Origin of the sequence: Clostridium aestuarii, assembly GCF_026735135.1 — a bacterium.
Lineage (GTDB): Bacteria > Bacillota > Clostridia > Clostridiales > Clostridiaceae > Clostridium_H > Clostridium_H aestuarii.
In genome coordinates, this window is the sequence record NZ_JAPQER010000002.1 from 461,371 (window position 1) to 576,713 (window position 115,343).

Below are 115,343 nucleotides of genomic sequence, written 5' to 3' on the forward strand. Positions count from 1 at the left end.
AATAAGTGCTCTTTTTTTAGTTAAAAAACCTTCTGACTTATCTTTATATTTATTAAATAGAAACTCAGAAATACAAAGTTGTAATATAGAATCTCCTAAAAATTCTAATCTTTCATTGAATTTTATATTCTTATTTTCATTTGCACATGAACTATGTGTAAAAGCTATATCTAGCAAACTTATATTATTAAACCTTATATTAAGTTTATTTTCTAATTCATTGAGAATACTAACTCTATTCTCTTTCATACAAAACAGCTCCTCTATTTTTATATAAATTTAAAGTCCCGTAGATTACGGGACTTTAATTATTCTTCAATGTGATTACTTATATATTCTACTACATCACCAACTTTAGATACTTTTTCTGCATCCTCATCTGGTATTTCAATGTCAAAGTCTTCTTCTAATGCCATTATAAGTTCAACAACATCAAGTGAATCAGCTCCTAAATCATCTACAAAAGATGAATCCATTGTTATTGTATCTTCATCAAGTCCAAGTTGGTCTGCAATTATTTTCTTAACTTTATCAAAAACCATTTATTTCACCTCCTAATTAAAATTCTACAATAAGATAATATTACAAAATTTGTGTATCGTCAATAATATAATAATATTTTATATTATATTTTATACCAATTTTTTTTCTATATGTACTTTAATTTTATTAATAATATTATTTTCATGAAAAGAAATTGCCTGTCTTATTGCATTTTTAAGTGCCTTAGCATCTGAACTTCCATGTGCTTTAATGCATATTCCATTAACCCCTAAGAAAGCAGCTCCTCCATATTCTTTGTAGTCAAAATCTTTTTTGAATTTATCAAAAACAGGTTTTAACATTATGCCTCCAATTTTAGTTCTAGTAGAAGACATTATTTCTTCTTTTAATGTAGAAAATATATTAGCCGCTACTCCTTCATATGTCTTTAATATAGTATTTCCCACAAATCCGTCGCATACAACAACATTTACATTTCCAGTTGGAATTTCTCTCGGCTCAACATTTCCTACAAAATTAAAGTTACATTCTTTTAAAAGTTTATGTGCTTCTTTTGTAAGTTCGTTTCCTTTTTCTTCTTCACTTCCAATATTAACTAATCCAACACTAGGATTTTTAATCTTTAAAATATTTTCAAAATAAACTTCTCCCATTTGACCAAACTGCACTAAATTTTTAGGTTTACATTCAGCATTTGCTCCACAATCAATTACCATAAACGGTCCATTTTTTCCTGGCATTATAGGTGCTAATGCTGGTCTATTTACCCCTTTAATTCTTCCTACTATCAAAGTAGCGCCTGCTAGAAATGCTCCAGTACTTCCCGCTGATATTACTGCATCAGCTTCACCTTTTTTTACTAACTCTAAAGCTTTATATATACTGGAATTTTTTTTTCGTCTTATTGCCATTACAGGATGTTCATTATTCTCAATTATTTCTTTGCAATCTATTATAGTTATCTTTTCTTTATTATATTGATACTTATCTAATTCTTTATTAATTAATTCTTCTGGCCCTGTTACTACAATATCAACATTATATTCTTTTATTGCTTGTATACACCCTTCTATAACTGCATATGGTGAATAATCTCCTCCCATGCCATCAACTACAATCCTCATAACCTTACCTCACTTTTAACCATACGATTTATGAAATTCATGCAACTTACAAAATTACAAAATTACAAATAAATTTTGTATAAAAATTTCAAAAAAAGAAAGTCCTAAGACTTTCTTTTTATTTTTCCTTTGAAACTATTTCTTTTCCATTATAATATCCACATTCTTTGCATACTCTATGTGCAAGTTTCATTTCATGACATTGTGGACATTCAACCATTCCTGGTACACTTAGTTTAAATGTTTGAGCTCTTCTTGAATCTCTTCTAGCATTTGATGTCTTACTCTTTGGATGTGCCATCTACTTTCACCTCCTTAGTTGTCTGGAAAAAGGTATTTTAACTTTGCAAGTCTTGGATCAATTTCATCCTTCTCACATTTACATTTAGAATAATTTAAATTAGTGCCACACACCGGACATAGTCCCTTACATTTACTATTGCAAAGTTTCTTAATGGGTAGTGACAAAATAATATTATCTTCAATGATTGGTGAAAAATCCACTTTATCATCATCTATAACGATAATATCGTTATCCTCAGTATTGTCTAGTTTTGAAAATCTTTCATGAATTTCAATTTCCAATGGATAATCAAAATTTTCAAGACATCTGGAACAAACTAATCTCAAAGTTACTTTTACTTTTCCATCATAATTAATTATATCACCCGCCATAGTAAAAATTCCTTCTAACATAACAGGTTCTACAAATGTAATTTTTTGCCCATCAAAAACAAATTTTTTGCCCTCGAAAGACATATTAATTTCTTTTTTCTTAATTTTTTTCCAAATCAAATCAGAAATGTCGACTAACATAATCACACCTCTATCATTATAAATGGGCTAATAAAGTCCATGTAGTACACAGAACTTATTAGCCACAACTTATTATATAAATTTGCACCTAAAAAGTCAAGTATTTTATTATGACTTTGCTATATTATGCTTTATTTTTCAACTATTTCTTTTGTATCTCTAGCAATCATCAATTCTTCATCAGTTGGTATAACCATTACTTTAACATTAGAATCATCAGTACTTATGATTCTTGCTTCTCCTCTTACATTGTTCTTTTCTTTATCTATTTTAGTTCCTAAAAATCCTAATCCATTAATTATTTCTTCTCTAGTTTCTATAGCATTTTCTCCAAGACCCGCTGTAAATACAATACAATCAACACCATTCATAGCAGCAGCATAAGCACCAACATATAGTTTTACTTTATGTTTAAATATTTTCAAAGCTAACGCAGCTCTTTTATTTCCTTCTTTAGCAGCTGTTTCAATGTCTCTAAAATCACTGCTTACTCCTGAAATTCCTAGAACTCCTGATTTCTTATTCATTAAGTTATCAATTTCTTCTATTGATAAATTTTCTTCTTTCATTAGGAAAGTAACGATAGCTGGATCTATCACTCCGCATCTTGTTCCCATAGTTAAACCAGCAAGTGGTGTGAATCCCATAGTTGTATCAATACATTTTCCATCTTTAACTGCCGCTAAACTTGCTCCATTTCCTAAATGGCAAGTTATAATTTTTAAATCATTAATATCTTTTCCTAACATTTCAGCAGCAACAGAAGAAACATATTTATGAGATGTTCCATGGAATCCATATTTTCTTAATCCATGTTTTTTATATAATTCATATGGAAGAGAATAAATATAAGCTTCTTCTGGCATTGTTTGATGGAAAGCTGTATCAAACACTCCGACCATAGGCGTTTCAGGCATTAGTTCTTTGCAAGCATTTATTCCTATTATGTTAGGTGGATTGTGAAGAGGTGCAAGTTTTACAAACTCTTCTAAAGCATTCATAACATCACTGTCTATACGTACAGAATGTGCATATTTTTCTCCACCATGAACAACTCTATGACCTACAGCAGATATTTCTGACATATCTTTTATAACGCCTTCTTTTTCATCTACTAAAGCACCTAATACAAGTTGTATCGCTTTTTTATGGTCTTGCATTGGTTCTTCAATTATGTATTTTTTTCCATTAACTTTTTGAGTTAAAATAGATCCTTCAATTCCTATTCTTTCTACTAATCCTTTAGCTAATACATCCTCATTTTGCATATCAATAAGTTGATATTTTAAAGATGAACTTCCACAGTTTATTACTAATATTTTCATCGTTATTCCTCCTAATTTTCACTTTAAATTATGTATTAATTTTTGATTATCATTTATCTAAATTTTGTTTTTACATATTGTTTTAAAATCAATCTTTTATTGAGCTTGTACTGCCGTAATTGCAACAACATTTACAATATCATCTGCACTACATCCTCTTGATAAATCATTTATAGGTTTAGCAAACCCTTGACATACTGGTCCAATAGCTTCTGCTTTAGCAAATCTTTGAACTAATTTATATCCTATATTACCTGCTTGTAAATCTGGGAATACTAATACATTAGCTTTTCCAGCAACATTACTATTTGGAGCTTTTAATTGTGCAACTTCTGGTACTATTGAAGCATCTAATTGTAACTCTCCATCTATTTGTAAATCTGGTCTTAATTCCTTAGCAATTTCTGTTGCTTTTCTAACTTTATCAACAAATTCGTGGCTAGCACTTCCCATTGTTGAGAATGAAAGCATAGCAACTCTAGGTTCTACTTGGCATAATTTTTTAGCAGTCTCAGCTGTAGATATAGCTATTGTTGCTAATTGTTCTGCTGTTGGATTTGGATTAACAGCACAGTCTGCAAAGAATAATAATCCATTATCACCATATTCACAATTTGGAACTTGCATAATAAATGTTCCAGAAACTATAGATGTACCTGGAGTTGTTTTAACAATTTGTAAACCTGGTCTTAATAAATCACCAGTTGTATGTATAGCACCTGATACCATGCCATCAGCATCTCCAACTTTAACCATAACAGTTCCAAAATATATTGGATCCTTTACTATTTTTAAAGCTTTTTCTTCAGTTACACCTTTATGTTTTCTTAGTTCATATAACTCTTTAGCATAAACTGCTGTTTTGTCAGATGTTTCAGGATCAATTATTGTAACACCTTGGATATTAGCCATTACTTCTTTTGCTTTAGTTGTTATTTTTTCTTCATTCCCTATTAATACTAAATTTGCTAGTGAGTTATCATTAATTTTACCAGCAGCAATAATAGTTCTTTCCTCTTCACCTTCTGGTAAAATAATTGTTTTTAAATCTTTTTTTGCTGAATCCCATATTTTTTGCATAACTTTCATGTCAAATTCTCCTTTCAACTTATATAACAATATTGTATGGTATACTATATAATATACTCTATATTATAATATACAACGTTTTTAATATACTTTTCAACAAAAAAATAATAATTTTTGTTTTTTATTAATAATATTATTGATTTTTTTGTACTTTTTAGCATAATTACATAAATAGTTTAAACAATAACGTATACTATTATTCAAGGTAGGTGATTTAATGAATATTACTGGAATAATTACTGAATATAATCCATTGCACAACGGTCATTTATACCATATTATTAATTCAAAAAAAATAACAAAATGTGATGGAGTTGTTTGTGTAATGAGTGGAAACTTTGTACAAAGAGGAACTCCTGCAATAATAGATAAATGGAACCGAACCAAATTAGCTCTTGCAAATGGAGTAGATTTGGTAATTGAATTACCCTCTATATACAGTTTATCTTCAGCAGAATTTTTTGCTTATGGTGCAGTAAGCTTATTGAACAATTTAGGTAATATAAATAATCTATGTTTTGGAAGTGAAAGCGGAAATATAAATACAATAAAAGAAATTGCTAAAATATTAGTTGAAGAACCTGATGATTTTAAATATAATTTAAAATTAAGCTTAGATAAAGGAATATCTTTTCCATTAGCAAGAAGTAGTGCATTATCAAAATGTTTTGATGATAATTCACATATATCCGAAATCTTAAACTCATCTAATAATATTTTAGCTATAGAATATTGTAAAAGCTTAATTAAATTAAATAGTACTATAATTCCTTTTACAATACACAGAAAAGGTTCTTCTTATAACAATCTTAATATAGATAATATTTTTTGTAGTGCATCAGCAATAAGAAAACATCTAAAAGAAAATAGAGATATTGCCTCTTTAAAAAGTGTAATACCTTCAGAAACTTATGATATTTTAAAAAAAATGCAACAAAAAAACAGTCTGACTTTTGAAGAAGAAATTTTTAAATATATAAAATACAAAATTTTTACAACAAATAATAAACTAGAAAATATTCCAGATGTTTCAGAGGGACTACATAATAAAATTTATAAATGCATAAAAGATTCTATCAATTATACAGATTTAATATTAAACGTAAAAAGCAAAAGATATACTCAAACTAGAATAAATAGAATTTTATGTCAATATTTTATAGGATTTGATGAATATAACACACAAACATTAAGAAAAGCTTCTTGCCCTTATGCTAGGATTTTAGGATTTAATAAAAAAGGTCAAGAGATATTACGAAAATTTAAAATTTCATCTTCAATACCTTTATATACTAAGCTTCCAAAACAAAGAAATGAAGTGTTAAATTTAGAAATACAATCAACTCAAGCATATAGTTTATTGAATAAAACAATAAGCCCATATGATGATTATAAAATTAGTCCTATTCGTTTACTTTAAAAAGTAATATTAAAGTATCTCTTTGAAATATAAATATAATAGTCTAGATTATATATTTTTTTAAACAAATTATTATTTTAAGGAGATATTTATGAAAATAATTTTTATTCTACTGATAATATCAATAGCTTTTTTAATATTTAAATTATTAAGTAATAAGATTTCAAACTTAAATAAAGATATTTTTGTAACAATCTTATGTACTTTATTAATACTAAATATAATTTTAAAACCTGAACTATGCTTAAATTCAGCACTAAATGGTTGTAAACTATTCATAAAATCCGTTTTTGTATCTTTATTTCCTTTTTTAGTATTGATAAATATAATGTTATCTTATAATGCAGTAGATATTTATTCAAAATTTTTCGGAAAATTTTTATGTAAACCTCTTAAGCTTCCTGAAAATTGTTCCGTAGTCCTAATTGTCAGTATTTTATGTGGATATCCACTTGGTGCAAAATATGCTTGTGAACTTTACAACAAAAATTCTATTAATTTTTCTACTTGCGAAAGACTCATAAGTATAGCATCTAACCCAAGTCCTTTATTTGTAATAGGAACAGTGGGTACTTCGATGTTGAATAATTCATTTTTAGGAGTACTATTACTAGTTTCTTGCTATATATCATGTTTTTTAACAGGTTTATTACTTTCTCCTACCAATACAAATCATTTAAATAAAAAAACACTTTGTAAGAATAACCAAAATAATAAAAATATTGGTGAAATTTTAAAAACAAGTATAGATAATGCACTTTCAACTTCTTTATCAATAGGAGGATTTGTAGTGTTTTTCTCTGTATTAACTGTAATAACAAAAAACAATATCATATTTGATATTGTTTTAACAAAATTATCTATATTATTACATATACCAGAATGTATTATTAAAAGTTTCTGTTTAGGTATACTTGAAATAACTAATGGTTGCAGTTTAATTTCAGCTGGAGATTTTAGTATAACTCTCAAAATCATACTTATAAGCTTTCTATTAAGTTTTGGAGGTATATCAATAACAGGTCAAGTATACTCAATTACTCATAAATTTAATTTTTCTTTAATTAAGTATATAAAAAGAAAATTTTTTCAAGGAATATTGTGTAGTATATTAGCTGTATTATTTTATAAATTTAGTATTTTAAATCTATCTAAGTACGTATTCAATCTGCAAACCCAAAGCAATGAATTGCTTATATTAAACAGGATATTAGTAATTCAATTATTCCTCTTACTTTTTCCTTTTACAATAAATAAAATAAATAAATTACTTAACCGTTTCTCTTAGCTCTTTAACATTTTCTCTTATCGTACTAGTCGTGCTTGTTATATTTTTTCCTATATCATTTAAATATTTTTCCATATCATTCTTTAAGTTGAGAAGCATCTGCTGTCCTTCTGTGTTTATTTCTTTCTCTAAATTGCATAATATTTCATCTGCATATTCCCTTGCTCCCACTCTGATAACCTTAGCTTCTCTTTTAGCCGAAGTTACAATTTCTTCGGCTTTTATTTGTGCTTCCTTTGTTATATTATGATTTTCTATTTCTTTTTTTAATAATTGATAACTTTGTTTTTTTATAAGCTCCGCTTGCTTATGAGCATCGTTTAAAACTCTTTCTTTCTCTTCACATATCCATTGTGCCTTTTTAAACTCATCAGGAAGATAGTTAATAATTTGCTCTATAATATCTATTAATTCCTTCTTATTAATCATTGTTTTCCCTACAATAGGTACATTATGTGATGTTTCAACTATTTCTTGAAGATATTCTAGTAATTTCATAACCTCCATTTAATTCATCACCTTATTTCCTACTAATTTTATCAATTACATCTGATGCAATTTCATGTGGAACTAATTCATCTATACATCCACCAAACATGGCAACTTGTTTTACAGATGACGAACTCAAGTATGAATATTTGGCATTTGTCATCATAAATACAGTTTCTATTGTAGGATCAAGTTTTTTGTTCATAAGAGCCATTTGAAACTCATATTCAAAGTCAGATACAGACCTTAAACCTTTAATAATAACTTTAGCATTTCTTTCTTTCATATAATTAACAAGCAACCCATAAAAACTTTCTACTTTTACATTATCTAAGTTTTTAATAACTCTTTCTATAAGTTCCACTCTTTCTTCTACATTGAAATTACCATTTTTCTCCGGGTTTATTAAAACCGATACAATTACTTCATCAAAAATAGCCGCTGATCTCTTTATAATATCTAAGTGACCTTCGGTAATTGGATCAAAACTCCCTGGGTATACTGCGATACTCATATTAATCCTCCCTATACATATAAAAGCATACAGTAGTATTACCATACTTTCTATGATTAATAAGAACTATATCATCATTTCCTTCATATATCTCTTCTGAAGAATCTATTTTAGTTACAATAAGACCATCTTTTTTTAATAACATTTTTTCACTTATTATTCCTATTGCTGGCGGAATCATTTCCTTAGCATAAGGTGGATCTATAAATATAAGATCAAAAATTTTATTTTTTCTACACATTTCCTTAAGTGAATCATACGAATCCATATTTAAACATTTACACTTATCTTCAAACTTTAAATTAATTACATTTTGTTTTAAAAATTTAAAAGTCGTAGGATGTTTATCTACCAAGTAGCACTCCTTTGCTCCTCTACTTGCTGCTTCTAACCCTAAACTTCCAGTACCTGAAAACACATCTATAACAACAGCATCGACAACTCGATTTTGAATTATATTAAATATATTTTCCTTCACTCTATCTAATGTCGGTCTTGTTTGCATACCATCAGGTGGCAAAATTTTTCTTCCTTTTGCACTTCCTGCAATTATTCGCATTTTAATCCTCCTTTGTTGTCAATTACATAAAATCTTATTTCATATTTTATCATATATCTATTAATTATACAAAATTATTTTTATATTTTTATAACTAAAAATTTAATTAAAACATATATACTTTGAAGTATTTTCAAGTTTACTTAATATGTCCCTTTTTATTGATATATCCTCTTCTAAATCACTATTAATTATTAATTTAGCTTCATTATTTGCAATTTTAAACAAATGTATATCTTCAATTAAGTCTGATAAAATCAGTCCATTTTCTCCATGCTGATTGACTCCGAATATTTCTCCACTTCCTCTTATCTTTAAGTCTTCTTCTGCAATATAAAACCCATCATTACTTTTACTCATAATTTCCATCCGCTTCCTTGTTACATCACTTTTTATGTTAGCTATTAAAATACAATATGATTTTTCCTCTCCTCTTCCAACTCTTCCACGTAATTGATGCAGCTGTGATAATCCAAATCTTTCAGCATTTTCTATTATCATTAAAGTAGCATTAGGAACATTTACCCCTACCTCTATTACAGTTGTAGCTACAAGTACTTTTATTTTTCCTTCTTTAAACCCTATCATAATTTTTTCTTTATCATTACCGGACATTTTTCCATGCAATATTGCAATATCCATTCCTTTAAAATATTTTTCTTTTAATTCAGTATATAACTCTTCTACAGAAGTTAATTGTATTTTTTCGTTTTCTTCTACTAAAGGACATACAATATAAACTTGTCTTCCCTTTTGTATTTCTTTTAAAGAAAATTTATATACTCTATCTCTTTTATTTTTTTCAACATAGTAGGTATCAATCTTTTTTCTTCCTGGAGGTAATTCATTTATTATGGATATATCTAAATCTCTATATAATGTTAATGCTAAAGTCCTAGGTATAGGCGTTGCTGTCATAACTAATATATCAATTTTCTTATCCTTATTGTATAGTCTGCTTCTCTGTCTAACACCAAATCTATGTTGCTCATCCGTTACAACCATTCCTAATTTTTTGAAATTAACATCATCTTCCAAAAGAGCATGTGTACCTATAATTAAATCAATTCTTCCTTCTTGTAATTCCTTTTTAATTCTTTTTTTATTTTTTAACGTAGTACTACCGCATAATAATTCAATTTTAACATCAAAATCTTTTAAAATCGTTTTTGCTTCCACATAATGCTGAGATGCAAGTATTTCTGTAGGTGCAATAAATACTCCTTGATACCCATTTTTTATTATATTAAAAAGAGCAATAATTGCAACTATTGTCTTTCCACTTCCTACGTCTCCTTGAACTAATCTATTCATAGGTATGTTTTTTTTCTCATCAATTAATATTTCTCTTACAACTCTACTTTGCGCCTTTGTCAAATCAAAAGGCAATGCATCTTTTAACACCTTAAGTTCTGGTGCTATATTAAATGCAATCCCCTTACTACTGTTCAACTTCTTAATCATCAATAATTTTAAAGAATATGTAAATAGCTCTTGAAATTTCAATCTTTTTATAGCTTCCTTAAGTTCCTCTTTTCCTTTTGGATTATGAATATTCCTAATAGCCTTATCAAGAGAACAAAGCCCATATTTATCTAAAATTTTTTTAGGTAAATTTTCAGATATTCTAATATTAGATAATATATGAGAATTTATTTTTATAAAAAAATTGTTTTTAAGATTTTCTTTTAAAGAATACTTAGGAACCATTCTATCTTCATCTTCAATATTATCTAAAATAATTGGGTTTGCCAAAACCCTTTTATATTTTTCAATCTGAACTTTACCCGAAAGTATATATTCTTTCATAAGATGAAATTTTTTCTTAATGTATGGTTGATTAAACCATTTTGCTTCAAAATTTGTTTCCCCATCATAAAATAATATAGTTGATATAATCAAATTTTTTCTTATATGTATATCTCTCTTTATTTGTTTAGCAACCACTCTAATAATTATATTTTTATTTTCATTTACTTGTTTTATAGAACTATAATATTCTTTTTCTTCATATTCTCTTGGAAAATATAAAAGGAAATCTAAAATAGTAAATATACCACACTTATTTAAAGTTTCCTTTGTTTTAGGACCTATACCTTTTAAAGCACTTATATTATCATTACTATTCATTATATTTTTCCCATCCTTTACTATAATAAAAAAAAGCCTCTAGGCTTTTTTATTCAACAGATACAATAAAATAATATAATGGTTGTTCACCACTATAGTATTGAATATCTATATGTGGATATTTTTCTTCTAGTTTACTAGAAAATTCTTCAACCTTCTCATCATCACAATCTTTTCCATAAAAAATTGTAATTAATTCACTTTCTTCAGTAATCATATTTGAAATTATTTCACTACAAACTTCATATACTTCTTCTCCAATTTGATTAATTTTCCCCTCAATTAATCCTAATATGTTACCTTCTTTTATAATATTACCATCCATTTCTGTATCACGTACTGCATAAGTAATAGAACCTGTGCTAACACTTTGGATAGCTGCATTCATTTCTTCAATATTTTTCTCAAGAGAACTGTTATCATTAAATACAGTTACTGCAGTTATACCTTGTGGTATTGTTTTACTAGGAATTATTACAACATTTTTTTCTGAAATCTTTGAAGCCTGTTCTGCAGCCATAATAATATTCTTATTATTTGGTAAAACAAATATATTTTTTGCATTAATTTTCTCTATGCATTCTAAAATATCTTGAGTACTTGGATTCATTGTTTGACCACCTTCAATGACTAAATCCACTCCAAGATCTTTAAAAATATTTTTAAGTCCATTTCCCATAGAAATAGCTACAAAGGCATATTCTTTTTCTTCATTTTGTACATCACTACTAATATTTTCAATCTTTTCATCATCAGAAGTTGAAGCATATTCCAATTCCAAAATTTGTCTATGTTCTTCTCTCATATTATCTATCTTTATTTTAGATAATTCACCGAGTTTAACCCCTTGTGACAATATCCATCCTGGATCATTAGTGTGTATATGAACTTTTATAACATCATCTACAGCAACAACTATCATTGAATCTCCTATAGGCTCTAAAAGTTTTTTGAACTCATTAACCTTCAAACATGCATCTTCTACAAGTATAAAAAATTCAGTGCAATATCCATATTTAATATCTTTTGTATTTATGTTAACTTGAGGTGCTACTTTTTTTTCAATATTTTTGTGTTTAACATCTTCAACTTTAGCTTCTATATTTTCCTTTAATGCTTCGTACATACCCTTTAATATAATTAATAATCCCATACCTCCTGCATCAACTACTTTTGCTGCTTTTAATGCTGGAAGCATATCAGGTGTTTTATCAAGAATAGTTTCACTATACTTACATATCTTATATAATCTCTTTACTATATCTACATCATCGCAGTTAATAGCGCTTTCTCCAGCCGCCTTAATAATAGTTAATATTGTACCTTCTGTTGGTCTCATAACTGCCTTATATGCATATTTTGCTCCTTCTTTTATACTATTTGCAAAAACAGCAGCATCAACTTTGCTTTTTCCCTCTAACCCTTTAGCTATTCCTCTAAATATTTGAGAAAGAATAACACCTGAGTTACCTCTTGCACCCATCAATGCACCTTTTGCAATCTGCTTTGAAATTTCACCAATAGAAATATTTTGTGATTTTTCAATTTCTAGCACTGCACTTCTAAAAGTCATTGACATATTTGTACCCGTATCACCATCTGGTACTGGAAATACATTCAAAGAATTTACGAACTCTTTTTTTTCCTCAAGTCTATTTGATGCATTAATTACCATATTTCGTAAATCATGTCCATCTAGCTCAAAACGTTCCAATTTTTGTACCTCCTTAAACCCTTACACCTTGAACATTTACAGTTATACTTGCAATATCAAGATCTGTTTGATTTTCTACATTGTATTTTACTTTTTTTATTATATTATTTGCTATAACAGAAATTTTTGTTCCATATTCAATAATAACATGTACTTCTATAAATAGTTTACTATCTTTATTATATATCTTAACTCCTTTGCTTAAGTTTTCACGTTTCAAAAGCTGCCACAAACCATCTGTAGCATCTTTAGAAGCCATTCCAACAACTCCATAGCATTCCATAGTAGATATACCAACGATATTCGCTAAAACTTCATCAGAATAATTTATAGTACCATATACACCAGTAATTCCTAACATATACATTCCTCCTTATCTTAACATACTATTTATTTTATAATATATATATTTTTAAATCAAGAAAATAAATCATATATATACTTATTCTTACTTTTACATTTATATTTTACTTGCCAAAAACATGTTATATATGCTACAATATATTACGTTCTATCACATGGAATTATTATCTTCAATATAGGAGGTGTTATACAATGGCAAAAAAATGTGATATATGCGGAAAAGGTGTTGTTTCAGGTGTTCAATACAGCCATTCGCATCGTCAATCAAAGAGAAAATGGGCGCCAAATATAAAAAGCATCAAAGCTTTAGTTAATGGAAGTCCTAGAAAAATAAATGTATGTACTAGATGCTTACGTTCTGGAAAAGTTCAACGTGCTGTCTAAACTGAAAAAGTAAAAAATGCAATTGTTAATACAATTGCATTTTTTTACTTTTTATTTTTTTTAAATATTCTTAAAAATTTTGATAAAAAGTTAGGAAGCTTGATAGCAACAATCTTCATAATAACCCCCTAAAATATGGATATCGCAGGCAAACTTTACTTATAGTTTTATTATATGTATTAGCGTAGTTTTTAGTTACAATAAAGACATGCAAATATTTACATGCCTTTATTCTGTGGGGTAAATCACCAATAAAGTTCCTTTTTTGAAATTAATCTCAACTTGCTCTTCTATAAATTCATTTGAAATTGTAATTGGATTACCTATCTCTAAATAAAATTTATCTAGTGGATATTTTGCTCCACTAATACTTAATTCATCAACATTCTCATAATATGCTACCAAAGAAAATGTTTTACCTCTACTACCCAGTAAAGTTATAGGCTTATTTGTAATTGTAACAACATTATGTTTATCTTTAATATATGCTGAAACTCCTAATTTTAAGCACTTAATCAACATTCCTAAATTACCTAGAGAATGATCTATTCGTGTTCCAGTGCATCCTAATAATATAATTTTATTTGCTCCCAGTTCTACGGCTTTATTTACAGCAATTTCAGTATCAGTATAATCTTTTTCTGGTGGGTACTGAATTATATTACTATGTTTATTTTTAAAGTATTCAAAAACTTTAGGCTCTATAGAATCGAAATCACCAATTATGAAATCTGGACATATATCATATTCATACAAACAATTAGCTCCACTATCAGCACAAATTAAATATGTACAGTCTTCTATTTCCTTATTAATTAACTCATCAGAAGGAGCTGTTCCTCCTGATACAATAACAACTTTCATAATTAAAACCTTTCTTTCAACGCTCTTATATTTTTTTCTATTTCACCATCCTTAAATACAGCTGAACCCGCTACAATTACATTTGCACCACATTCAACAATTTCCTTAATATTATCTAAATTAACCCCACCATCAACTTGTATCAAAAGCTCTTTATTACATTTTAAAGAAACTTCTTTTACTTGTTTAATTTTATCTGAACAATATTTTATATACTTTTGTCCTCCAAATCCAGGATTCACAGACATTATAAGTATCATATCTACTTCACTTATTAAATGCTTTATTGATTCTATTGGAGTAGCAGGATTTAATGCTATTCCAGCTTTAATTCCAAAACTCTTAATATAATTTATTGTTCTATCTAAGTGTTTATCACTTTCATAATGCACTGTAATTAAGTCTGCACCAGCTTTAACAAAGTCTTCAATATATCTTGAAGGTTCTTCTATCATTAAATGCACATCAAATACCAAATTTGTAAGGTTTCTAATACTTTTAATAATAGGAATTCCAAAGGAAATATTTGGAACAAACATTCCATCCATTACATCTATATGAATGAAGTCTGCACCATATCTTTCCAAGTCTGTTATATCCTTTTGTAAGTTTTTAAAATCTGCTGATAATATAGATGGCGCTATTTTTACCATTTGTTTTTTTCCCCCTTAATAATCTCTTCTAATGTTTTTATATAAAATTTATATCTGTTAGAATCTATTATATTTTCTTCTACAGCTTTTTTAATTATACATTCAGGTTCTTTATAATGCATACACCCTTTAAATTTACATTGGTTTTCATATTCCCAAAATTCAGGGAAATATTCCTGTAACTCTTCTTTACTTTCAAACTTCACTTCAAGCGTAGAAAACCCTGGAGTATCAACAACAAACCCCTCATTAATTTCTACTAATTGACTATGCCTTGTAGTGTGTTTTCCTCTTTTTAGTTTTTCACTTATATTTCCAGTTTCCATAACTTCACTGCCAACTAACTGATTTAGTATAGTTGATTTTCCAACTCCAGACTGTCCGCAAAAAACAGTTACATTATTTTTTAATTTATTTTTTATCTTTTCTAATCCTATTCCTTTCTTTGCATTAGCAAAAATATACTCATATCCAGCATTTTTAATCATTTTTACAGCTTTATCGTCCTGATATTTTTCCAATAGATCTGTTTTATTAAAACAAACTATAGCTTTTATTTTTTTTAGTTCACATTGAAGTAAAAATTTATTTAAAAGATCTAAATTAACATCAGGATTTTTTAGTGAAAATACGACAAGTGCTTGAGTAATATTTGATACTAGTGGCCGTATCAATTCATTATTTCTTTCATAAATTTCTTCAATTGATCCTTTATTATTTTTTAAAGTAATATCAACTTTATCACCAACAATAGGTGATAACCCTTTTTTTCTAAATTTGCCTCTGGCTTTACATTCTATAACTTGATCTTTTACTTTTACATAATAAAAGCCACCTATTCCTTTTATAATTATTCCTTCCATGATTCCTCCTAAATAAACTTTACGGATTTGGTTCACTTTTAAGTTTTATAATTGATTTTTCTGTTACTTCTCTGCCTGGTGCTTTATCCTGTGAAATTATAACGAAATCATCTTCACCTTCTACTTCAAGAACCAAATTATATTCTTTAGCAATTTTTTTAGCCTCACTAATTGTTTTATTTGTAAAATTAGGAACAATAACAGCTACATCATTATTATATACATAATAACTAATATCAATTAATGTATTTTCTTTAACTTCTTTACCTTTATTTATACTCTGAATAGATACAATACCATCCATTGATTCATCTATAGTATCAATTTTTGTTACTTTACCAAGTTTTAATTTAAGATTTGTTAAAATCTCTTGAACTTCATCAAAATTTTTATTAACTAAATTAGGTACTTCAGTATATTTTATTTCAGACCCTTTGCTTATTACTAAATCGATAAAAGTATTGTTTCCTATTTCCGCATCTGGTTTTGGTGATTGATTACAAACATACCCTTTCTCTACATTATCATTATACTTATACGAAACACTTCCTAACTTTAAATCATATATTTTTAAGTATTCTTTAGCAGCTTGGAACTCAATTTCAACTAAATTAGGAATAGTTGAAACTTTTGGTCCTGAACTTACTATAGCTCTAATTTCATCTTTTTCACTTGTATCTATTTCTGTACCTTCATAAGGATAACATTGAATAACTTCATCCTTGGGCTTATCACTGCTTTCCATTGTAACTACAAACTTAAGTCCTTTGGCTTCTACTATTTTTTGAGCTTCTTCTTTACTCTTCCCTATTATATTAGGTACTTTAAAAATTTTTGATTCTACTTTAGGTGGTTCTAATTTTCTTTTTGAAATAACATATGCTGCTGTAAAACCAATTACAGCTATAAACACAGCAGCTAACACACCTATAAGTATTTTTTTTACCTTACCGTTAGTATGATATTCTTCATCGTCATCTTCAAATTCTTCTATATTTTCATTCTTATCGTTTTTTAAATTTACTATAGGCTTCATTATTTTTGTGTATTCTTTTTCTTCGTTATAACTTAATATTTCACATTCAGGATCTTTTTTTATCTTTTGAAGATCTAAAAGGATATCTTGAGCGCTATCATATCTTTTATATTGTTCTTTCTCTATAGCTTTTAATATTACTTTATTTAAGTTTTGGGGAATGCTTGGATTAATTTGAATTGGTGGTACAGCAGCCTCTTGTATATGCTTTAATGCAATAGATACAGGGGTTTCTGCATCATAAGGAAGTTTCCCTGTAACCATTTCATATAATATTATACCCAAAGAATAAATATCAGTTTTACAATTTACATAACTGCCTTTTGCTTGCTCTGGTGAAAAATAATGTGCTGAACCAATAATTCTCTCAGAATTAGTAATTGTAAAAGAAGTTGTGGCTTTAGCAATACCAAAATCAGTAACTTTTATTATTCCTTCTTTTGTAACCATAATATTATGAGGTTTAATATCTCTATGAATAATATTGTTATTGTGGGCACATTCTAAAGCTCTTGCTATTTGTATAGCAATAATAATAGCATCTTTATAATTTAAAATTTTTTGTTGATTTATAACTTGTTTTAATGTTTTTCCATCTATGTATTCCATCACTATATAATTTATGTTCTCTTCAGAACCTATGTCATAAATACTAACTATATTATTATGTGATAATGGTGCAGCAGATGCCGCTTCTTGTTTAAACTTATTAACAAATTCAATATTGTCTAAATATTGGCTTTTTAAAATCTTAACTGCAACATATCTATTCAATAAATGACATTTAGCTTTATAAACTTCGGCCATCCCTCCTTCTCCAATTTTATCTAATAATTCATATCTATTCCCCAGTATAGTTCCTGTCATCTTCGCACTCTCCTCCAAATACAATAACTGAAATGTTATCTTTTCCACCTTTACCTTTACATAATTCTACTAATAGTCTACAAGCTTCCTCATTATTATTATTCATTATAATATCATACATTTCTTTTCTGCTAACCTCATTTGTAAGACCATCTGTACATAAAATACACTTAAATATTCTTTTGGTATTTAGTTTAAAAACATCAATTTCTACATTTTTTTTAGTTCCTAATGCTCTTGTTATTATGTTCTTATTTGGGTGCTTTACAGCTTCCTGTTCAGTAATACTTCCATCATCCACCAATTCTTGTACTAAAGAATGATCTTTAGTTATTTTTTTTAAACCATGTTCATTTACTATATAACAACTACTATCACCTACATTTGCAATCACAACATCTTCACCTTTTACTAAGCATGCTGTAATAGTAGTTCCCATTCCTTTGAGTTTCTCATCAACTTGAGATTTTCCATATATAATACTGTTTGCATGGACTATTGCACTTCTCAATATTATTTCTAAATCATATATTCGATCTAATTCTTTAATATACTCTATACAATTTTCAACTGCAATTTTACTAGCTACATCTCCAGCATTATGTCCTCCCATACCATCTGCAATAACATATATGTTAAAGTTATTTCCTTCATAACACCCTAAATAGTCTTCATTTACCTGTCTAATATTTCCTACATCTGATAAATAACCAACATTATAACTGTCTGAATATTTTCTTTTAAAACTCATAAAAATGTTCCCTCCATCACACATAGCCCTTGATTCATTTATTACGTTATTTATTAATATATTGTCTTCTTAGTTGACCACAAGCTGCATTAATATCTGAACCCATTTCTCTTCTTATTGTAGTTTCTATATTATATTTTGTCAAAACACCTTTAAAGTTGTTTATAGTTTCTATCCTAGATTTTTTAAAATTATTTTCTTTTATTTCATTAATAGGAATTAAATTTACATGACATTTAATTCCGGTTAATTTAGAACTTAATTCTTCTGCATTTTCTATCTTATCATTAATATCTTTTACAAGTGCATACTCAAAAGATATTCTTCTACTAGTTTTATTAAAATAATATTTACATGCATCTAAGATTTCTTGTAATGAATACTTGTTTGCAATAGGCATCATAGTTTTTCTTATTTTATCATTAGGTGCATGAAGAGAAATTGCTAGTGTTATTTGTAACTCTTCCTCCGCAAGTTCCTCAATCTTAGGAACTATTCCACAGGTTGATAATGTAATATGTCGTTGCCCTATATTTAATGTATCTGGTGCATTAACTAAATAAATAAATTTTATTACATTTTCAAAATTGTCTAAAGGTTCTCCACTTCCCATAAGTACTATATTGGAAATTCTGTCATTTATCTCGTTTTGAGCTTTCAATACTTGAGCTATTATCTCCCCACTACTTAAATTTCTTACTACACCACCAACTGTTGATGCACAAAACTTACATCCCATTCTACACCCAACTTGAGTTGATACACATATTGAATTCCCATATTTGTATTTCATAACTACAGCTTCTATCAAATTTCCATCATTGTATTCAAAAAGAATTTTTCTTGTATCATCAATACTCGATTTATATACTTCTACTGCTTTGGGAATTCCTATATAAAATGAATCTTTAAGTTTTTCCTTTGTAGATTTTGGTATATTTTTCATATCATCAAAAGCAAATATACCTTTTTTATATATCCAATCAAAAACTTGCTTTCCTCTAAATTTACTTTCGCTATTCTCATCCATCCACTTTTTTAGTTCATCTAAGTTAAAATCTAAAATATTTTTCATTTTAACACCTACCATTGTCTTTTAAGTTTTGCAATAAAGAATCCATCCATATATTTATTAGGTAAAATAGTGACACAGCCTATATCGTCATATATAAAATTATCTAATTTACCATAATATAAAGGTTCTACAACATACTGTGGATTTTCATTAAGAAACCATTTTATATTTTTTACGTTTTCTTTGTTATTTAATGTACAAGTGGAATATAATAAATTTCCTCCAACTTTTACATATGCAGCAGCATTATTCATTATTTTTCTTTGAATATCTATAATTTCATTAAGTTGTTTTAAATTTTTTGTATATTTTATTTCTGGCTTTTTTCTTATGATTCCGAGTCCAGAACAAGGTACATCAATCAATACTGCTTCTGCTGTATTTTTCAAATCCTCATTATATATTGAAGCATCCATTTGGCTACAAACTATATTTTTCACGCCTAATCTTAATGCATTTTCTTTAACTAAAGATAGCTTGTTCAAATGAATATCATAAGCTTTTACAACACCTGTATTATTCATAACTTCAGAAATATGAGTAGTTTTTCCACCTGGTGCACTACATAAATCTATTATCTCTGAATTTTCTTTTATTTCCATGGAAGGTGCTACAAGCATTGCACTTTCATCCTGAACAGTAATTAGTCCTTCTTTAAATAAAGGATTTGTTTCTATGCTTTTTCCTCTTTTTATTACAATTGCTTCTGGGCATGCATATCCATCTTCTATATCATATCCCTCTGTAATTAATCTGTCATAAGCTTCATCATAATCTATTTTTAAATTGTTAACTCTAACTGTAACAGCAGGTCTCTCATTTAAACCTTTTAATATATTTTCAGTAGTTTTTATACCATACTGATCAATAAACATCTTTACTATCCACTTATCAAATGAATAGTTGAAGCTTAAACCTTCAACTAAATCATTACTTTTGTAATAAATCTTATTTAAGTTTCTAAGATAATTTCTTAAAACTCCATTTACCAACTTTGATACCCCTATTGATTTGCTTTTAGCTAACTCAACAGCTTCATTTACAACTGCAAAATTAGGTACCTTATCCAGAAACTTAATTTGATACACTGAAATCCTCAACACATTTAAAATATATGAATCTATTTTTTCTAATCCATTTCTAAGAAAGTTATTTAAAATTTTATCTATCATATATTTATATTTAAGCGTTCCATATACTATTTCAGTAGTTAAAGCCTTATCTTTTTCATTTAAATTAGATTTATTTAATTCCTTTCTTAAAACTATATTAGAATATGAGTCTTTATTTAATACTTGTTCTATTATTTCTACACATATTTTTCTACTATTTTCCATATGTTTACTCCAATCCTTTTTATCTATCTCTGCTTAAAACAAAGAGTCTAATCAATTGTAATATACTCATTAATGCCGCTGCTATATAAGTCATAGCTGCCGCAGTTAATACAGATTTTGCACCTTTAATTTCATTATCATACAGTATAGTCCTTTGTTGTAACACTCTTAATGCTCTATTAGACGCATTAAATTCTACTGGTAAAGTAACTAACTGAAATATAACAACAGCTGTAAATAATAAAATACCCAAATTTATTAAATATGATGAACGGAAAAGAAAACCCACTAAGAAAATTATCCATGATGCATTCGAACTAAAATTAACAACAGGAACTATTGAATTTCTTATTTGTAATGGAGCATAGTGTTTTTGATGTTGAATTGCGTGCCCAGTCTCATGGGCTGCTACACCTATTGATGCTATGGAAGTACTTCCATATACATCTCTTGATAAGCTTACCATTCGATTTCTAGGATCATAGTGATCTGTAAGTTTCCCTGCAATTTGTTTAACCTCGACATCGTAAAGTCCTTCAGCATCTAAAAGTGTTCTTGCAACTTGTGCTCCAGTATACCCATTTATACTTTTAATTCTATAATATTTTTCAAAAGTAGCTTTTACTTTTATTTGTGCCAACGCAGATATAATTAGAGCTGGTAATAATATGATAAATGTACTATCATAAAAAAACATTCATACCCCTCCTTAAAACTGGATATTTATCTAAACTATCTTAAAACAGTGCCTTTATCAATTGTATTTCCTTTAATATATTGTTCCACTTTTAAAACCTTTTTACCCGGGAATTGAATTTCTTCAATTAATAATGTTCCCTCACCACATGAAACCTTTATTCCTTCATCTGACACATCAATTATTGTTCCGTTTTTTACATCACTCTGTTCTTTTAAAACCTTAGCCTTGTATATTTTCATGATTTTATCGTTATAATGAGTGTACGCAACAGGCCAAGGACTTAAACCTCTTATAAGATTGTTAAGTTTTTCCGCACTCAACTTCCACTCTATTTCTCCCATCTTCTTATCAAGCATTGATGCATAGCATGTTTGAGATGAGTCTTGTTTTACAGGAGTAATATTTCCTTCAACCATTCTTTTTATAGTTTGAATTAAAATCTCTGATCCATCTCTCATTAAAATATCATGCAAATCTCCTGCTGTCATATTTTCAGTAATTTCTACTTCCTGCTTTAATAACATATCTCCTGTATCAAGTCCTTCATCCATAAGCATTGTAGTATTTCCACTTTTCTTTTCTCCCTCTACAATAGCCCAGTTTATTGGTGCAGCACCTCTATACTTAGGAAGAAGTGAAGCATGGAGATTAATACATGCATATTTAGGTATTTCAATAACCGTCTTTGGAAGTATTTGACCATAAGCTACTACAATTATAAAATCAGGGTTCATATTTTTAAGTTCTTCTATAATTTCTTGTTCTTTTTTTAGTCTAATAGGCTGATAAACAGGAATATCGTACTTTAATGCTAATTCCTTTACAGGAGACATTGAAACTTTTTTCCCTCTACCTTTAGGTTTATCTGGTTGAGTAAAAACTGCTTTTACTCCAAATTCGTCTATAATCGCTTGAAGTGATGGTACAGAAAATTCTGGTGTACCCATAAATACAATATTCATATTAAATTCCCTCACTTTCCTTAACAATCTTATCTACAAATAACACACCATCCAAATGATCAATTTCATGGCAAAACGCCCTTGCAAGAAGTCCTTCACCTGACATTTCAACTTCTTTTCCTTTTTCATTTAAAGCTTTTACAGTAACCTTAAAAGGTCTTTCTACTTTTCCTTGTTTTCCAGGAACACTCAAACAACCTTCTATATCAATTTGATTACCCTCTGTTTTTATAATCTCTGGATTTATCAAAGCTATTGGACCATCTCCAACATCTATTACAACTATTCTCTTAAGTATTCCTACTTGTGGTCCAGCAAGCCCTACGCCTTGTGCTTTATACATTGTTTCTTTCATATCTTCAATTATTGTCAAAATTCTATCATTTATTTCAATAACTTTCCTACTCTTTTTTCTTAAAACTTCGTCTCCTTCAACTCTAATGCTTCTTAGTGCCATTTTTACCCCTCCAATATATTAATTATAATAAAGCCCTAAATAGAATCTTATAAAAAACTATTAGGATTAATATCAATGCTAGCTCTTACATCATTATGAATATTTTTTATATTCTCGTATATAGTATTTTTAATCTCTAGAGCTAATTTATTATCAAAATCACCTTTGACTAATATCTGCCATCTATAATTTTCTTTTATTTTAGATAAAACACACGGACAAGGTCCTAACATTTCTATTTTATCATTATTTTTCAATTTATTTTTTAATATTATACCAATATTTTGTATATTTTTTATTAACAAACTTTCATTCTTGCTGCTCATATTTACAGCTAATACCTTAGAAAACGGAGGATAATTCATCCTATGTCTCATTTCTATCTCTTCTTCATAAAAATCATCAAAACCATTTGCAGCTGAATATCTAATACTATATTCATCTGGATTATATGTTTGAACAATAACATTTCCCTTTTTCTTTCCTCTTCCAGCTCTTCCACTTACCTGCGTAATAAGCTGAAAAGTTTTTTCTGCTGAACGGAAATCCGGTAAATTTAATGACAAATCAGCAGCTATAACTCCTACTAAAGTTACATTTTTAAAATCAAGTCCCTTTGTAACCATCTGAGTGCCTATTAAAACATTTGCTTTATTTTCTTTAAAAGTATTATAAATTTCCTCATACGAATTTTTACGTCTAGTAGTATCAAAATCCATTCTCAACACTACTGCATCTGAAAATATTCTTTTTATCTCTTCTTCAATTTTTTCAGTTCCGACACCAAAATATTTAACATATCTACTACCACATTCAGGACATATTCTACTCACTGGATACTTCATCCCACAATAATGACAACTCAAATAATCGCCCCTACTATGGTAAGTCAAAGAAATATCACAATTACTGCACTTAAACACATAACCACATTTTCTGCATGAAACAAAAGTTGAAAAACCTCTTCTATTTAAAAATAATATTATCTGTTCTTTATTTTGCAATGCATTTTTTATCCCTGTATACAATTGTTCACTAAAAATTGATTTATTACCTTTCATTAGTTCTTCTCGCATATCAACAATATGAACTTTTGGCATCAATGCATTATCAGCTCTATTTTTTAAAGTTATAAGTTTTATTTCACCTTTTTTACATCTATAATAAGTTTCAACAGATGGAGTTGCAGAACCTAATACCATTTTACATCCTTCAATTTCACACTTTAATTCTGCTATTTCTCTTGCATTATATTTAGGATTACTATCTGATTTATAGCTTCCTTCATGCTCTTCATCTATTATAATTGCTCCTAAATTTTCAAATGGTAAAAATATTGCTGAACGTGCTCCTATAGCTACTTTTACTTCTTTATTTTTAACTCTTAACCATTCATCATACCTTTCTCCATCAGAAAGTCTACTGTGAAAAACTGCAATGTTTTTACCAAACCTACCTTTAAATCTTTCTACCATTTGAGGAGTTAAAGAAATTTCAGGAACTAATATAATACTCTCATTATTATTTTTCATCATATCACTAACTATATTCATATATATCTCTGTTTTTCCACTACCTGTAACACCATGAATTAAAAATAATTTTTTCTGCGACTTTAATATAGAATCAACTGCTATTTTTTGTTCTATATTAAGCTTTTGAGCTTTATAATCTGAATATTCTTTTATATTATATCTATTAACTATAGAATCATTTTTATTCAAGAATCCATATTTTAACATTGTATTTATAGATGAAATGGACAGTGTAAACTTTTTGTTTAATTCTGTTTTTGAATAAATGCCGTTGTTTTTTTGTACAATTGTATATATTTTAGTATATGGATCTTTTAAAAATTTTCCTTCAAGCTGATTTCCTATAGTTATAGTCTGTTTAAGTTTCTTCTTTATACCTTTAGTTATACCTGTTGGAATCATTACCTTAATACATTCTAAATATGTACATAAATATCTTTCTCTCATATTTTTGATAAGCTTAATATCCTCTTCTCGTATAACTGTAAATTCATCACATATATTAATTATAGATTTTATATTTCTGACATTTTCACAACTAGTATATAATGCTACAACAAAACCATCAATATTTCTATTTCCTTTTCCAAATGGTACCTTTACTCTATGACCTATTTTTAATTGTTGTATTAGTTCTCTAGGTATTTTATATGTAAATGTTTTATCTACTTGTACTGATTCATTATTTACTATAACTCCTGCATATTGATACACACACTTCACCCTTTATTTAAATAAAAGTTAACTTATATTATTACAAGAAAAAAGCGCATCAGCGCTTTTTCATAATTAAATTAAATAATTCTCTTGCTACCATCCTTTTACTCATTTTCTCTAATGGTATATTTTTTCCATTTCTACACAAAATATTAACTTTATTATAATCAGACGCAAAACCAGTATCTTGAGATTTTATATCATTTGCAACGATATAATCTAAGTTTTTCTTCTCTAATTTTCCTTTTGCATTTTCAATTAAATCATTGCTTTCCGCAGCAAATCCAACTAATATCTGATTTTTTTTAATAGATCCTAACGTCCTCAATATATCTGTATCTTTTTCTAATTCTAATGAAAACTGATCTTCACTTTTTTTTATTTTTCTTTCAGAATATTTTTTGGGCTTATAATCTGCTACCGCTGCTGCTTTAACAACTATATCTGATGTTTCAAAATTCAATTTAACTGCATCTAACATTTCTTTATTCGTTTTTATATTAATCATCTTTATTCCTAAAGGTTTATTTAAGCTACAAGGCCCTGATACTAAAACAACATCAGCTCCCCTGTCTCTTGCTTCCTCAGCTATAGCATATCCCATTCTTCCACTTGATCTATTAGTAATAAATCTTACTGGATCCATTGGTGCAATGGTTGGTCCCGCTGTTACTAGAACTTTTTTGCCTTTTAAATCTTTAATATCATAAAGCATACTAATTACAGTATCGGTAATTAATTTAGTATCTGCAAGTTTTCCAGCACCAGTATCTCCACAAGCAAGCCTTCCACTATCAGGTTCTATAAATTTATATCCATATTGTTTCAACTTCCTTATATTATCCTGAACAATAGGGTTTAAAAACATATTAGTATTAGCCGCTGGTGCAAATACTACTGGAGCCTTAGTAGCCATTATTGTAGTTGAAAGCATATCGTCTCCAATACCATTTGCAACTTTACCAATTATATTAACTGTAGCTGGAACAATAAGCATTATATCCGCCTTTTTAGCTAACGATATATGCTGTATTTCCCATGCTTTTGGCTCTGCAAACATATCTACAATAACCATATTTTGACTTAGTGATTGAAAAGATAATGGATTAACAAATTTTGCTGCATGTTCTGTCATTATAACATGCACATCAATATCTTCTTTTTTTAATCTACTAATTACATCCAAAGCCTTATAAGCTGCTATACCTCCAGTTACTCCAATAACGACAGTTTTATTTTTTTGCATTTCACCTATTCCTCCATTGCTGCTGTATAAGAAACCTTGCCATCATTAAGTTCATTTATTGCAATAGTAAGTGGTTTAGCTTCCTCATCAGCTTCAATTAATGGATTTACTCCCTCAATTAATTGTCTTGCTCTTCTAGAAGTTACTATAACTAAAGAATATCTATTTTCTACCTTATTTAATAAGTCAACAATTGATGGATTAATCATTGAGTTGTTCATGAATAAGTCCCTCCTTAGATAAAATATTTTGTTCAAATCTTTCTACGCTACATTTTTCAGTAATTATAATACTTTCAATCTTCGTTACTGCTAATTCTACTTCATCATTAACAACTGCGTAATTATATTTAGATACATAATTTATTTCCTTATAAGCAGATTTAAATCTTGTCATTAATGATTCTGAAGTTTCGCTACCTCTTTTTATTATTCTATTTTTCAATTCTTCCATAGAAGGTGGAAGTATAAAAATAAAAATTCCTTCTGGGTAGTTTTCTTTAACCTTTAAAGCTCCCTGAATATCTATTTCTAATATAACATCTTTCCCAGTTTCAAGTTTTTCTATAACTTTTGATTTTGGAGTACCATAATAATTTCCATATACCTCAGCATACTCTAAAAAATCATTCTCTGATAATTTTGTTTCGAACTCCTCTTTTGTTAAAAAATAATAGCTTTTCTCATCTATTTCACCTTTTCTAGGCGATCTAGTAGTAGCAGAAACTGACAACCAGTAATCTCTGTTCTTTAATAACTCTTTGCATATTGTTCCTTTACCTGCACCTGATGGCCCTGATATTACAATCAAAAGTCCTTTATTTTTTTCAGAACTAAATCTCATTACTCTTCAACCCCATCAATACCGACTTCATCCTTTGATGATAATCTATGTGCTACAGTTTCAGGTTGAACAGCAGATAAAATTACATGATCACTATCTGTAATTATAACCGCCCTTGTTCTTCTACCATATGTAGCATCAATAAGCATTCCTCTGTCTCTAGCTTCTTGTATTATTCTTTTTATTGGTGCAGATTCTGGGCTTACAATAGCTACAAGTCTATTTGCAGAAACAATATTTCCAAATCCTATATTTATTAACTTAATACCCATATTGTCCTCCTATTTTACTCAATGTTTTGTACTTGTTCTCTAATTTTTTCTATATAATTTTTTATATTTATAACAGAATTAACTATTTCCAAATCATTTGCTTTTGATGAAATAGTATTTGCTTCTCTATTCATTTCCTGAATAATAAAATCCAATTTTCTTCCAATTGGCTCATTCTTATTCAATGTTTCTTTTAATTGTATAATATGACTACCTAATCTTACTATTTCCTCATCAATGCCAACTTTATCAGCAAATATAGCTACTTCTTGTGCAATTCTATTTTCATCTATTTCAGGAATTTCAAGTAAATCTTGTATTCTATTTTCAAGCCTTTTTTTATAATCCTCAACTACAAGAGAAGCTCTTCCTTCAATACAATTTACTAATTCCTTAATGATACCACACTTTAAAATAATATCTTCTTTTAACTTTTTTCCTTCCTTTTCTCTCATATTCACAAGTGATTCTATTGAATTATTTAAAGAATTTGATAAGCAATTCCATACTTCATCTAAATCTTCCTCTTTTTTTTCTAAAGTAATTACTTCAGGAAATTTAGCAATAAGTGATACAGAAATATCATCCATCACTTTATATCTATCTCTAATTTTTTCAAGACATTTAATATAATTATCGCTTAATCCCTCATTAAAACTTATTTCTACATCCTCTTTTTCATACACATTTTGATTAATAAAAACATCAACTTTTCCTCTACTAATTTTAGCTTTAATAGCTTCTCGTATTTTATTCTCCAAAGGCATAAAATTTCTAGGCATTCTTATATTTAAATCTAAATACCTATGATTTACAGTTTTAATTTCTACAGTAAAACTGCGACTAGCACCTTCATCTGAAATCGCTCTACCAAAGCCTGTCATGCTATTTACCATTCCTATCACCTTTCTGTAAGTACATTATCAATTTATTTTAATTATACATAACTAATACTTGAATTTTCAAGTTTAATTTGTTTAGAAGCCTATTAATTATAATATCATATTTTTTACTACAATGAAATATATTAATTATATACCTTTAATTTGTTTAAACTCTCACATATTGTTTTTTCGTCAACTGTCAATGAAATTCTAAAATAATTATTATCTAATTTACCAAAAGCATATCCTGGCGTTACTATAATACCATAATTATATAATAACTCCTCACAAAATTCATCAGTTGTATAATTTTCAGGAACTTTACACCATATATAGAATGTTCCATTGGTCTTATAAAAATTTATTTTTTTGTCAGATAAAATCTTTTCAACAGCTTTTCTTCTTTGATTATAAACCTTTCTAATATTGTTAACATATTTTCTGTTAAGCTCAAGTGCTTTTATAGCCGCACATTGAATAGGTTTAAATTGACCTGAATCTATATTGCTTTTAATTTTCAAAAGTGAATTTAGAACCTTCTTGTTTCCTACTGCATAACCAATTCTAAAACCTGTCATATTATATGTTTTCGAAAAACTTCCAAACTCAACACTAGTTTTTTCATTATCATATTGTAAAATACTTATCGGATTTTTATTTTCTTTTATTATTTCATTATAAGCACCATCATTGCATAAAATAATCTCTTTTTTATTACAATATTTTATCAATTCTTTATAGTACTGGCTATTTGCAACAGCTCCTGTAGGATTGTTAGGATAATTTATAATCATCAACTTGCTTTTTTTAGCAATCTCATTTGGAATATCCTTGAGATTTAATAAATAATCATCTTTTTCTCTTAAATTAATTTTATAAGGATTATTTCCCCATAAATTTGCACACATTTCATAAACAGGATATCTAGGGTTAGGTATTATTATATAATCTCCTATATCACATACTGCAGGTATTAAATTGCTTATACCTTCCTTCGAACCTATTAATATTATTACTTCATCTAATTCTAAATTAACAAAATAAATTTGCCTGTAGTATTCTATTATTTTTAATTTAAGTTCCTTAATACCATCATAAGGAGGATATTTATTAAAATCACTATAATTCAAAGAATAAACCAATTCATCAATTATACTTTTATCAACACTCAAATCAGGATCACCTATACTCAAATCAGTAATTTTAATATTTTTAGCTTTAAGTTTATTTTTTATATCATTAATAGTTTTAAAATGATACTCACTAACCTTCAATAATCTATTATTTGTTTTCATACATAATCCTCCATTTTATAAGTTTAGTCTATAATATTCTTTTCTATCACCTGTTGCTACCTATAAACTATACCTACTTTCAAAGAACTTTTATAAATAATTTGTATAATTAAAAACAAGAAGAGTTTAGATATTTAAATATCTAAACTCTTCTTGTTTTTTTATTTTTCTCTTTAATATTTTCATCTAATTCCTGTAGCGATTAATTTTCCAATAAACAAGATTGCAAGTATATATATTACAGGCGACACTTTTTTCTTTTTATCTTCATCCTTAGTAAATATGTTATTTATAAGATTCAAAACTGCATAAGATAAAATTCCCATAGTTAATCCATCTCCAATGCTATATGTTAAAGGCATTAAAGCAATAGTAAGGAACGCTGGTACACCTTCTGTAAAATTTGCAAAATCTATTTTTACTACATTTTCCATCATAAAGTATCCAACTATTATAAGAGCTGGTGCAGTAGCACACCCTGGAATAGCAATAAATAGTGGTGAGAAAAACATAGCAACTATAAATAACGTTCCTGTTACTACTGAAGCTAGTCCCGTTCTTCCCCCTTCAGCAACTCCAGCTGAGCTTTCTACATATGTTGTTACAGTTGAAGTTCCTAACAAAGCTCCTACAGTTGTACCTATTGAATCTACCAATAAAGCTCTACCTGCATTTTTAACTTTTCCTTGCTCATCCACCATACCAACTTTTGATGCAACTCCTACCAAAGTTCCTACCGTATCAAAGAAATCAACAAATAAAAATGTTACTACTACAGTTAGAAATGTTCCTATTTGATTAGAAAATGCATATGATAAATCTAACTTAAACGCAATAGGTTTTAATGATTCAAATTTAAAAATTCCATTTGGAAGATATATATGATAAACTTCTGCAGCCTTTTCTGGATTCATTAATGCATAAATCCAAGCTACTATTGTACTTACAACTATTCCCCACAATAATGCTCCTTTTATATTCTTTTTAGATAAAACAACTATAACTATAATACCAATAACAGCTATTATAACCGGCGGAGTTGTAAAGTTACCCATTTTAACTAACGTAGCATCATCTTTTATTACTATACCTGCATTTACAAATCCAATAAAAGCTATAAACAAACCTATACCAGCTGTTACTGCTAACTTCAAGGTAATAGGAATAGCATTAACAACAATTTCCCTAACATTCGTTAATGATAAAACAATAAATATAATTCCTTCTACAAATACTGCTGCAAGAGCTACTGTCCAATCAACTCCCAACCCTTTGCACACACTAAAAGCAAAAAACGCATTAAGTCCCATTCCAGAAGCAAGAGCAAATGGCAAGTTAGCATATACTCCCATTAAAATCGTACTTAATCCTGCTGTTAAACATGTTGCAGTAAGAACAGCACCTTTAGGCATTCCTGCAATTCCTAGCAAATCAGGGTTTACCGCAATAATATATGCCATTGCCAAAAATGTTGTTATACCTGCAATGATTTCTTTCTTTACATCTGTTCCATTTTCTTTGAGTTTGAAAAAGTTTTCCATGTTGTACCTCCTAGTAAGTGATATAATATAATTTTAAAATAAAAATAGCCACTTAGATTATGAGTAATCTCAAGTGGTTAAATGCTTATATACACATCACTTAGACTACTCATAGTCAAATTTTTACGGTATTTGGTAGAAACTCCTAGACCATATTTCTAGGATTATATGAGTTAGTGGTATTCCTATTTCTTTTTTCAAAATTATAATAGCAAATATTTTTATATTTGTCAACCCGTTACGAATATTCCAAAATTATATTTTATATATAATTCGTTTTATTTTTTAAAAAACATTTCTTACTTCCTTTAAATTGTAAGTTTTTCCCAAAGCAAGCATAAGCTTTATTCTTGCTTTTTGCCCTGGAAGTGTACCTCCCAAAATCACTCCCATATTTCTTAAAAGCTTTCCTCCACCATAATATCCATATGTATCTAGAACTCTTCCTTCAAAGCACCTTGAAACCATAACTACAGCAATCCCATTATTTATTGCTCTTTCTATCCCAGAAACCATTTCAGGTGGAACATTGCCTCTTCCCAAAGCTTCTATTATTATTCCTTTAGCTCCCTTTCCGATACAAAAATCTATCATATCAGAATTCATTCCAGCAACACATTTTATTAAATATACGTTTTCTTCTAACTTATCAGTATATATATGTGTTTTAGCCACTAAATTTCTATAAAAAATAACTTGATTATTGTCTATAATTCCTATAGGACCTAATTCTGGACTTTGAAAAGTATTTAATTTCATGGAATTTACTTTAGTAACTTCACTTGCAGAGTTAAGTTCATTGTTCAAGCAAACCAGTACGCCTTTTCCTCTTGCCTTTTCAGATATAGCTGTACATATAGAAGCTGCTAAATTAGCTGGCCCATCATATCCAAGTTCTGAACTGTTCCTCATTGATCCTGTAATAATTACTGGTTTTTTATTATTAATGGTTAAATCTAAAAAATAAGCCGTTTCTTCCAAAGTATCTGTTCCATGTGTAACTACAATTCCAACTATATCATCTCTAAGTAAAATTTTCTGTATATATTCTGATAATTCCATCATTTTTCTTGGAGCCATATGAGGTCCTGGTAAATTTGAAAAATTAAAACATTCTATTTCGGCATACCTCTCAATTCCTGTTACCATAGCCATAATTTCTTCACCACTTAAAGTTGGTACTGCAGCTTGGATTCTAGAATCTACTTTCATAGATATAGTTCCACCATTAAAAATTACTGCAACTTTTTTCATTATTAACCTCCTCCTTGTTTTAAATAAAATATATAATTATATTTTCTAATATTATTATTTACTTAACTTACTTTCCTATTTTATAATAAAGCATAAAATATGTAAAAGTAATATAAATTATAAAAAATAATAAGCCTGGTTATCCAGACTTATCGTTTAAACTCTTTATTTTTATCATCTAAATATCCTTTTCCTTTTTCAGGATTGCTGATAATACCAGCTAAAACTAAAATAGTCAAGAACGCATTTACAAGTTGATCATAATTTCCAGGTAAAATGTCAAGTCCAAAAGCTTCTAATACCATTGGTATAAATGCAAATATAGATACCCATAATCCATAATTCTTAAATTTTTCCATAAATTACACCTCCCATATTATAATATTAATTATAGGAAATATAAGTTACATAATTAAAATAAAAATTAACAATATTATGTTAATACTAGAATTAATAATAAAATTTATATTATAAAATAATACAAATCAATCCACCATTACCTTCGTTTATAATCTTTTCTAATGTTTTCTGAATTTTACCTTGAACATCTTCTGGCATTTTATAAAGTTTATTTTGAAGACCATCCTTAACCAATACTTCTAATGATTTACCAAACATATTGCTTTCCCATATCTTAGAAGGTTCATTTTCAAATTGTTCCAACAGAGATTTAACTAATTCCTCACTTTCTCTTTCCGTACCCATTATAGGAGAAATTTCTGTCTGAATATCTGCTCTAATAAAATGTAATGAAGGTGCACTTGCCTTTAATTTAACTCCGTATCTAGTGCCTTGTTTTACTATTTCAGGTTCTTCAAGCCTCATCTCACTTAATTGTGGTGATACAAGTCCATATCCTTTTTCTCTAACATCACTTAAAGCATCTGATATTTTTTCATATTCTATTTTTGCTTCACTTAAATCTTTCATTATGTTCAATAATTGGCTTTCTCCATTGATATTTGTATTACAAACCTCGCTTAATACATTGTAAAACAACTCATGTCTAGGATTTAACTGCAAATTGGCTGTACCTTCTCCCATATTTATTTCATTGAGCTTAGAATTCTCCAAAAATTCAAATTCTATAAATCCATCTACAAATTTTTTTACATCTCTGACTTTATAAATATTCTTACTCATATCTTTAATTAAAGTCATAAAATCTTTTTTTAGCCAGTGATTAATTTCTAATTGTTCAATCCATTCTGGCATGTCTATGTTAATCTCTTTTATTGGGAATTCTTTAAGTACCCTTTGAAATACATCCGTTAAATCATTTTCTTTCATATTTGCTACATCCATAATCTGAACAGGTATATCATATTTTTCCTCTAAATTCTTTCTCATTTCCAATGTCTCTGGAGAAGTTACATCTTTAGAATTTAAAACCATTATAAACGGTTTGTTAATCGCTTTTAATTCATTAACAACTCTTTCTTCTGGTTCAACATAATCTTGTCTATTTATCCCTGTTATTGAGCCATCAGTAGTTACTAAAATACCAATAGTTGAATGTTCATTAATAACTTTTTTGGTTCCGATCTCCGCTGCTTCTTCAAATGGTATTTCATAGTCATACCATGGTGTAGTTACCATTTTAGGTTGTTCTTCTTCCTCCAAATATCCTAATGACGACTTAACAATATAACCAACACAATCAACCATCCTAACTTTAAATTTAGTTGAACCATTCAAATCAATCTCAACAGCTTCATTTGGTACAAACTTAGGTTCTGTTGTATGAATAGATTTACCTGATGAACTTTGAGGCAGTTCATCTTTAGCCCTTTGTTTTTTGTAAGCATTTTCTATATTAGGAATAACCATAAGTTCCATGAATCTTTTTATGAATGTTGATTTTCCAGTTCTTACAGGTCCAACAACTCCAACATATATATCTCCTTGTGTTCTATCGGCAATATCTTTATATATATTAAAGTTTTCCAAAGATTTACCCTCCCAACAATTACTTATTTTTAACATTATATATATATTAAAAAATCTTAAAAATATTACAAAAAATAAAATAAAAGCCAGCTAAACTTTAAGCTGACTTAATTTATATACTATTAAATTTAAACTTAATAAACTTCATCCTTTTTATCCCTAGACATTAATTCATACACCCCATATTTTGCTTCTTTATCTTGGAATAAAACTTTGTATAAAATATCTGTAATCGGCATAGTTACATTTAATTTTTCCTTTAATTTATAGAAAGCTCTACAAGCTTTTACTCCCTCCACTACCATTCCTACTTCATTACAAGCTTCATCAACAGTATATCCTTTTCCTATCAATATTCCAGCTTTTCTATTTCTACTATGCATGCTAGTACATGTAACTATCAAATCTCCCATTCCAGTTAATCCATAAAATGTTTCTGGCTTAGCTCCTAGTTTTATACCTATTCTTATAATTTCACTCATTCCTCTAGTCATAAGAGCTGCTTTTGTATTATCTCCATATCCACTTCCATCAGATATTCCAGCTGCAAGTGCTATGATGTTTTTAACAGCTCCTCCAATTTCTACTCCAACCATATCGTCATTAGTATAAACTCTAAATTTATTAGTCATAAATACATCTTGAATTTGTTTTGCACACTTCATGTCCTTAGACGTAACTACTACAGTTGTAGGTATGTCTAGCGCTACCTCTTCAGCATGACTAGGTCCAGACAACACAACAACCGGATTGACAGGCATTTCTTCTTCTATTACCTCTGAAAGTCTTTTTAAAGAGCTTTCTTCTATTCCTTTAGCAATATTCACAATCACAACATCTTTACTAATACATTCTTTAATTTTCTTACACACATCACGTATTGCATGAGAAGGCACTGACAATACAATTATCTTACTATTATCCAAAGCCTCATTCAAGTCATAAAACGCTGTTACATTAGCTGGTATCACAACATTATGCATATATTTTATATTTTCTCTTTTTACATTTATATCATGAATAACATCTTGATTTCTGTCCCAAACATTAACGCTATACCCTTTTTTACCAAGCATAACACTTAATGCCGTACCAAAACTCCCTCCACCTATGAAGGTAATATCAGACATACTATTCCTTCCTTTCTCTAAATAGCAATTTAATTCCTGTTCCATCAAAATCAAAATTCTGTCTTAATTGGTTTTTAAGATATCTTTCATATGAGAAATGTAATAAAGCAGGGTTATTTACAAAGAACACAAATGTAGGTGCTTTAATTGCAACCTGAGTAACATAATAAATTTTTAATCTACTCGTTCCAACTATAGGAGGTTCTTTCATCATAACAGCTTTACTGATTACTTCATTTAATACTCCTGTTTTTATACGTTTAGTATAGTTATCATAACAACTTCTAGCCATTTTTAATACTTTATTTACTCTTTGACCTGTTTTAGCTGATATAAACAAGAATGGAGCATATTTTAAAAATGATAACTTATAACCTATTTCAGTCTTAAATTTATTCATTGTTTTATCATCTTTTTCTATTACATCCCATTTATTAACAATAATCATTATTGCTTTATTCAATTCATGTGCATATCCTATTATTTTCTCATCTTGTTCTGCTACTCCTTCATTTGCATCTACCATTAATAAACATACATCTGCATTTTCAATAGCAGCAAGAGTTCTCACAGCACTGTATCTTTCTATTTGTTCTTTTATCTTACTTTTTCTTCTTAATCCTGCTGTATCAATCAAAGTGAATTTTCCATATTCTGTTTCTATATAGCTATCTACAGCGTCTCTAGTTGTTCCAGGTATATCACTAACTATATGTTTTTCTTCACCCAAAATTTTATTAACAAGAGAAGATTTTCCAACATTAGGTCTTCCCACTACGGCTACTCTTATATATTCGTTTTCATCTTCTTCTGAAGCATCATTTGGGAATTTTTCAACTACCTTATCCAGCATATCTCCAAGTCCTAATCCTTGAGAAGAAGATATTGCTATAGGATCTCCTATTCCTAAATTATAAAATTCATATATATTATCTTCGTCTGAATTTCTATCAACTTTGTTAACAACTAATACCACTGATTTTTTAGACTTACGCAGCATCTGTGCAACTTCATTGTCAGCATCTGTTAAACCATGTTTGCCATCTACTATAAACATAGTAACATCAGCCATTTCAATAGCTATTTGTGCCTGTCTTCTCATCTGAGATATAATAATATCATCATTCTCAGGTTCTATTCCACCTGTATCAATTATTGTGAATTTATTATTTAACCATTCGGCTTCTGCATAAATCCTATCTCTTGTAACTCCTGGTGTGTCCTCAACTATTGCTATTCTTTTACCTGCTAATTTATTAAATAATGTAGATTTACCAACATTAGGTCTTCCAACTATTGCAACTATCGGTTTAGCCATTTATATTCTCCTCCTAATCAATTTCTTAATAATAGACACTTGAAAATGCTTATTATCAAATTTATAAGTTTTTACCTATATTAACTCATTAAATTATATTATCATTAACTTAATAAATCCGTCAAGATTTGACAAGTTAAATTTCACTATATTTATATTATTAGTTAAAATCCTATACATAATAACAATAAATTATAAATTACTTAAAATCTACAATAAATAATGTTTTGATTACATAAATTTTTAATTTCAACAAAAAGAGCATAGATTTAAAATATCTACACTCAATTTATTATACTCTAGAAAATATACACTCTTAAATGGATAAGCTAACTAAATAAATTTTATACATAGAAATCTTACAAAATTATTATTCATTTAAATCCACTTGTTCACCTGTTACTATATAAATTGTCCACTCACATATATTAGTTACATGATCCGCTATTCTTTCAAGAAATTTACAAACAAACAAAAATTGAGTTGCTTGTTCAATCTTAGTTTTATCCCTACTCATTATCTCTAACATTTCACTAAATATATTTTTATATATTTCATCTATTACATCATCTCGCTTAGATATCTCATAAGCTTTTTGCAAATCTCTATTAACATATGAATCTAAAGCATCTTTTATCATTTCACTAACTATTTTAGCCATTTTAGGTATCTCGATAAGTTCCTTTATATAAACCTCGTTTTTTAATCTTTTAGTAATTTTTGCAATATCTACAGCATGGTCTGCCATTCTTTCTAAATCAGTTACAATATTAATACATGTAAATATAAACCTCAAATCTGTAGCTAGCGGCTGTTGCATAGCAATTAACTTAATACTTTTCTCCTCTATATCTCTCATAAGCTTATCTACTCTATCATCATTTTCTATAACTTTATCAGCCAAATCAACATCTTGTTGTTCTAATGAGTTAATACAAAGCTGTATTTGTTTTTCAACAATACTTCCCATCCTTAATATGTCATTATATAATTTATCAAGTTCCATTTGAAACGTTTTTCTTGCAGACATTAGCTCACCTCATTCATTAATATTATCAACCAAATCTACCTGTAATATAGTCTTCCGTTCTCTTATCTTTAGGATTACAAAACATATCTTCTGTTTTTCCGTACTCTACAACTATACCATTATAAAAAAATGCCGTATTATCTGATATTCTTCCTGCTTGCTGCATATTATGTGTAACAATCACAACAGTATACTGTTTCTTTAGCACATCCATTAATTCCTCAACCTTTAATGTTGATATAGGGTCTAATGCTGATGTAGGTTCATCCATTAATATTACTTCTGGCTCTACTGCAAGTGTTCTTGCTATACATAGCCTTTGCTGCTGTCCTCCTGAAAGTCCCATAGCATTTTTTTTGAGTCTATCTTTAACTTCATCCCAAAGCACTGCACCTTTTAAACTTTTTTCAACAATCTCATCAAGTTTAACTTTATTTTTTATCCCATGAGTTTTGGGACCATATGCCACGTTATCATATATGCTCATAGGAAATGGATTAGGTTTTTGAAAAACCATACCAACTTTTTTTCTAAGTTCAATCACATCATAATTTGAAGAATATATATTTCCACCTTCATATATTACTATACCATCAATTTTCACATCATCAATTAAGTCATTCATTCTATTTAAACATCTTAAAAATGTAGACTTACCACATCCAGATGGTCCTATTAAAGCTGTTACTGCATTTTTAGGTATATCTAAATCAATATCATATAAAGCTTGTTTATTTCCATAAAATAAATTAAGATCCTTAACTTCAATTATATTCATTTTATTCCTCCTTATTTAGTCCCAGTATAGGATTGATATATCTTTTTACCTACTACTCTAGCTAAAATATTAAACAAAAGCACCATAATTATAAGTACAGCTGATGCTCCATTAGCTATTTCACCTGCATCTGGAACCATACCTTCTGAATTCAACTGCCAAATATACACCGCTAGTGTTTCAGCTGGTCTAAAAATATCAAAAGCTGTACCATTGCTAATGCGTACATTTGGAGCACTCATACCTGCTGTATATAATAATGCTGCTGCCTCTCCAAGAATTCTACCCGAAGCTAATATTATGCCCGTTAAAATTTGAGGTATAGCAGAAGGTAATATAACCTGTTTTATTGTTTGCCATTGAGTAGCTCCCAATCCTAAACTTGCTTCTTTAACCTTTTTAGCTACTTCTTTTATAGCATTCTCACTCACCCTTGTCATTGCAGGTAAATTTAATATAGTTATAGCCATAGCACCTGCAAAAATAGAATAACCCCCTCCTATCATATTAACAAACACCAGAAGACTAAATAATCCAACAACTATTGAAGGTAATGATGCCATAGTCTCAATACATAGTCTGATAACATTTAGCAAAACACCTTTTTTAGCATATTCAGCTAAATATATACCTGCTCCTATTCCTAATGGAACAGTTATCAATAAAGATATTACAAGCATATAAAATGAATTAAATAAATGAAGTCCAATTCCTCCTCCAACATCTAATGATGGCTTTCCAAATAAAAAATTAATATTAAAACAGTTTCGCCCATTATAAATTATATATCCAATAAAAGCTACAAGTAACATTACTATAAATCCTGAAATTATATATAGTATAAATGTAGCAATCTTGTCCTTCTTTTTTGGATCCAACAATTATATTTCACCTCTTTTTCCTATAGCTCTTATAATTAGTATAAATATAAACGACATAACAAGGAGCAATAAAGCCATAGACCATAGCGCATTATTCCATTCAGTACCAAATATAGTATTTGCCATATCCATTGTAAGAACACTTGTTAAAGTTGTAGTGGTATCTACAATTCCTTTCGGTATTTTAATCGAGTTACCTATAACCATTTGAACAGCTAAAGCTTCTCCAAAAGCTCTGGCAAGTCCTAATACAACACCAGTTGAAATACCATTTTTAGCAGCCGGAATAGCTACTTTAATTATTGTATGCCACCTTGTTGCTCCTAATCCATAAGATGCTTCTAGATATTCACGAGGAATTGTTTTAATAGCATCTGAAGAAATACTTGTTATTGTTGGTAAAATCATTATAGTGAGTACTATTATACCTGCTAACAAGCTAAAACCTACTCCTCCATATACTTTTTTAATTAATGGTAACAAAACACTTATTCCAACCCAGCCATAAATAACAGAAGGAATGCCTACAAATAATTCCATTGCAGGTTGTAACACTTTTATCCCAAGTTTAGGTGAAATTAAATTCATAAATACAGCCAACGCTATTCCTACAGGTGCAGCTATGATTACAGATCCTATAGACACTAATGTTGATCCTATAATAAATATAGAAGCGCCAAACTGAGGAGTATCAGCATCTGGTTTCCAAGTTTTATTAAACAAAAATTCACTTAATGAATATCCATTAATAATAAATGTACTTAACCCTTTAAAAGCTACAAACCCTATTATTGTTAATGTTAAAACTACTATCAATAAACCGCAAAATGTAGAAAAACCTCTTCCTAAATATTCATTTTTTAACTTCTGCCAACTTTTATTTTTATTCATAATCTCTTACCTCAAATAAATATTTTTTATATAAAACTAAGGCCAATTGTAAAACAATCCGTCTTAGTTTTATAAATTTTCACCTTATATTATTAAAATTATTTCAAAGCACTTGCTGGAATATATCCCTTTTTTTCAATAATTGGTGCAACTTCTTCTGACATCATAAAATCTATAAATTCTTTTGTTAAACCAGAAGCTTTTCCTTTAGTATACATATGTTCATAAGCCCAAAATGTATATTTCCCTGCTGCAATACTTTTAATAGTTGGTTCAGAACCATCTAATTTTATTAATTTTATACCTTTTTTAGCATCTTCATTTACAAAATAGGATAATGCTAAGTAACTAATAGCACCATTGGTAGCTTGAACTGATTTTTGAACAGCTCCACTTGAATCCTGAGTTGTACCTATTCCATCAGCTTCTTCTTTTCCATCCATTACTTTTTCTACAAATGTAGCTCTTGTACCAGAAGATTTTCCTCTATTTATAACTTCAATTTTTAAATCTTGTCCCCCTACTTCTTTCCAATTAGTTATTTTTCCTTGAAATATATCTTGTATTTGAACTTTAGTTAAAGAATCAACTTGAATTCCTTCATTTAACACTATTGCAAATCCTATTCCACACACTTTATGATCAACTAAATCTTTTGCCAATGCAGCTTTATCACCTTTTAGTTTTTTCTCAGCAACCACATCTGAATTTCCAATATCTACTGCTCCTTGTGCAACTTGTGAAAGACCAGTTCCACTTCCTCCACCTTGTACATTTATAGTAGCTTTAACATGTTTTTGCATAAACATATCAGCAGCTGCTTTTGCTAAAGGTTGAAGCGCTGATGATCCTGAAGCAGTAATAGAACCACTTATTTCTTTTCCTGTGTTAATACTATCCTTTTTAGTATTATTACCGCACCCTACAAATACCCCTCCAATAAGAGTTATTGCTAAAACAGATGTTAACACCTTAATTGATCTTTTTTTCATTTTATAATTCCTCCATTCATGCTTTAATATCCTAATTTGCTTCTTACAAAATATACTATACACTAGAAAAGTTAACTATAGATTATGTAAATGTTAACTCGTATTATATAAATGTTAACTAAAATTAACATTTATATATTTTAACCTTATCTAAATAAAAAAATAAGGCAGCCTATGCTGCCTTATAATGGTATTTCAACTGTAAACTTAGTTCCCTTTTCTATTTCACTTTCAACATAAATATCTCCACCAAAACTTAATACTATATGTTTAACTATCGCAAGTCCTAGCCCAGTTCCACCTTGTGCTCTAGATCTAGCCTTATCTGCTCTGTAGAATCTTTCAAATAATCTATGCATATGTTCTTTAGATATTCCCTGCCCTGTATCCTTAACCCAAACAATGCTTCTATTATTTTTAACATTATTCCCTATATATACAGTATCATTTTGTTCAGAATATTTTATTGCATTATCAACAAGATTTATAACCATTTGCTTAAATCTATCTTTATCACCATATATTATAGATTCCTCTTCAGAAACAACTTCTATTTTTATATTTTTCTTATCCGCCGCATGTTTCATTAAATTGTAAACATCATTAATAATTATCTTAACATTAATTTTCTCTTTTATTCTACAATTCTTTTGCTGCTCAATATCTGATAAAACTAAGATATCACTTATTAATCTAGTTAATCTATCTGCCTCATCTTCTATTATAGATAAAAACTTCTCTCTTGTTTTAGAATCTTCAACATATTTTAGCGTTTCCGAAAATCCCTTTATTGAAGTAAGAGGAGTTTTTAATTCATGAGATACATTAGCTACAAATTGACTTCTTATATTTTCTAATCTTTTTATATCTGTAATATCTTGAACAACAGCAACAGTGCCAATATGCTCCTTGTCACTAATAATATCAGCAGTTTTTACTTTTAATTCTCTTTCTTGTGGCCAAAGTATTTTTATTTCTTTAGACTCTTCATTATTTTTAAATATATCTTCTAACTCGTGATTCCTGACACCTTCCATTAAATTATGTCCTATTATTTCTTTTTTCACACCGAAAATTTTTTGAGCATACGGATTGATCATTATTACTGTATAACTTCTATCAACTGCTATAACGCCACTATCCATACTTTTTAATATTGCTTCTAACTTGTTTTGTTTTTCTATGGAATCTTTTAATGTATATTGAAGTTTGTCTGCCATACGATTAAAAGTCTTGGCTAGCTGTCCTATCTCATCTCTAGTATTTATACTTGCTCTTCTATGAAATTCACCCTTTGCAATTCTAGATGTTATAAATTCTAAATCTCTAATTGGTTTCACAATAACATAAGATAGTTTTGATGAGAATAAAACTGCTATTGCAAAAACAATAATTAATACAATTGAATAGTATTGTAGATATTTTCCTTCAAATCCAGTAACTATTTCCATAGGCATTGCACTTCGTATAATGTATCCATCTTCAAAAGTTGTAGCATAGTACATCATGGTTTTACCTAAAGATTCACTATACCTTATACTATACCCCTCTCCTGATTTGCGAGCTTGTAATACTTCTTCTCTACTATTATGATTATCTAAATTAGAAGATACCATATCAGAATCGCTGATTACAACCCCTTTAGGACCTATTAATGTTACCCTAAAACGAGATTCTCCAAAATTTTTTATATAAGCACTTCTATTAGAAATAATACTAGAATTTATTAAATTAATAGCAATTTCATTATTCATCATTAAGCTCTTCTTTGTATTTTGTTCATGTTGATAATTAACTATCATCATATAAAGTGCTGTAACCATAGCTAAACTTAGCACTATTGTACTAAGTATTGATACCATAAGTTTACTTTTCATTTTCATCATTATTCACCTGGATTAAATCTATATCCTATCCCTCTTATAGTTTGAATAAATCTAGGGTTTTTATCATCATCCTCTACCTTTTTTCTTAGATGTCTAATATGAACATCAACAGTTCTAGTTTCTCCAATATATTCATATCCCCAAACTTTATCTAATAAAAAATCCCTTGTCATAACTCTTCCTTTATTTTTAATAAGCACTTCAATTAATTCAAATTCTTTTAAAGTTAAATCTATTTTGTATCCGCTTTTTATAACTTCATGTTTTTGAAAATCAATGGATAAGTTTCCAAATTTTAATACATTATCCATGTATTCCGTTTTTGTTCTTCTTAAAATAGCTTTAACTCTTGCTATCAATTCCCTTATAGAAAAAGGCTTTGTTATATAATCATCTGCTCCCAATTCTAACCCCAAAATTTTGTCCAGTTCTTCACCTTTTGCAGTTATCATAATAATGGGTATGTTCGATATTGAGCTATCTCGCCTTACTTCCTTACAAACGTCATATCCATCCATTCCTGGCAACATAACATCTAATAAAATCAATTGCGGCATTTCTTTTCTAGCTAAGTTCAAAGCTTCTAGACCATCACCAGCACATACGGTCTTATACCCATTTTTGTTTAAGTTAAACTTTATAAGTTCTTGTATATGTTCTTCATCATCAACAACTAATATTTTTTCTTCAGCCATTAAATTTATACCTCCAACGGTAAATTTATTTTATAAATACAAATGAAAACATTCTTCCACTTTCTTCTTTGTTTTTTCTATATGAATGTAATTTATATTTTTTGCTACAAAAGGTACATATATTCAAAGTATTAATTTGATTATTCTCTATTCCTATACTCCAGAGTTGTTTTAAAATACATTTCTGCAAGTTTAACTTTCTATCAATTGATATATCTATATCCTTATATAATTCCAAACTTTTAAATTGCAAAATCAATTCCTCACTAACCTCATAGCAACACCCCATATTGTGTGGACCAATATATATTTTTAAATCTTTAACTTCACTATTATAATCTTCAATCATTTTTTCTATTGCTCTTATAGAAATATTTTTTATAGTACCTTTCCACCCACTATGTACAGCAGCAATAACTTTCTTGTTTTTATCATATACAATAATAGGTACACAATCAGCAGTAAAAACTCCTATTGCTATTCTTTTTTTGTCTGTAATAATTGCATCTCCATCGTAAATCATTCCATCATATTTATAAACTTTATCACCGTGAATCTGATTAAGATATCCTACTCTTTCTAAATTAAACCAATTTTTTAATTTGTTTATATTTTTTAATCCTAGCTGAGTATTCTTATTAAAGTCCAAGTCACCTCTAGCAGTAGAAAAATATATTTCAGCATTATCTTCTTTAAATTTTAAAAATTCATATCCCTTCAGTTTAAAATCATTATCACTCATATATCTGCTCCTTTTATTTTAACATTATTATAAAACATAATAATAAATTATTTATATAAATTAACTTTTTTAACTATATTTTAACACAAAAAAATGCCCCTCATATTACCATTAGGGCATTTTTTTATTAGACATTAAATTTTTTATTTCTTCCATAAAAGTATTAACATCTTTAAATTGTCTATATACAGAAGCAAACCTAACATATGAAACTTCATCAATATCTTTAAGTCTGTCCATTATCAATTCACCTATATACTCTGATTTGACCTCAGTAACCATTTCATTGCTCATTTTCTTCTCTATTTCATCAGCAATCGCATCGATTTGTACTCTAGAAACAGGTCTTTTTTGACAAGCTTTTAATAATCCGTTAATTATTTTAGATTTATCAAAATACTCTCTACTTGAATCTTTTTTTATAACCAAAATAGGTATATCTTCTATTTTTTCATATGTAGTATACCGTTTATTACACTCTAAACATTCTCTTCTTCTTCTTATTGCCTTATGGTCTTCTGTAGATCTAGAATCAACTACCTTACTTTCCTCAAAGCCACAGTATGGACATTTCAAGTTATCACGTCCTTTTTCTATATTATTGCATATGATATATTATAACTTTTTTTTATATAAAATTCCACTATTTATTATCCAAACTCAATTCTCTTTTACTTACTAAGATTACATCTATTCCTATTCTAATAATTTCATCCCACATGACCTCCATATAATCATTTTTATCAAACCATGAACTCTTTTCAGTAGGTATTATTAACGATATAATTCTGTAATTTTCACAATCAACTTTTAAATCTCTAATAAAGCCTAATTTAGAACCAGTATTTATATCTATAACTTCCATGGACTTCAAATTATTTATGGAATATAATTCCATGAAATCAGCCCCCTTTAAGATTTTAGTGTTTGTACAAATATATGTATGTCTTCTTTCATATTATTACTCTTATTTTTATCATAAAAAATATAGAGCCTTTAGGCTCTATATCTGCTTTCTCATATGTTTTAATGCCGTCTTCTCAAGTCTTGATACTTGAGCTTGGGATATTCCTATTTCATCAGCTACTTCCATTTGTGTACGCCCTTGAAAAAACCTCATATTTAATATCATTTTTTCTCTATCATTCAATTTTTTCATTGCTTCTTTAATAGATATTTTTTGAAGCCAATTTTCATCTACACTCTTACTATCACTTATTTGATCCATTACATAAAGAGCATCTCCTCCATCGTGATATATCGGCTCAAATAGTGATACTGGATCTTGGATTGCATCTAACGCAAATACAACTTCTTCTCTTGGAATATTCAATTCCTTTGCTATTTGTGAAACTGTAGGTTCTTTATTCTGTTTACTTACAAGTCTATCTCTTACCTGAAGAGCTTTATATGCAATATCTCTTAGTGATCTGCTAACTCTAATAGAGTTATTATCTCTCAAATATCTTCGTATTTCTCCTATTATCATTGGCACAGCATAAGTTGAAAACTTAACATTTTGACTCAAATCAAAATTATCAATAGCCTTTATCAGCCCTATACATCCTACCTGAAATAAATCGTCTACGTTTTCACCTCTATTATTAAATCTTTGAATTACACTTAAAACTAACCTCAAATTTCCTCTTATAAATTTCTCTCTTGAAACATTGTCACCATCCTTCATTTTTAACAATAGTTCTTTCATTTCTTTTCCTTTTAGTACAGGTAATTTAGCAGTATTTACCCCACAGATCTCTACTTTGTTTATCATCATAAAAAATCAGCTCCCTCAGAGTAGTGGCATTTAAATTATCCCCTGAGGAGCAATTTTTTATACTAAGGACAATCTATACCATTTTATTAATTTCCTTCTTAAGCCTTTTAATTATTCTTTTTTCCAATCTTGATATATAAGATTGAGAAATACCAAGCGAATCTGCAACTTGTTTCTGCGTTTTTTCCCCTTTGCCACTTAATCCAAATCTTAATTTTATTATTTCTTTTTCTCTATCGCTTAATTTTTTCATAGCTATAAATAAAAGTTGTTTATCAACTTCATCTTCAATAAAATTATATACCATATCATTTTCTGTACCTAAAATATCTGATAATAACAACTTATTTCCATCCCAATCAGTATTTAATGGCTCATAAAAAGAAATTTCTGCTTTCACCTTATTATTTCTTCTTAAGTACATTAATATCTCATTTTCTATACATCTAGAAGCATAAGTAGCTAACTTTATTTTTTTTTCTGGATCAAAAGTATTTACAGCTTTTATAAGTCCAATTGTACCTACTGAAATTAAATCTTCTACTAAAATTCCAGAGTTTTCAAATTTCCTAGCTATATATACTACTAGCCTTAAGTTTCTTTCAATTAAAATAGTTCTTACACTTTCATCCCCATCTATAATTTTAGTAACAAGATTTTCTTCCTCTTCCTTTGAAAGTGGAGGAGGCAAAGCATCATTTCCTCCTATAAAATATACTTTTCCAAAGAAAATTTTAAATTTTAATAATAATCTGTTTAACAGGATATTAAATTTAATCAAAATCCACCCCTCCTTAAAGAATTCCCCTAGATAATAATGCATTATAATCATTTAAAGTACTCAATTGATTATCACAAAAAGCAACTATAACCTGTCTATCCTCAAATCTATCTTCCATATATATTCTAATATATTTAGGTTTAAATCCTTCTAACTTACCACAACATCCATTTATAACTTTATAAGGAATAAAAAATTTATTTTTAATATTAAAGTCCATATCTTTAAATATATTTTTTTCAACTATTATTACCGGTAAGCTAGTAGCAGGTTCTGTTAGTTCATTACCAGTATCTAGAAAAGCTCTTACCTTTTTTTTATCTTTATTTACAACTATATCTACATCATATATTAAATTACCTAATTGTCTTCTTCCTCTAATGTAAACACTTATTCTATGTATTAATATATACGTTATCATAATTGATGCTAATAAACCTTTATATGAAAAAGTATCAAAATTCATTTTTATCTTTATAGTACTATTCAATTCAATAAATAGACACAGACCAGCCAATAACATAGAATATAATATAAATAACAAAGAAGCTTTAAAATTAAATAAAAAATTACTCTTTTTAAAACAAATTATAACCATGCTTACTGCAACTGCTAATTTAATTGGAATATAAAATAAATATTTAAATTTTGTATATACTGAAATCACAGCATATAAAGTACCTATTATTGAAGCTAAAATCTTATAAAGTAGTTTTGTATTTACTTTTAAAGTTTGAGCTGTAATATATAGTAAAAATAAATTCACTATAAAGTTTTCTATAATAAATATATCTAAATAAACAATCAACTTCCCCCCTCCTTTAAACTAATTATATAACTATTTATTTCAAAATTTTGTCATTTCTTATATTTAAAAAGTTTTTTTATATTTGATTGTTTTTACATTTTTTTCATTTTACAGGTAATTTTTTATAAAAAAAAAGCGCTATATAGCACTTTTTATTTATTATATCTTCTTAAAAAAGCAGGGACTTCCAAATCAACCTGTTCATATTCTCTTGAAGCTGCTGCTTCATTAAAAGACGACATATTATTTTCTTTATTACTAATTTGTTCTTTTTGCTTTAAAGGGGGTGGCGTTTTTTCTTCTTTTATTTTTTCTTCAAATCCTGTAGCAATAACAGTTATTCTTAGTTCGTCTTTTAGATTTTCATCAATCACAGCACCAAAAATAATGTTAGCATCAGGATCAGCAGCTTCTTGAACTATCTCAGCAGCTTCATTTATTTCAAGTAATCCTAAATCTGGTCCTCCAGTTACGTTTAACAGTACTCCTGTTGCACCAACAATTGAAGTTTCCAACAAAGGACTCGAAATAGCTTGTTTAGCTGCATCTTGAGCTCTGTTATCTCCTGTTCCCTGTCCAACTCCCATATGAGCTAAACCTCTATCTAACATAATAGTTCTAACATCAGCGAAATCTAAATTCACAAGTCCAGGAATAGTAATTAAATCTGATATACCTTGTACACCCTGTTTTAAAACATCATCAGCATATTTAAACGCCTCTACTAATGAAGTCTTTTTATCAACCATAGAAAGCAATCTTTCATTTGGAATAGTTACAAGAGTATCTACAGTTTCTTTTAAACTTTTTATTCCCATTTCAGCATGAAGCATTCTTTTTCTACCTTCAAATGGAAACGGTTTTGTAACAACCCCTACAGTCAATATTCCCATAGCCTTTGCAACTTCTGCTACCACTGGTGCAGCACCTGTACCAGTACCGCCTCCCATTCCAGCTGTTATGAATACCATATCTGCACCTTTTATTGCTTGCTCAATTTCATCTTTACTTTCTTCAGCAGCTTTTCTGCCTATATCCGGATTAGCTCCTGCTCCTAATCCTTTTGTTAGTTTATCACCTATCTGTATCTTTTGTGAAGCTTTAGAAACAGCCAATGCTTGCTTATCTGTATTAATACCTATAAACTCAACATTTTTAAGACCTTCTGCAATCATTCTATTAACAGCATTATTTCCTCCGCCACCACATCCTATAACTTTTATCTTAGCAAATTGTTGAACATCTACATCAAAATCTAGCACAATAATAACCTCCTTACTAAAAAAATTCATTAAAAAATTCTTTTAGTTTTGATACAAAATTATCTTTATTTTCTTTTTTCTTAAAATTATTTCTTATATTTGAATCATTGTTAACCTCATTTTCAAGGTCATCTAAATTATTGCTTATTTTCATAGTATTTACAATATCATTAATAATTCCAACAACAGTAGTATATACAGGACTTGCTGCTCCCATATAATTAGGAGAACCTATTTTTACAGATTTGCCTAAAATATTTGAAGCAAAAATATTAATACCATTAAATAAAGCTAATCCGCCTCCAACTATAACTAGTCCTGAAATTTCATCATTATAATTATTTTGTTTAAGCTTGTCCATAACATAACGTAGTATTTCTTCACATCTAGCTTCTATTATTTGATTTAAATAATTCAGTTCTATTTCCTTAACATCATTGTATCCTGTATTAATTTTAATCTTTGTATTATCACCTTTTTTGCTTAAATCCCCATATTTTATTTTTAATTTTTCTGCTTCTATAAAAGGTATTTTTAAACATATAGATATATCATTTGTAATGTTATCTCCACCTAATGGCATCATACCAGTATAACAAAGATTTCCTTTTTTATATATAGAAATATCCGTTACTTGTGATCCAATATCTATAAAAGCGATACCTCTTCTTCTTTCCTCACTAGTAGAAACTATTTGTGAAATTGCTTGCTGTTGTAAAACTTCACCATTAATATTTATTCCAGCTCTACTAATGCTTTTTCTCAGATTATTTACTATAGTACTTTGTGCCATAACTACTTGAGCATCAACTTCAAGTCGCATACCACTCATACCAATAGGTTCAATAATATGATCATACCCATCTACTATATATTGGTGAGGAACAATTCCTATGATTTCTTTATCTGAAGGAACAGTTATTAATTTAGCAGCTTCTAATACTCTCATCACATCATTTTCTTTAATTTCTTTATCATCTGAAGCTACAGCAACTATGCCTTTATTATAAATTAGTTCACTCACACCTGCTGGTAAAGTCACATAAACATTAGAAATATTTATATCTACCATTCTCTCTAAATTTTTAACACACTCTTTAATAGCTCGAGAGGTACTATCTATATCCACTACAACTGATTTTTTTAATCCATCACATTTTACAGCTGTAATCCCAACTATACGTATTTCACCAGTATTATCTACTTTTCCAACAGCACCATATACATTAGATGATCCTATATCTAGCCCTACTATATATTTGTGCATCTGGTTTACCCTCCCTTACAGAATCTCTTAAAATATATATTCAACAAAAAATTCTTTTTTCCTTTTATTCTGTAAGAATATTTAATGGTTTTTTTTATTAGATATAATTATAATACAATATTTTATAAAACAAAATACTTTTATGCTAATTATTCCCATCATATTCTATGACCTAATAATTATTTTAACACAAAAAATATTTAAATACTATATTTTTGTACACATTTATAAAGTAATCATTCTTTTTAACATATCTCTATCAATAGAATATGTTAATGCACTTTCATATGAGATTAATCCTTTTTTATACAACTCAGCTAAACTACTATCCATAGTTTTCATTCCATACTTACTTCCTGTTTGAATTGAAGATTGTATTTGATGAGTCTTTCCTTCTCTTATTAAGTTTTGTATAGCAGAATTTAATATCATTATTTCAAGTGCTGCTATTCTTCCGTTTTCATCACTTCTAGTTACTAATTGTTGAGAAATGATTCCTTCAAGGACAGCTGCTAATTGAATCTTTATTTGCTGCTGTTGATAAGGTGGAAAAACATCTATTATTCTATCTATGGTTTTAGCTGCTCCTATGGTATGTAAAGTTGATAATACCAGATGACCTGTTTCAGCTGCGGTAATTGCTGTAGAAATAGTTTCAAGATCTCTCATTTCTCCTACAAGTATAACATCTGGATCTTCTCTTAATGCTGCTTTTAATGCCGATTTATATGATAATGTATCTTTTGCTATTTCCCTCTGATTAATTATTGACTTATTATGCCTATGTAAATATTCTAAAGGATCTTCTAATGTTATAATATGAGCAGCCCTTGAAGAGTTTATTTCATTTATCATCGCTGCAAGTGTAGTACTCTTACCACTCCCTGTTGGTCCTGTAACAAGTACAAGACCTCTTTTCTTTTTGGTTAATTCCTTTATAATTGACGGCATTTTTATTTCATTTAAAGTCGGTATTTTTAATCCTACAGCTCTAATAGCAATAGCATCACTCCCTCTTTGTTTATATACATTTATTCTAAATCTTCCTACTCCCGGTAATGAAAATGAAGTATCTATTTCTCCTTTTTTTTCATATTCACCATACGTCTCTCCTAAAAGTTCCTTTACATATTTTTTTGTATCATTAGTTGTTAACTTTTTATCACCTATGCCACTAAGTTTACCATTAATTCTTAACGTTGGTACAATACCTACAGTTATGTGTAAATCAGATGCGTTTTCTTTAACTGTTTTCTCCAATAGCTCATTTAAAGTCATCAATATTATTTCCCCCTATTATGTTACAATGTTAATTTATAATATTTCGTCAAAACATTATTTTTATTTATAGTTATTTTTCGTAAATTTTTAATATTTTTTAATACCTAAAATAACTTTATATCTTATTTTTGCTAATTTAAAATGATTTTTATAATACCTTATTGTAATAGTTGTAATATTTGTATTAATATTGATTATTTTTTATTTATACAATTAAACTCCTTATATAGTTTTTTTAGCGCTCTTTTCTCTATTCTAGATACATATGATCTTGAAATTCCTAAAAGATTTGCTATTTCTCTTTGAGTTCTTGGCTTTCCATCATCCAGCCCATATCTCATTTTAATAATATTATTTTCTCTTTGTGTTAAGCATGTATCTATTTTATCATAAAGCTTCTTTATCTGTATTCTACTTTGAACAATTTCAACAACTGAATCCTCATTGCTACTCAATACATCCATAAGAGATATCTCATTACCTTCTTTATCAATTCCTATGGGTTCTTGAAGATATACTTCATTTTTGAATTTTTTAGTATTTCTAATAAGCATAAGTATCTCATTTTCAATACATCTCGCAGCATATGTCGCAAGTCTAGTCCCCTTTGAACTATCAAAAGAATCAATAGCTTTAATTAAACCTACTGTTCCAATTGATATCAAATCATCTATATCTTTATGGGGATAAGAGTATTTTTTTACAATATGAGCTACAAGTCTTAGGTTTCTTTCTACCAAAATACTTTTAGATAAAGCATCTCCTTCTTTTAGTTTATTTAAATAATATTTTTCTTGTTTTTCATTTAATGGTTGTGGAAAAGAAGTTCCATTACTAACATAAGCAGTAAAAAATGTCATATTCCCAATCATATTCATTAAACAGTTAATAAAAAACACAAGGATATCCTCCTAATAGTGCTTATTACTATAATATGATTGTTATAGAAAAATTTGCATGTACACCTAAAATTTATTTAAATAATTATATATTTCCTTTACTATATCTTTAAAAATAGGTGCAGCAGTATTTCCTCCACTATTAATATTTCCTATATTTTCTACAAAAATTATCATAGAATAATATTTTTTATCGACTTTAAAAAATCCTATAAACCAACCGTCATAATATTTATTTTTTTCTTCTTGCCTTTCAGCAGTCCCTGTTTTTCCTCCAACTTCAATATTATTTATGTATGCTTGATTTCCTGTACCATACTGTGATTTCACGACATCAATCATTTGACTTTTTAAAGCATTCGCTATATTTTTACTTAATACTTGTTTTTTTTCTAAATTATTTACATTCTCTATAATTTTATTATCATTATCTACATATGCTTCAATTATATACGGTTTAACATAAACTCCTTCATTTACTACTGTATTAGGTATGCTTATAGCTTCAATTGGAGTAATTCTTTGTTTTTGTCCAAAAGATGCTAGTTCTACATCTCCAACCTCATCTTCATCTCCTTCAAATATTCCATTAATTTCCTCATCAAAATTCAATACTTTTTCAAATAATCCTTGTTGTTTAGCATACAGATTAATCTTATCAATGCCTACGTGCACTCCAATTTGTGCATATATATCATTAGATGATTCTATTAATGCTTGACCTGCATTCATATATTCATGTTTTTCATGACCCTTATATCTTTTACTTAAATTAGAGTTTATTTTATATATATGATTAAGTGAAACCCTACCCGTTTCTAGACCAGCCTCTTCAACTATAACTTTAAATATTGACCCTGGGAAAAATCCATGGTTCGTAGCTACTCCTAAGTTTATATTTGGCTTCGAATCATCCTTTTGTACCATACCTTTTATTTTTCCAGTATTGGTTTCCATTAATATTGCACCAATTTGATTATATTTATAATACTTCTGCTTATCCAATATTCTTTTCATGACTTCCTGAATATTTCTGTCCAACGTTAATCTAACATTTATATTTTCTTGTGGTATTGTTAAGTATTCATTATATATATTACCATAAACATCCTTTTTAAAAACATTATATATATATTTATTATTTTTAGTTTTTTCAGCAATTTGACTTTCTATTGAATTTTTAGTTTTTTTCTTAAACTGATTATTAATAACTTTATTTGTATTTGTTATAATATTTTCTATTTTCCACCAAGCACTATCTCTGTTCACTCCTACATATGTATACGCGTAAAATCCTTTTACTCCTCTAATTTTTATTAATTTATTATATGTATTTTTATCAACCTGGAACTTCATTTTTTTACTATTGCTCTTTAAATTAATTTTATTAATATCATAATTTTTGTTATAATTTTTTAAAATAATATTTAATGCATATATATCCTCAGATTTTGTATAATAATTCTTTGTTAGATAAGTATATGGATCTATAACTGCATAATATTTATTAGTACATTCTAACAATTCTGTACCATTATGATCCAAAAGCTTATAATTTAATTCTTGTACTTTTTCTCTATATTGATACTGATTATCCGCCATAACTTTAAATTCTTTAGTATCTAAATATTGATAAGTTATTATTTTACATACTAATATCGTAAAAATAAATATAAATATTATAAAAATATTATAACATCTTTTTCTATATATTTTTTTATTCAAAAAAACACCTCCTTTAGGTTAAATTTTAGCCTAAAATAGGTGTTTTATTCATATTAAATATCATTTATTCTCTAACAAAATTTGTTTTATTTTTGATACCAAAATATCAATAGCTACTTTATTATGTCCACCTTCTGGCACAATAATATCTGCATACCTCTTTGTTGGTTCAACAAATTGAATATGCATAGGCTTTACGACACTAAGATATTGATCAATAACCGATTCTACAGTTCTTCCTCTTTCATTTATATCTCTAAGCATTCTTCTTATAATTCTAACATCGTCATCTGTATCCACATATATTTTAATATCTAATAATTCCCTTATAGCTGGTTCTTGTAGTATCATTATTCCTTCAACCATAACAATATCTCTTGATTCAACTTTAATTGTATCTTTTTTTCTTGTATGTTCTTTAAAATCATATATAGGCTTATAGATAGTTTTTTCATCCAAAAGCATTTTTAAATGCTTCACTAGTAATGAAGTATCAAAAGCATCTGGATGATCATAATTAGTTTTGATTCTTTCTTTAAAAGCTAAGTGAGTTTGATCTTTATAATATGAATCCTGTTCTATTATAGCTATACATTCTTGATTGAAGCTTCTATAAATTTCCTTAGCTACAGTACTCTTTCCAGATCCAGTTCCACCTGTAATTCCTATTAATATTGGTCTTCTCATTTATTACTCTCCCTGGCTTTTATTAATATATCTTTTTCTTGTAGTTTTTTATTTACTTTTATATTAAATATCATTTGAGCTGAACGTGCAGCTTCAATAGAATTTCCATTTTTATCTTTCATGTCTTTTAAAATTACTTCAAAACTATCTCCTTTTGCTCTTAAAACTTCAACTTTCTCACCTTCAAAAACTCTGTTTCTTTGTTCTACTGTAGCAGTAAAAGTATCTTCATCAAATTTTTTCACAATACCTATAATATCATAATTTCTCACATACGAAGATGACTCATACGTTTCTATTTCATTCTCTCCAAAATAAAATCCTGTAGAATAATTTCTATGACTAGGTTTCATTAGACAATTAATCCATTCTTCTTTAAACTTATATTCCTTTGGATTTTCTAAATATGAATCCAAAGCTTCTCTGTATGCTTTAACTACAGAAGCAACATAATACGCACTTTTCATTCTCCCCTCTATTTTAAGAGAATTTATTCCTGCTTCAACAAGTTGTGGTATGTGTTCAATCATACATAAATCTTTAGAGTTTAAAATATAAGTCCCTCTTTCATCTTCAAGTATTGGGAAAAATTCTCCTGGTCTTTTTTCTTCCATTAAATAATATTGATATCTACAAGGTTGAGCACAAAGTCCTCTATTAGAATCTCTGCCTGTCATATAATTTGATATAAGACATCTTCCTGAATATGATACACACATAGAACCATGCACAAAAGCTTCAATTTCGCATGTTTTTGGAAGCTTCTCTCTAATTTCTTTCATTTCTTCTAAAGATAATTCTCTTGCTAACACTATTCTTTTTAAACCAATTTCATGCCAAAATAAAGCTGATTTCCAATTTACATTATTAGCTTGTGTACTTAAATGTAGTTCCAAATTTGGTGTAACTTCTTTTGCAGTAGCTATTATTCCTGGATCTGATACAATAATTGCATCCACACCTAGCTCATATAATTCTTTTAAATATTCTTCAAGTCCAATCAAATCATCGTTATGTGGAAAAACATTTACAGTAACATAAATCTTTCTTCCTCTATCATGAGCATAACTTATACCTTCTTTTAATTTTTCAGTATTAAAGTTATCTGCAAGTGCTCTTAAATTGAGCTTACTACCTCCTAAATAAACCGCATCTGCTCCAAAATCTATAGCAGTTTTTAACTTTTCTAAGTTACCTGCTGGAGCTAATATTTCAGGTCTATTCATTTGTACCCCTCCTTGTAGTAACTGCAATACCATCTCCCATAGGTATTACAGAAGTAATAAGATTTTTATCCTTAGAAACTAATTCTAGATAGTTTCTCATTCTTTTTACAATTGTAATCTTTCTTCTTTTTATAAGCTTATCAGACGCTACCATTCCTCTAAATAAAACATTATCTGCAACAATAATACCATCTTGATTTAACAATCTTAAACAATGTGGTAAAAAATGATTATAATGTCCTTTTCCAGCATCCATAAAAACCATATCATACTTATCTTCTATTTTTTCTAAAACTTCTAGACATTCGCCTTCAATCAACTTTATTTTTTTATCTAGTCCATGATTAGAAATATTTTTCTTAGCTATGCTAATCATTTTCTCATCTCTTTCTATGGTAGTTATTTCACTTTTACCATTTGAAGCTAAATTCATAAGAATTGATGAATACCCAATAGCTGTGCCTAATTCTAAAATTTTTTTAGGCCTCTGAGTTGTTACTATAAATCTCAAAAAGTTTCCTACTTCCTTTTGAACTATAGGCACATTCTCTCTCTCTGCAAATTCTTGAAGTTCTTTTAAAATCCCTTTTTCTTCATCAATCAAACTTCTTATATAATCACTCATGTAGCTATGTGCTACTCCACTCATTAATGTTCCTCCAAACTTAAACACTATAATATTTAGTTACTTTTTTTATATCTTTCTTTAGCTTTTAAAAAATCCTTGTAATTATTTGTAAAATAATGTTTTTTATGATCTGACAACACATAATATATATATTCATTATTATCAGGATTCAAAGCAGCTTCAATACATGATTTGCCTGGATTAGATATTGGTCCTGGTGGAAGTCCTTTAACTTTATATGTATTATACGGTGAGTCTATTTCTAAATCTTTTAAGGATAATTTTCCTTTATGTTTACCCATTGCATACAAAACGGTAGCATCAACTTGTAACCTCATACCCTTATCTAATCTATTATAAAACACAGAAGAAATTTTATTTCTATCACTATCAGTCCTTGCTTCTTTTTCAATAACTGATGCAATTGTTATTAATTCTTGAATATTACTTATTTCCTTATTTTCTTTTTCAGTAATATCATTTAAAACTTCTTCAAATCTATTTAACATTTTTTTTATTATTTCCTCACCTGTATCTCCTTTTTCAAATTCATATGTATCAGGAAACAAATATCCTTCTAGTGAATATCTTATATTTGAGCTTACTTTAATAAATTCAGGAGTAGGATATTTCTCACAACTTTTTAAAAACTCTTGCTTTTTCATTATCCCCTTTTTCTCCATAATCTCACTTATATCTTCGATATTATACCCTTCTGGAATTGTAATTCGAATACAATTTTTACTTTCATTTCCTTCATTTAATATCTGAATAAATTTCTTAATTGATACATCAGCATCAATTAAATATTCTCCAGGTTTAATATTAGTATTTAATTTCTTACCATTAACATACACTTTAATTAAATATTTATTTTTAATTAAACCTTTTTTACTTAATTTATCTATTATTGTATATAAAGAATTTCCTTTTACAATAGAAACCGGCACCTTGCCAGTTTCTACCATAAAAGGATGTTTGATGGCATAAACAAATTTTAATACTAAAAAGCTCAACATAAACAATATAATAATACTTACAGTAAGCCCTTTTTTATTTTTCATCAATTCACCCCATGAAAATTATTATTTCCTTCTTGAAAGTCTCTTTCTTTCTGTACTATCTAATATTGTTTTTCTCATTCTAATATTTTCAGGCGTAACTTCAACAAGTTCATCTTCAGCAATAAACTCAAGACACTGTTCAAGACTCATTTCAATTGCTGGAATAAGTTTTAATGATTCATCAGCTCCTGATGATCTTGTATTAGTTAAATGCTTTTTCTTACATACATTTACATCTATATCATCTGCTCTTGAACATTCTCCTACAACCATACCCTTATAAATTGGCACACCAGGTTTTGCAAATAATTTTCCTCTTTCTTGAGCATTAAATAAGCCATATGTTATAGCTTCACCCTCTTCAAATGCTACTAGAGAACCTCTTGTTCTTCCTGGTATTTCTCCTTTATATTCTTCATATCCATTAAATACATGGTTCATTATACCATTACCTTTTGTATCAGTCATAAATTCATTTCTGAAACCTATAAGACCTCTTGCAGGTATTTCAAACTCTAGTCTTGAATATCCATTAACGGCAGAAGTCATGTTTATCATTTCTGCTTTTCTAGGTCCAAGCTTTTCCATAACCACACCCATAAATTCTTCTGGTACATCTACAGTTAAATATTCAATAGGTTCCATTCTTTTTCCATCTTCTTGATGGTATATAACAGTTGGTTTTGAAACTTGAAATTCATATCCTTCTCTTCTCATTGTTTCTATCAAAATTGAGAGATGTAATTCTCCTCTACCACTCACTTCAAATACATCAGTTGACTCAGTTTCTTTAATCCTTAAACTTACATTTGTTTCTAATTCCTTAAACAATCTATCTCTTAACTGTCTTGAAGTAACAAAGTCTCCTTCTTTTCCAGCAAATGGGGAATTATTTACAATAAAGTTCATACTAAGAGTAGGTTCATCAATTTCAACAAATGGTATAGCTTCTGCACATGAAGTATCTGCAATAGTCTCTCCTATATTGATGTCAGGTATACCAGTAACTGCAACTATATCTCCAAGTTTTGCTTCAACAACTTCCTCTTTTTTTAATCCATTATAAACATATAAATTTGCAACTTTAACATTTTCTTTTGTTCCATCTCTTTTAATTACAGCAACTTGTTGATTTTTACTAATTTCTCCTCTTTCAATCTTACCAATTCCAATTCTTCCTACATATTCATTATAATCAATTGTAGTAACTAATAATTGAAGTGGTTGATCTATATATCCTGAAGGGGCATTAACATTTTTAATTACAGCATCAAACAAAGGCTTCATATCTTCATTGTTATCATCCACTTCATATTTAGCATATGCACCTTTTGCAGAAGCATAAACTATTGGGAAATCAAGTTGCTCATCATCAGCACCAAGTTCAACAAATAAATCAAATACCTCATTTATAACTTCTTCAGGTCTTGCATTAGGTTTATCTATCTTATTAATTACAACTATAGGTTTTAGTTCAAGTTCTAATGCTTTTTTTAGAACAAATTTAGTTTGAGGCATAGCTCCTTCATAAGCATCTACTACTAAAAGAACACTATCAACCATTTTAAGTACACGTTCTACCTCTCCACCAAAATCAGCATGTCCAGGAGTATCAACAATATTTATCTTAACACCATTATAAAATACTGATGTGTTTTTTGAAAGAATAGTTATTCCTCTTTCTTTTTCCAAATCATTTGAATCCATAATTCTTTCTTCAACCTTTTGATTTTCTCTAAATACCTGGCTTTGTTTTAGCATTGCATCTACTAATGTAGTTTTACCATGATCAACATGTGCAATAATTGCTATGTTTCTAATGTCGTTTCTTACGAATAATTCCATTTTCTTTCCTCCATACTTTCAAATAACTATCATAATTAGATTATATTTTAGCAAATAAAAATTGGATACTATTTTAGTATCCAACTTTATACTTATCATACTAATGATAATATCATAAGTTTAAAAAGTCAACATTTCAAAAACTTACTTTTACTGTTTCAAAGATATATTTACACCCATTGTTGCATTTAATATCTTTATTATGCCTTACCATAGTGCTCCAAATCTAGATTCCTTGAAATAATCAAATCCAAATTTTACAATTTATCTTTTGTTGCTTAATCTATTTCTGCTGCTTCTATTTGTTGTGAATATGCCTGAAATTAAATTTTTCTAAAATTCTCTAAAATCTTCTTATTTTATTAACTTCTCTATTTTTTTTTACTTCATCACAATTTTTCAATACAATTGTAAACTAATGAGCTATATCATAAATATTCACTTTTAACACATTGGTGTATTATATTTCCATAATTATTGGAAGTATCATTGGTTTTCTCTTAGTTTGCTCATACAAAAACATTCTAAGCACTTCTTTTACTTTTGACTTTATAACAGCCCATTCTGTAATGTGTTTTTGTTCACATTCTCTTAAAGCACTTCTAACTATACTTTTAGCTTCATCCATTAAATCTTCAGACTCTCTAACATATACAAATCCTCTAGATATAATATCAGGTCCAGCTATCACTTTACCGTTTTCTTTAGCAATAGTAACAACAACTGTCAATATTCCATCTTGAGATAAATGTCTTCTATCTCTTAAAACTATATTACCAACATCCCCAACACCTAGTCCATCTACAAATATCTGACCTGAAGAAACACTTCCACTTTTCTTTATATATTCTTTTGTAACTTCAATTACTCCACCATTTTCAGCTATAACTATATTACTCTTTGGTAAACCTAGTTTCATTGCAAGATCAGCATGTTGTTTTAACATTCTATACTCACCATGTACAGGTATAAAAAACTTAGGCTTTACAAGTGTATGCATTAATTTAAGCTCTTCTTGACACGCATGACCAGATACATGAACATCTGCAAGTGCTTCATATATTACATTTGCTCCTTGTTTAAATAACTGATTTATCACTTTTGACACTAATTTTTCATTTCCAGGAATAGGAGTTGCTGAAATAATAACCATATCACCTGGTACTATGTTCACTTTTTTATGGTCTGAAGATGCCATTCTTGAAAGAGCAGACATAGGTTCTCCTTGACTTCCTGTGGTAATTATAGTTATTTTGTCATTAGTATATTTTTTTATATCATCTATACTGATTAAAGTTCCTTCTTCATATTCTAAGTAACCGAGTTCAGACGCAACTCCAACAATGTTTTCCATGCTTCTTCCTGATACTGCAACTTTTCTTCCAAATTTAGATGATGCTCCAATTATTTGTTGAATTCTATGAATATTAGAAGCAAAAGTTGCAACTATTATTCTTCCATCAGCTTTTGAAAATATATTTTCAAAAGTTTCTCCTACAGTTTTTTCTGACATTGTAGAACCTGGTCTTTCTACATTTGTACTATCAGCGAGCATAACAATAACACCTTTTTTACCCAATTCTGCAAATCTAGTTAAATCCGCTACTTGCCCATCTATCGGCGTATAGTCAATCTTAAAGTCACCAGTATGTAATATAATGCCTAATGGTGTATGGATTGCTAAAGCTACGGCATCAGCAATACTATGACTAGTTCTTATGAATTCTATAGACATATTGTTAAGTTTTATAAATTCTTTAGGTTTTACTCTATGCAATTTACACGAACTTAATAACCCATTTTCTTTCAGTCTATTTTCAACAATTCCTAACGTTAGTTTTGTTCCATAAACTGGTACATTTAATTCTCTCAGTACATACGGAAGAGCACCTATATGATCCTCATGTCCATGTGTTAAGAATATTCCCTTGATTTTTTCTTTATTTTTTATTAGATACCCTATATCAGGTATAACTACATCAATACCTAACATTTCATCATCTGGAAACTTAAGTCCGCAATCTATAATAACTATCTCATTTTTGTATTCAAAAGCTGTTAAGTTCTTGCCTATTTCATTTAATCCACCTAATGGAATGATTTTTATTTTATCTTTTTCTATTTTCAATACCCTACCCTCCTTTTAAACAAGTATTTTAATTTATAATTTTAAATTTTTATATACATTTATCACAAATTCCAAAAAATTTCACACTATGATTTTGTATTTTGAATTTATATTTTGTTTCTAATTTTTTTTCTATTGAATCAAGTAAATCGCCTTCAACCTCAATTACTTTACCACATTTTGTACATATTAAATGATGATGTTGATGCACTTGATCTTCATTAACTAATTCATATCTATTACATCCATCATCAAGGCTTAATTTGTACACTATACCTATTTCTTCTAACAACTGTATAGTTCTATATACCGTAGCCAAACCTATTTCAGGACATTCTATTTTTACAAGATCATATAATTCTTCAGCAGTAAGATGTTTTCCTTTATTTTCTATAATTATATTAACTATAGCTCTTCTTTGAGGCGTCAATTTATATCCATTTAATTTTAATTTATCTTTTAACCTATCAATTTGTGATGAAGATACTTTAGACATTTTAATACCTCATTTCCTATATTTGTTAATATATTTCCACTAAGCTTATCACATTATCTAAGTTAAGTTTAATATTAATTTTACATTTTGTCAATTGATAATCATTGTTATTATTATGGTTTTCTATTAATTAAGCTTATCCTGTTCTAAACATAATGTTTCATATGCTTCTGTTACCATTTCAAATTCATCTTCATCATCTATAGTTACAAAAATGTCTTCACCTTTATCATCTTTATCTATTTTAAATGCTACAGCTTCAACCTCATCACCTTCTGTAGGTGCAACAATTACATATTCGCTATCTTCAATATCGAATTTCATAATAAGTTCAAATTCTACTTCATTGTTTTCTTCATCTCTTAATATAATTGTATTTATATTATTTTCCATAATCATTCTCCTTTAACAATATAATTCAAATATCAAATTACCTAATACTATCTAAATATCCTTGTAAAATATACGTAGCAGCTATTTTATCTACTAGTTTTTTCCTTTTAGCCCTTGACAAATCAGCTTGTAACATAGCTCTATTCGCTGCTGCTGTTGTAAGTCTTTCATCCCACATTTTTACAGGCAACTGAATGCTTTCTTTTATCAATTCAGAAAATTTCAAAGCTTTTTCTCCTTGAATTCCTATTGTTCCATTCATATTTTTAGGAAGTCCACAAACAAATTCCTCAACACTATATTCATTACAAATTTTAACTAATTCATTTATATCATATTCTTCATTTTTTCTATTTATTGTTGTAATCCCTTGTGCTGTAATTCCTAGAGGATCACTTATAGCAACCCCTATAGTTCTATCTCCGATATCTAATCCAAGTATTCTCATGAAGTATCTCCTCTATTGCATATTGTGTGTAATGTTAAAATAAAAATGCCCAAAAGGGCATTTTATTTTATTGATAAATAAGCTTTAAGAACTTCTTCTAGAATTTCATCTCTTTCCAATTTTCTTACTAAAGCTCGAGCGCCATTATAATTAGTAATATACGTAGGATCACCTGAGATTATGTATCCTACTAATTGATTAATAGGATTATATCCATTCTCCTTCAAAGCATCATTAACTTGCGTTAATATAGTTCTTGTTAAATCTTCTTTATTCTTTTGAATGTCAAATTGCATAGTGTTATCAATATTCATAACTGCTTCACCCCTTTTTTAAGCCGTGCAGTTTCGAGTTATAATTCCCTTTAAAATTATTATAACCTATATCAAATAAAAAGTATACTATTTTACTGAATCTTCCACAATTTTTTCTGCTTGTTTTATGGCTTCATTTAACTTCTCTGGAAGTTTTCCACCAGCTTGTGCCATATCTGGTCTTCCACCACCGCCACCACCAGCGATTTTTGCAATTTCTTTAATTATTTTTCCACAATGAACTCCCTTATCTAAAGCATCTTTAGTTGCCATCGCTATAAATTGAACCTTGTCACCATTAGTGCTACCAAGCACAACTAATCCGCTGTTCATCTTACTTTTTATTTTATCTGCTAAATCTCTTAATGCATTTCCATCAACATCTTTCAAAGCAGCTGCTGCATATTTCATTCCTTTTATTTCTTTAATACTATTCAATATTTCATCTTCTGCTCCACTAGCAATTTTAGATTTGAGCATTAATATTTCTCTATCTTTTTCTTTGATTTCTACTACTTGTTGGTTCAACTTGCCTATTATATCTTTTTCTGAACATTTAAGTGATTGTGAAACCTCTTTTAAAAGTTCAGCTTTTCTTTCAATAAACTCTAAAGCACTAGTTCCTGTAACAGCTTCAATTCTTCTTATTCCAGCAGCTATACCACTTTCTGATACAATCTTAAGCAATCCAATTTTTCCACAGTTTTGTATATGAGTACCACCACAAAGTTCTCTACTGAAATCACCCATTTTTACAACTCTTACTTCATCAGCATATTTTTCATCAAATAAAGCCATTGCTCCTGATTCTTTTGCTTCTTCAATAGACATAACCTCAGTATTAACATCATGTATTTCCATTATTTTTTTATTTACGAGATTTTCAATTGTTTTTAATTCTTCAAATGTTACTGCTGCAAAATGTGTAAAGTCAAATCTTAATCTTTCATCATCTACATAAGAACCTGATTGATGCACATGTTCTCCAAGCACTTTTCTTAATACTGCATGAAGCATATGAGTAGCGCTATGATTTTTAGCAATTTTTTCTCTTCTATCTTTATCAACTTTTAGTATAACCTCATCTTCTACACTTATACTTCCTTTTTCAACTTCCACAAAATGTATTATTTTTCCTCCAATATTCTTTTTACAATTTTCTACTTTTGCAATAAATCCTTCAGTGAATATTATTCCTGTATCCCCTACTTGACCTCCCATTTCTGGGTAAAAAGGAGTGTTTTCCACAACTATTATTCCTTTTTGTCCTTCTTCAATAGAAGATACAAATTTGTCATCTTTAATAATTATTTTAACTTTAGATTTTAATTCTAATTTATTATATCCATCAAATGCAGTCTGTACTTCTGATGAAATTGTATCAAGCACCTTAACATCTGTTCCCATATAAGTACTTTCTTTTCTTGCAGCTCTTGCTCTTTCTCTTTGAGATTTCATTTCCTTATTAAAACCATCTATATCAATACTTAATTCCTTTTCCTCTAGTATTTCTTTAGTTAATTCAACAGGAAATCCATAAGTATCATATAACTTGAAAATTTTATCTCCAGACAATACTTTTTTACCTTCTCGCTCTATTTCATCTACATATACATTTAAAATATCTATTCCAGCATCTATAGTTTCATCAAATCTTTGTTCTTCCATTGATATAATTTTTTTAATATATTCTTTCTTTTCCTTTAATTCAGGATATGCATCCCCTGAATTTTCAACTATAGTATCTACTATATCAACTAAGAAAGCTTTTTCTATACCAAGTAACCTTCCATGTCTTGCTGCACGTCTTAGCAATCTTCTTAAAACATATCCTCTTCCTTCATTTGATGGTAGAACTCCATCACTTATCATAAACGAAACACTTCTTATATGATCTGTTATAATTCTAAGTGATACATCTTTTATTGAATCTTCTCCATATTTAACTCCTGCTAATTCTGAAGATTTTTCAAGAATGCTCTTTATAGTGTCAACTTCAAAAATAGTTTCAACCCCTTGCATAATAGTAGCCATTCTTTCAAGTCCCATACCTGTATCAATATTAGGATGTGATAATTTATTATACTTACCTTCTTCATCTTTATCAAATTGAGTAAATACAAGATTCCAAAATTCAACAGCTCTATCAGCATCTGACTTTTTCATAAAATCTTCTGCTGAAATTATTTCTCCTTCATCTTTATAAAAATGAATTTCTGAACAAGGTCCACACGGTCCAACTCCATGTTCCCAGAAATTTTCTTCCTTATCTAACCTGAATATGTGCTTAGGATCAACATCTGTTTTATTAGTCCATAGCTCATAAGCTTCATCATCGTCTAAGTATATAGTTACATATAGTTTGTTTTTAGGAATTTCTAGTACCTCAGTAACAAATTCCCATGCCCAAGGAATAACTTCCTCTTTAAAATAATCTCCAAAAGAAAAATTTCCAAGCATCTCAAAAAACGTAGCATGCCTTGAAGTTTTACCTACATTTTCAATATCACCAGTTCTAATACACTTTTGACAAGTAGTAACTCTTGTCTTTGGGGGTGTTTGAAGCCCTGTAAAATATGGCTTTAGAGGTGCCATGCCTGCATTTATAAGCAGTAAACTTTTATCATTTTTGGGTACTAATGAATAACTTTTAAGCCTTAAATGCTCCTTACTTTCAAAAAATTTCAAATACGCTTCTCTTACTTCATTTAATCCTAACTTTCTCATATGTAGATTCCCTCCACGAAAAATAATTTTTATTAAAACAAAAAACTCCCATCCCCAAACAAGGGACGAAAGTTTTCCGCGTTACCACCCTAATTATATACAATAATACGCATTAACATTTAATACGTACCACATACATATCTCTCAAAAAATCACGGCTCTTAGACAGCTTCAATATCCGTTTCAAGAAGTTTTCACCACCCACTTCCTCTCTTAATGAACCACAATATTTACTAATTCTAGTCATTACCTTACAATATATTTTTATAATAATAAATACATTTTGATTATATGAAAAAATAATATTTATGTCAATATCTTATCTATTACTAAATAATATTATCATTCATTGAATTTATAGCTTTTCTATCCATATTATTATCCTTGAAAATTTTTTAGTCAACATTTGTCATTATATAGTAATTCTTTGTGAATTTCAATATTTTTATGTGTCAAATATTAAAATTTAAAATTTTTTATTTTCTATACTTTTATAAAAACTGTCCTTATAAAGCTTAATAGCTCAATAAGAACAGTTTATGTTTACTTTTAGATCAAAAGCATAAATAAGTTCTAATTTTATATTACCTCATTAATAATCCCGCCACCTATAAGTAAATCTTGAGAATAAAATACAACACATTGTCCTTTGGTTATAGCTCTTTGCTTATCTTTGAATTTAACTTTAACTCTTTTATCTGGTAATATAGTTATTGTAGCTTTACTTTTTGATGTAGAATAACGAATTTTAGCTTCAACTTCCATTGAATTTTCTAGTTTAGTAAAAGGTATAAAATTAACATCTTTTGCAATTAAAGTATCTTTAAAAATCTCATCTTCATCACCAATCACTACTTCATTTGTTTTAGAACGTATATCAATTACATATGCCGGTTTCCCAAGAGCTAGTCCAAGTCCTTTTCTCTGACCTATAGTATAATAAATTATTCCTTTATGTTTACCTATTTTTTTTCCATTCTTATCTATAAAATTTCCTTGCTTTACTTTCCCTTTTTTAAAATTTTTAATATACTTGCCATGGTCATTATCTGGAATAAAACAAATTTCCATGCTATCTTTTTTGTTATGCACTTCAAGACCTATTTCTTTAGCTATTTCTCTTATTTCACTTTTTGAATATTCTCCGCAGGGCATTAAAACATGTCTTAAAATATTTTGAGTAAGACCATACAGCATATACGTTTGATCTTTTCTTTCATCTTCAGCTGCAGTAATTATATATCTTCCATTATACTCTTGTATTTTTGCATAATGTCCTGTTGCTATATAATCTGCTCCTAATTCTTTAGCTTTATCCAGCATCTCTTCAAATTTTATGAATTTATTACACATAGCACAAGGATTAGGAGTTCTTCCATTCATATATTCATTAGCAAAATAATCAATTACAACTCTATTGAATTTATTTCTAAGATCCAATATATAATAAGGAATTTTTAATTTATCTGCAATCTTTTTAGCATCCTGTGAAACATCTATTTCAGAGCATAATCTCATTGTAATACCAATAACATCATATCCCTGTTTTTTTAAAAGATATGCTGCAACAGAACTATCTACTCCGCCACTTAAACCTATTAATACTTTCTTTTTCATCTTTCATCACCTGTTTTATACATTTATTTTCCATGTATTTCATCATGAATAGTTTCTGAATGTTTTTTTGTTTCCCAAGGTTCAAATCCCTGCTTAATTCTATAATCATTTATCGCTTCATGAATAGCTTCTTCTGCTAGTACCGAACAGTGTATTTTAACTGGTGGAAGCCCATCTAATGCTTCTACTACAGCTTTATTGCTCAAATTCCATGCTTCTTCTATATTTTTTCCCTTTACAAGTTCTGTAGCCATACTTGAAGATGCTATAGCAGAACCACAGCCAAAAGTCTTAAACTTAATATCTTCAATTATATCATCTTCAACTTTTATATATATTTTCATTATATCTCCACATTGAGGATTTCCTACTTCACCTATCCCACTTGGTTTTTTTATTTCCCCAACATTTCTAGGATTTCTAAAATGATCCATAACTTTTTCACTATACATAATTATTTTTCTCCTTTCTCAATAAGATATTGTTCCCAGTACGGTGACATTTCTCTTCTTCTTTTAATTATTTGTGGTAAAACATTTATAACATAATCTACATCTTCTTCCGTAGTTCCTTCACCTAAACTTAATCTTAAAGATCCATGCGCTACTCCATGTGATAATCCTATAGAAAGCAATACATGTGACGCTGAAAGATCTCCTGATGCACAAGCACTTCCTGTAGAAGCGTAAATTCCTTTATCATCTAAATCTAATAATAAAGTTTCACCTTCAATCCCAACAAAACTCAAATTAACATTTCCCGGAAGTCTTTTTTCTCCTATTGGTCCATTTATTTTTGTATCAGATATTCTTTCAGTAAGCTCTTTTATAAGCTTATCTCTAAGTTCTGATATTCTTTTTCCTTCATGTGACATTTCAGAAATTGCAAGTTCTACGGCTTTTCCCATTCCAACAATTCCTGGTACATTTTCCGTACTCGCTCTTTTGCCCTTTTCTTGTCCACCGCCATGTATCAAATTTTCTATTTTAACTCCATGTTTTATATAAAGTGCCCCTACCCCTTTAGGTCCATAAAATTTATGAGATGCCATAGATAATAAATCTATATTCATATCCTTTACATCTATAGGAACATGTGTAACAGCTTGAACAGCATCTGTGTGGAACAAAACATTTCTTTTATTACAAATTTCTCCTATTTGTTTTATAGATTGAATCGCACCTATTTCATTATTAGCAAACATTATAGAAACTAAAATAGTTTTATCAGTAATAGCTTCTTTAAGCTCTTCTAAACTAATAAACCCATATTCATCCACTGGTAAATAAGTAACCTCAAATCCATTGTTTTCTAAAAATTTACATGTATTTAAAATAGCATGATGCTCTATTTTAGTCGTAATTATATGATTTCCTTTATGTTTATTAGCCCAAGCCACACCTTTTATAGCCCAGTTATCCGCTTCCGAACCCCCTGCTGTAAAATATATTTCATCAGTTTTAGCATTAATAGCTTTGGACACTCTGTTTCTAGAAGTGTTTACAACTTTCTTGTTTAAATCTGATAAAGTATATAGTGAAGAGGGATTTCCATAACTCTCATTAAAATAAGGAAGCATCTCTTGTAATACTTCTTTTCTTGTGTATGTAGTAGCTGCATAATCCATATAAATTTTCTTACCCATTAATATCACTCCTTATCTTTTAGTATCTTTTTATAATCTTCTACCATATCTTGTAATGTTATTGATTTCGTAATACCATCTATGCCTTCTTTTATTTTTCTCCATAAAAGTCTAGTAGAACAACGATCCATATTACTACATTTATTGCCTTCATCTACACATGCAGAAATTTCTATAGGACCTTCTAAAACTCTTATAACATCTGCTGAAGTAATTTCTTTAGGATTTTTATTTAAAATATAACCACCTTGAGCTCCTCTAACACTTTTAATAAGTTTAGCTTTTCTAAGTGGTGAAAATAATTGTTCCAAATAACTTTCTGATATCCCCTGTCTTTGGGATATACTTTTTATAGACACTGGAGCTTCTCCATAATGAATAGCTAGATCCACCATAGCTCTAACCCCGTATCTTCCTTTTGTTGATAATTTCATTTACTCACCCCTTGCAATTCCGAGTGTTTTGCTGTGCTTTCACTAGTATAATATCAAACCCGATTATTTTTGTCAACATTTTTAGTCTTCTCTATAATATATTTTTGTATCCATCTCTCTAGGGAAATACTTTTGTTCTATATAATGTTCCTCATAATTGTGGGGGTTTTTATAACCCCTACTTCCTAATTCTTCAGCTCCAACATAGTGAGTATCTCTTAAATGAGCTGGAACTCTATATTGATTATATTTAGCATCTTCTATAGCACTATCTATCGCTTTTAAAACTGAGTTAGATTTATTTGCTTTTGCAAGGTAAATTATAGCCTGTGCTATAGGTATCCTTGCTTCAGGCATACCTACACTTTCAAGTGCATTCCATGCTGCATGTACAATCAACATCGCATTAGGGTCTTTCATTCCTATATCCTCTGAGGCATGCACTATTAATCTTCTAACTATAAACCTCGGGTCCTCGCCTCCTACAACCATTCTACCAAACCAATAAAGTGCAGCATCTATATCAGATCCTCGTATGCTTTTTATAAATGCAGATATAACATCATAGTGATTATCTCCACTTGAATCATAACTTACAACTGGATTTTGTATACATTCTTTTATGCCCTCTTTATTTATAACAATTACTCCATCACTGTTTTTAGTTGTAGATAGTACTGCAAGTTCTAAAGAATTTAGTGCATTTCTAGCATCTCCGCCTGAAAGTTTAGCCATAAGCTCAATAGAATCATTATCAATATTTATATTTAACTTACCATATCCTCTTTCTGCATCCGTTAAGGCATTTATTAATATGTCCTTAACATCATTTTTTTTAAGTTCTTCCAATTTAAATATTCTTGCTCTACTAATCAACGCCCTATTTAAATGAAAATACGGATTTTCTGTAGTAGCACCTATTAATACCACACCGCCCTTTTCCACAGCATCTAAAAGAGCATCCTGTTGCGTTCCTTTTTTTAACGCATGAATTTCATCGATAAAAAACATTGTCTTTTTTCCATAAAACTTCAATAATTCCTCTGCTTTTTTTATACACTCTCTTATTTCTTTAACACTTATAGATGTAGCATTTAATTTAATAAACTCACATTTTGTTTCCAAAGATATCACATGTGCTAGAGTTGTTTTACCAACTCCTGGAGGACCAAACAAAATTAAAGAAGTTAAATTATCATTTTCTATAAGTCTTCTAAGTAATCTACCTTTACCTATTATATTTTTTTGACCAAAGATTTGATTTAAATTTTTAGGTCTCATTTTTTCAGCTAAAGGTTTTTTATTATTATTTTTACTCATTGCAAGATCAAATAAATCCATTAATAATCCCTACCTTTTAAATAATATAGCAAAATCATATTACCATAATAAACATAATTTAAAAACTCCATACAATATTTTAATTATATAATTTACAAATCAATGGGTTCAACCAAAATAAAAAAGCTTAGATGCTTTCACATCCAGCTTTTCATATTATATTTTAAATTTTAAAATCTATATACTTATATCATTGGGATTAAAATCTATGCATAATATATAATTTTCATTATCTTTATTTGCAAATATAGAAGATATGGTTATACATAAATTTCCAGTAGCTAGAGAAATATACGGCTCAGTTATGTATTTACTTAACCCCATATTTTTTAAGAAATAATAGTATTTTTTTAAAGAATGATTTGTCCCCCTTTTAGCAGGGTGAAATATAAGTGCTTTTTGAGAAAGCATGTTCTTATAATGAGTAAAAGTATCACTTACTTGAACTCCATCTTTATTTAGTATATAAACACATTCAAAAATATCATAGTCAGAGATTACTTCTTTTAATTTATTGTTAAATTCTTTTTCTCTTACATTAGATAATTCATTTAGTATATTTTCCATAATAGACTCATATCTTTTATGTCTAGATTTTTCTATATTAATTTTATCAATCATATAATCTTTATACTTTTTAGCTATGTATTGTACATTTCCCTTTATATTATCCATAAACTCATTAGTTATTTCCTGAGATATACCAAAATATTCACCTTTAAGCATATCAGCTCCTAGCTCTATGGTTGTAAATGCCTGCTGCAAGCTTTCTATTCCATCTGCAACTACTAATGCCCCAATATTCTTACATAAATTAACAAGCGATTTGAATATCTCTTGTTTATAATAATCTGATTCAATATTTTGAGTTATTGCACCACTTATTTTAATTATATCTGGTTCTACGTACGAAATCTTATCTAAATTAGCAAAACCATATCCTATATCACTTAAAGCCACTAAAAACCCTTTGCTTCTATAATTTGTTGTAAAACTTTTTAAACTTTCTATATCTTCTATATTATCTTCTACAATCTCCAGCACAACATTCTGCGGTTTTAAATTAAATTTATTCACTAAATCCATTATTACACCTGAGCCCACAAATTTAGAAATTATAGATGCATTTATATTAATAAATAGAATTTTCTCCTTAGTTTCACAATATAGCTTACTAAAACTTTCAACAGCTTTTTCTCTATACAGTCTATCTAAATCTATTATAACATCTTTATTTTTAGCACATTTAATTAGTTCATCAATTGTAACAAACTCATCTTTTTGATGACAACCTATACTTGAAACTTCAAATCCAATTACAAGTTGCTTAATTATAGATACTATAGGTTGGAACTTAATTTCTAAATTCTTATTTTTTATGATATTATTTATATCTATTTCATTGTTCATTTCAACCCCACCTTACTTTTATATGATAACCATATTACTTAGTTAAATTTTTCTTAATTTTATCATATCAAATTTATCGCACTAAAATTTCCTATGTAAAAATTAGTATAATAGCTATTATAAATATAATATCTATTATACCCACATATTGTAACATTAACAACTTTTTATTGACATAATTCTATTTATCTCCTATACTTTGATTATCAAATATTTTGTATATCAAACTATTTAAAATTGCATTTAAAAGGAGTAGATAATATGAATTTACCACCTTTAAAAATAGGTGAATTAACCGCCCATATTCCTATTATACAAGGAGGTATGGGCGTTGGAATATCTCTTTCTAGTTTAGCTTCAGCTGTTGCTAACGAAGGCGGTATAGGCGTTATTTCAGCAGCTCAAATTGGTTTTAAAGAAAACAACTTTGAATCCAATACTGATAATGCTAATATAACAGCTTTAAAAAAAGAGATTCGTAAAGCTAGAAATTTAAGTCCAAAAGGTATATTAGGTGTAAATATTATGGTAGCTTCAAATAATTTTGAAAATTTAGTTTTAACTGCAGTACAAGAAAAAATAGATTTAATTATATGTGGTGCTGGTCTACCTACAACTCTTCCTAAATTTATAAAAAACTCTAAAACTAAAATTGCACCAATAGTTTCCTCTGGGAAAGCTGCCTCAGTAATATCTAGACTATGGAAAAAAAAATTTGACTATTTACCAGATCTTATAGTCGTTGAAGGTCCAAAAGCAGGAGGTCATTTAGGATTCTCACCAGATGAATTAAACTCGTCTTCCTCAAAAGATTTAAAATCTATTATAAAAGATGTACTAAATGTGATTAGACCTTTAGAAAATCTTTATAAAAAACATATTCCTGTAATCGCTGCTGGTGGAATATTTGATGGAAAAGATATTGCAGAATTTATAAAACTAGGTGCAAATGGCGTGCAAATGGCAACTCGATTTGTTGCTACTGAAGAATGTGATGCTCATATTAATTTTAAAAATGCATATATCAATTCATCAAAAGAAGACGTAATTATAACAAAAAGTCCTGTAGGAATGCCTGGTAGAGCCATAAACAATAAATTTCTAAAAACTTTACATTCTTCAGCTACATCTATAAAAAAATGCTATCATTGTTTAAAGCCTTGTGATCCAAGTAAAACCCCTTATTGTATTTCACGAGCTTTAATTAATGCTGTTAACGGTAATATAGATAACGGGTTGATTTTCGCTGGAAGTAATGTTTATAAATTAAATAAAATTACAACTGTAAAAAAACTAATGGCTAATCTTGTAAAAGAAGCTAAAGAAAATTTATAAAAAATATGCTAATAGATTTAACTTCTATTAGCACATTTTTTTATATATTCTAAATTAGATTTTATCAAATTAGTATTAGCTATACTCCCATGTCCTGGTATTATTGTATCAGGTTTTATATTTAAATATTCATTTAAAGTATTTTCATATTGCTTTAAGTTATTATAATTTAAATATGGTTTAGGACTTTCAACATTATCTCCTACAAATATTATGTTATCAAAAACATCAATGCAAGAAGCCGAATTATTAGTATGACCTGGTGAAAAAAAGAACTCTATCCCTTCATCAACAAATGTTATTCTATCTTTAAACACTAAATTAGGAGGATAAATTTCTACTTTTCCTTGTTTAAACTCTCTGTATTTACAAAATTCATACTCACCAAATCTTATAATATCTTTTCTACAGTTTTCATGAGCTATAATTATATTATCTTTAAAATAACAATTTCCCCAAATATGATCCCAATCTGAATGAGAATTAAACACTATTATTGGTTTTTCTTTTAAATATTTTTTAATAAATTGTTCAACTTTATACATACATTCAGGACCTAAAAAAGTGTCACATATAAAAATATAGTTATTACCATTTATTAAATATACATTAGTAGTACAATCAAATTCTGTGTTTTTTAATTCATAAAATGTAAACATATAGCCTCTTGAACCAACTTTATTTATTTTCATTGTTATCCTTTCTTTTAAGATAAATCCCTCTCTTTTCCAAAGTAATTCTTAATTTTTCTTTTAACTGTTCACTAATGTTCTCAGATGAGTTAATTTTTTCTACTCCTTCTCGTAATAATATGTATGTGTCTGATCTTTTCATAATTCTAGAACTTCTTATTAAATTTATATATCTTTTAGCATCATCATCAGTCAAATTCACCTTTAACTTTCCAATAAATTTCTTTAGTCTATATAAGGAAACCATCTTCCAAATTTCTAATCCAGTACCAATTCCTATAATTATGAAAGTAATAACAATACTAGATGTACTCATACCTTTAGTTTCTTTATCATTACTTGCAATTTTAAATACTGCTTCTTTTGTACCATCATTTTTAATTTCAAATAACTTAGATGCATCTAACTTAATTTGTTGATTAAAATCAATTGAAGCTCCCCAATAATAAATATTATTTTCTACTATATTTATTTCACCAGATGACTGATTATTTAATTTAGTTCTGAGTGTTCCATCAATTTTTATTTTATATAATTTTAGATCATCTGAAACATTTGAATAATATATCCAATCTTCAACTATATTTATAAATTGTGAATCATCATCATTTATTTTTATTTTATTTTTTCCATCAATACCTATTTTATATATTTTTCGCCCATCAGAATAATTTTGATAATAAATATTATTTCCCACTACACTTATGTAAAAAGAATTATCATCATTTATTTTTATTTTATTACTTCCATCTGTCTTTATTTTATAAATTTTATGTTCATCACTTTCATTAGAATAATACATCCAATCTCCTATTACAGTAAATCCATATATATTATCATCGGATATTTTAGTTCTATCAGTACCATCAACTTTTATTTTATAAAGCTTTTGTCCTTTTCTATCCCTTTTTCCATAGTAAACCCAATCTCCTACTATTTGAAGCCAATAAGAACTATCCTTATTCACCCTAGTTTTTTGTGAACCATCCTTTTTAATTTTATATATTCTAAATCCATCTTTAACGCTTGAATAATAAATCCAATCTCCAACTACATTTATATAATTAGGTATATCTTCGCTTATTTTATTTTCACTATTCCCATCAATTGAAATTTCATATAGCTTGCTTCCATCAGATATATTTGAATAATAGATATTTTTTTCATCTTTACACATGTAACCAAGGTTACTTATATTTGATCTTGTATTTCCTTCAATTGTACTTGCCATAACTAAATCAGTATTATTTCCAAAACTATAAAATATATTTCCCATTAAAAAAAATAAAATAAAAATACTTGTTATATTTTTTCTCAAAATTCTTCCCCCTTACATTTATCTTATGTACTAACATAAATTTAAATAGTAATCTGTTTTTATGAATTTTACCATAAAAATCAATATAATACAAACATCTCAATTCTCATATTAGATAGAATTACACACTATTTTAAATGTTTTTTCAATATAAATCACACTATTTATTATTTTAAGTATATAAATTATATGTTTTGGAATTATTTGAAAAACATACAATTTAATTGTATAATTTTCTTGTAATATATTTTTATTTTCATGAAAGGATTGATTAAAATGATTACAGCTATTAATAAAAATGAACTTATGAAATCATTTAATAATTTGATTCCATATTTTGAATATTTTTTAGAAGACGACTTAGCTTTTTCTATTACAAACACTAAGAATTTTTTAAAATATGTTGATGGAAAAACTTTTTCATTGAATGTGAAAGAAAATAGTCCTGTCCCTAGCGCAAGTACTGCTTACCAATGCATGAAAGCAGCAAAACCACTCTCTAATATTGTTCCTAAAGAAGTTTTTGGTATTGATATAAAAGTAATCGGTATTCCTATAAAAGAAAACAACAAAGTTATTGGATCTTTTAACTTAGTTAGGAGCTTAAAAAGACAAACCGAAATGTTAAACTTATCAGAAACTTTAGCTACCTCTTTATCTCAAATAACATTAGGAATCAACGATATTTCCTGTAATGTTCAAAAAATAGTAACAGCAAATTCTGAAATTGAATCAAATGTTGACAAAACAAAACAACAAACTGAAAATACTGATGAAATATTAAAATTTGTAGCAAACATAGCTCAGCAAACCAATTTATTAGGATTAAATGCAGCTATCGAATCATCTCGTGCTGGTGAATTTGGAAAAGGGTTTAGTGTAGTAGCTCAGGAAATAAGAAAATTATCAAGCTCCAGTAAAGAATCTATAGGTGAAATAAATATTGTTCTAAAAAACATTCAAGATTCTGTTGCAAATATATCACATAAAGTAAATAAATCAAACGATATTTTTGAGGAACAAGTGGGCTCAATAGAAGAAATAACTAGTGCATTAGAAAGCTTAAATTCAACTGCAGACAAATTAAAAGAAATAGCTGCAAAAATATAAATATACTAGGATTTATAGTCTCCTAGTATATTTAATTAATCAAATTTAAATTCTATTTTGTTTTTATTCAAAATTAATCTTGCATTAAACATATTACCTTTTTTTGATTTAAACCCTTTGATAATATCTGTACTTCCATATTTTATTAATTTTTTAATTTGATCTATAGATATAGTAATACCACATATATTTGCTATAAAAAATTTACATCCACTCTTCCAATTATCACATCCATAGCCTTTATTATTCTTTACAATTCTTCCTGCATTACAAAGTGGACACACTCCTAAAACTTCATTAATTTTCTCTTGATTTATATTAATACTTTTATTTTCTTTAACTGTGGAAATCAAATACTTAACATTTATTACATTACTATTTTTTAATACATTTTGAACATTCTTTCTAACATAACCTTCTAATTTATTCATAAATTCTTCCGCGGTAATATTTTTTTCTGCAACTAATGAAAGTCCTTTTTCCCAACTAGCTGTTAAAGTAGGATTCAAAAGAGTAGGTATGGAACTTTTTATGACATTATATATGATTTCTCCTTTAACCGTTGGAGACAATACTTGAGTTTTAGAATTTGTTTTTAGGTACTCTATCCTATCTAATTTTTTTAATATTTCAGCACGAGTAGCACTAGTTCCTATTCCACTTCTTTTAATTTGCTCTCTTAATTCATCATCTTCAATAAGTTTTCCAGCATTCTCCATAGCAATAATAATAGCTCCAGTAGTATACCTTTTAGGTGGAGATGTTCTTCCTTCTTTCATAGTTAATTTATCAATTTGTACATTTTGTCCTTTTTTTAAATCATTTAAAAATTTCATATCTTTCTTTTTTGTATCATCTCTAAATTTCATATTTATTACATCTAAATATCCATTTTCAACACAAACTTTACTAGTAGTAAAAAATCTTTCTTCACCAATTTTAGTTTGAACTGATATTTTACTGTATTTTGCTGGTGGATAAAATATAGCTAAAAATCTTCTTACTACTAAATCATATATTTCCTTTTCTAAATTGCTCAAAGAATTATAATTTTCAAATCCTTCTCCTGTAGGAATAATTGCATAATGATCTGTTATTTTTTTATCATCTACATATTTAGTTTTCTCTAAATTTTCATAACTTTTTTCTTTTATTATTTTACTTGCAATAACTTTAATTTGCGAGTCATTAAAATAAGTTAACTTCTTAATATTTTTATGTATTTCTTTTGCTACTGCTTTCGATAAAACCCTAGCATCAGTTCTAGGATAAGTTAACATTTTCTTCTCATATAAGTTTTGAATTTTACTCAAAGTTTGATCTGGATTTATCTTGAATTTTTTAGAACATTCATTTTGAAGCTCTGCTAAATTAAATAAAAGTGGTGCATTTTTGTTTTCTTTTTTCTTATTAATTTTTTCTACTATTGCTGTATCATTCAAGCAGTTGTTTTGTAATTCATTTATAAGCTTTTCTGCCTCTTCTTTACTTTTAAATCCATTTTCACTATATAGCAAATTTGATTCGAAATATTTAGACCTATCATCTGCTTTCCACTCACCTTCATAGGATAAAGTATCATCAATTTTAAAAATAGATACAATTTTATAAAATGATGTTTGAATAAAATTTCTTATCTCAATTTCTCTATCTACTACCATTCCTAAAACACAAGACATTACCCGCCCGACAGCCAATACAGAATTTTTCTCATTTATGATATTTGATACAGTTTTCCCATATATAAGCGTTAAAAGTCTTGAAAAATTTATTCCTAATAAGTAATCCTCTTTTGCTCTTAAATATGCTGCATCCGAAAGAGCATCATATTCTGAAAGCAGTTTTGCTTCACGAACTCCTCTTTTTATTTCTTCCTCTGTTTGAGAATCAATCCATACTCTCTTTTTAACCTTATCTTTTACTCCAACCATCATATCTACTAATCTATATATATATTCTCCCTCTCTACCTGAGTCAGTACAAACATAAATAACATCTACATCTTTTCTTAAAAGCAACTGTTTAACTATTTCGAATTGTTTTGACACTTGAGGAATAATTTCATATTTATACTCTTTAGGTAAAAAAGGAATCGTTCCTAAAGACCATTTTTTTAGTCTTTTATCATAAACTTCTGGATAACTCATAGTAACCATATGACCTACACACCATGTAAATATTGCTTTACTCTCTTCAAAATACCCATTTCCCTTGATACCTTTTAATTTTAATACCTTAACAAATTCCATGGCAACAGAAGGTTTTTCCATAATAAATAATGCTTTTCCCATAATTTTGCCTCACGTTCTTAAAAAATTATTCTTTATACTAATTTAAAAATTACAATTAAGTCTAACATAAATATACCTTAAGTATCAAATTTATGTTAACCATACTATTTAGAGAATTTTACTATTTATTTTAAAATTTTCTATAACAAACTTAATCATATTAAATAAAAATTTGCGTATTGAATTAAAATACTTTAGAATTATAATAGCATAAATTTAACACTATAATAAAATGAATGAGGAGATTAAAAATGAGAAATATAAAACTCACTATTGAGTATGATGGAAGCAAATATAAAGGTTGGCAAAAATTAGGCAACAATAACAATACACTTCAATATAAAATAGAAAAAATATTAAGCGAACTTACAAATGAAGAAATAAATCTAATAGCTTCTGGTAGAACTGATGCCGGCGTTCATAGTAAAAATCAAATTGCAAATTTCAAGACTAATTCTACTGTTTCAACTAGTAAAATTTTAGATTACTGTTATAAATATTTACCTATGGATATCATTATTAAAAATGCAGAAGAAGTTGATGAACTATTTCATTCTAGATATCATGTTTCTCAAAAAATATACACTTACAAAATATGCAACAATAAGTTTCATGATATTTTTAACAGAAAATATTCCTACCATGTTAAAGATAAATTGGATATAGAAAAAATGCGTGAGGCTTCTTTACTTTTTATAGGAAGTCATGATTTCAAGAGCTTTACCGCCTTAAAATCCAAGAAAAAATCTACGATTAGAGAAATAAATTATATTAACTTTATAGAAAAGAACGGAAATATTGATATTGTTTTTTGCGGAAATGGTTTTCTCTATAAAATGATAAGAATTTTAGTTGGTACTTTAATAGAAGTAGGTTTAGGTAATTTAACTATAGAAGAAGTTAAAAATATACTAAATCAAAAAGATCGTTCTTTAGCAGGTCCTACTGCTCCTGCTCATGGACTATTTTTAACTGATGTAATTTATTGATACACAACATAAGAATATTGCTTAGCAATATTCTTATGTTAAAACTTTCCCTGAATCACGCATTTCTACAAGTTCATCCGGATAAGGATTAAAAAAGCTTTGTTCTAACAAAGTTTTATCATTAAATCTTACTGCATATGATTTAACCAAGTACAATGGAACATTAAAAGGTATATGTCCCTCTTTATATTTTTCTATAGTATCTATTACAAACTTTTTTTCCTTTTCTTCTATTTTTTCAGAAAAATAATTTAGACACTCTATTAAAGAATTTATTTGGGAAGTTTGTCGTGCTTTTCTTGCAAAAACTAAAGCTAGGCATTTCTCATATTCTTTAAAAACTTCATTAACTTTTTTATTTTGTCTATTTTTAATAATATCATTTAGAACTTTTAATTGTGTTTTATTATACATAGAAAATAACAACTTATTTCTCTTATGAAAATTATCAAGCTCGTACATAGTTTCAAGTTTTCTTATTCTTTTAAAATCACTTATTATAAAAAGTTTTGTTAAAAAATGTTCTCTTATTTTAAAATCTTTTAATCTTCCCTCATCTTCTACTACAACATTTGGAAATTTTTCTATAGCCATTTCTCCAAAAATACCTTTACCTTTAGTACAAGAAGCCCCCTTTACAAGTCCATTATATATTTTCACATCTTTAATTCCGCAAGACGGTGATCTACTTTTTAGTATAAATCCATCTACTTCATTTAATCCTTCTAAAAACTCCTTTGAAAATTCAAACATAGTCTTCGTATAATCCTTACCTGTTTTAGGTTGAATAAGCTTTAAGTTATCATTCACCTTTACTATTCTTATAGCATCTCTTGGAATTTGCAAACCTATTTCCACTTCAGGACATACTGTTATAAATTCAACGTACTGTTTAAGTTTTTTAATAAATTCATCATTACTCATTTGTCCATTATATCTACAAGCCTCAAAACCTAAGCATTTACTTACTACAACAATAGGTTTAATATCCATATTCATCATTATCACCACCATTAATCTTATTCAAAGTCTTTATTTCTAATTTTGTTAATACTATATATAGTCTTCAAACCAATATTATAAACCAATACTAAAGCTCTTATACATATATTATTAGTCTGCTGCTATATGGATATACTATAAATAAGGAGTGATTTTATGTATGATGCAAAACAACAAGATGAAAAACAAAATGAAAATTTAAAATTTAATTGTATTGCCGATAGAAGCTACTTTAATAAAATTTCAAATACAAGTATAATCAATCTAAAGTCATCATATATTGCTAATGATAATATTGTAGGCGAAATAACTAATTACAAGTAAAAGAGCATCATTTTGATGCTCTTTTACTTGTAATTAAGTATCTAAACTCCACTTATATACTTCTTTATCTTCATTAAATCCTAAACTTTTATATAATTTCACCGCATTATAATTATCTGAATCCACTTTAATTTTAACAATATTTTTTCTCTTATTATAAATAAAATTAAGCAAATATGTTAAAAAAATTTTACCATATCCATTATTATGATATTCTTTTAAAATACCAAAATTAACTATATAACAAATTCCTTCTTTAACAATTATCTGACCATATCCTATATAACAATTACCTTTTTTTATAAATATAGCTCCATCATCATAATAATAGCTTTGCATTTCATCATAATAAATATCATCAATATTTAATGGCACTCTATCATTTTTTTCAAATATTTTATTTTGTATAATACATCTAAGCTTTTCATCTTTACCTCTTATTAGTTTTTCAAAAGAAATATCAATTGGAATTTCTATATTTATAACTTTATTTAATATATTTGTCATTTCTATTATCCCTTTATGCTTTTTAAATCCAAGTTCTTCTAAAACTTTAAAATTACAATCTTTTTTTTCACATTCATAAATCAATACTGAATATGGTTTTAATATACTTAATAAGTTCTTAAAACCTTCTATTTCATTAATATGTCCTATTATGTTCATAGCACTAATTTCGCAATTTGATTTTGATGTATTCCCTATCCATATATATCCAATATATTCGTAATTATACTTTAGCAATCTTACTTTTTTCCTTAATAAAAATTTTTGAAATGAATTTAATCTATTGTATATCTTAAAATAATCTTTATTTACTCTATTGAATTCATCTTTTAATGCATTCAGTTTTTTAAACTCACCCATATTGTTTTTAGTTAAACTAGTAACCTCATACATAATTTTACCTTCTTATCTATTATAATATTAATTACACGTATACTACTCATACCTCTCTAGGTATTTAATATATTCTTGCAAAAATTTTTCCTGTAATTCACTATTGGCCAATATTTTATTAAGTTTTTGAATATATTTATATTCATTCCAATTTTTATGTTTTATATATCGTTTTCTACCTATTTTCCAAAATTTATGAGGAAATATTATTATTGCTAATATAATTTCAAGTTCATTTTTTGATAATTTATTTACAGAACTATAAGCTTCAATTATTTTTTTAGCTTTTTCAAATTCCCATCTATAGCTAGATTTACTCATTAACCTTCTTATAAACTTTGCTAAATCATTTACTTGTAAATCAACTACTATACTATCTAAATCAATTATATAATATTCATTATTCTTGTTTATTATATTTTGATAGTAAAAGCTATCATGACATATAGTGTTCTCTATGCTTGCTTTTTGTGATAATCTATAATATTCAGAATCATTTAATATTCTTAAAGTAATTATACCTCTATTATAGAATTCATCTATATTTTTTAGATATATCAAATCAAAGTTATTCTTTATCATTCTCTTAGATATAAATTGTTTGTACTTATCAAAATCATATAATTTATTTTTATATATTTGAGGCAAATTTTTTAAATTATTTTGTATTTTAAGTTTTCCTGGTTCTATTTTTGCTGCTTTATGAAACCGTGCTAAAAGTTTTGCACAATTAGTAGCTTCACTAATCTTATTAAAATCACATTCATCACCATCAATCCACTCTGTAGCATAGAAAAAAAATCGTTTATATTTAACAAACATATTATAATTTTTAGTTTTAATATATTTTGCAGTATTGAAAAAATTATTTTTTGCTAGTTCTTCAACTAAAATTCTTCCATTTTCAGCTTTGTATTTACCATGTTTAAACCTTTTTAAACAAATATTACCCTCATTAGTTTTGACCTTATAAGCACTCCTTGCTTTTTTTAAACTTACAACCTCAAAATCATATCTATCTAAAACTCTTTTTATAATAACACTCTCTTTTTCAGAAATGTCATAATTATATTTGACAGTTCTAGCATTCTTCACGGAATCTTCCCCCTATATTTCTACTAATAAATTATATATTACACTTTACGAAAATATTACTAGAACTATATTATATTTATTTAATATAATTGAAAAATATATGCTAAATTTAAGACCATAAATATAGAAGTTTTCTATACTTATGGTCTTATTGTATTATTCATTGAATTTAAAATAAATATTATTTAATACTATTCTACTTCTTTTATACTTAAACTAATTTTCTTTTGTTCTTTATCTACATTTAATATTTTAGCCTTAATTTCTTCTCCAATTTGTAACATATCACTTGGCTTATCTATTCTTTTGTGACTTATTTCAGAAACATGCACTAATCCATCAACACCAGGTTCTAATTCCACGAATGCTCCAAAATCGGCAAAACGCACAATTTTACCCAGCACGACATTTCCATTTGGATATTTTTCATCAACATTATCCCATGGATTTTGTATTAATTTTTTAATACTTAAAGATAATTTTTTATTTTCTTTATCCGCATCTAAAATATAAACTTTTATTTTATCATTTATATTTAATACATTTTTAGGTCTTTCAATTCTTCCCCATGATATTTCTGACACATGAAGCAACCCATCAACACCGTTTACATCAACAAAAGCACCAAAATTAGTTAACCTTTTTACTTTTCCTTCTATTATTTGACCTTTTTCAATTGTTTCCCAAGCTTTTTCTTCTTTTTCTTGTTTTTCTTTTAATAATATTTCTCTTCTTGAAGCTACTATTCTAGTTCCCCTTTTTTGTACTTTATACTCAATTACATTTGTCTCAAAAATTTGCCCAATATACTTATCTAATTTTTCCACATGGAATAGTTCTATATGTGAAGCTGGTACAAATACTCTTACACCTCTATATCTTCCTATCAATCCACCTTTAACAACTTCACTAATAGATATTTTTAAAATATCTTTATTTTCAAAAGCTTTTTTTAACTCTTTATAAGCCAATTCTCTCTCGATTTCAATTTTAGATAAAACCACATATCCATCATCATTTCTTAAACTTATTATTTTAACTTCTATTTCATCTCCATCTTTTAACATATCAGTTAACTTTACATCTTGCGCTTTAGTAACTTCTTTTAAAGGAAGAATTCCATCTTTTTTATACTTAATGTCTACAAATGCTTCTTTTTCATTTAAAGAAATAATTTTACCTTTTACTGTATCACCAACAGCAATCTGAACATCATTTTGTTCCATATAAGCTAATTGCTCATTACCTTGTAAATCTTTGTTTTCACTCATTTTTATTATTGCCTCCTTTATAATCCAATCAGGTGTAGAAGCTCCAGCTGTAACACCTATATTTATACTGGTTTTTATTATTTCATCAGGAATTTGCCCTGCATTTTCAACATGAATGGTATTACTACAATTTTCTTTACATATCTCAAATAATTTTGTTGTATTAGAACTATGGTACCCACCTATGACAACCATAGTATCTACCTTTTTCGAAATATCATAAGCAGCTTTTTGTCTGATTTGAGTGGCATTGCAAATAGTATTAAAACTTACAATTTCCTTTGATTTTTGCTCTACTACTTTTAATACTTTTTTCCAATTTTCTTGTTTCTCAGTAGTTTGTGCTACTACACATACTTTATTGGGAGTTTCATCTATATTTGAACCATCTTTAGATATTATAGCGCAATTATTACACCAGCCATCAATACCTATTACTTCTGGATGCTTAAAATCCCCAACTATTATTGTACCATATCCTAGTTTATAGTATTTTTTTACTTTTTCATGAATATTAGATACATGAGGACATGTTGCATCTGCCACTATTAACTTTTTTTTCTCCAAAGTCTCTATAATTTCAGGCGATACGCCATGAGATCTTATTATAACTATATTACCTTCATTTAACTGATCTAATTCATTTATTTCAATAGGATATATATCTTTAGATTTTAAATATTCCACAACATCATTATTATGAATTAATGGACCTAAAGTATATATTGGTTTATTATATTTTTCCTTATATTTCAATACTTTTTCTACAGCTCTTTTAACCCCAAAACAAAAACCAGCTTTATCTGCTAATACAATATTCTTCATAATATCACTACCTTTGCCTTGTTATGATATTTTGCTCTGTATACATGAACAAATTTTATTTACAACATCTTCAATACTCATATTTGTAGAATCTATTTCAATGGCATCCTCAGCTTTCTTTAAAGGATTAATTTTTCTAGTGGAATCTATATAATCTCTTTTCTTTATCTCTTCTAATATATTTTCATAATTAACATCTACGTTTTTTAAAACCAATTCTTTATAACGTCTTTTTGCCCTTTCTTCTGCAGAAGCAGTCAAAAAAAATTTAAAAGATGCATATTTTAATACAAAAGTACCAATATCTCTTCCATCCATAATTACATTATATTTTTGAGATATCTTTCTTTGAATCTGGACTAACTTTTTTCTTACTTCTAAAACAGCCGCATAATTTGATACATTATTAGATATTTCAGGCATTGTAAGCTTATCACTTACATTCTCCTCATTAACAATTAAATCATTATTTTCAAAATGCATTTCCATATTATCTATAAGCTCACACAAACTTTCTATATCATTAAAAGCTATTCCTTTTTCCATAGCTTTTAACGTAACTGCTCTATACATTGATCCAGTATTTATGTACATGAGATTAAATCTTTCACTAACCATTTTAGCAATAGTACTTTTACCCGCTCCCGCTGGTCCATCAATTGCAACCGAAATTTTCAATTTACTACCCCTTTCTAGCAATCTTCCTAGCCGTTTTAGTGCTTTCTAACACACACATTATATATTCGAGAAAAAACAATAAAATCCTTTATAAAATTAATTTTCAACCTTTCCCACATGAATACCAGCTAAATATCCTGTTGATAAAGCTATCTGCAAGTTATATCCACCTGTAACTGCATCTACATCTATCATTTCTCCAGCAAAATATAGATTATCTACTACTTTTGATTTCATAGTGGAAGGATCTATTTCTTTTACGTCTACTCCTCCAGCTGTAACTATAGCTTCATCTATAGATCTTAGTCCCTTTATACTCAACTCAAAATTTTGCAATAAATCAATCAAATTTCTTCTTTCTTCTCTAGTAATAGAATTAACTTTTTTATTTTCATCAATACCACTTAATTCAATTACTTTATCTATAATTTTTTTAGGTAATAAATCATTAAGTGCATTTTTAAAATCTTTGTTACAATATTTATTAAAATCTTTTTGAATTCGTTTATCTAGTTCTTCAAAACTTAAAGCAGGCTTTAAATTAATTACCGCTTTAAGATTTGGTTTTGAATTAACAATTCTACTTCCACTTAATACAACTGGACCTGAAATACCAAAATGAGTAAATATCATCTCACCAAAAGCTGTATAAAAAATTTTATTTTTTTCACCTTTTATTGAAAATTCTATATTTCTTAAAGATAATCCTTGAAGTTCTTTTATCCACGTTTCTTTTACTTCTATTGGAACCAAAGAAGGTTTGGGTTTAATAACATTGTGACCAACTTTTTTAGCAAAATCTAATCCCTCACCTGTTGATCCAGTTTGGGGATAGGATAAACCTCCAGTAGCAAATATAAAATAATCTCCTTTTATTTCTTTATCATTATCTACAATAACTTTGATTATTTTATTATCTTTACTAATTATTTCCTTGATTTTAGAATTTAGCATTATATCAACATTTTTTGTTTGCAATGCTCTTTCAAAAGCTTTAATTATATCAGATGACTTGTCTGATTCAGGAAATATTCTATCTCCTCGTTCAACTTTTAATTTAACACCGAGTTTTCCAAAAAACTCCTTTGTATTTTCATTAGTAAAAGAATATAAACTACTATAAAGGAAATTAGGATTTCCATGTATGTTTTCAAAAAATTCACTTATATCTTTGTTATTCGTGATATTGCATCTACCTTTACCAGTAATAAATAGTTTTTTTCCAAGTTTCTCATTCTTTTCTATAAGAGTAACTTTATAATTTTCAGCAGCATAAATTGCTGCCATCATTCCCGCTGGTCCTCCGCCAATAACTACAACTTTTTTCATAAGTTCACCTCTTAATTATTCTCAATTATAAACAGTGAATAAAAACTTAGTCCTATATATTTCATAAACTAAATTCTTATAAATATAAAACAAAGCAAGAATTTGTAAAATATATTTAACTAATTCTTGCTTTTAAATAATATCCTATTCTTCTTTTTTATGAGAAAAAACATGATATTCTTCCCAAATCGATTCTAATTCTTTAAACATACCTGATATTTTTTCTTTTTCCCTTAATCCAACAGCAACTATTAAAGCATTTATTACACTAAGCGGTGCAACTAAAGAATCCACAAAAGAAGCCATATTGCTTTGTGCTATCAATGTATATTCAGCCTTTGTTGCTAAAGGAGATAATAAACTATCTGTTATTGCAACTACTTTTGCTCCTCTGCTACGTGCAAAATCTAATGTTTGTATAGTACCAGAAGAATAACGTGGGAAACCAATACCAATTAATAAATCATCTTTATCTATATTTATGATTTGTTCAAAAACATCACTGATACCATGTTTAACAACTCTAACATTATCTAACATTACATTTAAATAAAAACCTAAAAATTCAGATAATGCTGTTGAACTTCTAAGCCCAATAATATAAATATTTTTAGCTCTAAAAATACTGTTAACTACCTCTTCAAAATCTTTATGATTAATTTTTTCTAAAGTAGATCTTATATTTTCCATATCAGCTTTTAATACACCTTTTAAAGCATTTTCTTGATTTATAAGATTATTAGATAGTTCAATTCTTTGCACTGTTGTTAATTTATTTTTAATCAAATCATGTAAAGCTTTTTGAAGTTTTGGGTATCCACTAAATCCAAGTTCATTTGCAAATCTAACAACCGTTGATTCGCTTACTCCAACACTTGTTCCTAATTTTGCAGCTGTCATAAATGCTGCCTTATCATAATGTTTTAATATATATTCAGCAATCAACTTTTGACCTTTGCTCAACCTTGGAAATTTCATTTGTATAGTTCGCATCAAATCTTGTTGGTTATTTTCATCCATAGTTTTTTCAATCCTTTCTTTCTTGATTACAGAAAAATGAAATTTTTATTTCATTTTAACATCAATTAAAATAATGCGCAATACAAAATTCATCTAATTCACTATAATATATACCATTAATATTAATATATTACAATTTCACTTTGTTTATATTATAAATTTTGTAAATAGTCTATTTCCTTTTCATCTAGATGTCTCCATTCACCTATTTTTAATTCTTCTAATTTAATTTTACCTATGGAAATTCTCTTTAAGCTAATTACTAAGTGTCCTATTTTCTCACACATACGTCTTATCTGCCTATTTTTACCTTCATGAATAGTAATTTTAACTACACAACTATCATTAAGTTTTTTTATAATTTTAAAATCAGCTTTAGATGTTATATAACCATCTATATCAATTCCATTACAAAATGTAGATATTTTATCTTCTGTAGGAATTCCTTTTATTTTAGCAATATACACCTTATTAATTTGTTGTCTCGGATGAATTACCTTATTATATATATTTCCATCATTCGTTAGCAAAATCAAACCAGAGGTATTATAATCTAATCTTCCAATTGGATAAATCCTCTCATTTACTTTAACTATATCTAACAAAGTTTTTCTTCCTTTTTCATCCTTTACAGTAGAAACATATCCTTCTGGTTTATTCAGTACAACATAAATTTTATTTTCTTCTAATTGAATTAATTTTGAATCAACATATATATTATCTTTTTCTGGATCTACTTTAAACCCTAACTCCTTTATAATCACATTGTTGGCCTTAACTCTTTCTTGTAAAATAATTTCCTCGCATTTTCTTCTAGAGGCAACTCCACATGCTGCCATATACTTTTGAAGTCTTTCTTTCACTGTTATCACCTACACTATTTAATTTATGCATCTATTATATATATATTTGTTAGTTTAATCAATTCACTATTTAATTTATAAAATACAAATATAAAAATATATCTAATTTTTATAATAAAATTCAATTATACTAAAAAAGCAGAAATATTATTCGTATATTCTTCCGCCCATAATTCTTTTTATTATATCATTTTTTCTATAACCTAATTTATATTTTTTTATCTGAGTCAATAATATGTTTGATTGTCTTGGATTAATATTTAATAATTTTATTAATTCGCTCATACTATAAAAGTCTTTTGTAAGAATATTTTTTAATTCATTTTGAAACTTTAGTTTATATTTTAAATCTATCTTTCTATTTTTGTGTGGACCTTCTATTCCCCTGTGATGTTCGAAGCACAAGTATACATAATTTAAAGGAATATCTATTCCACCTTGATTTTTATACACTATGTGATGCTTTTCTGCTGTTTTACCACATACAATACATTTTTCCACTCCACTTCACTCCCAGTTAAATATAACAAGACCTTAATTGTAGTAAACGTTATCAAAAATAGTTTTTGTTAAAACATACTACTTAAAACAAAATATCCTAAAGCAAACCCACCGCCACCACAACAAACTATATATAAAATTATTTTCAAAACATTTTTATTCATATTATTACCTCCTCAATATATCCTTATGAACTACTTAATTCATTTAGTAATTTAATATACTCTAGTTCAATATCATCTATTTGAACTTTATTTCCTCTTTTTAAAAGATATTTATTATAATTCATACAATTTTATAAAGCATTTATAAACTGATACATAGTAACCCTTATAAATAGGAATATTATATTTGTATAATAATTATTATAATAAAAGGAGAAATGTAATGGGCAAGAAAACTCAACCTAAAAAAGCAACTAAAAAAAATAATGATAATAGGTCAAATATTCTAAATCCAAATTCTACAAGCTATGAAATGGCCCAAGAAGGATTAATTACTCAAATTAATCCTTCTAATAATAAAACAAAAAATAATAAATCCTAAAATCACCTCTAAATTATCTTGTAAAAACCCTGTATTATAAAAAATATAGGGTTTTTCTATATATTATATCAATTCTTTTTAAAATTAAAGCTCTGCTTTTGCAGAGTTTTAATTAATATTCTCTATGAATATCGTTGCATGCTATATGCTTTTTTTATTACCTTATTATAAACCGCTTCTACATGCTTTCCAAAGCATACAGAAGATAAATTTTCTACATATTCATAAGCTTTTTTAGACATTTTATAGGCTTTATCTTTATTCATTATAATATCAAATAAAATATTAGCTAGTTCATACTGCTCATTGAATATTCTTCCATTAACCTTATCCTCTATTACCCCATCTAAATTTCTATCATACTTCGCTACTACTGGGATTCCTGCTGCCATAGCTTCTATAAATGTTATCCCTTGAGTCTCTGTTTTAGAAGCGCTTACAAACACATCTCCCATTTTATAGTATTTCCCAATTTCATTCCAATTTTTTTCTCCTGTAAATATTACTGAATTATCAATACCTATGCTCTTAGCTAAAATGTCCAAATTATTTTTTTCTGGTCCATCTCCTACAATTAATAACTTTACATCAGGTATTCTTTTAACAAGTTTAAACATACTGTTTATAATTATATCTATGCTTTTTTCCTTAGCTACCCTTCCTATATATAATACAACAGGTTGTTCCTTTTCTATACCTAAAGATTTTTTCATATTAATAATTGTATTATAATCATAGTTATCTTTTTTAAAAGATTCTAAATCTATTCCTGTAGGTATAACCTCTATTTCATTATTTACTCCATAATTCATTAATATATCTCTCACCTTTTTACTAGGTACTATTACGCTATTGCACCCATTACAGTACAGTTTACTAGCTTTCTTTGCAAAGTTTGAAGCTGGTTTTAGCATGACCCCTCTTGAAATATAATGAACATAGTCCTCATACATTGTATGATACGTATGTATAACTGGAATCCCTAGCCTATTAGCTACAATTCTTCCAAATAAACCAATACTAAATTCAGTTTGAGTATGTATTATATCCAAATTTAATTTTTTAATTTTATTCATAATTTTATGTGAGTATATTGCTCCTATTCTCTGTTCTTTCCAAGGTAAAAATGGTATACTAGGTAATCTTATAACATCAGAATTGTCTACATCTATATCTGGATATGCAACTGTTACAATAGTAACATTATGTCCAAGCTTATCCAATTCATTTTTTAAGATTGTAGTGGAAGTAACCACTCCACTTATTTGTGGATAATATGAATCTGTAAAAATTCCAATATTCATAATAATTCTCCTCTATATGTATATAATTCAATTTCACATATTATTTTGCCTAAACAAGTTTAAAACATACTAAAAAATCAAAAATATGTTAAATTTCATATATAATAGAGGATTATTTTAATTAAAACAACACACCTAATTAGATTTTTGACAAATATAAACTCCTATAATAATAAGTCCCGCGGCAAATATTTTCATAATAGTTACAGTTTCTTTTAATATTATAACTGAAAGTATTATTGAAAACACAGGAACTAAATTTATAAAAATAGAAGTTTTACTAGGTCCTATTTGTTTTATAGCCATCTGCTGAACAAAATATCCTATTACAGATGCAAATATACTCATATATACAACTGCAGCATAAGCATAATAAGGAACATTACTTAATGATGATATAGGATTTTCATATATCACAAATGGGACTAAAAACAATGTGCAAAAAAGGAAACTATAAAAAGTTAAGACAATCGGTGAATATAGCGGCATAACTTTTTTACTATAAACTGCATATGATGCCCAACATAATACCGCTAAAAGCATAATAAGATCTCCCTTATTTAAATTAATATTTCCTAAACTTGACAAATCACCATTTGTTATGGTTAAAAATACTCCTGTAAAAGAAATAATAATTCCTATAAATCTTTTAAAACTAATTTTTTCCCTAAGAAATAAAAAACATAAAATAGTAGTTATTATAGGATTAGAAGCACCTATTATTGAGGAATTAATAGCAGTAGTGTATTTAACCGATGTAAAAAAGAAAATATGGTATCCAACCATCCCTACTATTCCTGTAAATAAAAATACAGGTATATCCTTTTTCTTTAGCTTATATAAACTTTTTTCTTTAATCAAAATCACCACATATAATACTAGTGTAGCTATCAAAAATCTAAGAAACGTTAGTGTAAAAGCTGGGATATATGGCGAAGAAAGTTTCGCTGCAATGAATGCTCCTGCCCAAAATAATGCAGTAAGCACCATTAAAAAATAGATTTTACCATCTTTCATTAAAGCACCTCCTAATTAATGTTAAATTTTATCTCTAATCTATTATATATTAGACAAAAAAACTCAATATCCTTCAAAAAATGAAAATTAAAACAGGGATTACAAATTTTAAATTTGTAATCCCTTATAATACATAATTTTAAATCTATAATTTGATTAACCTAAAAATTACATTCAACTATTAAAATACAAATCCTGCAACAAGATATAATACAAATGCAACTGCTGCATTTAATAAAGCATAAGGGACTTGAGTTTTTACGTGATCAATATGATCCGTCGCTGCAGCCATAGATGAAAGAATTGTTGTATCAGATATTGGTGAACAGTGATCACCCATAATAGCCCCTGAGATTACTGCTCCTACCGCTATATACAAATTAGCATCCATTGCAACTGCCATCTGAATACCTATAGGCATCATAAGTGCAAATGTTCCCCAACTAGTACCAGTAGAAAATGCAATAACAGCTCCCATTAAGAAAATAAGTGCAGGTCCATATGCACCATGTATATTTCCTTTTACTAAACCAGCCATATACGATCCTGTTCCTAAATCTCCAATAACATTTCCTATTGCAATAGAGCATATTAAGATTATAACAACTGAAATCATTGATCCTATGCCTTTGTAAACGTATCCCATAAATTCATCTAATTTCATTATATTCTGTGCTCTATAATATATTGCTGCAAAAGTTAAAGATGCTAATACAGCCCAAAATACTGAAGTTGATCCCGATCCATTAAATATACTACCATCTCCAGTAATATACAAACCTATAGGCATCATACCAATAAGAACAGCTAATGGTAAAAGCATATTTTTTGCACTAGCCTTAACGCCTTTTTTAGTTTCTACTTCTGTAGCTTCTATATCTACAACAGGCATTGCTCCATCCCTCATTAATTTTCCTGTTGTCATAACTCTTTCTTCTGCTTTTTTCATTGGACCCCAATCTTTACCTGTAAGTATATAGAAAGGTACCGCTAAAACAGCTATTATTGAATAAAAGTTAAAAGGAATACTTTTTATAAGTATTGAAGTAGGATTTCCTGAAATCACACCATTTGACACTTGAACTGCAATTAATCCCATTAATGTAGCTCCCCAAGCATTAAGCGGTATCAAAGAACAAATTGGAGCTGATGTAGAATCACATATATATGCAAGTTTTTCTCTAGATACCTTAAATTTGTCTGTTAATGGTCTTGCTACAGTTCCTGAAGTAAGAATAGTTATTGATGATTCTATGAAAACAACAACCCCTATAAAAAATGCTAAAAGTTGAGCTGCTTTCTTATTTTTAATTATCTTATTTTTTTCTGTTAAATAGTCTACAAAGCCTTCAACTCCACCTGATACTTGAACAAGTGTTATTATAGAACCTACTAATAGTGAAAATAACACCGTCTTAGTAACCCATCCTTCTGCAAATACATCTATAATTCTACTAAGAGAAGAAGTCAGTGAAGGGAAAAATACCCACCCTTTAATAATTAATTCACCGACCATAATACCAGCAAAAAGAGATAAGAAAACTTGTCTAGTAATAACTGCTAAAATAATTGCTAACACTGGTGGTAATAAACTCATTATTCCAAATTCCATAATTAATACCTCCTAAATATATATACCTATTTACTAAAATATAAAAATCATTTGTAATTAAAAGTGCTTAATAATTTAGTTACTATACTGGGTTTAGTTTACTAAACTCAGTATAAGTAGCTAGCTTTATTATATTTAAATATTTTTTCACAATAATCATATCTTTGATTCTTTATTTCTAATGTAAATATGTGATTATAAACGATTAACAGCATTCTCTATTCTCTTTAATCCTTCTTCTAATGTCGCTCTTGGACAAGCAATATTGATTCTTGCAAACCCTTCACCTTCTGGTCCAAACCAATATCCATGATCCAAAGCAACTTTAGCTTCTTTAATCATAAAATCACCTAATTCTTCTTTACTCATACCTAGTTCGTGACAATCTAACCAAACAAGATATGTTCCTTCTGTTTTATTTACTTTTATTTTAGGGATTCTTTCCTCACAATATTCAGTTAAAAACTCTAAATTTCCTTCAAGATAATCTAGTAACTGTTCAAGCCATTCTTCTCCCTCAGTATAAGCAGTTTCAGTAGCTACTGCTCCAAAACAGTTATCTCTGCGAATATCTAGTGCTCCTAATGCTAAACTAAATTTATCATAGTATTCTTTATTAGGTATTGAAAGCAATGCAGATTGTAAACCAGCTATATTAAATGTTTTACTTGGTGCAAAACAAGTTATTGAGTTTTGTGCAAATTCTTCAGATATAGATGCAAAAGGAATATGTTTATGTCCTTTGTATACAAGGTCCGCATGAATTTCATCACTAACAACCATAATATTATGTTTCATACATATTTCTCCAAGTTTAACCAACTCTTCCTTTGACCAAACTCTTCCTATAGGATTATGCGGACTACAAAGAATCATCATCTTAACGTTTTCATCAATTTTACTTTCTAAATCTTCATAATCCATAACATATTTTTCATTTTCAAATTTTACTGAATTACAAATTAATTCTCTATTATTATCTCTTACTACATCGAAGAACGGATAATATACTGGTGTTTGTATAATTATTTTATCTCCTGGTTTAGTAAATTCTTTTACAATTATGCTTAATGCCGGAACAACACCTGGACTGTGAATTACCCAATCTTTTTCTATTTTCCATTCATGACGTTTTTCCATCCAACTACATACAGCTTCTTTATAACTATCAGACATTTTTGTATATCCAAATATACCATGTTCTGCTCTTTCCTTAAGTGCATCAATAATAGGTTGTGCTATTCTGAAATCCATATCGGCAACCCACATAGGTAAAACATCTTTTGTGCCAAACTTCATTTCAACCTCATCCCATTTTGCTGTATTTGTACCAATTCTATTTATAACCTTATCAAAATCGTATTTCATTTTAAGCCTCCATAATAAATGTAATTTTTTGATAAATAATGTAGCTTTCACAAACATATTATTTATTATTAATAATTCACCTCCCACACACTTCATATTTATACGTGTTGTGAAAATCTAAAACTTGAAAACGTTTTGTTATTATTTAAAGCAAATACTGTGCCAATTTTATTTTTACACAAAAGCCACTGTTTCGTCACAATTTGTACATATTTTCTCATAATTAATAGGTTAAATATAACCCATTTAAACCCTTTAAACCCTTTTGGCTATAATTATAATATCTTTTACTAAATAAAAAATCCCAACGTATAATAACGTAAGGATTTTTCAATATTATTTCTAAGTACCTTATAATTCATGATTTACATATTACAAATTTTTCACTACTTTTAGACCAAATTCTGTTATTTCTGTTCCACCTCTTCCTCTTGATATTGAAACCATTCCATAACTTTGTAGCTCATTTAATATTGTTCTAATTTCTTGTTCCGATAAGAAAACTCCTTTTAGCTTAGCATTATCAGCAAGACTTCTTCTACCTATTCTTAATTTATTTTTATAACTTTCTTCTAAATTTTTTAAAATAAATATGTATTTTTCGATTTTATTTCCAACATTCATCTTAAATCTTTTCAAAGTATTTTCTTCAAAATCACTCAAAGAACTTATATTATCTATATAATTAATACACTCACAATTAAAAGGAAGCTCCTCTACATCTATCTCTTTTTTCTCAAGATGTGCAAGATATTCAATATAATTTCTCAGTTCTCTTACATTTCCTTCCCATCTATATTTCAAAAAAGCATTAGTAGCTTGATTAGATAATTTAAAATCTATATTAAGTTCTTTTTTTATCTCATCCACTAGCAATAAAATATCTTCTTTTCTTTCTCTTAATGGAATAAGATTCAATGGCAAAACATTTAACCTAAAATACAAATCTTGTCTAAAATCACCTTTATTAACTAACTCTTTTAAATTTCTATTTGTTGCAGCAATTATTCTAACATCTACATGAATTACTCTATCACCACCGATTCTCATTACTTCTCTTTCTTGAATGGCTCTTAACAACCTTGCTTGTAAACTTAATTCCATCTCTCCTATTTCATCAAGAAACAGAGTTCCCATATGAGCTAATTCAAAAAGACCCAATTTTCCACCTTTTCTAGCACCTGTAAAAGCTCCTTCTTCATATCCAAAAAGCTCACTTTCAAGCAAACTTTCAGGTAATGCCGCACAGTTTACCGCTACAAATTGATACTCTTTTCTATTTGAACTATTATGAATTGCTTGAGCAAATAATTCCTTTCCTGTTCCTGTTTCTCCTCTAATTAATATAGAAGAATCTGATTTAGCCATTCTTTTTGCAATATCTTTTACTTTATTCATAACTTCACTTTCCCCTATTATATCTTGAAAGGAATATTTTGCTATATGTCCTTTTCCTAAAAGCTGTGATCTAAGTTTATGCTGTTCTTTTTCCGCATCACTAAATCTTTTAATTATTGCAGCTGCACCATAAAGATTTCTATCACTAGTTATAGGATCAACATTGACAGATATTGCACAACCATTAATTTTTACCAACTTTTGTTTGATAGATTTTGATTTATATAAAACCTGTTCAAAAGGTAACTGCGGAATTAATTCTTTAACGTGCTTTCCTAGTACCTCTTCCTTTTTTAATCCTATTATGCTTTCAGCACTTTCATTGTAAAAATATACTATTCCTTCTAAATCCACCCCTATTATTCCCTCTTCCAAACCTTGAAGTAAAATACTAAATTGGCTTTCAAGTCTATTAGTCAATCTCATTAATTTTTCTACACCATATCTATTAGTTACAATACTTTTAAAATATCTTTGTATTTTATGTTTTTTTAGTAAATCATCTAAATCGAGCTTTACAGCAATATCTATGATAGTATTTATATCTAATACTCTATGTCCTATATCTATGACTTGTTTTACATTTTTAGGTACATATCTAGATTCACCTGGTGTTATTGCAATATCCAAATCTGGTATTTCGTCTATTCTAGGATAAACAGGTATAAATTCTACATGGTTTACTCCCAATTGATAAATTAGAGATATAGTTTCTACTGCCATCTCTAAACTTAAATTTACAAGCATGACTTTTTTATCTTTAGGTATTTCCGTTATTTTCTCAAGTCCTATTTTAGATAAAGTTATGCTGGTTATAATTATTTCACAATCATCTTTTATATATTTCTTCACAGTTCCATAAATAGAATCTGTTGATATCACTACTATATCTGTATCAATTGTTCCTTTAATACTATTATTATCTAAAGAATATTTTTCAACAATCATGTGTTCTCCAAATAATTCTTGTAATTGTTTACAGTAAAAGGCTGCAACAGCAGAAGACAAAGTCACAACTGCAATTTTCTTTTTCATAAGTAATTCACTCCTTATATAATACCTGTGTGCATTAATCTTTATTTAACTAATTTTAATTATAGTATATCAGAATATTAAAATTAAGATTGTATAATAATTAAAATAAAAAATACACTTCTAAATATCAACTTAATATTTAGAAATGTATTTAAATAGAAAGCAAAGTTTTATTCTCCTCTAAAATGGAGTTTCTGATCCTGTATAGCATGCAATTTGGCTATCTAAAAAAATTTCTTGAATATGATCTAGTTTTTTCTGAGAGGTTGGTTTTTCTTTACTATAAGGATATTTTCTACCTAATTGACTCCACTTAGAGTCACCCATTCTATGGAAAGGCAATATATTTATTTCAAATAATCCTACTTTTTTCATAAACTCTGTTATTTTTATAATATTTTCATCTGAATCGTTAAATTCCTTTATAACTGGCATTCTTAAAACAATTCTTCCGCTCCAATCTGATTTAGCTAAAGTTTCAATATTTTTCAATATTAAATCATTATAAACTCCCGTTTTTTGTTTATGCTTTTCTCTATCCATATGTTTAATATCTATAAAAGCAAAATCTATATACTGCATTACTTTCATGAAAGTATCTGTATCTACAAAAGCACTTGTCTCAATAACAGTATGAATATAATTTTTTTTACATTCTCTTAATGCTGCCATAAGAAAATCTTTTTGATAAAACACTTCTCCTCCACTAAAAGTAACGCCTCCTTCTTTGCTCCAAGAATGACTATCTCTATTAAGTATTTTAATGAGTTCTTCAACTGTATACCATTTCCCACACACTTTTAATGCCTCATAGGAACATACCTTTGCACAATCAAAAGTGGTACACTTATCACATAACTTCCAATTTAGTAATAACACACCGTCATCACTCAAACTAATAGCATTGTGTGGACATGCATTTATACAAAGTGAGCACCCTTTGTCATATTTACATTTTGTTTTAGCAAACATAATCTGTGGTCTACCCTTCCAGCTTTCCGGATTAGCACACCATTCACATTTTAAAGGACATCCATTCATAAAAACTGTAGTTCTACATCCTGGTCCATCATGTACAGAAAAGCTTTGTATATCAAATAGTAACCCTTTTACATCTAAGTCTCTCATCCTAATCCTCCTAACAATATTCCAAATAAGAAAAGATTTGTTAAAAATAACTATAAATCTTTTCTTATTTTTTAAACATTACAACTAAAAATTATATTATTTTTTTGAATATTGTGGTAATAAACCTGCTGCAATAATTGAAACTGTAAATGAACTTGCAGCAAATATCATTGATTTAAAATAACTTCCTGATATATCATATAAGTGTGCCCCCATATAACTTCCAAGAGCTGGTCCTATGCCCATTACTATAAGTGTTGCTAATCCCCAAATTTTTCCCAAAGATTTGTTACCATAAATTGCTCCTGCATATCCTGCGACTCCACCTGGCTCAATAGCCCAATATATTGCAAAACATACACACGCAATAACACCAACAGCTAAAGATTTGCTAGTATTTAATAATAATGCACATGCAAGTAGTCCTACTGCTGGGGCAAATATCAGCATAATTTTTCTAGCTTTTATTTCATTATTTAGTTTTTTAACTACTTTATCTGAAACAATTCCCATTACAGGCATAGTAAATATTCCTACGATACCTATAATTACATAAAGATTTGTAGCAGTACTTAATGAAAGCTTACAATCTGTTGTCCAAAATTTTACAACTTGAGTCCAAACTAAAAATTCTGCAACCATACTAGTTAAAAATGCAATAATAGCACCCCAAATTGGAGCTGTTCTAAATGCTTCTTTAACACTCCAAATATGCTCATCATTTGATTTGATTTGTATAGAATCACTTCCAAAAGCTTCAAAACCATAATCATTAGGGTTTTTCTTTGCAACTATTGAAGCGATAACAAGTGCTATAAATACTACCACTGAAAGTCCTCTCATTGCAATTCTCCAATCTAAAGTTAAAAGTACAGCTTTAGCTCCAAGACTCAAAACAACTTGAGCAACTGGTGCTCCCATAAATGCAATACCCCACATAGTAGCATAAGATTTTCCTACATACCACTTACGGACAGATACTGTAGAAGATACCCATAACATTCCTGTTCCAATTCCCGCAAATACTACATAAGGAATTAAATATCCCATATAGCTATGCGCATAACTAGTTATTAAAAACCCTAGTGCTGCACATACAGAACCTATAGCATAAGCAGGTTTAGTTCCCCATTTATCAATAATCATACCACTAAAGAATGCCGTTACTGCATATACGGTCATCATTAAAGAGTAACCTAGTGTTAGTTTAGAAGCACTCCATCCTAAAGATTTAGACATAGGACCTTGCAAAACAGAAAATGTTGATCGATATCCAAATAGACAAAATACAGCTAACCATGATGCCAAAACAACCATATGACCTAAATGCTTTGCTTTTTTTTCATCCACTAACTCCATCCCCTTTGTAAATATTATTTAATATATTATTAAGGCGCAATATATTTTATTGCGCCTTTTCTTGTTGTAATACTTTATTATTTTTCGTGATATCCTTCACAAGTTACAGCATCTAATTCTTCATGACACCATGCTTCTTTTTCTAATCCTACACATACTCCTATACCATCTTTATTAGCTTCTTTGAAATTTTTGCAAAATTTACATTTTGCAGCCTTCTTGAAATTGGAACACACCTTGCTATCAATTGGAATCAGATTTCCTGACACCCTACATATTCCTTTAGCTGCATCTATACGTGAAAAATTGAAACAATCACTATGCTTTAAATTCTTTATTTCCATTAAAATCACACTCCTTCATATTCTGTTCTTGAAATCACTTCATCTTGTATTGGTTTTCCAATTTCGCACCAATACTGAGTAAACCCTGCAACTCTTACCATGAGATCTCTATACTCATCAGGTTTTTCTTGAGCAACTCTTAATACCTTAGAATCTACAATGTTATATTGAATATGGAATCCGCCTTTCCTCATATATGCACGTGTTAATTCAAGAAGATTTTTTGTACCTTGAACACCTTTTAGTGCACTTGGATGAATCTTTAAATTCATCTGAGAATTTTGTGATAAACTATGATCCCAAACTGTTGCTGATTCAAACAAAGCATATGGTCCATTTTTATCTGTCCCTGGATACGCAGACATAGATGCATCTGAATAAGTTGTTCCTGTTAATCTTCCATCTGCTGTTGCAAGTGTTGCTCTTCCTTGTGCTCCATGAGTTGAAACGGAAATTTGACATGGATACATATTTTTACCATATAATGATTCAACTTTACGTGACATTTTAGAGAACCATTCTTCATATTGTTTTAATATATTATCTACATATTTATCGTCATTGCCATATTTAGGTGCTCCTAAACAGGCTCCATAAATCTCATCATATTTACTAGAATTATTACGTTTTTCTTGATCAACTAAAGAATAGCTTCCAACCTCTTCAGATGTCATAAACCCAAAATTATTGATAATAGCATCTACCATTTGTTTTAAAGTATATTTTTTCTCATCATATATTAACTTTTTAAGTGAAGCTAATGAATTGACCATGTTAATAGTACCACAGCTTTCTACATTAAACGTTGCATTATATCTGTATCCCATATTTCCTATATGCAATCCTTTATCAAGGCAGTCAGGTTTTAACATAGAATTTACTATACCCATATTATGTTTACGCCATATATCATGTTGAATATTATTTGCCTTTGCAACTGCATCAACTAATATTTCATAATACTGTTTAAATGCCCCCCATAATTCTTCATAGGTTCTAAGTTTCTTATTATGAGGTGGAACTACTTGCATACCTGTTCTATAATCTTTACCATTTGTTAAAACTAGTTCTAATATCTTAGGATTTGCCATGAAATGCACACCTACACTTGTAGGTTGACCAGCTCCACCTGGAATTAAATATTCTTTATCATTTAAATTTAGTTTTTTCCAACAACATGGAGAAGTTTCTAAACATCCACCTATTGCAAAAGCTCTAGCTTCATCAATATTCATTCCTTCAGGACCATATTGTTTCATTAAGAAATCAATAGCAACTCTATTATTCATCCATGCTGGATATCCTGAACCAGTTTTATCACATTCTGCACATTTCAAAAGGAATTTATCAGGTAGTTTTTCATCATAAAGAACGGATAATGTTGGTTGAGGAGTAGCGCAAGTAATGCCTGCCTCAACTATAAGCATTTCTAAATCATTAGTAGCAGATTGTCCATCTTCCGTTAAACCTCCAAGACTTAAATTATTGAATGTATTTCCTGAAAGAACCCCTCCTACAACTCCTGCACAAGCAAAACAATCGATGGCAGTAATCTTAACTCTGTATAGTTCTAATAATTCAAGAACTTCTTTTTCTGTTATACGTCCAACTTTCATATCTTGTTCAAACCAAGGATATAAAATTTGTCCTAATCTTCCAATTGACATTCCAGATATAGCATCTTCATTAATAGCAGCTATATGTAATGTATATGTCAATTGTAATGCTTCTCTAAAAGTTCGTGGTTGTTTATGAGCTATCCATTCAAGACATTGAGTTATCTCCACGTACTCTTTTCTTTGGTTTTCATCTTTTGTGGTACTAGCTAATTTTCTAGCTAATTTAGCATAATTTAAAATCCAGTTTTGAAGTCCTTCAATTACAATTTTTACTGCTTCATAAAAATATAACCTTTCCATACCAACTAGTCCATCACCATCTGCTTTACCTGCAACTTCAATTTTGCGTTGTTCTGCCCTTTCTTTTATTTCATCAAACCCATATTGTAATGGATAATAATAATTTATAACCTCTCTACCTTGTGGAAGTGTAAATCCTGAATCAAACATACAAATCAAACTTCTCATTGCATTCTCTTTTAAATCGTATCCATCAACCATTTGCTCATACTTATGACCTAAATCCTCTACTGATTTTCCCACCCATCGTTTTGCAAGTTTTAAAAGCACAGGAATTTCTTCTTTTCTCATACCAAACTTGCCAGCTATAGAAACTACATTATCAAAACTTTGAGTAACATTTCCACCACCGCCACCAAATGCACTTAACTCTCCTGAACTTGCACTACCTCTTTTTAATGCCTCTTTGTAAAGTTCATCTTCCTTTGCTACAAAAAAGCTTTCAGAAAGCCAAGGCATTGGAAAAGATCCTCTAAAGCTACTAGTTTTTTGCATAACAAGTTTTTCACCTGGAATTATGTTAGGTGTTGAATGTGAAAATGCACATTTAAGCGCCTCTGCTCTTCTAATTACTGTAACCTCTCCATCTAACTCATCCCATCTACGGTTGTACCAATAAGGAAATTCTGTATTAGCTGTAGACAATGTATTATAGAAAAGTTCTCTAAGTTTTTTTGCCCTAGGAGTTGGTTCTTTTTTTACTTCTCTATCAATCATTTTTTCTGGAGCTTTCCCTCCCGACTGATAATTCATGGATAATCCTTTTGAAGCTAAAATATCAGCTAATTTCATTCTAGTTTTATCTTTCATATTAACACTCAGTCCTCCCTTTTAAACATCATATAATGCCTATCACATTTACAATTATATGTATAATTTAGGGTAATATTACTAATTTAACATAATATTATCTTTTTTGTATTATGAAAATTAAAGTTTATAATTTTCAATTATACAATTTCCTCAATTAATAATCCATTGTATATATTTTATATTTATGTATAGAATTTAAATATCAAGAATAAATAAGGAGTGATATGATGAATCTTTACATAAAACTAATTTTATATTTATTTGTTATATTTATATTAAAAATTATAAATAAATATTTAATACCTTCAGTACATAAAATCAAAAAAAGTTTTAATTCTGACAGACTGAAATATGGATTGGTTTCCAAATACTTTTTATCAAATTTAACTAATAGTGAATTTGAAAATTATTGTAAATATTTTTTGGAAAATAGAAATTTCAAAGATATTACTAATATTTCAAAACCAACAACTAACGGATTAACTCTTACATGCAAAGACAGTAATAATTCAAAAATACATATCAACTGCTTTAAAGCTAATTGTAAAAATGAAAATAATATTGGTGATAATTATGAATCAATAGGTCAATCATATATTGAGGAATTTATTGGTGTCATGGTACACGATAAAATAACTCATGGAATGATAATAACTAATGGTAACTTTACTTCTGAAACTAAAAAACATGTACAAAATCTCCCCCCAAAATATAATGTTGAGCTTATAGATGGTACTCTCTTATCTAGTTTTTCATGGCAAATCAGAGAAAAGATTGTTATGAAACTTTCTAGCCAACAAATACTTACTCAATAGCTGGAGGTAAATCTAAATATGACTAACTATCTTTACCAACTAATATATAATATAACTGATTTTATAAATAATATTTTATTAATAGTAATTATATTATTATTTACAATAACTGTCTTTAAATTAATAAAAGCATTTATCATTTATCATAGAGAATATAATGATATTGAACGATTAAAAGAATGTAAAATTAACATAAAGGATTTAAATAATTTAACTCCTAAAGAATTCGAACAATGGTGTACTGCATATTTATCTAAACAAGGATATACTTATATCAATATGGATTCACTGAACGTTAATAATAGAAAAAATATTATATGTAAAAAAGGAAAAGAAACATATTGTGTTAAATGTAAAATATCTCCGCATTCATACGATATCAAACATATTCTTAATTTAGAAATCGCTCGTCAACTCATAGGTTCAATGGAGTACAATGGAATTTCAAATGGAATCATTATAACTAGTGGTATAATTTCTTCAAAAGCTATTGATTATATTAATTCCCTTCCTAAGCCTTATTCTATTGAAATCATTGATGGAAGTCATCTAGTAAAAGATTATAAAATTATATATAGTAATTTATTAACTTTGTATGATAAAAATTGATATAGTAAATAAACCTGTAAATACTAAAAGCTCTGAAAAGTATATTGTATGCTTTTCAGAGCTTTGATTTATTTCATATAAATTTTTATAAATACCATTTTAGGTATAATTTATAAAATAATGAACATACTAGTTTTATATACTATAGGAGGTATATACATGAATGAATCTCTCACGAGTAGACAAATTTTCTTTCTTATCTTTGGTGTAATTGTGGGTTATGGTGTTGTGAATATTGCTAAAACTGTTGCTGAAGCTGCTGGAAGTGGTGGATGGATTTCCTTAACAATTTCTACATTAATAGCAAGTATTATTACATATATAATCGTGTATATTGGATATGTGCATAAGAATAAAACACTTTATGATTATAGTCAAATATTAGTAGGTAAAACTGTTACATCTATATTTATATTCATATACATTATATATTTTTTTTTAATTTTCGCTATGATTACTAGAATATCCAGTGAGATAATTAGACTTACTATACTTATAAAGACACCTGTGTATGTAATATGTTTACTTTTCTTTTTAGTTACATATTATGCTGTAATAAAGGGTCTAAGAAATATTGCAAGAATTTGTGAATTGTATGGTATTATCATAATTTTTAGTGCTCTTATTATACATTTTCTTGTTTTTACACAAGGAACTTTAATTAACCTAAGGCCTTTTTTTAGAAATGGAGATATTGAAATGTATTTTAAATCTCTTGGCAAAACCTTATTCCCCTTTTTAGGAATGGAAGTACTTACTTTTGTACCTATTCATGAAAAAAACACTAAAAAAGTATTTAGATATGCAATTTCAGCAATTATATTTGTAGGAATTATATATATAATTGTAGTAGAATCATGCATATCAGTGATGGGCGTAGATGATATTATACATTATAAAGATTCCTTAATAGCTACATTAAGAAGAATCTCTATTCCATACCTTCAATTTCTTAGAAGAGTTGATGGTATCGTTTTAACCATATGGATTATGTCTGTATTTTGTACAATTATCATATATGCATATGGGACTGTTTTCTATATAAGTAAACATTCCAATATTCAATTTAATATTCTTACATTTATTATAATAACAGCAGCTTTTATTGTATCTCAATTTCCTAAAACTTTTGAAGAAATAGAAAAAGCACTCGAATATATTAGCTATTTAGGACTTTTTTGTGCAATAATAATACCCATAACATTACTAATTATTACAAAGGTGAAGAAATATGATAAAAAGATATCATAAATTACTTATAATCTTAATATTATTTTCCGTATTTTTAACAGGTTGTTGGGATTACCTAGACATTGACAAAAGAAGTATAGTCATCTCTATTGGAGTAGACAAAGTAAAAGATAATATTGAGTTTTCTGGAGAAGTAGCTAAACTTTTGCCTGAAATGGGTGAAAGAGGTGGTTCTCCTCAAGGAACAAACGTCTACACAGATTTGTCTTATGGAAAAACCTTTGAAGAAGCTAGAATAGATTTTAATAGAAGACGTCCTCACCCAACGTTTTTGGGAGCAACAAGAGTAGTTGTTTTTGGTTCAAATTTAGCACAAGAAGGTATAGAACCCTATTTAAACAGAATAAACAAAACATATGATTATAGAAAAACTCTTCTTGCTGTAGTAAGTAGAGAACCACCAAATCAAATATTTGCAACTAGTATAGAAAATGATCTATCTGTAGGATTTTTAATAGAAAACACTGTGAATTTCTTGGCTAAAAATGGTTCTGCTCTATATAAAACTATTGGAGAGATGCTTTCAGATATAGCACTAAATGAAGTAGGTTATGTTCTACCTTATATAGGCATAGACAAAAGAGATATAAAATACTTAGGACTTGCTGTTATGAAGGATTCAAAATTAGTGGGAACAATCGACATTAAAGATAGTGATGGACTACTCTATCTTTTAGCAAAAAATCCTTTATTAACTGAAGTTATGACTAGTCCTAAGAATGAAGAAAATAAGATTTCTTTTAAAACATCTATTAAAAACAGAAAAATCAAAACAAAATATGTAAATAAAAAAATAGTAATAAATATAAGTTTAGATTTAAATGCCAGATTACGATATCAATATTTTATAGAACCCATAAGCAGCGGAGATATAAAACAATTGGAGACTATGATATCAAATAAAGTAAAAAAGGATATTGAAAATATTTTAGAGCGAACACAAGAAGATTATGAATGTGATATTTTAGGATTTGCAAGATATTTTAGAGCTGATAATTCCACAGTTTATAAACAAATAAAATGGTCAGAAGAATATCCTAAAGCAGAAATTAATGTTAGTGTTAATACTAAAATTATAAATCAAAATTTATCCGATCCTAATGCTGAAAAGAAAGAGTAAATATAGCGTGGTGATAAAATGAGATATAAAAGTAACCTAATATATAAAATAAACGAAATTAAAAAAATTAATTCAGGAATATCAATAAGAAAAATACTCAGTATGAACACTGAAGTCTACATTATATATATATCACAACTTACAGACAAAGAAAGACTCTCTAACGATATCATAAAACCTATATTACAATATAATAAGTCAATTGATGATATAGATTTAATTGCTAATTCTATAATTTATATAGATGATATTTCTATAGACAATGATGAAAATAAAGTTATAGATTATATTTTAAAAGGAAAATCAATTATTGTTACATCTAATGCTGAAGAATATATAATTGCAAATACTTTAAAAATAGCTAAAAGGAGTATAGAATCTCCACAAATTCAGAATGCATTAAAAAGTCCTAGAGATTCCTTTACTGAAAATTTTGAAACAAATTTATCCTTAATACGCTATAGAATAAAAGATTCCTCACTTGCAATTGATAATTTTACCATTGGTAAAAGAACCAAAACTAATGTTGCAGTAGTATATCTTACTGATGTTACAAATCCCAAATATGTTAACGAAGTCAAAAAAAAACTGAACAATATAAGCATAGATGGTATTATTGAATCAGGCTATATTCAAAAATTTATAAAAAATAATACTTTCGATATATTTCCTCAGGTTGGTATTGTTGAAAGATCTGATGCAGCATGTGCATGTATATTAAAAGGAAAAGTTTGTATTATTGTTGAAGGTAGTAATTTAGCATTAATTCTACCTCAAACCTTTTTTGAATTTTTAGATTCTGGTGATGACCATTATGATAATATATTTTTGGCAATACTTTCAAAATCTTTAAGAATATTTACTTTTATGACCTCACTAACACTATCCGCGTTATATGTTACAATAGTTGGTTTTCATCCTGATATTCTTCCAGAACAGTACATTTTAATTTTAGCTACCTCAAGAGCCCCCGTTCCGGTTAATGCATTATTAGAAATTACACTTATGGAAATAGTATCAGAAATACTAAGAGAAGCCAGCATAAGACTCCCGAAGCAAATTGGTGCTGCTATAGGTATTGTTGGTACTATTGTTATTGGTCAGGCAGCAGTAACTGCTGGTCTTGTTAGTCCTCTTACAGTCATTATTATATCTTTGTCTACAATGACTTCGTTTGTAACTCCTGATTACACAATTATGCATCCTGTGCGTATACTAAAATTTATGCTAATTTTTATAAGTGGTACATTGGGTTTATTTGGATTTACCATAGGAATGACTTTTATCGCAATTAATTTAGTTTCAACTACAAGTATGGGAGTACCATACGCTAGCCCTATTGCTCCATTAAGTATTAAAGATCTGAAGGATTACATTTTAAGTGATATTACTTTGTCTAAAAAGAGACCTAGATTTTTGAGTCCTAGAGATAAAAAAAGGCAGTAAGGACTTTTTTCACTCTGAAACTTAACTGTTCTTATTTGTTATATAATACGCTAAGCTAAAATCAAAAAACAAGAATAACCATATATGCTTTTTAGATTACTCTTGTTTTTTAATATTTATTACCATACTCTATAATATTCACAACTATACCTAATTGAACCATAAAAATTATTATATACATATACTAATTTTCAAAAAACCAAACTCCAATTTATCTATAGTCTATTAGAAGTTTTATTTAATATTATCTGCTTCTATTTTTACTGACTTTAATTTAAAGCTTGCTACTTTTTCAGCATTCATAACATCACCTTTAAAATCTATTGTTCCACCATTTTTAATTTTTTGCGTATAAACATCTGTATTATATTTTAATACATTTCCATCTTTATCCAAAGTTTCATATTCTAATGTTACTGAATCTAAATCCACACCAGTAGCATTAGTTATTTTACCAACTATTTCTTTTCCACCATATTCACCATCAATCATTTTTACATTTTTAATATCAACTAAAGTTGATTTTTGAAAATGCGCAGGCATATTAGCTGAAGCCTTCTCCATTCTAGTAACTATTTTTTCTAATCTTTGCATAACTCCTGTATCCGCTGTAGCCACATTAACTGCTCCAAAAGCTAGATTAACACCTATTAACCCACAAATAACAATTTTTTTAATATGTTTTTTCATTTTACATCCTTCTTTCTATGCTTACTTATAATTACATTTTAGTAACTTAATTCTCATTTGTCAATAATTATAAATTTTGTTATACAAAAACCATTTAAAATGTATTTTTATCTTAATATCTAAAAAAAAGATTTTTTTTCTTTCTTTTTTAGCTTCTTTTTATGTTTTACAATCATTACAACTACAAAAGCAACTACACTACCAAAGATTGTAACAATAGCATAAACCCCTAATGCAATATTGTTGGGGTGGCTAAATAAAGCATGTATACTTTTATCTTTATTAACAATTTTTCTGCCTTGAACTTTATTATAATATTGCGGAACATTTGAAATTCCTTCCACTTTATCAAAAGATTTAATATATTCAGCAATTGCTTTCCATTCTTTTACTTCTTTATTGCGTCCATTAACAGTGTCAGTAATAATCTGAGCTTCAAAATCAGTAATAGATGTACCGTCTTTAGTTTTAGGAACAATTGATAAAAGTCCAAAAGACTTTTCACCTACAATCGAAAGCATTTGAGCAGAATATAAACCTACAACAACACGATACAGTTTTGTATCATTTATCTCTTCATATGTACCATCTAGTTTTTGTAATATAGCATTTGTAACTCTATTAAAAATCATTCTATTCGGATTAAATGTATAGCTAATACCAGACATATAAAGCTGTGCATTACTCATCATTGGAGTAATAGATGCATCCACTTCACAAGCTGTTTTTAATTCCTTACCTGTTAGATAAGCTGAAATCAGAGGATAACCTGTAATACCATCTTTACCTATTCCTAACGAACTTACAGTAAACACATCTGATACAGTTATATCCCCTTTTACAAATGAACCTCTTATTGTACCCGATGGTACAATAGCAACTGAAATCGGATTATAATTTGGACCTTCTGCTTTTTTTACAGCATATATATAAGCATCACTAATAAGATTACCTAAGGGTTCTTCTCCATGTTTATTCCCTATTTGAGATGAAGCTACAAAATTAAAATCTGTTTTTGCTAACACTTCATCAAATTTCATTCCAAAATTATTTAGATATTTTTGCTGCACTATGTTTTTGAAATCTTTTATACTATTAAAAATATTCTTATCCGCTTCTAAACTAGAATCTATTTGCTTAAGATTATAGCTATCCAATTCCCAACCTTTTTTTATGTTTTTTGAAATTTTTATAACACCTAAGTTCTCACTATATTCTCCACATGAACCTATTATGGTATTACCAACTACAATAGGTTTATTTAACTTTGAGTGAGTATGTCCACTTATTATTACATTAATTTCCGGAACTTTTTTTGCTAATATTTCATCTTCAGATTTTGACTTATCTTTATCTATACCAGAATGTGATAAACAAATAATAAGGTCTACTTTCTCTTTTTCTTTTAATATTTGCACCATTCTCTTCGCATTTTTAACAGCATCAGTAAACTTAACCTCCGACATAGGTGCATTAGAAGCTGCATCTTTTCCCATTAAACCAAAAACGCCTATTTTTATACCACTACGTTCTATTACGGTATAATCTTTTACCCCATACACTTTCATAGCTTGTTTCAAATCTGAAAGTGTTTTAGTTAAATTTCCATTCTTGTCTATTGGAAATTCCATATTAGCCTGTACAATTTGTGGTAACTTGTCTCCACTTTTAATTGCAGCATTTAAACTTTTAGTCAAGCCTGTAGCTCTAAAATCAAATTCATGATTTCCCAAAGTTGTCACATCATAACCCATTTTTCCTAATAATCTAAGCTCTGGTGCATCACTTGCATATACAGACTGTAAAAGCGTTCCCATAGAAAAATCCCCTGCATCAATTAATATTGAATTTGGACTTTTTTTCTCTTCTTCATTTATAGCACTTTGGAGTCGTGCATATCCTCCTAATTGCAAAACTTTTTCATTTTGTTTAACCTTAAAAGGAAGAAAATGATCGTGCATATCATGAGTAAACAGTATAGTCATAGTTTTAGTATGTTCTTCTGCAAAAACTTTAATCATATTAAATGGTTGCATCATCGTAATTATAAGTCCTATACAAACTATTCTCAGGATTTTATTAAGATTCTCTTTCAATTTTATACCTCCAATTATAGTCTTCTTCTAAAAGAGCTTGAAATATATTCAATTTATTTAACTCATCTCTTTATTCAATTCTACATACCTATTATTTTCTTCACTCCAAATATACGCTCCTTCTTTCACCACTATGATACCACCATTTTCACCATTCCAAGCATACATTTGTCTATCTTTATGTGGTGTTTCTTCGCTAATACAATCTTCATTTATTTCTTCTTCTACATCTAATATACTAGCTAATTTTGTATCTTTATAAGGTTCACTCATTAATCCTATTAGGCATTTCTCCCCTTCACTAGACCAATCATCTATGCATATATAACATAATTGTGATGTATACCTTCCTGATATTGAAATTGGAACATTATCTTGAATTTTAATAGTATAATATAATTCAATTTCATCATTTTCAACTATATAATAATATCCATGCATATCATAAATATTTCCTTTATAAAAAGTATAGTCATTATCTAATATTTTTATTGTTATATTTTTTAATATAATAACCTTAGCATCTTCATTATTAATCACATATTCTCCTAAAACATTACTCACTTTAGTCTTCTCTCCTTTTTTATAAATCTTTAAATATAATATCATACCCACATTTATCATTCATGTAAATAATCTTGAATTTCTTCTTAACACTATTTTTGCTTCTGTTTAGAAAAATTGAACTACATAAAAGAGCTAGGCTTAATGCCTAGCTCAATCTATACTTAGTTATACCTTTTTAACAAATTGAGATTTTAATTTCATAGCTCCAAATCCATCAATTTTGCAATCAATATCATGATCTCCATCAACCAAACGTATATTTTTTACTTTTGTACCTATTTTTATGACTAATGAACTTCCCTTTACTTTAAGATCTTTGATTATTGTTACAGCATCACCATCATTTAAGATATTTCCATTTGCATCTTTGATAATCTTTTTGTCTTCACTATTTTCAGTTTCTAATTCTAAATTCCACTCATGAGCACATTCTGGGCAAACAAAAAGACTTCCATCTTCATAAGTATATTCTGAATTACATTTTGGACAATTTGGTAAATCCATCATAATTTCATTTCCTCCATTCGTTATTGTTAATTCTAATATATAAAAGTTATTTTCAATTTCGCTTTTACAACTTCATAAGAATAGCAATTACGAACTTGAAATTCACAAAAAATATATAGGTAATTCCTTATAGACTTATATACTATCATAGTCTTTTCATATTGACAAACCATTCTCCAAATTCTTGAAGTTACTCATCAAAATTCATAGCCAACTTATCTAATTCCTCGTTTGCTTATCAGGAAAACGTTTATTGAGCTCTATGCAATCTTTTTTTATTTCGATATTATCTCTATACCATCTTCAGTTACAAGAATTGTATGTTCCCATTGTGCTGAAAGTGACCCATCAGCTGTAAATGCTGTCCACTCATTATCTCTATCTATAAATATTTCATGACTTCCACCATTTATCATAGGTTCAATAGTAAATACCATTCCTGGTACTAAAATCATACCTGTTCCTCTTTTTCCAAAATGATACACAAAAGGATCTTCATGAATAGCAAGTCCAACTCCATGCCCTCCAAACTCTCTAACTACAGAGTATCCATTACTTTCTGCATGCTCTTGCACTGCTGCTGCTATGTCTCCTAAAAAACTCTTCCAAGGTTTAATAGTCTCTATTCCTTTATATAAACATTCTTTAGTTACTTCAACAATTTTTCTAGCTTCTTCACTTACATTACCAATTTCAAACATTCTTGATGCATCTGAGAAGTATCCATTAAGTATAGTTGTTGCATCAACATTTATGATATCTCCAGTTTTAAGAATTATATCTTTGCTGGGTATCCCATGACACACCTCATCGTTAATTGATGTACAAATACTCTTTGGAAAACCATCATAATTAAGATCCGCTGGTATTCCTCCATGAGATACTGTATATTCATGCGCTAATATATTTATTTCTTCTGTACTCATACCTTCTCTAATATTCTCACTAATAACATCTAAAAGACCATTGTTAATTTTAGCACTTTCCCTTATTCCCTCAATTTGCTCTTTATTCTTAATCATATTTCTTGTTGGCACTTCATATCCTTGTTGCTTTAATTTTTTTAATTTTTCATAAAAATCCATGTGACACTTTTTATATTTTAAACCACTACCACACCAACATTTATCATTTCTATTGAAAATCATGTACACTATCTCACTTTCATAATTATATTTAATTTCAATTCATCCTCATAATAACTTATTATTTAATACATCCGCCATTAAAAATACATTCATATACTTTGATATCATTCAAAAAAATTTCTTCATACCCTTGAAACCATTCAAATTCTCCATTAACAATGCAATGATATTTGTATTGTCCATTTTGATATACCATTGGACCACGATATGGATATTCTTTAGGTACTAAAGCTAATGCCTCTTTTAAAAATTTTCCTGAAAAACCCTCTCCAATAATTCTCCCATTATAATTCATTCCCCAAATTGGAATATCGTCCTTCCATAATGCCTCTTCTCCAGCA

At 28.1% G+C, this 115,343-nt stretch carries 112 protein-coding genes, 1 riboswitch and 1 other annotated feature (2 of these 114 only partly in view); of the genes, 13 read left to right on the plus strand and 99 right to left on the minus strand.

What is annotated here, in order from left to right; genetic code table 11:
- The 7 genes from rnc to pta form a co-directional block, all read right to left on the minus strand.
- A protein-coding gene (gene rnc / locus OW763_RS06405; protein WP_268040250.1) for a ribonuclease III crosses the window boundary here: on the minus strand, positions 1–249 show its beginning. Its footprint begins 459 nt before the window's first position; only the first 249 of its 708 coding nucleotides appear in the window; the start codon lies at positions 247–249; its stop codon lies off the left edge, out of view.
- A gap of 59 nt (positions 250–308) precedes the next feature.
- Entirely contained in the window at positions 309–542 is a 234-nt protein-coding gene (acpP, locus tag OW763_RS06410) for an acyl carrier protein (protein WP_268040251.1), read from the minus strand.
- Positions 543–632: 90 nt separating this feature from the next.
- The gene (gene plsX, locus OW763_RS06415; RefSeq protein ID WP_268040252.1) at positions 633–1,628 is read right to left on the minus strand and encodes a phosphate acyltransferase PlsX; all 996 of its coding nucleotides are present in this window, start codon (positions 1,626–1,628) and stop codon (positions 633–635) included.
- A gap of 118 nt (positions 1,629–1,746) precedes the next feature.
- Positions 1,747–1,929, minus strand: coding sequence for a 50S ribosomal protein L32 (gene rpmF, locus OW763_RS06420; RefSeq protein WP_268040253.1), 183 nt, complete (start codon positions 1,927–1,929; stop codon positions 1,747–1,749).
- Positions 1,930–1,943: 14 nt separating this feature from the next.
- Positions 1,944–2,444, minus strand: coding sequence for a YceD family protein (locus OW763_RS06425; RefSeq protein WP_268040254.1), 501 nt, complete (start codon positions 2,442–2,444; stop codon positions 1,944–1,946).
- A gap of 131 nt (positions 2,445–2,575) precedes the next feature.
- Positions 2,576–3,769, minus strand: coding sequence for an acetate/propionate family kinase (locus tag OW763_RS06430; protein ID WP_268040255.1), 1,194 nt, complete (start codon positions 3,767–3,769; stop codon positions 2,576–2,578).
- A 96-nt stretch (positions 3,770–3,865) separates the two neighbouring features.
- The gene (gene pta, locus OW763_RS06435) at positions 3,866–4,858 is read right to left on the minus strand and encodes a phosphate acetyltransferase (RefSeq protein ID WP_268040256.1); all 993 of its coding nucleotides are present in this window, start codon (positions 4,856–4,858) and stop codon (positions 3,866–3,868) included.
- A 217-nt stretch (positions 4,859–5,075) separates the two neighbouring features.
- Between pta and OW763_RS06440 the strand changes: the two genes are divergently transcribed.
- Both OW763_RS06440 and ylbJ read left to right on the plus strand, forming a co-directional pair.
- Positions 5,076–6,278 (plus strand): nucleotidyltransferase, encoded by a 1,203-nt coding sequence (locus OW763_RS06440; RefSeq protein ID WP_268040257.1) that lies wholly within the window; start codon positions 5,076–5,078, stop codon positions 6,276–6,278.
- Positions 6,279–6,369: 91 nt separating this feature from the next.
- Positions 6,370–7,566, plus strand: coding sequence for a sporulation integral membrane protein YlbJ (gene ylbJ / locus OW763_RS06445; protein ID WP_268040258.1), 1,197 nt, complete (start codon positions 6,370–6,372; stop codon positions 7,564–7,566).
- Here the strand turns inward: ylbJ and OW763_RS06450 are convergent.
- The 6 genes from OW763_RS06450 to OW763_RS06475 all read right to left on the minus strand — a co-directional run bounded on the left by OW763_RS06450 (position 7,546) and on the right by OW763_RS06475 (position 13,333).
- The gene (locus tag OW763_RS06450) at positions 7,546–8,073 is read right to left on the minus strand and encodes an ATPase (protein ID WP_268040259.1); all 528 of its coding nucleotides are present in this window, start codon (positions 8,071–8,073) and stop codon (positions 7,546–7,548) included. The two genes, ylbJ and OW763_RS06450, sit on opposite strands and share 21 nt — an antisense overlap.
- Before the next feature lie 13 nt (positions 8,074–8,086).
- Entirely contained in the window at positions 8,087–8,569 is a 483-nt protein-coding gene (coaD, locus tag OW763_RS06455; protein ID WP_268040260.1) for a pantetheine-phosphate adenylyltransferase, read from the minus strand.
- A gap of 1 nt (position 8,570) precedes the next feature.
- A complete protein-coding gene (rsmD, locus tag OW763_RS06460) occupies positions 8,571–9,128 on the minus strand; it encodes a 16S rRNA (guanine(966)-N(2))-methyltransferase RsmD (protein ID WP_268040261.1) in 558 nt (185 codons plus the stop codon).
- A gap of 102 nt (positions 9,129–9,230) precedes the next feature.
- Positions 9,231–11,258, minus strand: a complete 2,028-nt coding sequence (gene recG, locus OW763_RS06465; RefSeq protein WP_268040262.1) for an ATP-dependent DNA helicase RecG — start codon at positions 11,256–11,258, stop codon at positions 9,231–9,233.
- A gap of 49 nt (positions 11,259–11,307) precedes the next feature.
- Entirely contained in the window at positions 11,308–12,972 is a 1,665-nt protein-coding gene (locus OW763_RS06470) for a DAK2 domain-containing protein (RefSeq protein ID WP_268040263.1), read from the minus strand.
- A 13-nt stretch (positions 12,973–12,985) separates the two neighbouring features.
- Positions 12,986–13,333, minus strand: coding sequence for an Asp23/Gls24 family envelope stress response protein (locus OW763_RS06475; RefSeq protein ID WP_268040264.1), 348 nt, complete (start codon positions 13,331–13,333; stop codon positions 12,986–12,988).
- Between the two features lie 194 nt (positions 13,334–13,527).
- Between OW763_RS06475 and rpmB the strand changes: the two genes are divergently transcribed.
- On the plus strand, positions 13,528–13,719 hold the full coding sequence (gene rpmB / locus OW763_RS06480) for a 50S ribosomal protein L28 (RefSeq protein ID WP_268040265.1): 192 nt from the start codon (positions 13,528–13,530) through the stop codon (positions 13,717–13,719).
- 44 nt (positions 13,720–13,763) lie between these two features.
- On the opposite strand, the gene spoVM is transcribed toward rpmB, so the two are convergent.
- The 59 genes from spoVM to OW763_RS06770 form a co-directional block, all read right to left on the minus strand.
- Positions 13,764–13,838 (minus strand): stage V sporulation protein SpoVM, encoded by a 75-nt coding sequence (gene spoVM / locus OW763_RS16970; RefSeq protein WP_418921798.1) that lies wholly within the window; start codon positions 13,836–13,838, stop codon positions 13,764–13,766.
- A gap of 109 nt (positions 13,839–13,947) precedes the next feature.
- Positions 13,948–14,583, minus strand: coding sequence for a thiamine diphosphokinase (locus tag OW763_RS06485; protein WP_268040266.1), 636 nt, complete (start codon positions 14,581–14,583; stop codon positions 13,948–13,950).
- A gap of 2 nt (positions 14,584–14,585) precedes the next feature.
- Entirely contained in the window at positions 14,586–15,236 is a 651-nt protein-coding gene (gene rpe, locus OW763_RS06490) for a ribulose-phosphate 3-epimerase (protein ID WP_268040267.1), read from the minus strand.
- On the minus strand, positions 15,230–16,099 hold the full coding sequence (rsgA, locus tag OW763_RS06495; RefSeq protein ID WP_268040268.1) for a ribosome small subunit-dependent GTPase A: 870 nt from the start codon (positions 16,097–16,099) through the stop codon (positions 15,230–15,232). The genes rpe and rsgA overlap by 7 nt, the downstream gene beginning before the upstream one ends.
- A gap of 19 nt (positions 16,100–16,118) precedes the next feature.
- Positions 16,119–18,002 carry a Stk1 family PASTA domain-containing Ser/Thr kinase gene (gene pknB, locus OW763_RS06500; protein WP_268040269.1) on the minus strand — a complete coding sequence of 628 codons (1,884 nt, stop codon included), beginning with the start codon at positions 18,000–18,002 and terminating at the stop codon, positions 16,119–16,121.
- Positions 17,977–18,753, minus strand: a complete 777-nt coding sequence (locus tag OW763_RS06505; RefSeq protein WP_268040270.1) for a Stp1/IreP family PP2C-type Ser/Thr phosphatase — start codon at positions 18,751–18,753, stop codon at positions 17,977–17,979. Before OW763_RS06505 ends, pknB begins: the two co-directional genes overlap by 26 nt.
- Positions 18,754–18,799: 46 nt before the next feature.
- Entirely contained in the window at positions 18,800–19,828 is a 1,029-nt protein-coding gene (gene rlmN, locus OW763_RS06510) for a dual-specificity RNA methyltransferase RlmN (RefSeq protein ID WP_268040271.1), read from the minus strand.
- Between the two features lie 8 nt (positions 19,829–19,836).
- The gene (rsmB, locus tag OW763_RS06515) at positions 19,837–21,165 is read right to left on the minus strand and encodes a 16S rRNA (cytosine(967)-C(5))-methyltransferase RsmB (RefSeq protein WP_268040272.1); all 1,329 of its coding nucleotides are present in this window, start codon (positions 21,163–21,165) and stop codon (positions 19,837–19,839) included.
- A gap of 19 nt (positions 21,166–21,184) precedes the next feature.
- Positions 21,185–21,862, minus strand: a complete 678-nt coding sequence (locus tag OW763_RS06520; protein WP_268040273.1) for a zinc metallopeptidase — start codon at positions 21,860–21,862, stop codon at positions 21,185–21,187.
- A gap of 35 nt (positions 21,863–21,897) precedes the next feature.
- The gene (gene fmt, locus OW763_RS06525) at positions 21,898–22,827 is read right to left on the minus strand and encodes a methionyl-tRNA formyltransferase (RefSeq protein WP_268040274.1); all 930 of its coding nucleotides are present in this window, start codon (positions 22,825–22,827) and stop codon (positions 21,898–21,900) included.
- 1 nt (position 22,828) lies between these two features.
- The gene (gene def, locus OW763_RS06530) at positions 22,829–23,284 is read right to left on the minus strand and encodes a peptide deformylase (protein ID WP_268040275.1); all 456 of its coding nucleotides are present in this window, start codon (positions 23,282–23,284) and stop codon (positions 22,829–22,831) included.
- 47 nt (positions 23,285–23,331) lie between these two features.
- Positions 23,332–25,533 (minus strand): primosomal protein N', encoded by a 2,202-nt coding sequence (gene priA / locus OW763_RS06535; RefSeq protein ID WP_268040276.1) that lies wholly within the window; start codon positions 25,531–25,533, stop codon positions 23,332–23,334.
- Between the two features lie 58 nt (positions 25,534–25,591).
- Positions 25,592–26,782, minus strand: coding sequence for a bifunctional phosphopantothenoylcysteine decarboxylase/phosphopantothenate--cysteine ligase CoaBC (gene coaBC, locus OW763_RS06540; protein WP_268040277.1), 1,191 nt, complete (start codon positions 26,780–26,782; stop codon positions 25,592–25,594).
- 5 nt (positions 26,783–26,787) lie between these two features.
- A complete protein-coding gene (rpoZ, locus tag OW763_RS06545; RefSeq protein WP_268040278.1) occupies positions 26,788–27,003 on the minus strand; it encodes a DNA-directed RNA polymerase subunit omega in 216 nt (71 codons plus the stop codon).
- A complete protein-coding gene (gmk, locus tag OW763_RS06550; protein WP_268040279.1) occupies positions 26,984–27,625 on the minus strand; it encodes a guanylate kinase in 642 nt (213 codons plus the stop codon). Before gmk ends, rpoZ begins: the two co-directional genes overlap by 20 nt.
- A complete protein-coding gene (remA, locus tag OW763_RS06555) occupies positions 27,625–27,897 on the minus strand; it encodes an extracellular matrix/biofilm regulator RemA (protein WP_268040280.1) in 273 nt (90 codons plus the stop codon). The genes gmk and remA overlap by 1 nt, the downstream gene beginning before the upstream one ends.
- Before the next feature lie 14 nt (positions 27,898–27,911).
- Positions 27,912–28,793 carry a YicC/YloC family endoribonuclease gene (locus OW763_RS06560; protein WP_268040281.1) on the minus strand — a complete coding sequence of 294 codons (882 nt, stop codon included), beginning with the start codon at positions 28,791–28,793 and terminating at the stop codon, positions 27,912–27,914.
- 131 nt (positions 28,794–28,924) lie between these two features.
- The gene (locus OW763_RS06565; protein ID WP_268040282.1) at positions 28,925–30,076 is read right to left on the minus strand and encodes an aminotransferase class I/II-fold pyridoxal phosphate-dependent enzyme; all 1,152 of its coding nucleotides are present in this window, start codon (positions 30,074–30,076) and stop codon (positions 28,925–28,927) included.
- Between the two features lie 182 nt (positions 30,077–30,258).
- Entirely contained in the window at positions 30,259–31,617 is a 1,359-nt protein-coding gene (locus tag OW763_RS06570) for an NCS2 family permease (RefSeq protein WP_268040283.1), read from the minus strand.
- Between the two features lie 92 nt (positions 31,618–31,709).
- Positions 31,710–31,809: riboswitch (purine riboswitch) on the minus strand.
- A 93-nt stretch (positions 31,810–31,902) separates the two neighbouring features.
- Positions 31,903–32,871, minus strand: a complete 969-nt coding sequence (locus OW763_RS06575; protein ID WP_268040284.1) for an asparaginase — start codon at positions 32,869–32,871, stop codon at positions 31,903–31,905.
- Positions 32,872–33,020: 149 nt separating this feature from the next.
- Positions 33,021–33,230 carry a holin gene (locus OW763_RS06580; RefSeq protein WP_268040285.1) on the minus strand — a complete coding sequence of 70 codons (210 nt, stop codon included), beginning with the start codon at positions 33,228–33,230 and terminating at the stop codon, positions 33,021–33,023.
- Between the two features lie 109 nt (positions 33,231–33,339).
- Positions 33,340–34,821, minus strand: coding sequence for a stage IV sporulation protein A (spoIVA, locus tag OW763_RS06585; RefSeq protein WP_268040286.1), 1,482 nt, complete (start codon positions 34,819–34,821; stop codon positions 33,340–33,342).
- Positions 34,822–34,955: 134 nt separating this feature from the next.
- Positions 34,956–35,951 (minus strand): NAD(P)H-dependent glycerol-3-phosphate dehydrogenase, encoded by a 996-nt coding sequence (locus OW763_RS06590; RefSeq protein ID WP_268040287.1) that lies wholly within the window; start codon positions 35,949–35,951, stop codon positions 34,956–34,958.
- 1 nt (position 35,952) lies between these two features.
- Positions 35,953–37,269 carry a ribosome biogenesis GTPase Der gene (gene der, locus OW763_RS06595; protein ID WP_268040289.1) on the minus strand — a complete coding sequence of 439 codons (1,317 nt, stop codon included), beginning with the start codon at positions 37,267–37,269 and terminating at the stop codon, positions 35,953–35,955.
- A 370-nt stretch (positions 37,270–37,639) separates the two neighbouring features.
- The gene (phoU, locus tag OW763_RS06600; protein WP_268040291.1) at positions 37,640–38,299 is read right to left on the minus strand and encodes a phosphate signaling complex protein PhoU; all 660 of its coding nucleotides are present in this window, start codon (positions 38,297–38,299) and stop codon (positions 37,640–37,642) included.
- A gap of 25 nt (positions 38,300–38,324) precedes the next feature.
- The gene (pstB, locus tag OW763_RS06605; RefSeq protein WP_268040292.1) at positions 38,325–39,077 is read right to left on the minus strand and encodes a phosphate ABC transporter ATP-binding protein PstB; all 753 of its coding nucleotides are present in this window, start codon (positions 39,075–39,077) and stop codon (positions 38,325–38,327) included.
- A gap of 11 nt (positions 39,078–39,088) precedes the next feature.
- The gene (pstA, locus tag OW763_RS06610; RefSeq protein ID WP_268040644.1) at positions 39,089–39,955 is read right to left on the minus strand and encodes a phosphate ABC transporter permease PstA; all 867 of its coding nucleotides are present in this window, start codon (positions 39,953–39,955) and stop codon (positions 39,089–39,091) included.
- A 3-nt stretch (positions 39,956–39,958) separates the two neighbouring features.
- Positions 39,959–40,849, minus strand: a complete 891-nt coding sequence (gene pstC / locus OW763_RS06615) for a phosphate ABC transporter permease subunit PstC (protein ID WP_268040293.1) — start codon at positions 40,847–40,849, stop codon at positions 39,959–39,961.
- Between the two features lie 98 nt (positions 40,850–40,947).
- Positions 40,948–41,841, minus strand: a complete 894-nt coding sequence (locus OW763_RS06620) for a phosphate ABC transporter substrate-binding protein (protein ID WP_268040294.1) — start codon at positions 41,839–41,841, stop codon at positions 40,948–40,950.
- 182 nt (positions 41,842–42,023) lie between these two features.
- Positions 42,024–43,718 carry a HAMP domain-containing sensor histidine kinase gene (locus OW763_RS06625; RefSeq protein ID WP_268040645.1) on the minus strand — a complete coding sequence of 565 codons (1,695 nt, stop codon included), beginning with the start codon at positions 43,716–43,718 and terminating at the stop codon, positions 42,024–42,026.
- An 8-nt stretch (positions 43,719–43,726) separates the two neighbouring features.
- Positions 43,727–44,422 (minus strand): response regulator, encoded by a 696-nt coding sequence (locus OW763_RS06630; protein ID WP_268040295.1) that lies wholly within the window; start codon positions 44,420–44,422, stop codon positions 43,727–43,729.
- 25 nt (positions 44,423–44,447) lie between these two features.
- Positions 44,448–45,164 carry a peptidoglycan editing factor PgeF gene (gene pgeF, locus OW763_RS06635; protein WP_268040296.1) on the minus strand — a complete coding sequence of 239 codons (717 nt, stop codon included), beginning with the start codon at positions 45,162–45,164 and terminating at the stop codon, positions 44,448–44,450.
- A 111-nt stretch (positions 45,165–45,275) separates the two neighbouring features.
- Positions 45,276–45,740, minus strand: a complete 465-nt coding sequence (nrdR, locus tag OW763_RS06640; RefSeq protein WP_268040297.1) for a transcriptional regulator NrdR — start codon at positions 45,738–45,740, stop codon at positions 45,276–45,278.
- A gap of 67 nt (positions 45,741–45,807) precedes the next feature.
- Entirely contained in the window at positions 45,808–46,062 is a 255-nt protein-coding gene (locus tag OW763_RS06645) for a YlmC/YmxH family sporulation protein (protein ID WP_268040298.1), read from the minus strand.
- Positions 46,063–46,167: 105 nt separating this feature from the next.
- Positions 46,168–46,941, minus strand: coding sequence for an RNA polymerase sporulation sigma factor SigG (gene sigG / locus OW763_RS06650; protein ID WP_268040299.1), 774 nt, complete (start codon positions 46,939–46,941; stop codon positions 46,168–46,170).
- A 73-nt stretch (positions 46,942–47,014) separates the two neighbouring features.
- The gene (gene sigE, locus OW763_RS06655) at positions 47,015–47,764 is read right to left on the minus strand and encodes an RNA polymerase sporulation sigma factor SigE (RefSeq protein ID WP_418921799.1); all 750 of its coding nucleotides are present in this window, start codon (positions 47,762–47,764) and stop codon (positions 47,015–47,017) included.
- A complete protein-coding gene (spoIIGA, locus tag OW763_RS06660; RefSeq protein ID WP_268040301.1) occupies positions 47,736–48,530 on the minus strand; it encodes a sigma-E processing peptidase SpoIIGA in 795 nt (264 codons plus the stop codon). Before spoIIGA ends, sigE begins: the two co-directional genes overlap by 29 nt.
- 152 nt (positions 48,531–48,682) lie before the next feature.
- Entirely contained in the window at positions 48,683–49,792 is a 1,110-nt protein-coding gene (ftsZ, locus tag OW763_RS06665) for a cell division protein FtsZ (RefSeq protein ID WP_268040302.1), read from the minus strand.
- A 16-nt stretch (positions 49,793–49,808) separates the two neighbouring features.
- Positions 49,809–51,059, minus strand: coding sequence for a cell division protein FtsA (ftsA, locus tag OW763_RS06670; RefSeq protein ID WP_268040303.1), 1,251 nt, complete (start codon positions 51,057–51,059; stop codon positions 49,809–49,811).
- A 225-nt stretch (positions 51,060–51,284) separates the two neighbouring features.
- Entirely contained in the window at positions 51,285–52,340 is a 1,056-nt protein-coding gene (locus OW763_RS06675) for a type IV pilus twitching motility protein PilT (protein ID WP_268040304.1), read from the minus strand.
- A gap of 194 nt (positions 52,341–52,534) precedes the next feature.
- Positions 52,535–53,239, minus strand: a complete 705-nt coding sequence (sigK, locus tag OW763_RS06680) for an RNA polymerase sporulation sigma factor SigK (RefSeq protein ID WP_268040305.1) — start codon at positions 53,237–53,239, stop codon at positions 52,535–52,537.
- Between the two features lie 66 nt (positions 53,240–53,305).
- Positions 53,306–54,964, minus strand: coding sequence for a penicillin-binding transpeptidase domain-containing protein (locus OW763_RS06685; protein ID WP_336296881.1), 1,659 nt, complete (start codon positions 54,962–54,964; stop codon positions 53,306–53,308).
- Positions 54,965–55,024: 60 nt separating this feature from the next.
- The gene (udk, locus tag OW763_RS06690) at positions 55,025–55,651 is read right to left on the minus strand and encodes a uridine kinase (RefSeq protein WP_268040306.1); all 627 of its coding nucleotides are present in this window, start codon (positions 55,649–55,651) and stop codon (positions 55,025–55,027) included.
- On the minus strand, positions 55,648–56,877 hold the full coding sequence (locus OW763_RS06695; protein ID WP_268040307.1) for a peptidase U32 family protein: 1,230 nt from the start codon (positions 56,875–56,877) through the stop codon (positions 55,648–55,650). Before OW763_RS06695 ends, udk begins: the two co-directional genes overlap by 4 nt.
- Complete coding sequence (locus OW763_RS06700) at positions 56,870–57,526, minus strand: O-methyltransferase (protein ID WP_268040308.1); 657 nt, start codon at positions 57,524–57,526, stop codon at positions 56,870–56,872. Before OW763_RS06700 ends, OW763_RS06695 begins: the two co-directional genes overlap by 8 nt.
- A 32-nt stretch (positions 57,527–57,558) precedes the next feature.
- Positions 57,559–58,569, minus strand: a complete 1,011-nt coding sequence (gene mltG, locus OW763_RS06705; protein WP_268040309.1) for an endolytic transglycosylase MltG — start codon at positions 58,567–58,569, stop codon at positions 57,559–57,561.
- 21 nt (positions 58,570–58,590) lie between these two features.
- A complete protein-coding gene (gene typA, locus OW763_RS06710) occupies positions 58,591–60,414 on the minus strand; it encodes a translational GTPase TypA (protein ID WP_268040310.1) in 1,824 nt (607 codons plus the stop codon).
- A 460-nt stretch (positions 60,415–60,874) separates the two neighbouring features.
- Positions 60,875–62,542, minus strand: coding sequence for a ribonuclease J (locus OW763_RS06715; protein WP_268040311.1), 1,668 nt, complete (start codon positions 62,540–62,542; stop codon positions 60,875–60,877).
- Positions 62,543–62,591: 49 nt separating this feature from the next.
- A complete protein-coding gene (locus OW763_RS06720) occupies positions 62,592–63,038 on the minus strand; it encodes a Fur family transcriptional regulator (protein WP_268040312.1) in 447 nt (148 codons plus the stop codon).
- 126 nt (positions 63,039–63,164) lie between these two features.
- The gene (locus OW763_RS06725; protein WP_268040313.1) at positions 63,165–63,431 is read right to left on the minus strand and encodes a DUF1292 domain-containing protein; all 267 of its coding nucleotides are present in this window, start codon (positions 63,429–63,431) and stop codon (positions 63,165–63,167) included.
- Positions 63,432–63,468: 37 nt separating this feature from the next.
- Positions 63,469–63,879: a Holliday junction resolvase RuvX gene (gene ruvX, locus OW763_RS06730; protein ID WP_268040314.1), complete on the minus strand. Its 411-nt coding sequence runs from the start codon at positions 63,877–63,879 to the stop codon at positions 63,469–63,471.
- Between the two features lie 62 nt (positions 63,880–63,941).
- Positions 63,942–64,193, minus strand: coding sequence for an IreB family regulatory phosphoprotein (locus tag OW763_RS06735; protein ID WP_268040315.1), 252 nt, complete (start codon positions 64,191–64,193; stop codon positions 63,942–63,944).
- An 87-nt stretch (positions 64,194–64,280) separates the two neighbouring features.
- A complete protein-coding gene (gene alaS, locus OW763_RS06740) occupies positions 64,281–66,920 on the minus strand; it encodes an alanine--tRNA ligase (protein WP_268040316.1) in 2,640 nt (879 codons plus the stop codon).
- 58 nt (positions 66,921–66,978) lie between these two features.
- Positions 66,979–67,176, minus strand: a binding site (T-box leader).
- Between the two features lie 323 nt (positions 67,177–67,499).
- Entirely contained in the window at positions 67,500–68,537 is a 1,038-nt protein-coding gene (gene mnmA, locus OW763_RS06745; protein ID WP_268040317.1) for a tRNA 2-thiouridine(34) synthase MnmA, read from the minus strand.
- A gap of 23 nt (positions 68,538–68,560) precedes the next feature.
- Entirely contained in the window at positions 68,561–68,989 is a 429-nt protein-coding gene (nifU, locus tag OW763_RS06750) for a Fe-S cluster assembly scaffold protein NifU (protein ID WP_268040318.1), read from the minus strand.
- Between the two features lie 2 nt (positions 68,990–68,991).
- On the minus strand, positions 68,992–70,182 hold the full coding sequence (gene nifS / locus OW763_RS06755; protein WP_268040319.1) for a cysteine desulfurase NifS: 1,191 nt from the start codon (positions 70,180–70,182) through the stop codon (positions 68,992–68,994).
- A 5-nt stretch (positions 70,183–70,187) separates the two neighbouring features.
- On the minus strand, positions 70,188–70,616 hold the full coding sequence (locus OW763_RS06760; protein WP_268040320.1) for an RrF2 family transcriptional regulator: 429 nt from the start codon (positions 70,614–70,616) through the stop codon (positions 70,188–70,190).
- Positions 70,617–70,697: 81 nt separating this feature from the next.
- Positions 70,698–71,957 (minus strand): replication-associated recombination protein A, encoded by a 1,260-nt coding sequence (locus OW763_RS06765; RefSeq protein WP_268040321.1) that lies wholly within the window; start codon positions 71,955–71,957, stop codon positions 70,698–70,700.
- A 177-nt stretch (positions 71,958–72,134) separates the two neighbouring features.
- Complete coding sequence (locus OW763_RS06770) at positions 72,135–73,367, minus strand: EAL domain-containing protein (protein WP_268040322.1); 1,233 nt, start codon at positions 73,365–73,367, stop codon at positions 72,135–72,137.
- 261 nt (positions 73,368–73,628) lie between these two features.
- Between OW763_RS06770 and OW763_RS06775 the strand changes: the two genes are divergently transcribed.
- Positions 73,629–74,702 (plus strand): NAD(P)H-dependent flavin oxidoreductase, encoded by a 1,074-nt coding sequence (locus OW763_RS06775; protein WP_268040323.1) that lies wholly within the window; start codon positions 73,629–73,631, stop codon positions 74,700–74,702.
- A gap of 17 nt (positions 74,703–74,719) precedes the next feature.
- On the opposite strand, the gene OW763_RS06780 is transcribed toward OW763_RS06775, so the two are convergent.
- A complete protein-coding gene (locus OW763_RS06780; RefSeq protein ID WP_268040324.1) occupies positions 74,720–75,394 on the minus strand; it encodes an MBL fold metallo-hydrolase in 675 nt (224 codons plus the stop codon).
- Positions 75,381–76,712, minus strand: coding sequence for a DUF5050 domain-containing protein (locus OW763_RS06785; protein ID WP_268040325.1), 1,332 nt, complete (start codon positions 76,710–76,712; stop codon positions 75,381–75,383). The genes OW763_RS06780 and OW763_RS06785 overlap by 14 nt, the downstream gene beginning before the upstream one ends.
- Positions 76,713–76,988: 276 nt before the next feature.
- On the opposite strand from OW763_RS06785, the gene OW763_RS06790 reads away from it, so the two are divergent.
- Positions 76,989–77,822: a methyl-accepting chemotaxis protein gene (locus OW763_RS06790; RefSeq protein ID WP_268040326.1), complete on the plus strand. Its 834-nt coding sequence runs from the start codon at positions 76,989–76,991 to the stop codon at positions 77,820–77,822.
- 35 nt (positions 77,823–77,857) lie between these two features.
- Here the strand turns inward: OW763_RS06790 and OW763_RS06795 are convergent, their stop codons facing one another.
- Positions 77,858–80,113, minus strand: coding sequence for a type IA DNA topoisomerase (locus OW763_RS06795; RefSeq protein ID WP_268040327.1), 2,256 nt, complete (start codon positions 80,111–80,113; stop codon positions 77,858–77,860).
- 251 nt (positions 80,114–80,364) lie between these two features.
- Here OW763_RS06795 and truA point away from each other — a divergent pair, with 251 nt between their 5' ends.
- Positions 80,365–81,102: a tRNA pseudouridine(38-40) synthase TruA gene (truA, locus tag OW763_RS06800; protein WP_268040328.1), complete on the plus strand. Its 738-nt coding sequence runs from the start codon at positions 80,365–80,367 to the stop codon at positions 81,100–81,102.
- A gap of 33 nt (positions 81,103–81,135) precedes the next feature.
- Here the strand turns inward: truA and OW763_RS06805 are convergent, their stop codons facing one another.
- Complete coding sequence (locus tag OW763_RS06805) at positions 81,136–82,101, minus strand: YbgA family protein (RefSeq protein ID WP_268040329.1); 966 nt, start codon at positions 82,099–82,101, stop codon at positions 81,136–81,138.
- A gap of 159 nt (positions 82,102–82,260) precedes the next feature.
- Here OW763_RS06805 and OW763_RS06810 point away from each other — a divergent pair, with 159 nt between their 5' ends.
- Positions 82,261–82,428 carry a hypothetical protein gene (locus tag OW763_RS06810; protein WP_268040330.1) on the plus strand — a complete coding sequence of 56 codons (168 nt, stop codon included), beginning with the start codon at positions 82,261–82,263 and terminating at the stop codon, positions 82,426–82,428.
- 33 nt (positions 82,429–82,461) lie between these two features.
- Here OW763_RS06810 and OW763_RS06815 read toward each other — a convergent pair whose 3' ends face one another.
- The 8 genes from OW763_RS06815 to OW763_RS06850 form a co-directional block, all read right to left on the minus strand.
- Positions 82,462–83,328 carry a GNAT family N-acetyltransferase gene (locus tag OW763_RS06815; RefSeq protein ID WP_268040331.1) on the minus strand — a complete coding sequence of 289 codons (867 nt, stop codon included), beginning with the start codon at positions 83,326–83,328 and terminating at the stop codon, positions 82,462–82,464.
- A 42-nt stretch (positions 83,329–83,370) separates the two neighbouring features.
- The gene (locus OW763_RS06820; protein ID WP_268040333.1) at positions 83,371–84,423 is read right to left on the minus strand and encodes a CotS family spore coat protein; all 1,053 of its coding nucleotides are present in this window, start codon (positions 84,421–84,423) and stop codon (positions 83,371–83,373) included.
- A gap of 191 nt (positions 84,424–84,614) precedes the next feature.
- Positions 84,615–86,519 carry a bifunctional 4-hydroxy-3-methylbut-2-enyl diphosphate reductase/30S ribosomal protein S1 gene (locus OW763_RS06825; RefSeq protein ID WP_268040334.1) on the minus strand — a complete coding sequence of 635 codons (1,905 nt, stop codon included), beginning with the start codon at positions 86,517–86,519 and terminating at the stop codon, positions 84,615–84,617.
- 21 nt (positions 86,520–86,540) lie between these two features.
- On the minus strand, positions 86,541–87,197 hold the full coding sequence (gene cmk, locus OW763_RS06830) for a (d)CMP kinase (protein WP_268040336.1): 657 nt from the start codon (positions 87,195–87,197) through the stop codon (positions 86,541–86,543).
- Positions 87,198–87,293: 96 nt separating this feature from the next.
- Positions 87,294–88,526 (minus strand): BaiN/RdsA family NAD(P)/FAD-dependent oxidoreductase, encoded by a 1,233-nt coding sequence (locus OW763_RS06835; protein ID WP_268040337.1) that lies wholly within the window; start codon positions 88,524–88,526, stop codon positions 87,294–87,296.
- 144 nt (positions 88,527–88,670) lie between these two features.
- Positions 88,671–89,546, minus strand: a complete 876-nt coding sequence (locus tag OW763_RS06840; RefSeq protein WP_268040338.1) for a MurR/RpiR family transcriptional regulator — start codon at positions 89,544–89,546, stop codon at positions 88,671–88,673.
- A gap of 152 nt (positions 89,547–89,698) precedes the next feature.
- Positions 89,699–90,409 carry a pseudouridine synthase gene (locus OW763_RS06845; RefSeq protein ID WP_268040339.1) on the minus strand — a complete coding sequence of 237 codons (711 nt, stop codon included), beginning with the start codon at positions 90,407–90,409 and terminating at the stop codon, positions 89,699–89,701.
- A gap of 147 nt (positions 90,410–90,556) precedes the next feature.
- Positions 90,557–90,910, minus strand: coding sequence for an HNH endonuclease (locus OW763_RS06850; RefSeq protein ID WP_268040340.1), 354 nt, complete (start codon positions 90,908–90,910; stop codon positions 90,557–90,559).
- A gap of 387 nt (positions 90,911–91,297) precedes the next feature.
- On the opposite strand from OW763_RS06850, the gene OW763_RS06855 reads away from it, so the two are divergent.
- Positions 91,298–91,456: a hypothetical protein gene (locus OW763_RS06855; RefSeq protein WP_268040341.1), complete on the plus strand. Its 159-nt coding sequence runs from the start codon at positions 91,298–91,300 to the stop codon at positions 91,454–91,456.
- 122 nt (positions 91,457–91,578) lie between these two features.
- Here the strand turns inward: OW763_RS06855 and OW763_RS06860 are convergent, their stop codons facing one another.
- From OW763_RS06860 to hpdB, 9 genes are all read right to left on the minus strand, one after another.
- Positions 91,579–92,760: a glycosyltransferase family 4 protein gene (locus OW763_RS06860; RefSeq protein ID WP_268040342.1), complete on the minus strand. Its 1,182-nt coding sequence runs from the start codon at positions 92,758–92,760 to the stop codon at positions 91,579–91,581.
- A gap of 135 nt (positions 92,761–92,895) precedes the next feature.
- Complete coding sequence (locus OW763_RS06865; RefSeq protein WP_268040343.1) at positions 92,896–93,777, minus strand: DMT family transporter; 882 nt, start codon at positions 93,775–93,777, stop codon at positions 92,896–92,898.
- A 181-nt stretch (positions 93,778–93,958) separates the two neighbouring features.
- Positions 93,959–95,389 carry a Na+/H+ antiporter NhaC family protein gene (locus OW763_RS06870; RefSeq protein ID WP_268040344.1) on the minus strand — a complete coding sequence of 477 codons (1,431 nt, stop codon included), beginning with the start codon at positions 95,387–95,389 and terminating at the stop codon, positions 93,959–93,961.
- A gap of 195 nt (positions 95,390–95,584) precedes the next feature.
- Complete coding sequence (locus tag OW763_RS06875; RefSeq protein WP_268040345.1) at positions 95,585–96,757, minus strand: MalY/PatB family protein; 1,173 nt, start codon at positions 96,755–96,757, stop codon at positions 95,585–95,587.
- A 372-nt stretch (positions 96,758–97,129) separates the two neighbouring features.
- A complete protein-coding gene (locus OW763_RS06880) occupies positions 97,130–99,190 on the minus strand; it encodes a sigma-54 interaction domain-containing protein (protein ID WP_268040346.1) in 2,061 nt (686 codons plus the stop codon).
- Between the two features lie 180 nt (positions 99,191–99,370).
- Positions 99,371–100,318, minus strand: coding sequence for a 4-hydroxyphenylacetate decarboxylase activase (hpdA, locus tag OW763_RS06885; protein ID WP_268040347.1), 948 nt, complete (start codon positions 100,316–100,318; stop codon positions 99,371–99,373).
- Between the two features lie 96 nt (positions 100,319–100,414).
- Positions 100,415–101,668 carry an MFS transporter gene (locus tag OW763_RS06890; protein ID WP_268040348.1) on the minus strand — a complete coding sequence of 418 codons (1,254 nt, stop codon included), beginning with the start codon at positions 101,666–101,668 and terminating at the stop codon, positions 100,415–100,417.
- A gap of 86 nt (positions 101,669–101,754) precedes the next feature.
- Entirely contained in the window at positions 101,755–102,021 is a 267-nt protein-coding gene (gene hpdC / locus OW763_RS06895) for a 4-hydroxyphenylacetate decarboxylase small subunit (protein ID WP_268040349.1), read from the minus strand.
- Between the two features lie 5 nt (positions 102,022–102,026).
- A complete protein-coding gene (gene hpdB / locus OW763_RS06900; RefSeq protein ID WP_268040350.1) occupies positions 102,027–104,750 on the minus strand; it encodes a 4-hydroxyphenylacetate decarboxylase large subunit in 2,724 nt (907 codons plus the stop codon).
- A gap of 230 nt (positions 104,751–104,980) precedes the next feature.
- Between hpdB and OW763_RS06905 the strand changes: the two genes are divergently transcribed.
- The 5 genes from OW763_RS06905 (at position 104,981) to OW763_RS06925 (ending at position 109,994) form a co-directional block, all read left to right on the plus strand.
- Positions 104,981–105,568 carry a restriction endonuclease gene (locus OW763_RS06905; protein ID WP_268040351.1) on the plus strand — a complete coding sequence of 196 codons (588 nt, stop codon included), beginning with the start codon at positions 104,981–104,983 and terminating at the stop codon, positions 105,566–105,568.
- A gap of 18 nt (positions 105,569–105,586) precedes the next feature.
- Positions 105,587–106,177, plus strand: coding sequence for a restriction endonuclease (locus OW763_RS06910; protein WP_268040352.1), 591 nt, complete (start codon positions 105,587–105,589; stop codon positions 106,175–106,177).
- Between the two features lie 159 nt (positions 106,178–106,336).
- Positions 106,337–107,428 carry a GerAB/ArcD/ProY family transporter gene (locus tag OW763_RS06915; protein ID WP_268040353.1) on the plus strand — a complete coding sequence of 364 codons (1,092 nt, stop codon included), beginning with the start codon at positions 106,337–106,339 and terminating at the stop codon, positions 107,426–107,428.
- Positions 107,409–108,548, plus strand: coding sequence for a Ger(x)C family spore germination protein (locus OW763_RS06920; protein ID WP_268040354.1), 1,140 nt, complete (start codon positions 107,409–107,411; stop codon positions 108,546–108,548). Before OW763_RS06915 ends, OW763_RS06920 begins: the two co-directional genes overlap by 20 nt.
- An 18-nt stretch (positions 108,549–108,566) precedes the next feature.
- Positions 108,567–109,994, plus strand: coding sequence for a spore germination protein (locus tag OW763_RS06925; protein ID WP_268040355.1), 1,428 nt, complete (start codon positions 108,567–108,569; stop codon positions 109,992–109,994).
- 234 nt (positions 109,995–110,228) lie between these two features.
- Here the strand turns inward: OW763_RS06925 and OW763_RS06930 are convergent, their stop codons facing one another.
- The 6 genes from OW763_RS06930 to OW763_RS06955 all read right to left on the minus strand — a co-directional run.
- Positions 110,229–110,684: an FxLYD domain-containing protein gene (locus tag OW763_RS06930; protein WP_268040356.1), complete on the minus strand. Its 456-nt coding sequence runs from the start codon at positions 110,682–110,684 to the stop codon at positions 110,229–110,231.
- Between the two features lie 119 nt (positions 110,685–110,803).
- Positions 110,804–112,780, minus strand: coding sequence for a bifunctional metallophosphatase/5'-nucleotidase (locus OW763_RS06935; protein WP_268040357.1), 1,977 nt, complete (start codon positions 112,778–112,780; stop codon positions 110,804–110,806).
- Positions 112,781–112,837: 57 nt separating this feature from the next.
- Positions 112,838–113,344, minus strand: coding sequence for a hypothetical protein (locus OW763_RS06940; protein ID WP_268040358.1), 507 nt, complete (start codon positions 113,342–113,344; stop codon positions 112,838–112,840).
- A 168-nt stretch (positions 113,345–113,512) separates the two neighbouring features.
- Positions 113,513–113,854, minus strand: coding sequence for a zinc ribbon domain-containing protein YjdM (locus OW763_RS06945; RefSeq protein ID WP_268040359.1), 342 nt, complete (start codon positions 113,852–113,854; stop codon positions 113,513–113,515).
- Between the two features lie 275 nt (positions 113,855–114,129).
- Positions 114,130–115,002 carry a methionyl aminopeptidase gene (locus tag OW763_RS06950; protein ID WP_268040360.1) on the minus strand — a complete coding sequence of 291 codons (873 nt, stop codon included), beginning with the start codon at positions 115,000–115,002 and terminating at the stop codon, positions 114,130–114,132.
- A gap of 58 nt (positions 115,003–115,060) precedes the next feature.
- A protein-coding gene (locus OW763_RS06955) for a DUF5680 domain-containing protein (RefSeq protein WP_268040361.1) crosses the window boundary here: on the minus strand, positions 115,061–115,343 show its 3' end. The gene runs 398 nt beyond the window's last position; 283 of the gene's 681 nt are visible here — the last part of the coding sequence; the start codon falls outside the window, past its right edge — the gene reads right to left on this strand; its stop codon occupies positions 115,061–115,063.

Excerpts from the sequence above, each read along its gene's own strand:
- acpP (WP_268040251.1), bottom strand. The coding sequence starts at position 542 with ATGGTTTTTGATAAAGTTAAGAAAATAATTGCAGACCAACTTGGACTT.
- plsX (WP_268040252.1), bottom strand. The coding sequence starts at position 1,628 with ATGAGGATTGTAGTTGATGGCATGGGAGGAGATTATTCACCATATGCA.
- rpmF (WP_268040253.1), bottom strand. The coding sequence starts at position 1,929 with ATGGCACATCCAAAGAGTAAGACATCAAATGCTAGAAGAGATTCAAGA.
- OW763_RS06425 (WP_268040254.1), bottom strand. The coding sequence starts at position 2,444 with ATGTTAGTCGACATTTCTGATTTGATTTGGAAAAAAATTAAGAAAAAA.
- OW763_RS06430 (WP_268040255.1), bottom strand. The coding sequence starts at position 3,769 with ATGAAAATATTAGTAATAAACTGTGGAAGTTCATCTTTAAAATATCAA.
- pta (WP_268040256.1), bottom strand. The coding sequence starts at position 4,858 with ATGAAAGTTATGCAAAAAATATGGGATTCAGCAAAAAAAGATTTAAAA.
- OW763_RS06440 (WP_268040257.1), top strand. The coding sequence starts at position 5,076 with ATGAATATTACTGGAATAATTACTGAATATAATCCATTGCACAACGGT.
- ylbJ (WP_268040258.1), top strand. The coding sequence starts at position 6,370 with ATGAAAATAATTTTTATTCTACTGATAATATCAATAGCTTTTTTAATA.
- OW763_RS06450 (WP_268040259.1), bottom strand. The coding sequence starts at position 8,073 with ATGGAGGTTATGAAATTACTAGAATATCTTCAAGAAATAGTTGAAACA.
- coaD (WP_268040260.1), bottom strand. The coding sequence starts at position 8,569 with ATGAGTATCGCAGTATACCCAGGGAGTTTTGATCCAATTACCGAAGGT.
- rsmD (WP_268040261.1), bottom strand. The coding sequence starts at position 9,128 with ATGCGAATAATTGCAGGAAGTGCAAAAGGAAGAAAAATTTTGCCACCT.
- recG (WP_268040262.1), bottom strand. The coding sequence starts at position 11,258 with ATGAATAGTAATGATAATATAAGTGCTTTAAAAGGTATAGGTCCTAAA.
- OW763_RS06475 (WP_268040264.1), bottom strand. The coding sequence starts at position 13,333 with ATGTTAGGAATTACTGGTGTATATGGTACTATAAATTATTCTGATGAA.
- rpmB (WP_268040265.1), top strand. The coding sequence starts at position 13,528 with ATGGCAAAAAAATGTGATATATGCGGAAAAGGTGTTGTTTCAGGTGTT.
- OW763_RS06485 (WP_268040266.1), bottom strand. The coding sequence starts at position 14,583 with ATGAAAGTTGTTATTGTATCAGGAGGAACAGCTCCTTCTGATGAGTTA.
- rpe (WP_268040267.1), bottom strand. The coding sequence starts at position 15,236 with ATGGTAAAAATAGCGCCATCTATATTATCAGCAGATTTTAAAAACTTA.
- rsgA (WP_268040268.1), bottom strand. The coding sequence starts at position 16,099 with ATGGAAGGAATAATTATAAAAGGAATAGGTGGCTTTTATTATGTAAAA.
- pknB (WP_268040269.1), bottom strand. The coding sequence starts at position 18,002 with ATGACAGGAACTATACTGGGGAATAGATATGAATTATTAGATAAAATT.
- OW763_RS06505 (WP_268040270.1), bottom strand. The coding sequence starts at position 18,753 with ATGAGTTTTAAAAGAAAATATTCAGACAGTTATAATGTTGGTTATTTA.
- rlmN (WP_268040271.1), bottom strand. The coding sequence starts at position 19,828 with ATGAAAAATATTTTAGATTTTAACTTAGATGAACTAAAAAAGTGGATG.
- rsmB (WP_268040272.1), bottom strand. The coding sequence starts at position 21,165 with ATGGAAAATAGTAGAAAAATATGTGTAGAAATAATAGAACAAGTATTA.
- OW763_RS06520 (WP_268040273.1), bottom strand. The coding sequence starts at position 21,862 with ATGTTTTTTTATGATAGTACATTTATCATATTATTACCAGCTCTAATT.
- fmt (WP_268040274.1), bottom strand. The coding sequence starts at position 22,827 with ATGAATATTGTATTTATGGGTACACCAGAATTTTCTGTACCATCACTT.
- def (WP_268040275.1), bottom strand. The coding sequence starts at position 23,284 with ATGGCACTAAGAAGCATTAGAGTTGAAGGAGACGAAGTTTTAAGAAAA.
- coaBC (WP_268040277.1), bottom strand. The coding sequence starts at position 26,782 with ATGCAAAAAAATAAAACTGTCGTTATTGGAGTAACTGGAGGTATAGCA.
- rpoZ (WP_268040278.1), bottom strand. The coding sequence starts at position 27,003 with ATGAACAACTCAATGATTAATCCATCAATTGTTGACTTATTAAATAAG.
- gmk (WP_268040279.1), bottom strand. The coding sequence starts at position 27,625 with ATGAGATTTAGTTCTGAAAAAAATAAAGGACTTTTGATTGTAATATCA.
- remA (WP_268040280.1), bottom strand. The coding sequence starts at position 27,897 with ATGGGTATTAAGTTAATAAATATAGGATTTGGAAATATTGTTTCTGCA.
- OW763_RS06560 (WP_268040281.1), bottom strand. The coding sequence starts at position 28,793 with ATGGTAAATAGCATGACAGGCTTTGGTAGAGCGATTTCAGATGAAGGT.
- OW763_RS06565 (WP_268040282.1), bottom strand. The coding sequence starts at position 30,076 with ATGAAAACAAATAATAGATTATTGAAGGTTAGTGAGTATCATTTTAAA.
- OW763_RS06570 (WP_268040283.1), bottom strand. The coding sequence starts at position 31,617 with ATGGAAAACTTTTTCAAACTCAAAGAAAATGGAACAGATGTAAAGAAA.
- OW763_RS06575 (WP_268040284.1), bottom strand. The coding sequence starts at position 32,871 with ATGAAAAAAGTTGCAGTAATTTTTAATGGTGGAACTATATCTATGAAA.
- OW763_RS06580 (WP_268040285.1), bottom strand. The coding sequence starts at position 33,230 with ATGGAAAAATTTAAGAATTATGGATTATGGGTATCTATATTTGCATTT.
- OW763_RS06590 (WP_268040287.1), bottom strand. The coding sequence starts at position 35,951 with ATGTCTGATATTACCTTCATAGGTGGAGGGAGTTTTGGTACGGCATTA.
- der (WP_268040289.1), bottom strand. The coding sequence starts at position 37,269 with ATGGCTAAACCGATAGTTGCAATAGTTGGAAGACCTAATGTTGGTAAA.
- phoU (WP_268040291.1), bottom strand. The coding sequence starts at position 38,299 with ATGTCTGCAAGAAAAACGTTTCAAATGGAACTTGATAAATTATATAAT.
- pstB (WP_268040292.1), bottom strand. The coding sequence starts at position 39,077 with ATGAATATAATTGAAGTTAAGGATCTTAATTTATTTTATGGAAATAAA.
- pstC (WP_268040293.1), bottom strand. The coding sequence starts at position 40,849 with ATGAATAAAAATAAAAGTTGGCAGAAGTTAAAAAATGAATATTTAGGA.
- OW763_RS06620 (WP_268040294.1), bottom strand. The coding sequence starts at position 41,841 with ATGAAAAAAAGATCAATTAAGGTGTTAACATCTGTTTTAGCAATAACT.
- OW763_RS06625 (WP_268040645.1), bottom strand. The coding sequence starts at position 43,718 with ATGAAAAGTAAACTTATGGTATCAATACTTAGTACAATAGTGCTAAGT.
- OW763_RS06630 (WP_268040295.1), bottom strand. The coding sequence starts at position 44,422 with ATGGCTGAAGAAAAAATATTAGTTGTTGATGATGAAGAACATATACAA.
- pgeF (WP_268040296.1), bottom strand. The coding sequence starts at position 45,164 with ATGAGTGATAATGATTTTAAACTGAAGGGATATGAATTTTTAAAATTT.
- OW763_RS06645 (WP_268040298.1), bottom strand. The coding sequence starts at position 46,062 with ATGGAATTATATTCCATAAATAATTTGAAGTCCATGGAAGTTATAGAT.
- sigG (WP_268040299.1), bottom strand. The coding sequence starts at position 46,941 with ATGATGATAAACAAAGTAGAGATCTGTGGGGTAAATACTGCTAAATTA.
- sigE (WP_418921799.1), bottom strand. The coding sequence starts at position 47,764 with ATGCATTATTATCTAGGGGAATTCTTTAAGGAGGGGTGGATTTTGATT.
- ftsA (WP_268040303.1), bottom strand. The coding sequence starts at position 51,059 with ATGCACAAATATATAGTAGGGCTAGATATAGGATCATCTAATGTATAT.
- udk (WP_268040306.1), bottom strand. The coding sequence starts at position 55,651 with ATGAGAAGACCAATATTAATAGGAATTACAGGTGGAACTGGATCTGGA.
- OW763_RS06695 (WP_268040307.1), bottom strand. The coding sequence starts at position 56,877 with ATGAATAGACCTGAAATATTAGCTCCAGCAGGTAACTTAGAAAAGTTA.
- OW763_RS06700 (WP_268040308.1), bottom strand. The coding sequence starts at position 57,526 with ATGAGTGGAGTAGCACATAGCTACATGAGTGATTATATAAGAAGTTTG.
- mltG (WP_268040309.1), bottom strand. The coding sequence starts at position 58,569 with ATGAAAAATAAAAAAGGGCTTACTGTAAGTATTATTATATTGTTTATG.
- typA (WP_268040310.1), bottom strand. The coding sequence starts at position 60,414 with ATGGAATTATTCGTAAGAAACGACATTAGAAACATAGCAATTATTGCA.
- OW763_RS06720 (WP_268040312.1), bottom strand. The coding sequence starts at position 63,038 with ATGTCTAAAGTATCTTCATCACAAATTGATAGGTTAAAAGATAAATTA.
- OW763_RS06725 (WP_268040313.1), bottom strand. The coding sequence starts at position 63,431 with ATGGAAAATAATATAAATACAATTATATTAAGAGATGAAGAAAACAAT.
- ruvX (WP_268040314.1), bottom strand. The coding sequence starts at position 63,879 with ATGAGAATACTTGGATTAGATATCGGAGATAGAACTATAGGGGTTGCT.
- OW763_RS06735 (WP_268040315.1), bottom strand. The coding sequence starts at position 64,193 with ATGAATATTGATAACACTATGCAATTTGACATTCAAAAGAATAAAGAA.
- alaS (WP_268040316.1), bottom strand. The coding sequence starts at position 66,920 with ATGAGAAAGTTAGGATTAAATGAAGTAAGAGAAGCGTATTTGAAATTT.
- mnmA (WP_268040317.1), bottom strand. The coding sequence starts at position 68,537 with ATGAAAAAGAAAGTATTAATAGGTTTAAGTGGCGGAGTAGATAGTTCT.
- nifU (WP_268040318.1), bottom strand. The coding sequence starts at position 68,989 with ATGTATAGTGAAAAAGTTATGGATCATTTTAGAAATCCTAGAAATGTT.
- nifS (WP_268040319.1), bottom strand. The coding sequence starts at position 70,182 with ATGGGTAAGAAAATTTATATGGATTATGCAGCTACTACATACACAAGA.
- OW763_RS06760 (WP_268040320.1), bottom strand. The coding sequence starts at position 70,616 with ATGAAATTATCAACAAAAGGAAGATACGGGGTTAGAGCTATGGTGGAT.
- OW763_RS06765 (WP_268040321.1), bottom strand. The coding sequence starts at position 71,957 with ATGGATTTATTTGATCTTGCAATGAGTAAAAATAATAATAAAAAACCT.
- OW763_RS06770 (WP_268040322.1), bottom strand. The coding sequence starts at position 73,367 with ATGAACAATGAAATAGATATAAATAATATCATAAAAAATAAGAATTTA.
- OW763_RS06775 (WP_268040323.1), top strand. The coding sequence starts at position 73,629 with ATGAATTTACCACCTTTAAAAATAGGTGAATTAACCGCCCATATTCCT.
- OW763_RS06780 (WP_268040324.1), bottom strand. The coding sequence starts at position 75,394 with ATGAAAATAAATAAAGTTGGTTCAAGAGGCTATATGTTTACATTTTAT.
- OW763_RS06790 (WP_268040326.1), top strand. The coding sequence starts at position 76,989 with ATGATTACAGCTATTAATAAAAATGAACTTATGAAATCATTTAATAAT.
- OW763_RS06795 (WP_268040327.1), bottom strand. The coding sequence starts at position 80,113 with ATGGGAAAAGCATTATTTATTATGGAAAAACCTTCTGTTGCCATGGAA.
- truA (WP_268040328.1), top strand. The coding sequence starts at position 80,365 with ATGAGAAATATAAAACTCACTATTGAGTATGATGGAAGCAAATATAAA.
- OW763_RS06805 (WP_268040329.1), bottom strand. The coding sequence starts at position 82,101 with ATGAATATGGATATTAAACCTATTGTTGTAGTAAGTAAATGCTTAGGT.
- OW763_RS06810 (WP_268040330.1), top strand. The coding sequence starts at position 82,261 with ATGTATGATGCAAAACAACAAGATGAAAAACAAAATGAAAATTTAAAA.
- OW763_RS06815 (WP_268040331.1), bottom strand. The coding sequence starts at position 83,328 with ATGTATGAGGTTACTAGTTTAACTAAAAACAATATGGGTGAGTTTAAA.
- OW763_RS06825 (WP_268040334.1), bottom strand. The coding sequence starts at position 86,519 with ATGAAGAATATTGTATTAGCAGATAAAGCTGGTTTTTGTTTTGGGGTT.
- OW763_RS06835 (WP_268040337.1), bottom strand. The coding sequence starts at position 88,526 with ATGAAAAAAGTTGTAGTTATTGGCGGAGGACCAGCGGGAATGATGGCA.
- OW763_RS06840 (WP_268040338.1), bottom strand. The coding sequence starts at position 89,546 with ATGGATGAAAATAACCAACAAGATTTGATGCGAACTATACAAATGAAA.
- OW763_RS06855 (WP_268040341.1), top strand. The coding sequence starts at position 91,298 with ATGGGCAAGAAAACTCAACCTAAAAAAGCAACTAAAAAAAATAATGAT.
- OW763_RS06860 (WP_268040342.1), bottom strand. The coding sequence starts at position 92,760 with ATGAATATTGGAATTTTTACAGATTCATATTATCCACAAATAAGTGGA.
- OW763_RS06865 (WP_268040343.1), bottom strand. The coding sequence starts at position 93,777 with ATGAAAGATGGTAAAATCTATTTTTTAATGGTGCTTACTGCATTATTT.
- OW763_RS06870 (WP_268040344.1), bottom strand. The coding sequence starts at position 95,389 with ATGGAATTTGGAATAATGAGTTTATTACCACCAGTGTTAGCAATTATT.
- OW763_RS06875 (WP_268040345.1), bottom strand. The coding sequence starts at position 96,757 with ATGAAATACGATTTTGATAAGGTTATAAATAGAATTGGTACAAATACA.
- OW763_RS06880 (WP_268040346.1), bottom strand. The coding sequence starts at position 99,190 with ATGAAAAAGAAAATTGCAGTTGTGACTTTGTCTTCTGCTGTTGCAGCC.
- hpdA (WP_268040347.1), bottom strand. The coding sequence starts at position 100,318 with ATGAGAGACTTAGATGTAAAAGGGTTACTATTTGATATACAAAGCTTT.
- hpdC (WP_268040349.1), bottom strand. The coding sequence starts at position 102,021 with ATGGAAATAAAGAATTTAAAGCATAGTGATTGTTTCAATTTTTCACGT.
- hpdB (WP_268040350.1), bottom strand. The coding sequence starts at position 104,750 with ATGAAAGATAAAACTAGAATGAAATTAGCTGATATTTTAGCTTCAAAA.
- OW763_RS06905 (WP_268040351.1), top strand. The coding sequence starts at position 104,981 with ATGAATCTTTACATAAAACTAATTTTATATTTATTTGTTATATTTATA.
- OW763_RS06910 (WP_268040352.1), top strand. The coding sequence starts at position 105,587 with ATGACTAACTATCTTTACCAACTAATATATAATATAACTGATTTTATA.
- OW763_RS06915 (WP_268040353.1), top strand. The coding sequence starts at position 106,337 with ATGAATGAATCTCTCACGAGTAGACAAATTTTCTTTCTTATCTTTGGT.
- OW763_RS06920 (WP_268040354.1), top strand. The coding sequence starts at position 107,409 with ATGATAAAAAGATATCATAAATTACTTATAATCTTAATATTATTTTCC.
- OW763_RS06925 (WP_268040355.1), top strand. The coding sequence starts at position 108,567 with ATGAGATATAAAAGTAACCTAATATATAAAATAAACGAAATTAAAAAA.
- OW763_RS06930 (WP_268040356.1), bottom strand. The coding sequence starts at position 110,684 with ATGAAAAAACATATTAAAAAAATTGTTATTTGTGGGTTAATAGGTGTT.
- OW763_RS06945 (WP_268040359.1), bottom strand. The coding sequence starts at position 113,854 with ATGATGGATTTACCAAATTGTCCAAAATGTAATTCAGAATATACTTAT.
- OW763_RS06950 (WP_268040360.1), bottom strand. The coding sequence starts at position 115,002 with ATGATTTTCAATAGAAATGATAAATGTTGGTGTGGTAGTGGTTTAAAA.